This window comes from Burkholderia perseverans (genome assembly GCF_022870505.1).
GTDB classification, from domain to species: Bacteria; Pseudomonadota; Gammaproteobacteria; order Burkholderiales; family Burkholderiaceae; genus Burkholderia; species Burkholderia plantarii.
This window is the reverse complement of the sequence record NZ_CP045094.1, coordinates 1,493,064-1,605,454: the sequence shown is the minus strand read 5'-3', so window position 1 is coordinate 1,605,454 and position 112,391 is coordinate 1,493,064. Positions and strand designations below refer to the sequence as shown.

The following is a 112,391-nucleotide window of genomic DNA, read 5'->3' as shown; positions in this document are numbered from 1 at the left end:
GTTCTCGCCCACCGCGAGCGGCACCGGCACGCTGCTGGTCGCGCCGCAGCGGCGCGGCTTCGCCCTGTCGATCATCGTCGCCGGGCTGACCACCGCCACCGCGCTCGGCACGCCGCTCGGCGCCGTGATCGGCGGCATCGCCGACTGGCGCTGGACCATGGCGTTCGTCGCGCTGCTCGGCGCGGCCGGCTTCGCCGGCATCCAGGCGCTGCTGCCCGAGGTGCCGCTGCCGCCCGCGATCTCGCTGGCCAAGCGCCTCGCGCCGCTCGCCGACGCGCGCGTGGTCCTGACGCTCGCCACCACCGTGCTCGCGCAGATCGGCACCTTCATCATCTACAACTACTTCTCGGTGGTGTTCGACCGCGCCGTCGGCGGCAGCGCCGCCGTGCTCGGCATGCTGCTGGTGCTCTGGGGGCTGGCCGGCACGTTCTCGAACCTGATGACGGGGCGCGTGCTCGACCGGATCGGCTCGCGCAAGGTGGTGGTCGCGATGCTGGTCGCCGTGGCGGGCGTGATCGTCACGATGCCGTGGTCGGGTCGGCATCTCTGGAGCGCCGCGCTCGCCATCACGGTGTGGGGCGCCTGCGCGTGGGGCGTGCTGGTGCCGCAGCAGTTCCGGCTGGTCAGCCTGAACCCGCCGATGGCGGCCGTGCTGGTCGGGCTCAATACCTCGGCCACCTACGTGGGCGTGTCGATCGCCGGCGTGATCGGCGCCGCGGCGATCCCGGCGGTGGGCAGCCATCATCTCGGCTACCTCGCGAGCGCCGTCGTCATGGTCGCGCTGGTCTTCTCCGAGCTGGCCGCCGCGCGGATCGCCGCCGCCGCACGCCGCGAGGCGGGATGCTGCACGGCGACGGCGTAGGCGCGCCGGGCGGCTACGGCGGCGTCTTCCACTTCGGCCACTTTGACCCGCTTCGGCGTCGGGGCGTCGGGGCGTCGGGGCGGCCCTCGTCCATCGACCGAACCGGCGGCACGACGCCGGCCGACCACCCCGCTGTAACCGGCCGGCGCCGGCAAGCGAACTGAACGCCGGAGCGGCGCATCCCTGCCCGCCGCCGGCGTCTCGTCCCACGGAGTGATCCCATGCAGCACAGCCCGTCCAACCCGTCAGCCTATCTACGCCACCGCCTGCAGAAACCGGACGGCGTCCGGATCGGCATCGGCGTCACCTCGCCCTCGCCCGAACTGGTGCAGATGTTCGCGAATGCGGGTTTCGACTACGTCGTGATCGACATGGAACATGGCCCGATCTCGATCGAGACGGCCTACCGCATGGTGACCGCCACGATCGGCACCGGTGCCGAAGCCTGGGTGCGGGTGACGCACAACGACCCGGCGCAGTTCAAGCTGGCGCTCGACATCGGCGCGAAGCACGTCATCGTGCCGATGATCACCAGCGCCCGGGAAGCCGAACAGGCGGTCTCGTACGCGAAATATCCGCCGCGCGGCGTGCGCGGCTGGGGGCCGTTCCGCACCCAGTACCAGTGGCAGACCGACATGCTCGACTACGCGCGGCGCGCCAACGACGAGACCGGCGTGATCGCACTGATCGAGCACCCCGGCGCGGTGCGCGAACTCGATGCGATCCTCGACGTGGACGGGCTCAGCGGCGCGATCCCCGCGCCGTTCGACCTGGCCGTCAACATGGGCTTCAGCGACGGCCCGAATCACATCGAGGTGCGCGAGGCGATCGAGCTGATCATGCGGAAGATCAAGGCTCGCGGCATGCGGCTCACCTCGTTCGCGGTGACGCCGGAGCAGGCCGTGGAGGCGCTGCGGCTGGGCGTGGACGACCTGTTCCTCGGCTTCGATCCGATGTATATCCAGGCCTCGGTGCAGCTGTTCATGGCGAACGTCGCGCGGCTGCGGGACGGCGAGGCGTAAGCGGCGACATCGCCGGCCGCGGGCGCATCGTGGTGGATCGAACCAGGTCGATTCGCGCGGGATCCGCCGGCGGCCGGCGCACCGCCGGATCAGGTGTGCGTGCGCAGCGCGCAGACGGAACGGTGCTCGGACAGCGGCAGGAACTCGCCCGTGTCGCCGTCGAGCGCGTCGATCGCGCCGGCCTGGATGTCGTAGACCCAGCCATGGAGATTGAGGCGCTTTTGCGCGAGCCCCAGCGCGACGCCCGGATGCGTGCGGATGTTCGCCAGCTGGGCGACGATGTTGTCGCGCACCAGCGAATCGAGGCGGCGTTCAGGCGAATCGTATTCGCGCGATTCGTTGACCGCGCGCGCCGCGTCGGCGTGGCGGAGCCAGTTGCCGACCGCCGGCAGGTGATCGAGGCACATGCAGGTCGAGATCGCCTTCATCGCGCCGCAGTCCGAGTGGCCGCAGATCACGATGTCGCGCACGCCAAGCACGGCCACCGCATATTCGACCGTCGCCGACACGCCGCCCGGCTCCGGGCCGTATGACGGGACGATGTTGCCCGCGTTGCGGATCACGAACAGATCGCCGGGCTGCCCCTGCATCAGCAGTTCGGGCACCACCCGGCTGTCCGAGCAGGTGATGAACAGGACCTTCGGGTCCTGGCTGTTGGCGAGCTTTTGGAACAGTTCCGAGCGGGTGGGATACACCTCGTTCTGAAACCGGATAAAGCCGTCGATCAGATTCTGCACGATCCATTTCTCCACGAATTCGACCCGCGCGGTTCACGCCGCGCGGTGTCCCGGCGCATTCGGCCGGACACGATACCGATGGCCGCCGGCACCCGGCGCCGGCGGCTCCCGCCGCCATCGTACCGCAAGCCAGCCGCGGGATCCGGGAGAGTCGGACGGACCGGCCTGGCGGCACGGCACACGAGGAAACGGCGGCGGTCGATACCCGTGCCACGTATTCCTGGATTCGTGGCGGACGGCTATCGTCGGAAGAACGTGTTGTCGTGAAGATTCGGTTGCGCGTGCAACCAGATGTGCAATCAGGCGCTGCCGGCGCCCGGTTTGCCGGCACGGGAAGTGCCGCCGCGTTCAGGGTGCCGGCAGGGCCGGCGCGTCCTGGGCGGGAGCAGGAGCGGATTCCGACGGCGGGCGGTGCAGCGCCACGCAATTGCGGCCGCCGTGCTTGGCCACGTAAAGCGCCCGGTCGGCGCGCTCCACGAGCCGCCGGGCGGCGCCGGCCTCGCCCTCGGCGATCTCCTCGACGTTGCCGACGGCCACGCCGATCGACACCGTCAGGCTGACCGGACCGCCCTCCACTTCCACGGCCACCAGCGCCGCCACCGCCGCGCGCACGCGCTCGGCGACGGTGCAGGCGTGGACCGCGTCGCCGCGCACCAGCACGACGAATTCCTCGCCGCCGTAGCGCGCGACCGTATCGCCGTGGCGCACCGTCTTGCGCACGCAGGCGCCGATCGCGGCGAGCACGCGGTCGCCCACGGCATGCCCGTAGGTGTCGTTGACGCGCTTGAAGTGATCGACGTCGATGAACAGGCAGGCGACCGGCGATTTCGCTCTGGCCGAGCGCTGCATCTCGTCGTGGATGCGGCTGTCGAAGTAGCGGCGGTTCGGCAGGTTCGTGAGCATGTCGGTCATGCCGTAGCGGGCTACCTGCTCGCGATGCGCGACGTTGACCACGCCCGCGCTGACGAAGGCCGCGAAGCGTTCCAGCAGATCGGTGGCCTTGCCGCCGGTAAAGCGCTCGGCGTCGCGGCTGCCGAGGCACAGATAGCCGTTGATGCCGTGCTCCTGATGCAGCGGCAGCACCGCGACGCTGGCGGGCACTTCCGAGTCGCAGTAGAACATCGCGCGGGCCGTCGCGCCGAGATCGTCACCCGAACCGAGCCAGGCCTGGCCCGGCTCGCCGGGCATCGCGCCGGCCAGCGGGTCGAGCCGGCCGCGCAGCACCGCGTGCGCGCCCGGCTTCGAACGCGACACGGAATCGAGCATCTCGCGAATCAGCGAGATGTCCTCGTTGAGCCACAAGGTCACGAACGGCAGTTCGAACGCCTGCGCGAGCGCCTCGACCAGCGTGTCGTGAAACGCCGCGAAATCGGTGGCGCTCACGAGCCGCAGCTCGATCTGCTGAAACCGCTGCAGCACGCGCTCGTTGTGGCGAACCGTGTCGAGCAGCGCGTGCATGCGCCTTTCCAACGAAGAATCCTCGGTCACTGGCGATATCGAATTGGGGGTGACCCTAAGCATATCGACAGGTTTACGGGTTTCTTAAGCCGGGAGGCCGCTTCGTGAAAGCGGACCGGCGCGGGTGGCCCGGATCCGGCGCCCTCGCCCCGGGGCCGGCGCATGCCGCTGCCGGGCATCCGCGCGGCGAGGTTCGAACCCACGCGGCGGGCGCCTGCGATCCCGGGGCCGTTCCGTCAAGGCGGCAAGACGCGTGGGCCGGACAGCATCGACGCCCGGACGCGATTCAGGATTTATTTCCAACCCTTCCGAATCCCGACTCGGATTTTTTCTGACCGCGACGAACATTCGGAATCCTCATTCATTCATCGATCCAGCCGACAAAGATCACGATTTTCCCGCACGAAACATCGATCCGTTCACTATCTGAAAATGAAAAATCACCCGAGCCCGGATACCAAGGATCCAGACTTTCGAGTGACCGCCATGCCGATCGATTCATCTTATTAGTCGTCGAGTCAATTATTTTTCATCCCGCCCGACGCACCTCGCCAGCCGGACATCATCAGGTAAAAATTACCCATCCCAAGAAAAAATCACGGAAGATTAGAAAATCTTACTTACGTGTTGCTTGACATTGCCTGTCACCCACAATCAGAATACGCAAAAATGTAACCTTATGTAATATTCCGGGGATGGTGGTATGTCGAGCGACAGCGCGTTGAACCTGATGGCCCAGCTTCTGTGGACGGGCCTGCTGGTCGCCGGCCCCCTGCTTGCCGCCGCGCTCGTGACCGGTCTCGCCATCAGCGTGTTCCAGGTGGTCACGCAGTTGCAGGAAATGAGCCTCTCGTATGTGCCGAAACTGGTCGTGGTCGGCCTCGTCATCGCCGTGCTCGGCTCGTGGATGCTCGCCCGCCTGACCGGCTTCACCCAATCCCTGTTCAATCTGATCCCGACGCTGGGCTGATCATGACCAATCCGTTTGTCGGATGGTCCACGGCGGCGCTATTGCTGTCGTTGCGCACCGGCCCGGTATTCGCGCTCGCGCCGCCGTTCTCGCAGATGCAGATCCCGATGCGGGTCAAGGCGGCCATGACGCTCACGCTGTCGGCCTGTCTCGCCTCCACGATCCGCTACGAAACCGTGGCCGGCATCGACGTGGTGTCGGCCGCGCTCTGCGAATGCCTGCTGGGCCTCGCCATCGCCTTCGCGTTCCAGGCCGCGTTCGCCGCGCTGTCGTTCGCCGGACGCGTGCTCGACGTGCAGGCCGGCTACGGCATCGCGATGATCATCGACCCGGGCTCGCGCAGCCAGGCGCCGATGTTCGGCACGATCCTGACGATGACGGCCGGCGTGATCTTCTTCGCCGAGAACGGCCATCGCGACCTGCTCGGCCTGCTGGTCGCGCTCACCCAGGCGTTCCCGCCCGGCGCGGCCTCGGTGGTCGCCGATCCGGCCGTGTTCGCCTCGTATTTCGGCACGCTGACGAGCGTCGCGCTCGGCGCGACCGGCGCCGTGATGCTGACGCTGTTCCTGACCGACCTCGCGATCGCGTTCCTCGCGCGCGTGCTGCCGCAAATGAACGCGCTCGTGCTCGGCTTCCAGGTCAAGACCCTCGTCACGCTCGCCGCGATGGCGATGTCGGCCGGCACGCTCACGCCGGTGGTGCTGCGCCTCACGCGGCTCGCCCTCGATTTCGTGCCGCAGGCCTTCCGCAGCCATGGCTGAACAGGATCAGAACCGCTCCGAGGCGGCCACCGCCTACCGGCTGGAGCAGGCGCGCAAGAAAGGCATGGTGGCGAAGAGCCAGGAGCTCGGCATGCTCGCGAGCTTCGCGACCTGCGCCGCGTATCTGTGGATCGACGGCGGCCAGCTCGCGCAGCACGTCGCGGCCACCAGCGCGCACGCGCTCGCCGGCATCGGCGACGTCGCGCGCTCGCCCGCGGCGATGTCGGCCTGGTTCGCCGCCATCCTGCTCGACCTGCTGCACCTGCTCGCGCCGGTGACGCTGCTGACGATGGCCGCCGCGATCCTGCCCGCGGTCGCGCAGACGCGCTTCCTGTTCGCGCCGGGCGCGCTGCGCTTCGAGCTGTCGCGGCTCAATCCGGTGCAGGGCTTCCAGCGCCTGTTCTCGTGGCAGACGCTGCTCGAGACGGGCCGCACGCTCGTCAAGGCGGCCGTCTACGGCACCATCATGGTGGCCTGCATCGTGCCCGTGGTCGTCAGCAGCTCCCATACGCTGACGACGCCGCACCGCCTCGCCGAGCTGCTGCAGGGCGCCAGCCTCGCGCTGATGGGCAAGCTGCTGATCGCGGCGGCCGTGTTCGCCGCGATCGACCTGGTGGTGGTGCGGCGCCTGTTCGCCGGCAAGATGCGCATGAGCCGCCACGAGATCCGGCAGGAACACAAGCAGCGCGACGGCGACCCGCGCATCAAGAGCCAGCGCCGCAAGCTCCGGCGCGAGCTGTTCCAGCAGGCGCGCGGCCTGCGCCGCGTGCGCGAGGCGGACGTGCTGATCACCAATCCGACCCACTACGCGGTGGGGCTGAAATACCTGCCGGCCCGCATGGCGGCGCCGATGGTGATCGCCAAGGGCACCGGCGACTTCGCGCAGCGGCTCAAAAAGATCGCGTTCGTCCACGGCATCCCCGTGGTCGAATCGCCCGCCATGGCGCGCCGGATCTTCCGCGACACGCGCGTCGACCAGGAAATCCCCGCCGACGTCTATCGCGACGCGGCGGCCATCTACCTGCGCATCCGCGCGCGCACGCAGCGGGCGGCGGCATGAGCGGCCTCGCCTCGCGCCTTCGCCACCAGCGCGACCTCGCGCTGGTGCTCGCGGTCATGGCGATCCTGCTGATCCTGTTCGCGCCGATCCCGTCGGCCGCGCTCGATCTGCTGATCATCACCAACTTCGCGTTCGCGTTCACGATCCTGCTGCTGACCATCTACGTGGCCCGGCCGGTGGACTTCTCCACCTTCCCCTCGCTGCTGCTGATCGCGACGCTGTTCCGGCTGTCGCTGAACATCGCCGCGACCCGGCTGATCCTGTCGGGCGCCGAGGCCGGCCAGGTGATCGGCGCGATCGGTGAATTCGTCGTGCAGGGCAACTTCGTGATCGGCCTGATCATCTTCTTCATCCTGATCGTGGTGCAGTACGTGGTGGTGACCAACGGCGCGCAGCGCGTGTCCGAGGTGGCGGCCCGCTTCGTGCTCGACGCCATGCCGGGCCAGCAGATGAGCATCGACGCCGACCTGAACATGGGCCTGATCGATCAGGACGAGGCGCGCGCGCGCCGCAAGGCGCTCGAGAAGGAGGCCGGCTTCTACGGCTCGATGGACGGCGCGAGCAAGTTCGTCAAGGGCGATGCGATCGCCGGCATCATCATCATGCTGATCGACATCCTCGGCGGCTGGGCGGTGGGCGTCGCGCAGATGGGCATGCCGCTCGGCCAGGCGCTGCAGAAGTTCACGCTGCTGACGATCGGCGACGGCATCGTCACGCAGGTGCCGGCGCTGGTGATCTCGGTGGCCACCGGGATCATCGTCACGCGCTCGTCGTCGGACGGCCAGCTCGGCCATGAAATTTTCCGCCAGCTCGCGCAGTTCCCCAAGATCCGCATCGTCGTGAGCTGTGCGCTGGTCGCCCTGCTGGTCCTGCCGGGCATGCCGAAGTGGCCGATCCTGATCCTCGCGCCGCTGGCCGTGATCGGCTGGTGGCTGGCGCGCTCGACGGCCGCTGCCGAAGCCGGCGCGACCGACGGCCAGCCGGCCGCGCTCGCGCCGCCGGGCACGGCGGACGCGCAGGTGGCGCCGGTGGCGCCCGTCGAGGTCGGCTTCGGCGCCGAGCTGGCGCGCGCCTGGATTCCGCTGCAGGGCGTGCTGGCCGAGCGCGTGGCCGCGTTCCGCAAGCAATATGCCGAGGAGATGGGCGTCACGATTCCGCCCGTGGTGTTTCGCGACGCCGCCCAGCTCGGCTCGAACGACTATCGCGTCTCGCTGTTCGGCAACCGCTTCGGCCAGGCGGCGCTGCATCCCGATCGCACGCTGGCGATCCACCCGACCGGCCGCGCCGAGGGCATGCCCGGCATCGCCACGCGCGACCCGGCCTTCGGGCTGCCCGCGGTCTGGATCGACGCCGAGCAGGTCGCGCGCGCCGGCACGCTCGGCTATACGGCGGTGGACCCGATGACGGTGCTCGTCACGCACGTCACCGAGATCGTGCGCGCCAACATGTCGACGCTGCTCTCGCGCACCGACGTGGTCGCGCTGCTCGAAGGCGTGCGCGCGCGCTCGCCCGGGCTCGTCGAGGAACTGGTGCCGGCCGTGCTGTCGATCGGCGACATACAGGCCGTGCTGCAGACGCTGCTGGCCGAACAGGTGCCGATCCGCAACATCGACCAGATCATCGAGGTGCTCGCGGACGCCGGCCGCCACGAGAAGGACCCGGCCCAGCTCGGCGAGCGCGTGCGCCAGAAGCTCGGCCACGGCATCTGCCAGCGGCTGCTCGGCGACAAGGACGTGCTGGCCGTGCTCACGCTCGAGCCGTCGCTCGAGAACATCATCGCGCACAACCTGCAGGGCGCGGACGGCAACGGCGCGTTCGTGCTCGATCCGCGCCTGGCCGAAGCGTTCCTCGCGCGGCTCGCCGAGCAGGTGGACGCGATGCTGCGCCAGAACCTCGCCCCCACGCTGCTGTGCCGCCCCGAACTGCGCCGCCACCTGAAGATCTTTTCGCGCCGCATCGCGCCGCGCCTCGCGGTGCTGTCGATGAACGAAATCCCGCACGCGATCAACCTGCGTTCGTTCGGGATGGTCGGCGTCGAACGCCCCGCCCCCGCCGCGCAACCGGCCTGACCCTTCGAGCCCGCCCATGGACAACCTGATGACCACCGCCGTCGCCCTGCTCGCGTCCGAGACGCGCCAGGTCGAAACCGCCGCGCAGAACATCGCCAACCTCGCCACGCCCGGCTACAAGCGGCTGATCACGTTCGGCGACGCGGTCTCGCAGGCCACGGCCGAAACGCGGCCTGCCGCGCCGCGGGCCGGCGCGAAAGCCCCCGCCCCCAACATCGCCACCGACTTCACGCCGGGACGCATGATCCACACCGGCAACCCGCTCGATCTCGCGCTCGCGAGCGACGGCTTCTTCACGGTGGCCACGCCGGACGGCATCGCCTATCTGCGCGGCGGCTCGTTCCGGCTCGACGCCGAGGGCCGGCTCGTCACGCGCGAGGGCTGGAAGCTGCAGGGCAGCGGCGGCGGCGACGTGGTGGTGCGCTCGACCAACTGGCACGTGCAGGCCGACGGCACGGTGCTCGACGACGGCCAGCCGGTGGCCGTGATCGGCGCGACCGCGTTCGCCAATCCGGCGAAGCTCACGCGCGTCGGCGAGGGGCTCTATCGCGCCGACGGCGCGCAGCCCGTGGAGCGCCAGGACCCGCGCGTGCTGCAAGGCTACCTGGAAGCCTCGAACGTCGCGAACGGCGACGAAATGGTCCGCATGATGGCCGCCATGCGCCGCATCGAATCGGGGCAGAAGCTCGTGCATGCCTACGACGACATGATGGGAACGGCCCTGCAACGCCTCGGAGATATGTCGTGAACAACGTTTTCTACATCGGCGCGACCGGCCTGGACGCGCAACAGACCGCGATCGACGTGACCGCGAACAACATCGCCAACCTCAACACGCCCGCCTTCAAGCGCGGCACGGTGGGCTTCTCGGAGTTGCTGACCACCGAGCCCGCGTCGCTCGCGCGCAACTACGCCAACGCCACCAGCAGCGTGGCCGCCGGCGTGGCCGCCGATCCGTCGCTGCACGTGTTCGCGCCCGGCGAACTGAAGTCGACCGGCAACAGCCTCGATCTCGCGATTCGCGGCGACGGCTTCCTCGAGCTCGCGTCCGACTCCGGCCAGACGCTGCTCTGGCGCGGCGGCACGCTGCACGTCGGCACCGACGGCTACCTCGCGGCACCCGACGGCCAGCGCCTGAAGGCGATGATCTCGGTGCCTCGCGACGCCAGCGCCCTCACCATCACGCCGACCGGCCAGGTCCAGGCCACCGTGCCGGGCCAGACCGACCCGCTCGGCATCGGCGAGCTGGAAGTGATGCTGCCGTCCGACGTGAGCACGCTCGAATCGGTCGGCGGCGGTGTCTATCGCACCCGCGACGACGGCTCGACGCTCACGCGCGCGCGCCCGGGCGAGGACAACGCCGGCACGCTCGCGCAAGGCTTCAGCGAAGCGTCGAACGTCTCGCTGTCGGACGAGCTGGTCGGCCTGATGCTCTACCAGCGCACCTATGCGGCCAACGCGCGACTCGTGCAGGTGGGCGACGAACTGATGTCGATCGCCAACGGGCTGAAGCGATGACGCGCCACCTGCCATCACGCGCGTCCGGGCGCGCTCGCGCGGCGCGGCGACGGCTCGCGGCCGGCCTCGGCCTGGCCGTCGGCGCGCTCGCCGTGAGCGCGGGCAGCGCATGCGCGTTCGCGGCGCCCGTCTCGGCATCGGCACCCGCTGCCGCGATCCGCTTTCATGCCGCCGTGGCCGTCGACAATGCCGGCGTCACGCTCGCCGAGCTGGCCGACCTGACGCCGTTGCCGCCGGCCATCCGCGAACACGCCGCCTCGCTCGTGATGGTGTCGCTCGCGCCCACCGCGAAGGCCGTGCATGTCGACGCGCGCCGGCTCGCCGACGCGGCGCGCCACGCCATGCCGAGGCTCGCGCCGTGGCTGGCCGGCACCACGGCCCGCGAGATCGAGATCGTGCGCCGCCCGCCAGCCGCGACGGCCGCGCGGGCGAGCGGCATCTGCGTGACGCTGCTGGTCGACCTGCCCGCCGCCGCGAGCCCGTCGGCCGACCAGCTGGGCCAGGCGCCCTGCCCGGCCGCCGGCGTGCGCAGCGCCTGGCGCTACGACGCGGCGCAACGCGTGGCACGCGCCACGCGCGCGCTGCCCGCGGGCGAGGTGGTGCGGCCGCCCGCCGGACCGCTGCTGGCCGTCGTGCATGGCGGCGAGCGCGTATCCGACACGGTGCGCGTGGGCGCCGTCACCGTGACGCGCTCGGGCACCGCGTTGACCGACGCCGGCGCGCGCCGCGACGCCGCCGTGCTGACCGGCGACGCCGCCGTGCAGCTCTGGCGCGCGCCCACCGAAGACCGGGGCTCCTGATCATGCGCGAACTCCTTCGTCACGCACTGGCGGCCATGCTCGCCGCCGCCTGCCTCGCGAACGGCACGGCGCGGGCCGCCGATCTCTACCAGGGCGACGGCTACCAGCCGCTGACCTCGGACCGACGCGCCGCCAAACCGGGCGACATCGTCACGATCCTCGTCTACGAAAGCTCGACGGCCAGCAACACGGCGGACACCTCGACCAAGACCGGGTTCGGCGTGCAGGGCAGCGTCGCGACCCAGTACGCGGGGCAGAACTCCGCCCAGATCGGGCTCGGCGACAACTACGGCGGCAAGGGGCAGATCCAGCGCACCGGCCGGCTGCTCGCGCAGCTGAGCGCCAACGTGACCGGCGTGACGCCGGGCGGCGACCTGCTGGTGGCCGGCGCGCAGGACATCGACGTGAACGGCGAGAAGACCCACATCCGCATCGAGGGCCGCGTGCGCCCGGTCGACATCGCCGCCAACAACACGGTGCTGTCGACGCGGATCGCCGACGCGCGGATCGACTACGACGGCGAGGGCTTCATCACCGACCGCGCGCGCCCCGGCCTGATCCCGCGCTTCTTCGGATGGCTCGGGCTATGGTGAAGACGACACCGCTGCTGCGCCGCCTCGCGCTGCTGGCCTGCCTCGCGCTACCGGTCCTGCCCGCCATGCAGGCGGCCCGGGCCGCGCAGACCGACGTGCGCCTCAAGGACCTCGGCCGCTTCCTCGGCTGGCGCGACAACATGCTGGTGGGCTACGGCATCGTCACCGGCCTGTCCGGCTCGGGCGACACGCCGCGCAACCAGGCCACGCGCCAGGCCATGACCAACCTGCTCTCGCAGTTCGACCTGAACCTGACGCAGGACGAACTGCAGAGCCGCAACGCCGCGATGGTGATGATCACGGCCTCGCTGCCGCCCACCGCGAACGTCGGCGACAAGTTCGACATCAACGTGACCTCGATGGGCGACGCACGCAGCCTGTCCGGCGGCACGCTGATCATGACGCCGCTGCACGGGCCGGACCGCCGCGTCTACGCGCTCGCGCAAGGCCCGGTCTCGGTGGGCGGCTATCGCTACGACGCGAACGGCAACCTGCGCATGAAGAACCATCCGACCGCGGGCACCGTGCCCGAGGGCGCGACGGTGGAGGTGCCGGTCACGGCGAAGCTCGTCAATCGCGACGGCTACCTCAGCTTCGTGCTGAAGGACGCCGACGCGACCACCGCCGAGCGGATCGCCGCGCAGATCAACCGCGCGCTCGGCGACGGCACCGCGCGCTCGGTGGACGCGAGCACCGTGCGGATCCGCGCGCCGCTCGACGACGGCGGCCTGAACGGCTACGTGGCCCGCATCGAGACGCTGGCGGTGACGCCCGACCAGCGCTCGCGGGTCGTGATCAACGAACGCTCCGGCACCGTGGTGGCGGGCGGCGATACGCACATCGAGCCGATCACGATCTCGCACGGCGATATCAAGGTCAGCGTCGACACGCAATACAACGCCTCGCAGCCCGGCCTGATCGGCATCACCGGCCCCAACGTGCGCAGCCTCGTGGTGGGCAACAGCGAACTGAGCGTCGACGAGCCCGGCCAGACGGTGGCGGCCTCGTTCCCGCGCGGCAGCGTGGGCGAACTCGTGCAGGCGCTCAAGGCCAGCCGGATCAGCACGCGCGACGTGATCTCGATCCTCGAGGCGATCCGCGCCGCCGGCGCGCTGCATGCCGACATCATCGTTCAATAAGGAAACCCCACCCATGTCCACCGACCTCGTTGCCGCGATCGCCGCCAAGGCGCTCGACGGCCTGTTCGCGCGACAGACCGCGACCGCGCAGAACGTCGCGAACGCCAACTCCGTCGGCTACGTGCCGGTGCGCGTGAACTTCGAAGCCGCGCTGCGCGAGGCCGCCCAGGCGCAGCCGGGCGATACCGCGCAAACGCGCCTCGCCCGCATCCAGGCGGTGGCGCCCTCGCTCGACGCGCCGCTGCCGATCGACGTCAACACGGTGCGCCTCGACGACGAGATCGCCACCGCCTCGGAAACCTCCGCGCGCTACGCGATGCTGGTCGGCATGCTCGACCGCACGCTGCAGCTGCGCCAGCTCGCGATCAAGGGAAGCTGATCATGGACGACAACAGCCTGTTCGCGATCGCGCGCTCCGGCCTCGAGGTCGAGCGCCAGCGCATGGACGTGATCGCGCAGAACCTCGCCAACGCCGGCACCACGCGCACCGCCGACGGCGAGCCCTACCACCCGCTGCGGCTCGTCTCCGGGCCGCGCCTCGGCACGAGCTTCGAGCACCACCTGCAGGCGGGCGGCGCCGCGGCCGCGCTCGAACTGAGCGGCGTGCAGAGCTACGGCGTCGAGCGGCTCGACACGCCGCCGCGGCTCGTCCACGATCCGGCCCATCCGCATGCCGATGCCAACGGCATGGTGGCGTACCCGGGCATCGACCACGCCGGCGAGATGACGCTGATGGTCCAGACGCTGCGCAGCTACGAAGCCGACACCGTGATGTTCAACGCCGCGCGCTCGATGTACCTGCGCGCGCTCGAACTCGGAGCCCACTCATGAACCCCTATCCGATCGAACCGGTCGCGCCGCTGGACGCGGCGCCGGCCGAGGCGCTGCCGGGCGTCGCGCTGACGCCCACCCATGGCTTCGCCGACTGGCTCGTCAGCGGCGCCACCCAGGTCGACCGCAGTGCGGCGCTCGCCGACGACGCCGTGGCGCGCTTCGCGCTCGACGGCTCGGTGCCGCCGCATCAGGTGATGCTCGCGCTGGAAGAGGCGCGCATGTCGCTGCAGTTCGCGCTGCAGGTGCGCTCGCGGCTCGTCGAGGGTTATCAGGAACTGATGCGGATGCAACTGTAAGCCATGGACTCCCCGCTTTCCCGTTTTCGCCGCGCCTTCGCCGACGCATCGCCGGGCCGCCAGCTGGCCGGCGTCGCCGTGGTGGTGCTGATCATCGCCGCGCTGAGCGTCGCGACGTACCTGATGCTGCGCCCGCGCTATCAGGTGCTGTTCCGCAACCTGAAGCCGCGGGACAGCGCGACGATCGTCGCCGAACTCGAACGGCAGAAGGTGCCGTTCCGCGTCGACGACGCGTCGGCGGCGGTGCTGGTGCCCGAGGCCGACGCGGCCGTCACGCGGCTCAAGCTGATGAGCGGCGACCTGCGCCTGCAGGGCACGGTCGGCTTCGAGCTGTTCAACAACGCCGACCTCGGCCTGACCGACTTCGCGCAGAAGGTCAATTACCAGCGCGCGCTGCAGGGCGAGCTGGCGCGCACCATCATGTCGCTCGACGAGATCGAGCTGGCGCGCGTGCATCTGGCGCTGCCCGATTCGTCGCTGTTCCGCCGCGCGGACGATCGCCCGAAGGCGTCGGTCGCGCTGTTCATGCGCCACGGCCAGACGCTCACGCCCGACACCGTGCATGGCATCCAGCGCCTCGTCGCGGCGGCGGTGCCGCAGCTGTCGGCCGCCGACGTCACGGTGGTCGACCAGCGCGGCGAGCCGGCCACCTCGCGCGATGCGCCGATCGACGATCCGCACTACGCGCTCAAGCGCGCGATCGAGCGCGAATACGAGCGCAAGATCGACACGCAGATCGCCCCGCTGCTCGGCGCGCGGCATGCCACCGTCAGCGTCGACGCCACGCTGGATTTCGACCAGGTGCGCGTCACCAGCGAATCGGAGCTGCGCCGGCCGCTTGCCGGCAGCGCCGACGCGGGCACGCCGCTGCCGGCCGTCCCGGCCTCGCACGGCGCCGCCGCGCTGGTCGGGCCGCCGCCGCTGCCGGTGCAGGCCGCAAGCGAAGGCAGCCGCACCGAACACCGGGTCGAGCAGACCGTCTCGGCGCCCGGCTCGCTCAAGCACCTGAGCGTGGCCATGGTGCTCGACGAGGCCTTGCCGGCCGAGACGCTCGCGCAGCTCAAATCGATCGCCGCGACCGCCGTCGGCATGGACGCGGCGCGCGGCGACACGGTGGTGGTGGTCGCCCGCACCGAGGCGGCCGCATCCGTGGCCTCGCCGCTTGCCGTGCCGCCGGCCTCGCTCGCGCCGCCGCCCGCGGTCGACACCGCCCGCGAGACGCCGGCCTCCACCGCGCCGCGCGGCGCCTCCGGCGAGGTCGCGCGTGCGCTGGGCACCCTCGGCGCGCCCGCCACCGTGCCCGCCGTGGTCGCGCTGGCAATCGTGTTGCTGATCGGCGCCGCATGGGGGTGGCGCCGACTCGCGCGCGGCCCGCGCCGCGCCGGCGCGCGTGCCATGACGCTGCCGGAGCGCGACGAGTACGTCACGCGCCTGCGCGCGCTGCTTTCCGAGACCCGCCAGCACCATGAAAACTAAGTCCATCGCGCCCGCCGACCGGCGCCTGCGCGGGCTGGTCGCCGACCTCGCCAACCGCAGCGCCGAGGATATCGAGGCGGTCTGGCACGCGCTGTCGCCCAGCGAGCGTGCGCAACTGCGCCCGCTGCTCGTCGACGCGGCCGCGCTGCACCCGGTCGCCCCCGACACGTTCGAGTCGATGCTGCTGCCCGCGCCGGCATCCGCCGAGGTGCGTCAGGACCCCGGCTTGCGCGACGCCGCCGACGCGCCGATGCTGCCGATCGGACGCCTGGCCGGACACTGGCCCGATGCGCTGCTCGCGCGGCTGGCCGGATGCCTCGACGAGACGCAGCGCGAACGCTGCCTCGCCGTCCATCCGCAATGGCGCCTGCGGGCCGCCGCGCCGCTCACGCCGCGCGCGCGCGAGGCGCTGCTGAAGGCCGCGCGCGACGCCATCGAGGCCTTGCCCGACAACCTGCGGGAAGGGTCCGCGCCGGCCGCTTCGGCGGCGAAGGCGCCGGCCCCGCGATCGTGGGCGCGGCGCCTGCTCGGTTCGCTGCGGAGCGCTCGCGCATGAGCACGCTGCTCAAGGCCGAACAGGTGGTACTCAGCAGCCGGCGCCTGGCCCTGGCTCCCGAGCGGATCGCCACGCCGCCGGTCGGCACGGCCGAACCGGCACCCGCGGCCCACGCGCCTGCCCCGCCGCCCGGCGCCGACGCGTTCGCGCCGGAGCGCGAGCAGTTGACCGCCCGCATCGCCGAACTCGAAGCGAAGCTGGCCGGGCGGCTCGCCGAACGCGAGCACGACACGCGCGCCGCGTTCGGCCAGGGCGTCGAGCAGGGCCGGCAGGAAGCGGCGCGGATGGAAGACGAGCGCATCGCGGCGCTGGCCGGCGGCGTCGCGCGCGCACGCGATGCGTTCGCCTCGCGCCTGGCCGAGCTCGACCGGCTCGCGACCGAGCTCGCGCTGGTCGGGCTCGAACGCGTGCTCGGCGACCCCGCGCGCTACGCGGAACTCGTCGCCGGCACGGTGCGCCACCGGCTTCGGTCGATCGCCGACGGCTCGGTGGTCGAGGTGCGCGTCTCGGCGGCCGACTTCCCCGACGCCGCGCGGCTCGACGCGATGCGCGACGCGCTCGGCGCGGCCCCCGCCGTCGCGCTGGTCGCCGACCCGGGGCTCGCCGCCGGCGCCTGCGTGATCGGCCTGACGCTCGGCAGGCTCGACGCCGGCGTCCCGCCACAGCTGGCCAGCCTCGCGTCGTCGCTGCGGGAGATCGGCAACCATGCCTGACGCCTCGCGCGAACACCGCTATGTCGAAGCGATGCGGCGCGTCGATCCGGTCGCGCGCCTCGGCACCGTGACGCGCATCATGCCGACCTTCATCGAGGCCGACGGCCCCGGCGTGCCGGTCGGCTCGCTCTGCGTGCTCGGCGAGGCATCGGCCACCCCGCTCCATGCCGAGGTCACGCGCGCCGAGGTGGGCCGCGTCACGCTCGCGCCGTATCAGGCGACCGACGCGCTCTGCGTCGGCGACAGCGTGCGCGCCGTCGGCTCGGACGCGACGCTGCCGGTCGGCGAGGCCTATCTCGGCCGCATCGTCGACGCGCTCGGCCGCCCGCTCGACGGCGGCCCTGCCGTCGCCGCGCCGCAGGCGTGGCCGCTGGCCGGCGTGCGCTCGGCACCGCTCGATCGCGTGACGCCCGATCTCGCGCTCGACACCGGCATCCGCGCGATCGACGCGCTGCTCACGCTCGGCGTGGGACAGCGCATCGGCATCTTCGCCGGCAGCGGCGTCGGCAAGACCACGCTGCTCACGTCGCTGGCCCGCAACGTCGAGGCCGACGTCTGCGTGCTGTGCCTGGTCGGCGAGCGCGGGCGCGAGGCCGAGGATTTCTGGCATCGCGCGCTGCGGGACGATACGCGCGCGCGCTCGCTGATGGTGATCGCCACCTCGGACCAGCCCGCCATCCTGCGCGCGCGCAGCGTGGCCGCCGCGCTCGCCCACGCCGAATATTTCCGCGCGCAGGGGCGCCACGTGCTGCTGCTGCTCGACTCCGTCACGCGCTACGCGCTCGCCCTGCGCGAGATCGGGCTCGCCGCCGGCGAACCGCCGACGCTGCGCGCCTACACGCCGAGCGTGTTCGCCGCGCTGCCGAGGATCGTCGAACGCTGCGGCGCGCTGCGCGGCGGCGGCGCGATCACGGCCCTGATGACGGTGCTGACCGAAACCGACGAGGTCGACGATCCGATGGCCGAAACGCTGCGCGCGCTGCTCGACGGCCACCTCGTGCTGACGCGCACGCTGGCCGAGCAGGGCCATTTCCCCGCGATCGACGCGACGCGCAGCATCAGCCGCGTGTTGCAACACGTCGCCAGCGACGCGGCCCGCTCGCTCGCCGCGCGCGCGCTGGCCGGACTCGCGCTGCACGAGCGCTCGCGCACGCTGATCGAGGCGGGCCTCTATGTGCCGGGCAGCAATCCCGCGCTCGACGAGGCGCTGCGCGTGCGGCCCGAACTGATCGCGTTCCTGCGCCAGGACGCTGCCGCCACCACCCCGCGCGCGCAGTCGCTCGCCGCGCTGGCCACCCTGCTCGGCGGCGCCGCATGAGCCGCGATCGCGACCGCTGGATCGACGCCCGCGAGATCGCGAGCCTGCGCCAGCTGCAGCGGCAGCGCGCCGTGACCGACGCGGCCCGCGTGCAGGCCGCGCTCGAGACCGAGCGCGAGCGGCAACAACAAGCCGAGGCGGACCACGACGCGCAGCTGCGGGCGTGGCGCGCCGCGGCATCGGCCGACGCGCTGTCGCCCGCGCTGCTCGTCAACGGCGCCGCCGCGCTGGCCGCGGCGCGAGCGCGCTGCGACGCCGCCGGGTGCCGCGTCAAGGCCCAGGCCGAGGCGCTCGATGCCGCCCGGCATGCGCTGCGGCAGCGTGATCGCCTGGCCGAAGCCGCCGAGGACCTCGCCTCGCGCGAAGCCGCCCGCCATCGCAGAACGCTCGACGAACAGCGCATGAGTGAACTCGAACTGCGCCTTACGCTGCCAGGAGACACACCGTGAACGACATCCGCCCTTCGCTTCGCCCCGCCGCCGGTGGCGCCGACCCGCAGCCGACCGCCACGAACGGCACCGGCAATGCCTTCGGCCAGTTGCTGCGCTCGATGGAACAGACTATGTGGCGCGGCGCGGAGTCGGCCTCGCCGGCCGGCGGTCAGCCGGTGAGGCCGCGCACCGCTGCCGTCGCCACGGCACCGCATGCCGGCCGTCTCGCGCCGGCCATTGCCGCGAGCGCGCCGCCGTTCGAGCCGGCCGCCGCGCCCTTGCCATCGTTGCGCGGCGCCGCGGCAGCCCGTACCGCTGCCGCGACTGGTGACGCGACGGCCACCACCGCCGCGCATCGCGAAGCGGCCGCCGCGCGACCCTCGCCTGCCGACGGCGCACCGTCTCCGCTGCCGCCGCAGGCGCGGCCGGGGGGCACGCCCGCCGCCGCGGCGCCGGTGATCGAGCCATTCGACGAGACCGACGCCACGCGGCCGGCACCGCCGTCCACCGAAACCCGACCGGCCCCGGCCGCCGCCGCGCCCGCGCCGCTGCGCGTCACGCTCGTGGCGGGCGAGACCGCTGCCTCGGTGGCGGCGGTAACGGTACGCGTCGCGTCCGCCGGGCCCGGCGACTTCGACACGCTCGACTCCCTGATTCGCACCACCCTGCTGCAGGGTGGCCATGCCACGTCGAAGCTCGTCATCAACGGCGTCGACCGCACCGTCACGGCCTCCGGAGACACCCTTCATGGCAACTGATCCCCTCGGCGCCGCCGCCGCGCTCGGCACCCGGACCGATTCGCTCGGCCTGAACCTGCAATCGCTGCTGCAGATCATCCTGACGCAACTGCAGTACCAGGATCCGCTCAAGCCCGTCGACAACTTCGAGTTCGTCTCGCAGCTCGCGCAGTTCACCTCGCTCGAACAAACGCGCCAGATGAGCGACAAGATCGACAACCTGCTCTCGGTGCAGTCGGCGACGCAGACGGTCGGCCTGCTCGGCCGCAACGTCGACGTGCAGACCGACAGCGCGAGCGCCGTGCAGAGCGGCGTCGTGAAGAGCGTGTCGTTCAAGGACGGCCAGCCGCAATTGACGATCGAGACCACCGACGGCCAGTTCCTGACCAACGCGACCGTGTCGCAGGTCACGGCCGTTCGCTGACCCACGCCCCCCGGGAGACCCGCATGCTCGACAGCATCTACATCGCCATGAGCGGCCTGAGCGCCTACTCGCGCGGCCTGCAGACCATCAGCAACAACGTGGCGAACCTCAACACCGCCGGCTTCAAGAGTTCCACGCCGCAGTTCGCCGATCTGTACTACGGCCAGCGCTACGCACCGGGTTCGCCCGGCAACCCGAACGTGTCCTATGCCGGCAGCGGCGTGGAGTACGGCTACGCGTCGCTGAACTTCGCGCAAGGCGACACGCACGCGAGCGACGGCCAGCTCGACCTCGCGATCCAGGGCGACGGCTTCCTGACCGTGCTGGACGGCCAGGTCGCGCGCTACCAGCGCACCGGCCAGTTCGCCGTCGAGCCCGACGGCTCGATCCGTGACAAGGCCAACGGCCTGCAACTGGCCATGCTGACGCCGGGCGGCGACGTGACCGGCCTGTCGATCGCCGGCAAGCAGCTGAGCCCGCCGCAGGCCACCACCACGGTGAAGTTCACCGACAACCTTTCGTCCGGCGCGACCAGCGCCTCGATCCCGAGCATCGACGTGTACGACGCGAACGGCGGCAAGCACACGCTCAAGGTCGACCTCACGCCCGATTCGAGCGTGCAGGCCGGCCGCTGGAAGGCCGTGGTCACCGACGAGAACGGCGCGACCGTGCAGACCGATTTCCTGCAGTTCAACGGCGGCGTGCCCGATCCCGCCCACGACCGCATCGACGTCACGCTGAGCCCGGCCAACGGACCGCTGCTGACCGTCTCGCTCGATTTCTCGAGCGGCGTGACCAACTTCTCCGCCGGCACCACCTCGACGCTGCGCGTCGACACCAAGGACGGCTACGGCACCGGCACGCTCTCGTCGCTGAGCGTGGACGACAGCGGCCAGCTCGTGATCCAGTATTCGAACGGCCAGAGCGACACGCTCGGCACCATCGCGCTCGCCAGCTTCAGCGATCCGCAGCAGCTGATCCAGCTGGGCAAGGGCCTGTTCGACGCGAGCCATGCCGCGCCGGCCGCCTATCGCGCCAGCAGCGGCGCCGGCGTCGGCAAGCTGCTGTCCGGCGCGACCGAGGCCTCGAACGTGGACCTGTCCACCGAGTTCGGCGAACTGATCCTGATCCAGCGCGGCTTCCAGGCGTCGTCGCAGGTCATCAGCACCGCCAACGACATGCTCATGCAGCTGCTGCAGATGCGAGGCCAGGGATGAGCGCACTTGCCGTTGCCTGGCGCCCCGCCAGCGATGACGACGCGAGGCTGGCGCGCTCGCTGTTCGACGCCGCGCTGGCCGACTGGCAGGCGCGCTGGTTCGCGCGGCCCGCGTTCGCGATCGGCGCGATCGTGCGCCGGCCCAGAGGCGAGGTGCCCGCCGTCGCGCCCGGCCGCACCAGCCATCGCTGCGCGCCGGGCCTGCGGCTCGATCCGCGCGACACGCTCGCGCGCCGGCTGATCGGCGCGGCCTACGCGACCGACGACGGCGTGTTCGACGCGCCGGCCAGCCATGGCGCGCTCGCGTCGATCGCCGCCGAAATGCTCGACGACCTGGTCGCCGCGCTCGGCACGGCGCTCACGCCCGCCGCGCCCGCTCCGGCCGCGCCGCGCGGCGGCGACGCGCCGTCGTTCAGCGGCTACGGGACGCTCGATCTCGCGATCGAATCGGTGGAGGGCGAGCCGTGCGCCTCGCTCGTCTGCGATATCCGCCATGTGTGGGAGCGCCATGCGGCTGCATCGTCCGCATCGCCTGCATCGTCCGTGGCTGCCGCGCTGACGCCGCGGCGCGAGGCGCTCGACGCCACGCCGGTCGCGCTGTCGGTCGTGCTGGGGCACTGCGAACTGTCCGCGGCGCAACTCACGATGCTGTCGCCGGGCGACGTGCTCGTGCTCGATCGCCGGCTCGACGAACCGGCGACGCTGGTGGTCGATGCCACCGCCGCGCCCGTCGCGCTCGGCCTGCCCGGCCGCAGCGCCACCTCCCTGTCCTTCAAACTGACGTCGCTCGCGACACCCGATTCGCCATGACCACCCACACCTTTCCGAAACAGGCCGTCGCGGCCCACGTCGACTTCCCCGAACAGCAGGCCGGCGCACACGCCGAGCCCGCCGAGCCCGCCGCCCGCCCGATGCTGGACCTGCTCGACGGCGTGAAGGTCAACGTCGACGTCGTGCTCGGCCGCTCCGTGCTCGACGTCAAGGACATGATGGCGCTGCAGTCGGGCAGCGTGCTCGAACTGAAACAGGCGATCGGCGACCCCGTCGAGGTCGTGCTCAACGGCAGGACCATCGCCACCGGCGAAATCGTCGCCGTGGACGGCCACTTCGGCGTGCGCATCGTCGAGATCGGTGCCGGCGGCCGATGAATCCGCCCGCCCCGACCTCCTGGCTCGACCATGCGTCCGCCGCATCGGCATCGCATCCGGGCCTGTTCGCCTACCTCGGCGTGGACTGGACGCGCATCGTGCTGGCCCTGCTGCTGTGCATCGCGCTCGGCGTGGCCGCCGCGTTCGTGCTGCGCGCACGCACGGCGCGCGGTGCGCCGCGCGAGGCCGGCGCCGCGCCGCGCATTCGCGTGGTCGAGCACGCACGCCTGCCGTCTCGCACCACCCTGCATCTGGTCGAATACGACCAGCGCGTGGTCCTTCTCATGTCGGATGCGAGCGGCACGCGTGTCGTCGACGCGCATGACCGCTCACTGCCGGAAGCCTGAGATGTGCGCGATATCCCGACTTCTGCCCGCCGCCGCGATGCTCGCGCTGTTCGCGCTGCTCGGCGGCGTGCCCGACGCCGCTCACGCCGCGAGCGCCGTGCAGGCCGCCGCGCCGATCACGGCGCAGGACATCGCCAGCTTCGCCAAGCCCGCCGCGGGCATGTCCGAAGCCGTGCGGATCGCCACGCTGCTCACCGTGCTCAGCGTGCTGCCCGCGTTCGTCGTCTCGATGACGGCCTTCATCCGCATCGCGATCGTGCTGTCGATGATCCGCCACGCGTTCGGCATGCCCGAGACGCCGCCCACGCCCGTGCTGATCAGCCTCGCGCTGTTCCTGACGCTGTTCGCGATGCTGCCCACCTTCCAGGCCGTCAACCACGATGCGCTCCAGCCATTCCTGAGCGGGCACCTCGATCTGCCGCAGGCGCTCGAACGCAGCAGCGGACCGCTGCGCCAGTTCATGCTGCGCCAGGTGCGCGAGGACGAACTGAAGTGGATGTACGAGGTGTCCCATGAGCCGCTGCCCGCCACGCCCGACGACGTCAGCCTGCTGCAGCTGACGCCGGCGTTCATCCTCAACGAACTGCGCGTGTCGTTCCAGATCGGCTTCGTGATCCTGCTGCCGTTCCTGCTGATCGACCTGATCGTGTCGAGCGTGCTGCTCTCGCTCGGCATGCTGATGGTGCCGCCCGCCACCATCTCGCTGCCGCTCAAGGTGCTGATGTTCGTGCTCGTCGATGGCTGGGGCTTGATCCTGCGCGGCGTGCTGGGCGGTTTCAAATGAACCCGGCAGGCGCGCCGCTCGCCGACCATGCCGTGCCGCCCGATGCGGGCGACGCGGCGCTGTGGCACGCGTTCGAAGCGGCGCGCTCGGCGCCCGCGCGCGAGGCGATCTTCGAGTTCTATCTGCCGTATGCGACCAGCGTGGCCGCGAAGCTGTATCGCGGCCGGCACCGCGACGACGTGGATTACCTCGACTACCTGCAGTTCGCCTGCATCGGCCTGCTCGAATCGATCGACCGCTTCGACCGCGCGCAAGGCAACGCCTTCACCACCTTCGCCACGCAGCGGATCAAGGGCAGCGTGCTCGACGGCGTCGTGCGGCTGACCGACGGCCAGGAGCAGACCGCGCTGCGGGCGCGCGTGCGGCGCGAGCGGCTCGAATCGCTGAACCAGGCGGCCGACGACGCGCCGCGCGACGTGTTCCGGATGCTTGCCGGCGTGACCGTGGGCCTGGCCATCAGCTTCATGCTCGACGACACCGGCATGGTCGAAGCTCGTGCGGAAGACGCTGGCGGCACGCCGGCGACGTACCCGTTCCAGGACATGCCGTACCGCAGCGTGGCGCAGCAGCAGACGCGCTCGCGCCTGCAGGAAGCCGTGGGGCGCCTGCCGGGGCGCGAGCAGAAGATCATCCGCTACCACTACTTTCATCGACTGAATTTCGAACGCATCGCCGATCTTCTCGGCCTCTCGAAGGCTCGCGTTTCGCAGCTGCATCGTGCCGCGCTCGACACGCTGCGCGGCCAGATCGGCAACGGCGAGGACTTTTACCTGCTTGCATGAACCAACATGAACGAACACCGCCCTTCCCAGCCGTGCCCTGACGCGAGAATGGCCGACATCGTCGGCGCCATGCAGTCGGGCGATGAAAACGTGATCGCGATGCTGAACGAGGCGCAGCAGGCCTGGCCGCACGATCATCGCCTGCCGTTCCTGCGCGGCGCCGTGCAGGCCGGTGAACGCCGCTACGACGAGGCGCGCGCCGATTTCGTGGCGGCGCTGGAGCTGGCGCCTGAGTTCTCGATCGCGAGCTTCATGCTCGGGTTTCTCGATCTGACGAACGGGCAGGTGGAGCGTGCGCGGGCATCGTGGCAGCCGCTCGATGCACTGCCGACCGAAGAGACGCTGCGCGTGCTCAAGACAGGGCTGCTGAACCTCGCGGAGGATCGTTTCGAGCTGGCGATTGCGCAGCTGCGCGCGGGGATGGCGTCGAACCAACGTTACCCGTTGATCAATCCCTACGTGGCCGCGGTGCTGGCACAGCTGGAGGGGACCGAACCGCCGCCGGGCGGGGCCGATCCGCAGGACGGGAAAGCGGGTATGCTCGGCAGTGACCTGCCGCAGGCTTACCCGCATCCCTACTTTTCCCGCTGATATCCGACGAGATTGGCCATGATTTCACGTACCACGCTGAACCAACTCACCGATATCCTGCGCAGCGAACTCGACCGCAAGGTGCAGTCGCGCCCCGGTGCGGCCGGGGGCAAGGCGGCTGGCGCCGCCGCCCGGCAGGATGGGCCGCGGCCACTGGCGGAATCGTTGCGCGCGCATATCGCCGGGCTGGTGGATGCGGGGGTGACGGACGAGGCGCAACTGGCGCGCGCGGCAGTCGAGCATATGCTGCATCGGCAGTTTGGGGATGAGCTTGTTAACGATCCATCGTTTCAGTCGGTGGCCAGCCGGATCGCGCAGACGGTGATGGAGAATGAGGAGTTGAGGAAGGCGTTGATGGGGGCGGTTTTGAGGGGGTGAGTGAAGAGCGAGGGATTTTAGTGGGAGGCGCCTTTCGGGTTTGCGCGTTATTGCCAAAGGACCTGTGTGAGAGATCGGGGGCGTCATAGCGGCAGGGGGACAACCGGGCATGGCCCGGTCGCCGTGATCAGATGCGTGGTGCAGTCAGCGGCACACGCCATGATCGCCCCGTCACTTCGGTTGCAGTTCCGCGAAAGTCTTTTCCGCGAACTTCTCATACAGCCATCCCATCCGGGCTTCGTCCTGACCACCTGCCAAGCCGCCTAGCGCATAAGAGGTCGAGACCTTGAAATGATCGATCGGCTGATGCTGCGGATCCAGCACGCTCACATTCCCGTCGATGTAATCGCTGCCCGCCATAAACCCGAACATCACCGCCGAGAAATTCGAGCGCACCCGGACACCGGTAATTTCGATGTTCAACTGCATGGCATTGGCGTCGTCCTTCGCCGCCAGAAGCTTGCGTGCATCCAATGCACTTTCCAGCGTCTCCTGAAGCTTTTTCGCGCTGAACTTCAGATTATCCTTCAACGCATCCTGGGCGTTCTGGTCCAACGTGACCTTCACCTGAACCGGCACCGTGCCGAACTTCATCGTGGAGACGGTCGGCGCGGCGGACGCCGGGTCAGCAGCGTCGCGGGTGACGCTGCTTGCGCAGCCCGAGAGAAAACCGACGACCAGAACGGAAGCCATCAAATAGCGGAAAAACGATTGCATGATTGCGAACCTGTTTTGAGTATGTTTTGAAAATTTTATCCCCGACTGATTTTTATGAAAATCAGCTCCCTGAATTATCTTTCAATTATTGAGAAATGGCTATTGGATTTTTTAATATTCACAAAAATCCGACATAGGATTGGAGGCTTCCTAGCAGGCAACCCTGGTTTGATGGACGAGGCCGGTCCAAATTCTAAGCCACACCGAACACGTCATCCAGCGCCGCGACGGCCGCAGCGGCTGATAAATTTGTTACCGACTCTACACCGTCACCGCACTAAACCAGGGGAGCGGATAAATTGCTGCCGTCTCCTGCGGAGCGCTGAACGTCTGCAGCTCGGCATCGCGCTGAAGATCGCCCGTCGGCACCGAGGCGCAGCCCGCCAGAATCAACAACGAAGCACCCAGCGAAATCAATTTCTTCAACTGTATTTATTCAGTTCCCTCTATGTTTGCAAATTAACACCCTTCGCTCTTCAGCGTCGCAGCGCAATTGGCGAAGCCGTTCCAAACCCCGGCTTCATCCGTGGATGAAGCTCACCGGACGGTGGATCGAGCAGGCTGACTTCGAAGCCGGGCAGCGTGTGAGGATCAACATCGAACGCGGTAGGCTTACTATCACCGGTGAGTAGAAACACCAGGGGCGACTCACGCGCGGCCCCTTGTGCATTCTCACCTCTGCGCAGGGATCATGCTGCTCCGCTCAGATAGCTAAGCAAGTCCTCCTGGGTTAGTCTTGGTGTTCCAAGTTGGAACCATCTTTCGAAGTAGTCAGGGTACGCAAAGTACACTCGGCCATTCTCCTTGATTGGTCCCGCTTGCGCTCCATACTTACTTACGAACCGCAAGTGCTCTATGGTCATTACATAAGCGTCACGCTCGTCGTTACTCGCGAACTCGACTTCACCAGTAACACGATATGGTGAATCTCCAAGAAGTAGATCCACCAAATCCGATGCCTTTCCATCTTCCAGTAACCGCAGAATGGTGGTCTTTTCAGCAGCACTCAATTTAGTTCCCCAGGCTAGATCTAATGCACAAGCCATTCATTTCAATCTACCCACATCCAAGATTGATCAGTGACTTTCCTAGTGGCGCATTGCTCGCAGCTTGCGCTGGCGACATCCCCTCAACGGACATGTTGTATTCATAGACCGATTTGTTCGTCAGCCCAAGTTCAGCTGATATGGAACGCACATTCTGTGCGCCAAAGCCTTGACCGGTTGAGCGGCAAAGTTTCAGGGGAAGCTCACATCCATCGCCGGCTGATCCACACCTATAGACAATAAACCCAACTCTCGCCGAGCTTATTACTCTACATCTTTGCACGTTTCCAAGGTTCACCTTTTGAGTCGCGCCATGCATGCCATCCAAATGGAAGATCGGCAAGATCTGCAATCGTGCAATCAATCCTTACAATGCTCTCCAAACTTACAACAGCCACTTCGCCCTCTGTCGGAGGTTCTTGTGAGCTCGTGTGAAATTGCCATGCACCGTCGTCGCTATCATGTGAGACATAAGCAATCCATTCTTGTCCTCGTAAAATCTTGAGATTAACGATAACCGCTACATTCGGTAAATCATTAAAAGCCCACTGATTTGATTTCATATACTACCTGTTTGATTTTTGCCGATTTTGATCACGCGACAATACTTGCGCGTTGCCATAACCATTCGTACCCTTGGGCGCACTCGGATTTGCCGGATTCCGCGGGACAATATGGTCAAGCTGCGCTTCATTGGGGAGCGGCACAACCCCTTTCTGACTCTTGCTTGGCATAACCAATTCAGTTCCATCTAGAATGACGAATGGCGTCGGCCGGCACCTGACGCGCGGCGCACCGAAATGCTCGAATCGCAACAGACCAGGCTGCGCCACCTCCGCGACGAAGTCAGCCCGAGCGATGCTCGCGCCATCGCGCGACACACCGCCCATTTCGGCCGCGTCGTGCGCGAGCACCACGCCGAGGCAGCACGCGAAATGCAGTCGGCCCGCCCGACTCGCTGAACAGATTGGTGAGCAACTCGTGGCTCGACCTGACCGCCACTGGGCTAGCCATTTTTCAAGCTCTGCACACACACCGCCACGCATCGGAATACGATTTATGCTGTTCCGTTATGAGCATCCAGCCAAATTTTTTCAAATTCAGCCTCAGCAATCTCAACTGGCTCAAATTGCGGATCTAGAGCGATCTCTTCGATCAACGGTAGCGGCTCCTTACTTAACCCTGATCCACCTACTGATTCGAGCGGGCTAGCAAAGCCTCGACGCCCATCTGCAAATACCTCAACCTTACGCACTTCCCAGCGAGCATCATCAAGCTCGCTATACATAAACACTGGTTCATCATCGAGCGAGTGCAGCCATTTGACTTTTATATATTTCATCGTCCAAGCACCCTCCCGCTATTAGTAATACGATTCGTCAAATCAAGAGATGTTTCGTTAGGGACAACATACACACCTTCACGCCCTTTCACCACCTTCAGATTGGCAATATCAATCTCCACAAAATGCGTATAACGAGCACCTTGGAATGGGTTGTTGACGAACGCTCGCGACAACTGAGCAGGCGTCTTCGTTCCTGGAGGAATATCTGAAAGATATTGCCCATTTCCATAACGCACATCATTGGGATTGAGTGACTTTAGCGACGGATTCAAAGTCTCCGAACTAACGATGCCGTTCATACCAGCCTCGTTCGTGTAGTGATAAAGCTTTGTCGGGATGTTTCCGTTCCCAGAAGCGACAACCTGCGGTGCCTGAGAACTAGCAACACCCTCTGATTGGGCTGACGAAGGCGGCTCGTTTCCGCTATTAAACAGAGCCGGCGGCACCAGCCCCGCTACAGCCTTTACCACCCCCATCACTGCGGTAGATCCAGCCAGAGCAAACCCAGGCCCGGCCGGCGGCAGTCTACCACCGCCTAAGGGAAGCGCACCCAAGCCATTGGCAAGTCCCTTCCAAAACAAAGTGTCTAGCGTTTGCGACGTCCAATCATTGCGACCGAGGGGTCCCGTCAACTCCTCTTCGTCCGTACGTGTGCGATTCCCGCCTATCGACGGCCAGACGCCCCCATCGCGATCTGCCACCTGCACACCCGGACGTGGTTCCGCGAAGCTCGTTTCAAAAGGCTCAGCCGCCAACGGTGTTGGTGCTGCCGGGATACCCATCCCCAGCCCACTCAGCAACGTCGCTGCGCTATACGGAGCGCGATACGCTGCCAATGCATCGACCGCAGCGTTGCTCGTCACGCCGTCCAGCGTCGTCGGCACTCCACCAACACCACCAAACAATCCAACGTTGCCATTGTACGATGTATCGAGTGGCATAAAGCCGCTACCGACACCACCGACCGCTCCCGGCAGAACCTGTCCGCTGACTGAGGCAATGGCCTGCTGAGCCAGCAAATCAGCCGAACTAGGCGTACTGGTTTTCGCAACCGACGCCTCTTGCCTCTGATCCTGCACCATATTGCCAATCGTCGACGCAACCGCATCGGTAGCGATCATCCCAATGTTGCGCCGCAAACTCCCGCCGCGCACCACCGTGCTCGCAAGGCCCGCGCTGAAGCCGGCCGCCACCCCACTAACGAACTGACTCACATCCGAGTTGTAGCCAGCCTCGGTTGCCGCCTGCCCCGCCTGCTGCCCAACCTCGTACCCAACCCCCGCTGCAATGCCGCTGGCCGCGACACCTCGCCAATCGAACCGATCCTGAAGCCCTGTCGCAACCGAAACGCCCTGCACCAACGTTGATGCTGCTGCACCTTTCAATGCTGCGCCCCACGCGCTGGAGGATGACCCCATGCCGGCCGTCGCTACTGCCGTCAAGGCGCCTACCGCCACGCCCTTCCAACTGAACCCATGCTGCTCGCCTGCTGCAATCAACACCAGTTGCGAAGCCGTGGACGAAAGGGCGCCGCCAAGTGCGATAGCGGCAAGGCTCGCGCCCGCGCCTCCCGTCACCACCGACACCGTGACCGCCACCACCACCGCCAGGACTTGTGCGAATCCACCACACCCGCCGTCCTGAGACGGAGGCGGCGGCGGAGACGGCAACGTCGGCTGCGTATCCCCAATCGCGCGGCCCGGATCATACGGCTTGAACGTGGTCGCGTTGTTATGGATATTCGTGACCTTGTTGGGCACCGTCAGCAACTGCCCCAGCCGCAGCTCGTCGCCGTTCTTCAGCCCGTTCGCATCGGCCAGGATGTACCACAGGCTCGAGTCCCCCCACAGCGCCGACGCCACCGACTGCAGCGTATCCCCGTCACGCACTGTCCACTGCCCCGCACTCTGCGCCGGATACATCCCGTTGATCGGCATGTAGTTTTCATCAAAATCCGCTGCGCTGATCGGCGTGAATACCTTGTACTGGCTGTCATTACCCTTGCCCAGCTTACCGGCCAGCTCCTGCATGTAATCGATCTGGTCGATGCCGTCGTTGCCCTGGTTCCCGATCCGGTTGCCGTTCAGATAGTAGTAATTGTGCTTGCGATCCCCCGATGCGCCGGAGATCTTGCCGTTCGTATCAACGCTGGCTCCAGTCAGTTCGTCGCGCCGCTGCACCTGTCCGCGTAGATCGGTCCAGTACTGAAACGCCCGCGCGTTGCCCGGCTGGTTGCCGCCATCGTCATAGGTGCTTTGCAGGTTGCCATTCGCGTCGTAATTGAAATACGACGTCGCCGGCTTCCATCCCGGGGAATTCGGATTCGTGGCCTGGGTCGTCACGCGCGACTGTTTCGCGTCATCCCACCATTCGTACGAGTAGGTCGAGACCGTGCTCGTCTGTAGCCTGTCATCGGGAGTCGTCGCGATTTGCGTCAGCGTGCCGTCCGCCATGCGTGTGTAACTGGTGGATGCGCCATGCAGAACATCGCGTTCCAGCTTCAGCATCCCGTCGGCATCCCAGTCGCGGCTCAGCCCCGTCACCTGCTGCCCCGTCGCCGGATCGTATTCCAGAAACGTCGTCACGCGCCCCATCAGATCGTTCGTGCGCTGCTGCACGATCGTATTGTTCACGCGCTGCGTGGACAGGTAGCCGTTCGCGTCATATTCATACGTCTCGGTACGCCCATCCTTCGCATAGACGGCTACCGTCCGCTCTCCGGCCGCGTTGTAGGCGATCTGCACGCCGTCTCCACCCGCCGCGCCCGCCACAATGTGGACGCTGGTGTCGTTCGGATCGGTGGCTGGTGCCCCGGACAGGCTGCCCATCGATACCGTGAAGCGATTCAGCGCATCGTATTCGTACCAGTAGTCCTGCGTCTGCTGGTGCGAGCCCACCAAGTCCGTATACACCGCCTGCATGCGCCGGCGGTTGCCTACCGCGTCGTACTCGTAATACACCTTGTAGCTGCTGTCTTCGATCGCGGTGACGCGGTTCAGCGCGTCGTAGGTCACCGCCGACTGCGCGAAGATGTAGGTATAGCCGAAGTTCGTGAAGTATTCGGAGGTCCGGTTGCCGTCCCCGTCGTATTCGTACAGCGACTGTGTCTGTGCCGTGTTGTCGACGATCGACCGCACGAGCCCGTTCGAGTAATAGGTGTAGTCAACGTTCTGCCCGCTCGTACCTCGTTGCTGGGACAAGAGCCCTGCCCAGTTGTACAGGTACTGGAACACGTGACCACCGAGGTCGGTATGGATCATCAGGCGGCCGAACAGGTCGCTCTGGTCGACGATGGTCATGCCGTTGGCGTTGGTGGTCGTGCGTACCCAGCCGCCCGTGGTCACGGCGCCAGCCGAGCCGATGCTCGACGCCCAGCGATAGTCGTAGGTCAGCGTGCGCCCGGCGGCGCTCACGGTGCGCACGATCCGCCCGTCGGCATCGTAGTAGGTCCGCTCGCGATTGCCGAGCGCATCGGTATGGGCAATACGCTGACCCAGCGAATCGTATTCGTAGCGGTCGACACTGCGCTGGCCATCGTTCAGCAGCGGATGGTCGACTTCGATCAGGCGGTTCCTCGTGTCGTACAGATAATCGGTGCGGCGCCTCAATTCGTCATAGGACGTCCGCAGGTTGCCGAAGCTGTCGTATTGCATCTGCTTGGCGTTGCCGAGTGCATCCCAGATCTTCGTCGTCGACGGCGTAGCGCTGCCGTAATTCCATTGCTGCGTGGAAAGATTGCCGTCTGCATCACGAGTCCCGACCAGATTGCCGGTGCGATCGTAATAGAACGATGTTTCCGGCCGGGTCTGCACCTTCACGCCGTTCGCCAGCGTGACGCTGACCTGCGGCTCGCGCTTGAGCACCAGGGAACCCATGGTGTTGTATTGCGAATCGGTCCAGTTGCCGCGTCCGTCGCGCTCGCTGGACACCTCGCCAAACGCGTTGTGCAACTGCAGCCGATCGATCGTCGAATCGAGCGTGGTCTGGTAAAACCCGCTGATGATGTCCGTATTCGTGGCCGGATTGTTGCGCGTGCCGGTATCGAAGTAGCTCCCGCGCTCCAGCAGCACGTTGCCGGCAGCGTCCTTGGCCTGGTAGCGATACTCGAACTCGACGTCGGTCGGCAGGTCCGTCGCGTCGAATACGAAATAGCCCGACGCATCGCGCGTAAGCGTCACCTGGCTGAACGGGCGGTCGTAATCGTGATCCTTGTCCGTCGATGCGCGGTAGAAAAGCGTGAGCGTGCTGGCGGGCAGAGGCTGGCCGTCCAGGCCGGTCGGTTGAAACTTCAGGTAGGTGCGGCTCTGGCTGCCGGTCAGTTGGATCGTCGGAGTGCCGTATCCACCAACGGTAATATCCCCCTTGCCCATCGACACCGGCCGTCCCGCTGCGTCATAGGCCGTGAAATTGATGGCATAGTTTTGCGACGATCCGTTTGCCGATAACAGGCCACGGATATCCCAAACGAGTTCGCCGCTCAGACGCGGCACGCGCGCATATTTCGTTTCGCCGCCCTGCTCCCAAGACACATCGATATAGTCGACATTGGACGGTTCCGAGAACGTGACGGACGTGTTCAGATTTGCGAGGTAGTCGAGCGTCTTAATCGATGGGGAACTTCCGCCGCCCGTGAGGGAGACCTCGCCGCTCATGGCGTCGATCTGATGCCAATTCGCATCGAACAGATCGATTTCCATGTCCCAATCGCCAGGACCATATCCCGACATGTCGATCGAAAACGCGCCGGTAACCGGGTTGCGTGTGAACCCGGCAGCATTGCCCCATTGCGTCGTACCAGCTTGGCGCATCTTCACGGTGACAATCGAGGCTATTTGCCGCGCACCGGCGCCACCGCTCGGCGAATACAGATTGAGAACTTGCGGAGAGGTCCAGATGTAGCTACCGGTCGCGTCCACGGTCAAACCCGGCCTGGAGCTTGCCGTGCCACCCGAAATCGATCCCGGATCCATCGTAACGGAGGATGCGCCACCATGCGCGACGTGCAGAATATAAGCATCCCGACGCAGGAGCGTGCCGCTTGGGTGGCCGTCGCCTCCCCCAGATACGGCCATGAAAATCATCTCATAGTCGCCGTTCGGCAGGCCGCTGAAATCAGCAGTATATGAATTCGGCTGACTGAAAGCGCTTCGGCCCAGCGGCTGGAACGGCTGCCCGGAATTGAGCGGACGATAGTACAACTGCGCGCCGGCATCAGTAGGCAGATCATTCCTCGCCACGCTAACGAGATTGGTGGCGCCCTGCAGTGACGCACCTGTATAGAACGCATTCTGGGGAGCAATAGTGATGCCGTCGTACGGGCTATTAGCCTCTTGCGGCTGTCTTGCCTGGAATAACGTTCCTCCTTGAGAAATTGTCCCGACAGAAATGCGCCCCATTCCATTACGAGGTGTTATGAAAATCTCGGAAGTCGACGAAAAGTTCACATAATTCTGGCTACCCGCTCTGCTCGCTGCCCACAAGAACCCCGGCACATTGTAAGCAAGAGAAACCTGGAGTTGAGTGGAATTGACTGGTTGCGGAAGCGAGGTAGCTACGTCGACATGATCGAACGGGAACGATCTCCCCTCTCCATCTTGGGCCCATCCCCAGACATTTCCGTAGACGTGGTAGCTGACGCGCACTTCGACATCGTAAGCACCATATACCTGAGAGAAATCAGGCAATGTATAGCTGAGCACACCCAGCGTGATGTGACCGGCTTCAAGGGAATAGTCTTGACCGAGATCGCCGTAGTTCATCGTCCATCCAAGGCTGACGTAGCCAACGCCACCCGCTGTCGCCACACCGGCACCGTTGCCTCCCGCGGCCAACGTCTGGACAGGTGCTATCACTGCACGTTGCGCCTTCGTCAACCACCCCCCGATCTTCAACTCCGTATTCGCGAACGCCCCGCCCTCGATCTGGATATCGACCGGCGCAAAGCCCACGCGCGGCTGCCCCGCCGACGTCTTCGGCTGGCGGACCTGCACCACCTCGTTGCGCGCGTCATACAGCGTGAACGTCTGCATCATGTCCACGCGCTGCAGCAGCGCATTGAGGTCGGTCACGGTCTCGATCGAGAAGCTGCGCAGGTCGCTGCCCATCGACTCGATCTTCAACGTCGCGTTGCCGTTGCGGTCGTACATGTACAGATGCGAGATGCCGTCATCGAAGTTCGTCCGAACCACGCGCCCCGCGTTGTCGTAGTCGGCGTACTCCTGCCACTCGCCGTTCGGCCCGCCGCCGTTGGTACGGCGCGCCACCACATCGCCATAGGCGTCGTAACGCATCTCGTGCGTCGTACCCGTGTTCTGCACGCTCCCGTCGTGAGCCGCCAACAGCACGCCGCGATAGGTCTCGCGGTTCTGCGCGTCGTAGCGGAGGTTCGTGATGTCGACCAGTCTTTGGCCGTCCGCGTCGTCGCGCGCCTGCGCGAACCCGACGATATTGCCCGCCGCGTCATAGCTGTAGTTGATGTAACTGCCATCCGCGTAGACCTTGTTCACCAGCCGCCCGCCCGCGCCGTACTGATAGAACGTGACCTGATCGACATCACCCTTGCGCGTCTCGTTCGCGAGATTGCCGAGCCCGTCATACTCGTACAGCGTCGTCGCGCGCGTGGCGCTGCCGTGATAGTCGAGGAACGTCGGCAGTTTCTCCGAAATGCGATGACCGAGCGCGTCGTAGACGTAGTCGTAGCGGTTGTTGTTGGCGTCGATCTGGTCCAGCAGGTTGCCCTCGCCGTCATACTGGTACTGCGTCGTGGCGCTGCCGACCTGCTGCAGGAGCTTGCCGTTGTCGTCCACCGTGGCGTACTGCACGTTCAGGCGTGACTCGCTCGTCTTGTGGCCGTTGCGGTCCCAGGTGTATTCGGTAATCCGATCGTCCGCGCTGCGCGGCCAGGTATCGATCAGGTTCCGTCCGGCACTCTGGTTCGACGTGTACTGGTCGGGAAACGCGGTCGCGAACCGCGTTTCCCGAACCACCTCGCCGCGAGCGTCGAGATCGTAAGCAATCCCGTAGTGCATCGGGTCGATCTCGAGGATCTTCTGGCCGCTGCCGTTGTAGAAATACACGGTGCGGCCACCCGCCGGATCGGTCTTCGCGATCACGGCACCACGGCCGTCGTACTCCCAGCGCGTGATGAGATCGGCGCCGGACGAGATCACATATTCTTCCTTGACGTCGATCGGCGTGGTCGGATTCGAGTCGGAATTGAGCACGAACCTGCCGCTCGCGACATCCACCACGCGCGATTCGAGCACGTGCGCGTCAGCGTCATAGATGAACCGCGTCTCGCGAACATTGGTCTCGTCGACCGGCGCGGGCGGCTGCGAGCCCTGGGTGGGCTGCACCGGATCGCCGAACACACGCAAGCGCAGCGCATTGCCGGCTTCGTCGTAGGTCCACAGCGTCAGCGCGCCGGTCGCGCTGACCTCGCCGGTCTTGCGGCCCACCGCGTCGTAGTACCAGGTGGTGGCATGGCCGTTCGCGTCGACCTGCGAAATCAGGTTGCCGCGCACGTCATAGATCGATTGCTCCGTCGCCGTGCCCGTGGTGCCCGCCAGCTCCACCTGCTTCGTCGTGCTCACCTGCCGGTCCAGCAGATCGAAGCCGTAGCGCGTGACACGTTCTTCTGGCAGGCCCTGCGCCTCGATGCTCGTGATGCGATTGCCACGCGCGTCGTACTCGTAGCGATTCACCACCGGCCAGCCGCTCGACGTCACCGGCAGCGTTTCGGACAACATGTGGCCCATGCCGTCATACGTGTACGCGAACGTGCCGCCCACCTTGTTGGTGTAGCTCACGCGATTGCCGAAGCCGTCGTAGGCATAGGTCTGGGCATAACCCTCGGCGTCGGTCGAGCGCGTCAGCCGGCCGAGCTTGTCGTACTCCATGCGCGTGACCGCATCCTTCGGATCGCTCTGCGGCAGAATCGTGGCCGGATCCAGGCGCCAGCCGTCACGCTTCCAGGCATCGTCCATCGCACCGGCGCGCGCCGTCAGGTAGTCGGTCACCTTGCTGACATTGCCGAACGCGTCGTAGCTCGTGCCGACCACCCAGTTCTCGGGGCTGACCTGCGCCACCACGCGATTGAGCTTGTCATAGAACGATACCGTCACGGCACCCATCGGGTCGGTGGTCGTCACCGCGTTGCCGAACGCATCGTATTGATAGCGCGTGGTGTTGCCCAACGCGTCCATCTTCGCGATCAGGCGGCCCGCGGCGTCGTAGAACTGCGTGCTGGTGTGCGCCTGCAGCAGCCGCAGCTTCTGTGCATCGGTCAACGCCGCCATGGCCAGCGGCGCCCCGTTGGCATCCACCACGCCGAGCTGCGAGCGCTCGCCGAGCGTCCACGACGTGTCGTGCTCGATCAGCTCGAAGCCCTGGGCGTCGGTCGCGGTGAGCTGGCGGCCGACGCCGTCATACGAGTAGCCGGTCGTGCTTGCCGCCGCCGTGCCGTAGCCCACCGTCTTCTGGATCAGGTTGCCGGCCACGTCATGGATGTTGTGCGTCGTGGACGCGTCGGCGGTACCGGCCGCCACCGTCGTATCGGTCACCCGGCCCAGCGCATCGAGCGTGTATCGCGTCACGACCTGCTGCGCGTCGGTCGTCTCGATCAGGCGCCCGGCGCCGTCGTAGCGATAGCCCGTGACGGCCGCCTGCGCGAGTTGCGCCGGATCGGCGAAATACCCGGCCAGCGTCGCGTAATTGTCGTCGCTGCCGGCATAACGCCGGGCATAGCGAACGGTCTGGGCAAGCCGCCCGGCGCCGTCGTAACGGTTTTCCGTCACGTAGCCCTCGGCGTCCACCGTGTAGCGCAGGCGGCTCACGGCGTCATAGACCAGCGTCGTCACGTGGATCCTGCCGGCCATCGTGGGCGACTGGAGCCACGCCTGCATCTGGTTCTCGAAGGCCGCCGCGTCGATCTCGCCGTCCGCCGCATAGGCCGCGTCGTACTGGATGCGCTGCGTGACGTTGCCATTGACGTCGTAGACGTTGCGCGTCACCGTGCCGGCGGCATCGATCGTCGCGATCAGGCGATTGCCGCCGTCGTAGACCATCCGTGTGACGTGATCGGCCGCGGTGCCGAACGACCGGGGATCGCTCGCGCCCGCATAGGCGATCACGCGCACCACGTTGCCGGCGCCGTCGTACACCTGCTCCTTCACGTGGCCAAGCGCATCTGTCATGTAGCGCAGTTGGCCCAGCGCGTCATAGGCGCGGTAATCGATCTGGTCGGCCGCCGTGCGGATGACCGATGCCAACAGTTGCGTTTCGGTCAGGCGCGACGGCAGCCCGCTCACGTCGATCGGCGTGGCGAACTTCTGCTGCGAGAGGATCCGGCCTTCGGCGTCGCGCACGAAGTACGTGACGGCCCCCGTCGGCCCCAGCACCCAGGTCTGCCGGCCAGCGGCGTCGTAGACGTAGCGCGTCACCGCGCCGGTCGCATCGGTCACAGCCACCGCGTTGCCCATCGCGTCATAGGCATAACGCGTGCTGAGCTTGAGGCCGTCGGGATCGACGATGCGTTCCTGCAGGCGTCCGGCGCTGTCGTAGACGTTGCGCGTCACCTTGGGCGTGGCGCTGCCGTCGCCTTCCGTCACGGTCAGGACCTGTCCGGTGGCGTCATAGGTGAAGCTCGTCGCGAGCCGCCGGCCGTCCGGATCCACCACCACGCTCACGCGCTGGCCGATCGCGTCGTAACGGGTACGCGTCACCATGCCGGACGGATCGGTGGTCTGCACGAGATGGCCCATCGCGTCGTATTCGTAGCGCGTGGTCAGGCTTGCCTCGCTCGACGAGACGAACTGGGTTCGCGTCAGCACGCGCCCCGCGAGGTCGTAGGTGTATTGCGTGCTCGCGCTGCCCGCCGCCACGCCGCTCTCGGCGAGGCGCTGCCCGGCGTGATCGTAGCGATAGGTGAGCGTGGTGGTCGGACTCGTGGTCCTGACGAGATTGCCGTCGAGATCGTACTCGCTCGTGACCGTGTCGCCGCGCCCGTCGGTCAGCGCCACCACCTGTCCCAGTTCGTCATAGGTCGTGGTGGTGACGAGGCCTTCGAGCGTCATCATGTGGACCTGGCGATTCGCGGCGTCATACGAATAGCGCGTCGTGTTGCCGAGCCGGTCGGTCTGCGTCAACATGTTGCCGAACGCATCATAGGTGGTGTGCGTCTGCCCCGCGCTGTCGCGCACGCTGACCAGCCGTCCGTCGCGGTCGTAGTCGGAGAAGCGCGACACGCCGTTCGCGTCGGCGGTCTGGATCGCCCGGCCGAACGCGTCGTAAGCGGCCGTCGTGACCAGCTTCAGGCCGTCGACGTCGTCCAGCTGCCAGATCTGGTTGCCGGCCCGGTCGTAATCGTAGAACGTCCTGCGCCGCACGCCGTTCGCCACGTCCTGCGTCTTCGACGCGAGCTCGCCGAAAGCATCGTAGGCGTAGTCGACGGCCTGCCCCAGCGCATCGGTCTGCCGCGTCAGCCGGCCATCGGTGTCGTAGCGAAAGCGCGTGCGCGAGGTGTCGGTGCTGTCGAGCGCGGCGAACGCGGCGGCGACGTCGTCGCTCAGGCGCCCGCCCTGCAGGCCGGCGAGCGTGCCGGCGGCAAGCCGCACCGCGTAGGCGACCGTCTGCTCGATGTTGCCGAACGCATCGCGGCTTTGCCGCACCACCTCGCCGGCCGCGTTGACGGTCGCCACCACGCGATCGTAGGCATCGTAGTAGTACAGCGTCTTGCGGCCGATCGCGTCGGTCGACGACGTGCGCAGCCCCGCGGCGTCATACGTATACGTTTCGCTGAACAACTGGCCACGCAAGGTGGCGGCCGTGGCGGCGTCGCCGCTCGCCTCGGCCTGCGCGATCGAGGCGAGGATCCGGCTCGCCTCGCCCGAATACTGGCGCACGAGCCGGCCCTGCACGTCGTATTCGTAGGTGATGGTCGATTCGTGCGGCGGCGTGCCCTGCGTCTCGGTCAGCACCTTCCCCATCGCATCGTAGGTGTAGCGCGTCGTGCTGGTGCCGGTGACGGCGGCGGTGACCTGGCCGAGCAGGCGCCCCATCGCGTCATAGGCATAGGTCGTGCGCTCGATCGCGCCGGGCGCCGAGGCACTGGCCAGCAGCGCGGCGGCGTCGAGCGTGTAGCGCGGGTTGACGACCTGCGGCGACAGGCTCGCCGACGGCGACGCGACGATCGGCGCGAGGGGATGTTCTCCCAGCGACGCCGCGTAGAGCGTCACCGGGTTCGCGGTCGCGATGTCGAACTCGATCGTATGGACGTCGAGCGCCACCACGCCCGGCACCGCCAGCGAATAGCCGGCATAGTCGCTCGAGGTCAGCGTCACGGTGCCCACCAGCACGCCGTCCATGCGCACGCCGACGGTGGCCCCCACCGCGCCCGACATCGCGAGCCTGAGCCAGACCAGCTGCGGCTGGCTCAGCGTGTCCTGCGCGACGCGCTGGCCGGTCACGCGCTCGGTGAGGTTGCCGCGTGCGTCGTATTGATAGCGCGTCACGTAGCCTTCGCCGTCGATCTCCGCGGACAGCAGCCCGCGCGCATCGTAGGCGTAGCGCGTCACCACATCCCGCGCGCTCGCGGCCGGAATCAGCATTGCGAGCGTCGGCGACGGCGGGGACGACGGCGAGGTCGCGAACGCGTTGCGCAGCGTCTCGTCCACCGGCGTGGCGTAGGCGATCACCTCGGTGCGCTCGCCGGCCGCGTTGTAGCGCGTCTCGGTCAGGTAACCCTGCGGATCGATTTCGCCGCGCAGTAGTCCGTCGCGATCGTAGAGGTAATGCGTCGCGCGGTCCCGCTGCGGGTCGGCCGGCGGCAGTCCGGTGGCCGGAATCGCGTTCGGATCGAAGCGGTTGTAGCGTACCGTCTTCGTGATCAGTTGCCCGAAGCCGTCGTAATCGTATTGCGTCACCACGCCTTCCGAATCGATCGTGTGATCGACCCAGCCGGCGTTGGTGCGCGCCGAGATCTCCCAGCGATCGGCTGCGGTGCCTGCCGGCCTCAGGTTGGCGCTGTCGAGCGTCAGCGCGGCGCCCGAGGCGGTGCGCGCGAGCGGCCGCCCGTTGCCGTCGACCAGCGTGGCGAGCTGGGCCGCGGTAAGGCGCGTGGCGTAGGTGATCGTCTTCGTCTGCAACGCGGTGGCGGCGTCGTAGACGGTTTCCGTCAGCGTGCCGTCCGGCCCGATCACGGCGACCTGCTGGTTGCGCGAGTTGTAGAGGTAGTGCGTGCTGCGCCCGTCGGCATCGGTGCTCATGCTGAGCCGGCCGTCCGGGTCGTAGGCGTTGCGCACCTGCGAAAGCGTGGCGCCGTGCGCGCTCTCGACCGTCGACACCAGCTCGCCCGCACCGTCATAGGTCGAAGTACGCGTCAGGCCGTTGGCGAACGTCACCGACACCGCGTGATGGACGTCGTCGTACTGATAGGTGGTGAGCGCGCCGTCGAAACTCGTCGAAGCGAGCAGCCGGCCCAGCCCGTCGTAGGCGAACTGCTCGACCTGTTCCTGCCCCGGCACGCCCACGTAGTGCTGCAGCAGGCGGCCATGCGGATCGTAGATGTAGCGCATCTGGGTGATGCCGCCGGAGGGGTCGCCCGTGCCGTCGGCCAGCAGGCGCTCGTAGCGCGTCTGCACGGCGAGGTCGCCGCGCCAGTCGTAGCTGGAGTCGATCCGCAGCGCGTTCTGGCGAATGCCGGACCCGTTTGCCCACGTGTCGAGCGCGCCCAGCGACAGCGCGCTCGTGTCGGACAGCGCGCTGACGTCGTAGACGGCCCCCGCGTAGTGGATCTCCGAGATGCGCTGGCCCGCCGCGTCGTAACGATATTCCGTGACGCGCCCTTCCGCGCTCACCACGTAGCGCAGGTGCCCCAGCGCGTCATAGGCATAGCGCGTGGTCTCGGTACCGAACTCGGCCGCCGGATACGGGCCGCCGATCGTTTCGGTCAGCAGCTCGTTGTGGGCGCCATAGGTACGGGTGATGCTCGAGAGTAGCCCGGACTGCCGGATCAGGTTGCCGGCCGCGTCGTAGCTGAGATCGATGTCGCCCAGCGCCGTGTCGCTCTGGTGGACCAGATTGCCGGCCGCATCGTACTGGAAGCTGATGCTGCGCGCCTCGGACAGGTTCGACACGCGGGTCAGACGCCCCGCCGCGTCCCAGTCGAGTTGCTGCGCGAAGCCGAGCGGATCGACCACGGTGACGCGCTGGTTCGCGAGATCGTACTGCAGGCGCGTCACGCGATCGATGCCGTCGACGCCCGTCTGCGTGATCGTCGCGACACGATAGAGCCCGTAGTCGAGCGTGTAGGTGAACGCCAGCCGCGAGCCGTCGGACTGCGCGAGCGAGGCCACGCGCTGGCTGTCGCCGTCGTAGGTGTAGGTGGTGGTGAACACCTGCCCGTCGGCGATGCTGCCGTCCTGCGGCGTCAGATCGATCGTCACCGTGGACAGGCGCCCCAGTGCGTCGTAGCCGTAGTACACCGAGGTCTCGGTGGCCTGCTGGCCGCCGGCGAGCTGGTAGGTGCTGCGCAGCGCGACCAGGCGCCCCGACGCGTCGTAGTCGAGCCGGGTGACGTCGCCGCCGCTGGTCGCCACGGTCGTGAGCCGCCCTGCCGCGTCGTAGACGTAGCTGACCGAGTTGCCGTCCTCGTCGCGGCTCGCCACGAGCCGCCCGCCGTTGCCCGCGTCGTAGGTCTCGGTGGCCTGCCCGCGGCCGTCGCTCCAGATCCAGCGGTTGGCCGCCGCGTCGAAGCGGATCGTGGCGTGCGCGCCGGTGGTGGTCACGGGTGCGAGGCCGGGGTTCAACGCGTCGCCGATCGCCACGCCGGTCGGGGCGCTCGAGACATAGGCGCCGAGCGCGGTGTCGTAGGTGTAGGTGGTGCGCGAACCGTCCCAGTCGGTCTGGACGATCGTGCTGCCCGCGGTGCCGAGCGTGCCGCTCCGCTCGCTCACCGAGCGCGTGGCGCCCTCTTTCCAGCTGTCGCCGACCAGCTGCCCGAGGCTGTTGTAGGCACGATAGACGGCCCCGCTCACGCCCTGGCCGAGCAGCATCTGATCGCGATCCTGGATCATCAGGTTGCCGTTGGCGACGTTGACGTACACGCTCTCGCCGGACTGGCCGAACGCGGCGCTGCCGAGCACGCCGCGGCCACCCAGCCCCTGCAGCGAAGACGATTGCAGCCCCAGCCCGTTACCCGTGACGATCCCTACCATCGCGCTCTCCCCGTATGCGTATGCTTGCCGCCCGGGTCGAGTGACGCGGGGCGGCGGTTCTTGGGGAGTTATCCGGGGCTGGGAAAATCCGTTCAGTGTTTCGGGATGTTTGTTACATTTCGTTGCAATCCAGCCAAACGAATCCGGATGCGGCCATCCCAGCCTCGCCATTCGTTCTGCCGTCCTGCTATCCTGCCGCGAACTTTACTTGCCCAGGGAAAGACGCGATGGCCGTTGCTCCGCAGGCCGAATCCGGCCGACTCGATCGTCTGCTCGGCTACCTCGAACAGGATCCCGAGAATCTCGCGCTCGTCGCCGATGCCGCCGCCTGCGCGTTCGACGCGGGCCGCCTCGATCAATGCGGCGTCCTGCTCGCCCGTTATGAAGCGGCTCGCCCGCTGCCTGCCGGACTGATTCACCTGCGCGGCCTGCTGGCCATGGCGCACCGGGAATTCGACGAAGCGCTGCGACGCTTCGAATCGCTGGGCGAGCAGCACGGCCAGCCCGGCGTGGACTACAACATCGCCTACGCGCATGCCATGTGCGGGCGCTACGAGGCCGCCGCCGCGCTCGACGCCGCCGTGCTCGACGCGATTCCCGACGCGCCGGCGCTGAAGCTGCGCGGACTGCACGCGCTCGGCAGGCTCGACGACGCGACACAGCTCGGGCAGGCCCACGTCGACCGGCCGGACGCGAGCCCGGCATTGGTCGGCGCGTTCGCCACGCTGCTGTTCGATCGCGGCGACCAGGCCGGCGCGCAGCGCCTCGCCGGCCGTGCACCGGACACCGCCGACGGCCTCGTGATCACCGGCCTGTCCGCGCTCGAAGCCGGCGACGAGGCGCGCGCCGCGGCGTTGATGCAGCGCGCGCTGCAAACCAATCCGCGTGAAGCGCGCGCGACGTTGGGGCTAGGCCTCTGCCTGCTGTCCGGCCAGCAGTTCGACGCGGCGGGCGGCACGCTCGACGACGCGGCCTCGCGCCTCGCGACGCACGCCGGCGCCTGGGTCGCGGCGGGCTGGGCCTATTTGATGGGTGGCAAGATCGGCGCGGCTCGCGAACGCTTCGAACGCGCCGCCGCCCTCGATCGCGGCTTTGGGGAAGCCCATGGCGCGCTGGCCGTCGCCGACGCGCTCGATGGCCGGGCGGACGACGCGCGGCGCCATGCGCAGATCGCGCTGCGCCTCGACCCGTCCGGCCTGTCCGCCGCCTTCGCGCAAAGCCTGCTGGCCGAGCAGCACGGCGATACCAACAAGGCGAACGAAATCCGCAGCATCGCGCTCAATCGTCCGCTCGGCCCGGATGGACGCACGCTGATGCAGGTACTGACGGCACGCGGCCAACGCGAATCGTGATCTCGCCGCCGCGTTCGCCGATGGTGCCGGCGTGGGCGGCAAGCGTCGCGGCAACTCGCCCAGGGCCAGGTGCAAGTCGATCCCGGCATGCGCCGCAACGAACGGCGCGCGCCCTCACCCCTTCGCCTTGAAGCTCCAGGTGAAGAAGAACTCGCCCACCCGATCGCCCTGCTCGTCGGTGCCGACGCTGCGCATCCGCAGCGTCCGCGGCACGCTGTCGGCCACCACATCACGCAGCACCGCATCCACCGCCTCGCCCTCGTCGCAGCGAAACACGATCCGGCCGACCGCCTTCTTCGAGAAGTTCGCCTCGAGCCCGACCAGCAACAGCGAAATCCGGCGCTCCGATTTACGCAGCTTGGCAATGCAGAGCGCGCCGGTCGAGAACTCGGCCGCCATGCCTTCCACGGCCCAGAACAGGCTGTTGAACGGGTTCCGGTTCAGCCAGCGGTAGCGCACCGCCATCCGGCAGGACCTGTCGTCCAGATACTGCAGCTTCACGCCGGCGATCCAGGCGATCGGCACCTTGGCCAGGATGAAGGCATTGAAGAAGAGTCGATTCATCGCGCGTGCTCTCGTGGGCGGCTTCGTGAACGCTTCCGCGGAACCGGACGTGAGGGACCCGGCACGATCGTCAGCGGACGGCCGCTATGGTAAGCGACGGCGCCCGCCGTTCGATCCGCCATGTTTTCGAGGAGAGCCACTTCACGTTCCGCGCAAGACGGCCCCTTCAGCGCCACCGCCATCGACATCGACATACGTCACCGCCCGTGCGCCGCCTCGATCCCGCCGACGATCAGGTCGATGCCCGCCAGAAAATCGTCGCGATCGTCATGCTCACGCAGTTGCGCGGCGATGCCGCGCGTGAACGGATACGCGTCGGGATCGAGCGCCGCCCAGACGGCCGCCACCTCGCCCAGCAGCGCGTCGCGATCGGCGTCCAGCTCGCGCGCGATCAACGCGTTCGCCGCGTTCTGCCCGCTCACGCCGAGGATGTAGCTCGACAGCGCCGACACGGCGGCCCACTGCGCGTGCGCCGGCACGCCGAGCGCCTGGACCTGCCGGCCGAGCCGTTCGAGGATCCGCACCGTCGGCAGCGCGCCCGGCGCGCGCGTGAGCGCGGCCCCGACCCACGGATGCGCGTCGATCGTCTCGAACAGCCGCCGCGCGAGTTCACGGATCGCCTCGCGCGGGGCCGCGCCGTCGTGCGCCGGATCGGTCGCGCGCGCCACCACGGCATCGCAGGCGGCCGTCAGCAGGTCGCGCTTGTTGTCGATGTGCCAGTAGATCGTGCCGGGGCCGGTGGCCAGCCGCCCGGACAGCGCGCGAAACGTCAGGCCGCTCTCGCCGCCGCTGTCCAGCAAGGCGATCGACGCCTCGACGATCTGCTCCCGCGACAGCGACTCGCTGCGCCGCTGCGCACTGCCCGCCTTCTTCACCATGCCGTTCTCCACTCCCCGTTCCGCACGCTGTCTTGATTTCAATGGAATGTTGTTCCAAAATGATTGGAATGATGTTCCACAGAGTAGCGCAATCAACGGGAATCCGGATGACCATCTCGATCGCCATCATCGGCGCGGGGCTCGGCGGACTGACGCTGGCCCGCGTGCTGCACGTCCACGGCATTGCCGCGACGGTCTACGAGGCCGATGCCTCGGCCGATGCACGCCCGCAAGGCGGCATGCTGGACATCCACGAACACAACGGCCAGCTGGCGCTGAAGGCGGCGGGCCTGTTCGAGCGCTTCGTCACGCTGATCCATCCGGGCGGCCAGGCCACGCGCGTGCTGGACCGGCACGGCACGCTGCTGTTCGACCAGCCCGACGACGGCACGGGCTGCCGCCCCGAGGTGTCGCGCGGCGCGCTGCGCCAGTTGCTGCTCGACGCGCTGTCGCCCGGCACGGTGCGCTGGGGCCACAAGCTCGTGGCGGCGAGCCCGCTCGGCGGCGGGCGCCACACGCTGCGCTTCGCCGACGGCTCGATGGCGAGCGCCGACCTGCTGGTCGGCGCGGACGGCGCGTGGTCGAAGGTCCGCCCGCTCGTCTCCACGGCGCAGCCGGCTTACGCCGGCGTGAGCCTGGTCGAGACCTGGCTGTTCGACGCCGACACGCGCCATCCGGCCAGCGCGCGCATGGTGGGCGGCGGCGCGCTATTCGCGCTCGCGCCCGGCCGGGGCATCCTCGCGCATCGCGAGCCCGGCGGCGTGCTGCACACCTACGTGGAACTGCGCAAGCCGAAGGGCTGGCTCGACGCGATCGACTTCGGCGATCCGGCGGCGGCACGCGCCGCGGTGGCCGCCGAATTCGCGGATTGGGCGCCGGCGCTGACCGCGCTCGTCACCGCCGGCGAAGCGGCGCCGGTCCCGCGGCCGATCCACGCGCTGCCGGCCGCGCACCGCTGGCCGCGCACGCCCGGCGTGACGCTGCTCGGCGATGCCGCGCACCTGATGATCCCGTCGGGCGAAGGGGCCAACCTGGCCATGTTCGACGGCGCCGAACTCGCGCGCGCCCTCGTCGCGCATCGCGGCGACGTGGAGGCCGCGCTCGCCGCCCATGAAGCGGCCATGTTCGCGCGCAGTGCGGCCGAGGCGGCGCAGGCGGAGGATCTGCTCGAGATCTGCCTGGGCGCGGGCGCGCCGCACAGCCTCGTCGAATTCTTCACGCGCCATCTGCCCGCGCCGCCCGCGAAGGCCTGATTGCGCAATTTTGATCGACTATCATCGGGGAAAACCCGAATCGCCTGACCGGCGTCGTACCCTCGACGCCGGCCGGACCGGTTCGTGGACTCGCCTCACCGGGCACGCGTCAGGCCGGAGATCCCGGCACCGATGCGCCCGAGGTGCCCTCAACGCCGGACCGTCGTGTCCGGACGTCGGCGCACGGCCACGAGCCGGACGCCGACCTGCACGGAAATCGTCGATCATGATCGCCGCCTGCTCGCGCGCATTCAGCCGCGTCCATACCCATGACCCCGCGTTCGCGCGCCTGCGGGTCGCCCTGCGCTCGACGCTCGCCAGCCTGCTGACGGCCGGCATCGGCATCCTCGACGGACTCCAGCATCACGACTCGCCCACCGTGGCCATCCCCGGCGCGCTGTTCGCGATGATCGCCCCGCTGTTCCTGCGCGAGGCGCGCTGGTCGGGCTGGCTCGTCTCGCTCGCAATGCTCGGCGCCTGTGCCGGCGCCGCGTTTGCCGCCGCCGCCGAGGTCGCCACGCAGCCCGCGCTGCGCGGCGCCGGCTCGCTGCTTGCCGTGTTCGCGGGCGTGCTCTGCCAGTCGCTCGGCGCGCGTGCGGTGGGTGCCGCGATGCTGACCCTGGTGTGCTTCTACCTCGGCCTCTATCTGCACCCCAGCGGCGAACGGTTCACGGACATGCTGGCCGTGATGGCGATGGCGCCGTTCGTCGTGGCCTTCGTGGGGCGCATCGTGATTCCGATGGAGCGGGTCGATCCGCCCGCGTCGGCACCGGCGTTTGCGCGCACGCTGCCCCACGGCCTCGCGGCGATCAGGACATGGGCCGCCACCGCGCTGCGATACGCGGCCGATCTGCTCGTGACCGGACGGCCCAGCCAACGGCCGCTCGCCGAGCTGCTCGCGCACCGGCTGCACCGGCTCGCGTGGCGCCCGGCGCTCGCCGCCACGCTCGCGGCGCTGCTGGCCATGCTCGCCGGCAACGCGATGTCGGAAGAACGCTCGATGTGGGCCGTCATCAGCACCTTCGTGGTGTTTCTCGGCACCACGTCGTATCAAGGCACGCGCGAACGCATCATGAAACGCGTGGCCGGCACGCTGACCGGCGCGGCGGCCAGCGTGCTGCTGATCAGCGCGTTCGGACACCAGCCGTGGGTGCTGGTCGCCGCGATCGTCGTGTCGGTGTTCGGCTGGGCCTACTACATCCTGCATGCCTACGCGCGCGGCGTGTTCTTCATCACGATGCTGGTCGGGCTGCTGTATGGCCAGCTGGGCTTCGCCATCATGCCGCTGGCGCGCCTGCGCATCGAGGAAGTGCTCGCCGGATGCCTGATCTCGCTGGCGATGGCCCTGCTGCTGATGCCGTCGGCCGGCGCGCGCGGCGCGGTCGTGCCGAACGGCAGGTGACGTGACGATGTCGTGATCACTCAGCGGATGGCCGCGCTGCGCCCGCATCGCGGTCGTTCTTGCGCCGCCGCGCGTGACGGCCGGTGCCCACCTCAACGGCCGTGACGGCTGCGCCAGGCCGCGAATTTTTCCTGCGTGGCCGGATGCGTCGCCGGGTAGAGCCCGATGATCGTCTCGCCGGCCCGCACCTGCTCCATCACGAAGTCCTCGAACGCGGTCATCTCGACGGCTTCGGCCGTTACCGCTTCGACGAGGTCGGCCGGAATCACGATCACGCCGTCGTTGTCGCCCACCAGCACGTCGCCGGGAAACACCGGCGCGCCGCCGCAACCGATCGGCAGGTTGATGTCGAGCGCCTCGTGCAGTGTGAGGTTGGTCGGTGCCGAGGGGCGTTGATGAAAGGCCGCGATGTCGGCCCGCGCGATCTCGTCGGCGTCGCGAAAGCCGCCGTCGGTGACCACGCCGGCCACGCCGCGCTTCATCAGGCGCGTGACGAGAATGCCGCCCGCGGAAGCCGCGCGCGGATCGTTGCGGCTGTCCATCACCAGCACCGCGCCGGGCGGACAGGTCTCCACCGCCTTGCGCTGCGGATGCTCGGGATCGCGGAACACCTCCAGGCCGTTGCGGTCCTCGCGAGCCGGGATGTAGCGCAGCGTAAATGCCTCGCCCACCATGCTCTTGTCGAGCCGCCTGAGCGGCGTGACACCCTGGATCACCTGGTTGCGCAGGCCGCGCTTGTAGAGCGCGGTGGCCAGCGTGGCGGTGCTGATCGTTTCGAGTTGCTGGCGCAGGGCGTCGGTCAGTCGGGTCATGGGAGAGCCTTGGATGGATTGGGAGCGTTTCGGGACAGCGGGCGTGGGGTGATCCCGAGGCCGACGATTTCCGCTGCGGCCGTGAACGATGCGCTCGAGGATGATTACCACGGATTGGCCGGCCCAGGTCACGGAAAGCCACCTCGAATGCCATATGCAAATACCCGTAGCTTAACCAGAACTTATGCTTGATGGCGTAGTTCATATTGAGGCCCGCAACGGGCGCTCGCTTACATTGAGGCTGATTCGATGCCATGTCGTTTGGATATCGAACCATCCCAAAGAGGAGCGGAGACAATGACGGGACGACGCACGTTCTTGAAAGAGGCGCTGGTCACGGGGACTGCCGCCGTGCTGGCGAAACCCGGTACCGGCATCGCACAGGAAGGCACCGCCGCCGGGCACGGCACGGCAATCGGCACGCCCCACGCCGCGCTCGTGGCCGCCGAAACCGAACCACCCTCGCTGAACGAAGCCCCCGCCACCGATGCGCTGCACATCGGCAACCCCGGTTCCGACTTCATGGTCGACCTGCTCAGGATCGCGGGCATCGACTACGTGGCCGCGATGCCCGGCTCCACGTTTCGCGGCATCCACGAATCGATCGTCAACTACGCCGGCGACAAGCAACCTCAGCTGATCGTCTGTACCCACGAGGAAGCGTCAGCGGCCATCGCGCACGGTTACGCGAAAGCGGCCGGCAAGCCGATGGCCTGCCTCGTGCATAGCACCGTGGGCCTGCAGCATGCCTCCATGGCCATCTACAACGCCTGGTGCGATCGCGTGCCGGTGATGGTGCTGGCCGGCAATATCGCCGACGCCACCAAGCGGCGGCCCGGCGTGGAGTGGTACCACACGGCGCAGGACCTGGGCGCGCTGGTGCGCGACTACACCAAGTACGACGACTATCCGGTGTCGTTGCAGCATTACGCCGAATCGTTCATGCGCGCCTACACGATGTCGGTGACCGCGCCGATGGAGCCGGTGCTGATCGTCGCGGACGCCGAACTGCAGGAGCAGCCGATCGCGCATCCGCACGAGATTCGCGTGCCGCCGCTGCGCGAGGTGGCGCCGCCGGTGGCAAGCCCCGCGGCGCTCGCGACCGCCGCCGCGCTGCTCGCCAACGCCAGGTCGCCGGTGATCGTCGCCGATCGCGCCGTGCGGGACCAGGCCGCGATGGACACCCTCGTCAGGCTCGCCGAAACGCTGAACGCGCCCGTGATCGATCTGCTGGCGCGCATGAACTTCCCGACCAGTCATTACCTGAACCACTCGTCGCTGCAGGGCCGCCTGCTCGCCCAGGCCGACGTGATTCTCGCGCTCGAGGTCGGCGACGTGTGGTCGCTCACCGGCACCATGCCCGACACCATCGAACGCCCCGCGAAGCCGCGCGCGAAGGCCGACGCGGCGCCGGCGAAGGTGATCAGCGTCTCCACCGCCTATCTGTACGGCAAGTCGAACCTGCAGGACGCCGAGCGTTTCTACGCCCCCACCCTGCCGATCGGCGCCGACGCGCACGCCTCGCTGCCCGGCCTGCTGCAAGCCGTGCAAAACACGCTCACGCCCGAGCAGCGCGATGCCGCCGCCGCGCGCCAACCGGCCGTGCAACGGGCGTTCGACACGATGCGCGCCAACGCGCGGGAAGCCGCCACGCGCGCATGGGACGGCTCGCCGATCAGCACCGCGCGCCTTTCCGCCGAAGTGTGGAACGTGATTCGCCACGAGGACTGGGCGCTCGTTTCGCCGACCGGCGCGATCAGCCAGTGGCCGCAGCGCCTGTGGGACTTCACGAAGACCTATCAATTCATCGGCGCGGGCGGCGGATACGGCGTGGGCTACGCGGCACCGGCGGCCGTGGGCGCGGCCATCGCTCATCGCGACGCGGGACGTATCGCCGTCAGCATCCAGACCGACGGCGATCTGATGGTGCTGCCCGGCGTGTTGTGGACGGCCGCGCATCACAGCCTGCCGCTGCTCTCGGTCATGCACAACAACCGCGCGTGGCACCAGGAGACCATGCATATCCAGCGCATGTCGAGCCGCCGCGACCGGCACCCCGAGCGCGGCACCATTGGCACCGTCCTGCAGGATCCGCCGATCGACTACGCGGCGATGGCGAGGAGCATGGGCGTGTGGGCCGAAGGCCCGATCACGAATCCCGCCGATCTGGGGCCGGCGCTGGCGCGCGCGATGGCGGTCGTGAAGCGCGGCAAGCCCGCGCTGCTCGACGTGTTGACTCAACCTCGCTGACAAGGCCCGCACGATGAATCGGTTCCAACACCCGGATTGGCGCGCCGCGTTGGCGCTCGTTATCGGGCTCGTTATTGGGCTCGCCTGCCTGGCGCCAGGCCCGTCGTTCGCAGCTGCCGCCGCCGATCCCGAGGTCCAGGCCGGCCGCGCGCTGTTCATGCAGAAGGGCTGCTACGAATGCCACGGCATCTTCGGCCAGGGCAGCATCAGCACGGGGCCGGCGCTCGCGCCGCACCCGCTGCCGCTCGCGGCGATGCAGGCTTACGTGCATGCACCGACAGGCCAGATGCCGCCGTTCAGCGCGAAGATCCTCTCGAACGACGACATCGCGCGGATTCACGCCTACCTCGATTCGATTCCCACGAATCCGCCCGTCGCCGGGATCGCGCTGCTGAACGACGGAACCGCGGGTACGCATGCCACGCAAGCGGCGGCCGAAACGGCCGGGGCCGGCACCGGGCGTGCTCACGGTGCGTCCATCTTCGCGGCGAATTGCGCGGGATGCCACGGTCAGCAAGGTGAAGGCGGCGTGGGGCCGAAGCTCGTCGGCATCGCGGCAAGGCTGTCGCTCGACAGCGTGGCATCGCGTATCCGCGAACCGTCCGGGATCATGCCGAAGCTGTATCCGAAACCACTCGACGCGAACGACGTGCGGGACGTGGCGCGTTACGTGATGTCGCTCGAGTAGTGAGGGGCGATTCGATTGCAGGCAGGCCTCGCGGCGCGGTCGAGGCCCGCAATCGAGCCTCAATCCGTAATGGTGACTTCGACGCGCCGGTTTCTCGCCCTGCTTGACGCGGTACCGTTGTCCGCCAGCGAAACGGCGTCGCCATTTCCCTCGACGCTGATGCGCGACGCCGGCACGCCTGCCGCAGCGAGAATCTGGGCGACGTGCCGGGCACGTGCTTCGGCGACGTCTCCCCGCCCTTGAGTAGCACGCCGCTTTAGAGTCCAATCACGTAGTCAGGAGATTGGGCATGAAGAAACGATTCACCGAAGAGCAGATCATTGGTTTCTTGCGCGAAGCAGAGGCTGGCCTGCCGGTCAAGGAGCTCTGTCGGCAGCATGGCTTTTCCGAGGCAAGCTACTACCTGTGGCGCAGCAAGTTCGGCGGCATGAGCGTGTCCGATGCGAGGCGCCTGAAAGAACTGGAGGCCGAAAACAACCGGCTGAAGAAGTTGCTCGCGGAATCGATGCTGGAGAACGAAATCACTCGCGAGGCGCTGCGAAAAAAGTGGTGAGCGCACCGTCACGCCGAGACTTGGTGCGCCATATGATCCACGGCGGCTTGAGCGAGCGACATGCGTTGCGGGTGATCGGCATGAGCGCCAGCGCTTATCGCTATCAGCCCGCGCCGGACCGCAATCTCGCCTTGCGGGCGCAGATCGTCGCATTCGCGCAGCGGCACCGTCGCTATGGCTCCGGCATGATTTATCTGAAGTTGCGACAATCGGGCGTGGTCGTGAACCACAAGCGCGTGGAGCGACTGTACGCGCAAGAGAATCTGCAGGTGCGCCGCCGCAAGCGCAAGAAGGTTCCGGTTGCGCAACGCCAGCCATTGGGCCGACCGTCGGTAGCCAATCAGGTGTGGTCAATGGATTTTGTGTTCGACCGCACGGCTGAAGGCCGCGCGATCAAGAATCTGACCGTGGTCGACGATGCCACGCACGAAGCCGTAGCCATTGTGCCGGAGCGGGCAATTGGCGGGCACGCGTTGACGCGCATTCTCGATCGCGTGGCATTGTTTCGTGGTTTGCCGAAGGCGATTCGGACCGACAACGGCAAGGAGTTCTGCGGTCGGGCGATGTTGACCTGCGCACATCGGCGAGGTGTAAAGCTGTTTCTGATTGAGCCCGGCAAGTCGAATCAGAATGCTTATATCGAATCGTTCAACGGTCGATTCCGCGACGAATGCCTGAACGAGCACTGGTTCACGAGCCTGTCTCATGCCAAGGTGCTGATCGAGGCTTGGCGACGAGAGTACAACGAAGAGCGGCCAAAGAGATCGCTGGGCGGGCTGACGCCTGCGACCTACGCTCGCCAACTGGCAGCAAAAGCAAAGACATCAATCCCGGATTCTAAAGCCGGACGCTACTGAAAACGGGGGGACGTCGACGTTGCTCGGCGGCTGGATCCTCATACACGTCCTTGTTCCAATGACGGATGCCGGCGTGCCCTTGAACGACTCGTCGATGAACCCCACTCGCGCCACGAGCTGCCGCTTCGTCGCCCGCCGCACACGCAACGACCGCAGCGTGTACGGGGTCGGTCGGTCGAACACGTCACACATTTCGTCGGCCAGCGCCTGCTTGGCAACGTTCGCGGTTTTGTTCAACGCTACCGAAGCCGCGAACGGTAGCTGCCGCTGCACATGGTCTTCTACCTGCGAATCGAACAGCGCGGTATCGACACGCATCGAGAAATTTCCGTCTGCCATAACCCACCAAAGAAACAGCCCCGAGGCTTACGCACTTGGGGCGTCTGACCGTATCGGACCAATCAAACAGCTAACTTTGTTTGCAATAAAGTTTTCTTTATGCTAACTTTTGACCATGTACTCAATCGAGTTCACCAAACAAGCAGCGCAGGCCCTCAAAGCCATGCCCCGCGACGTTGCAACGAGGATTCGTTCGAAGATTGACGCTCTCGCAGCCGATCCCTACGCATCAAATCCGAACGCGAAGAAGCTCACGGGCGTGGCCGGCTACCGGCTCCGAGTCGGCGACTGGCGCGTGCTTTACGAAATCGAGGACGATCGAATCGTGATCGTCGTGCTCGCGATCAAGCCCCGTGGAGGTGCCTACAAATGACCAAGGTTCAATTCATCGAGCGAGACGGCCAACCTGCGTTCGCTGTCGTACCGATCGAGGTTTGGGAACGCGTGAAGCATCTCGTCGAGGATCTCGAAGACGAGGCCCTGTTTGCCCAAGCCAAGGCACAAGACGATGGTGAGCGAATCCCCGCTGCCGTGCTGGATGCAGAGCTGGCTGGCGACCATCCCGTGCGCGCCTGGCGTAATCATCGGCGGCTCACGCAGGACGCGCTTGCGACGGCAGCCGGCATCAGCAAGCCGTACCTCAGTCAAATCGAAACGCGGCAGCGCGCCGGAACGACAGATGCGTTGGCGAAGATCGCATGCGCGTTGAGCGTGTCCATTTCTGAGTTGGTCGGATCAGCAAACGCGAAAGATTAGCTGTAGAAGTTCAGACTCCACGGAGCGGACGGGACGGGGCACATCGGAATTCTTCTACAGACCAAAGACGCCGAGCCAACGCCCAAGTGGTCAGCCCAGACGATAGATCTTCGATTTCAGCTTGCCAAGCAATTCGACGAGTTCGCTTTGTGAATCGTCGCTTTGCGCTTTCGCAAGGAGGTCGTTCATTCGTCTATGGAGCGCCGCGAGGTCGTCGTTAACGCTATCGATGATCGTCGATCGCTCGATGTCGGCAAACTGCAGCTTCGCGTATGTTTGCCTACCCGCTTTGAACCACACCGGATTTGGTGGAGGCTCCAACTCTTTCCATCTGCAGGCGCTTGTTCTCCGCGCGCAGACGTGACAGTTCCATCTGTTCTGGCGTGACCGGCTTCGCTCCAGCGCCGTTGAGCTTGCCCGACGCCTCGGCCTTCACCCAGTTCCGAAGCGTCTGCTCAGAAATGCCCAACTCACGGGCCACCACGGCTACTCCCTGGCCATCCTTGACCCGCTGTACGGCGGCCAGCTTGAACTCCGCCGTGTACACCTGTTTCGGTACCTTGAACATGCTTGATTTCCTTCCTTTCCGTCGAGTTTACACACGACCTCTTGGAAGGCGAAATTTCAGGGGAAGCTCAGTTGGTGCCAAACCTATGGGCGTCGTCAACACCATCAATCGCGACTCCAGTACGGCGTCTTCAGGCCGTATCAGGAAACGTTGCCGCGCCAAGCGCTTGGCGCGTGGATTGAGATAGATCGAGTAGGATTGAATCGGGTTACATGGCGGTTACATGGCCGCTAACACTGTGCTCATTCAAAAGCAGAATTTTCCGTAACCCATTGATTTTACTGGCCCGCCCTACACGATTCGAACGTGTGACCTACGGCTTAGAAGGCCGTTGCTCTATCCGTCTGAGCTAAGGGCGGTCATGAGACAGGCAGCGCCGTTTGCACTGCCCGGGGAGACGAGGGAAGAACGGGTGTCCGTGCCGATGCGCCACAACCGATCCCGCGTCGAAGCCCATCGCAGACAGCCCGCCAACCCGTTCAGAAATCGTCGACCGCCCCGCCCACTGAGGCGAACCGGCCGAAGAATCCGAGCCGGCAATTATACCCGATCGTCACCGCGCGGCCAGCACCTGCGCGGTCCGCATCTGCACGACCCTACCAGCCGGCAAGCGCGCGAGGCGACGCGAGCCACCATCGCCCGCCGCCTTCGTTATCAAACAGCCATCAAGCCGGCTGCGGATGAAACGCGAACCACCCAAGGCAGAACAACCCCGCCAGCACGCAATACACGCCGAACGACGCCAGCCGCCCGCGCCCCTCGAAATAGCGCATCAGGAACCGTATGCTCAGGTACGCCGCAATCGCGGTCAGCACGCCGCCGAGCGCGGCGTCGGCGAGCTGGTCCGGTGCATGGAACAGCTTCGGCAATTCGAGCACGCCGGCCGCGAGAATGATCGGCGTGCCGAGCAGGAACGAGAACTCGGCGGCCTTCTCGGTGGTGAGCCCGGCCGCGTTGCCGGCGATCATCGTCAGCCCGCTGCGCGAAAAGCCCGGAATCAGCGCGCCGATCTGCGCGAGCCCGACGAAAAACGCCTGGCCGAACGTGAGCTTCTCGGGCGCGCGATGCTGGCGCGAACGCTGCAGGCGGTCACCCCACCACAGCAGGACGCCGTTCACCATCAGCGCGGCGGCCACGATCCGCAGGTCATGGAACACGTGCTCGATGCGCTTCTCGAGCACGAGCCCGACGAGGCCGGCCGGAATCGTGCCGATGATGAGCGCCCACATCATGTGCGCGTCGTCGTTCGGACGCCCGGCGAACGAGGCGAGAAAGCCACGCACCAGCGCGCACCAGCGCGCACGGAAATACCAGAGCAGCGCAAGCGCGGTCCCGAGGTGCAGGGCCACCAGGAACGGCAGCAGTTGCGGCGCATGCTTGTCGATATGCATGCCGAACAGCGCCGGCACGAGCAGCGTGTGACCCAGGCTGCTGACAGGGAAAAGTTCGGTCACGCCCTGCAGGACGCTCAGAAATACCAAAAACCAGAGGCTCACGCGTCGGTCCTTTTGTCGATGATTGAACGGGGAGATGGCCAGATCGGCCGGCGCGAGCGGCCGGCCGCGCCCCGATTATGCCCACCGGCATCCCCTGCGCCAAGCCGCCCGGCGCGCTCATCGTAACCGGCAACGCATCACCGCAAAATTGAAATAAAAATCAAAAAAACAAACGGCCCGCGGTCCGAAGACGGCGGGCCAGTCAATGCGGTGGCGGAATCCGATCCGCCGCCGCGCGGCATCAGCGGCCGAGCTGGTAGAAAAACAGCAGCGTGCTGCCGGTAAACATGCCGAACAGTGCAATACCCATGGCCATTGCCAGATCCATGCTCAGACTCCTTCAACTCGACTCGAACGGTCAGTGTAACGAAAAGTAACTGGTTGATACAATTATCCCGACTCTTCGGCATGACGCTACCCCTCGATTTCCCGAACGGGTTTCCCCTAGGTGCGGGCCGCCCCCGCCGCACCCGGCCCCGCTTCCCGCCCCGCTTCCCGCCCCGAAACGGCCGACGCCGCACCGCACAGGCGCGCGTCGATCCGTTATGCTGTCCGCCCGTTTTCCCGATGCCGATCGAAGGCCCCTCATGCCCATCTTCCAGCAGCAGGACATCATCGAACTCGTCGACGGCGCCTCGCGCGTGCGCATCGCCCCGCAGGCGGGCGGCCGTCTTTTGTCATGGGACATCGGCGGCGAGCCGATCATCTTCTGGCCCGAGCAGGCCGACTGGAGCGCGCCGGCCAAGGTGCGCGGCGGCAACCCGCTGCTGTTCCCGTTCCTCGGCCGCCATCGCGTGGGCGACACGATCGGCCGCTGGCGCGACGCGGCCGGCGCGGTGCGCGACCTGCCGATGCACGGCTTCGCTCGCGACCTGCCGTTCGCGGCGCACGTCGATGCGGACGGACGCGGCATCGACATGACGCTCGAAAGCAGCGAGGCCACGCTCGCCGCCTACCCGTTCACGTTCCGCTTCGACGCGCGCTATCAGTTCGCCGACGCGAACACGCTCGACGTCGAACTGACCACGCGCAACCTCGGCGACGCGCCGCTGCCCTATTACGCGGGCCATCACTTCTATTTCGCGCTGCCGCACGACGAGCGCGCGCAGACCACCATCGAGCTGCCGCCGACGCAGCGCCGCTACCAGCAGCCGGACGGCTCGATCGCGGCGCCCGAGACGGGCGAGCCGCGCTACACGCTCGACGAGGCGCGCATCCACGACCGTTTCCACTGCCTCGAAGGCGTGCCGGCGCAGCCGGTGCGGATCACGATGCCGGGGCGCGGGCGCCGCGTCGAGATCGACCTGAACCGCCCCGGCTCGATCCCGTGGTACACGGTAACAACCTGGACCGAGAAGCCCGAATCGGACTTCTATTGCGTCGAGCCGTGGCTCGGCCTGCCGGACGCGATTCACAACGGCCTGGGCCTGCGCATGCTCGCGCCCGGCGCCACCGAGACGGCCGCGCTGCGGATCCGCGTGACGGCGCTGGACTGAGCGCCCGCCCCCCGCTGCCCGCCGTGAGCGCGGCGGTGCGGAACGCGACATCAATCGCCCCGCACCGCCGCGCCTCGCCAAAGCACTCGTCATCACGAAAAGACCCACGGCCTTCCAGGCCGCGATGCTTCCGATGCGCACGGTTCCCGCGGTTCGGTGACCGGCGCAAGCCCGTCACAGCTGCGCCCGTCACGCGCCGCCGCCACATCGCGCCGCCCCCCCGCGCGTCGCCGCGTCACGCAAACCTCCGCTGCCGATCGCCACGGCCAAATATCGGGCACCGCGCCGAACCCGGTAAAATCCGGGGTTTTTGCATCCGCTGCCGTGGACATCGCGGCGGCACCCTGCGAGGTTTCATTGCGAGGTTCCATGTTGGTCAAGACCACCCGGCGGCTCGTCGTCGCTTCACTCGTCGCCGTGCTGGCCGCCTGCGGCTCCGCGCCGGTCGCCCCCGGCTTCTATCGCGTCGAACGCGGCGACACGCTGTCGAAGATCGCCCGCTCGAACCGCCAGTCGGTGTCGAACCTCGCGCGCTGGAACTCGATCGCCAATCCCGACGCGATCGAGGTCGGCCAGGTGCTGCGCGTGGTGCCGCCGGGCGCCTCGGGCAGTGCGCCGATCCGCACCACGGGCGGCGGCGGCCCCGCGCCGAGCGCACCGCCGCCGGCCGCAGCTGCGGCCGCGCCGTCGGCGCGCCCGGCCACCTCGATCTCGCTGATCTGGCCGGCGGCCGGCACGGTCGTGCGCAGCTTCGACGGCGGCAATTCGAAGGGCATCGACATCGCGAACACGGCCGGCACGCCGGTGATCGCGGCGGCGGCGGGCACGGTGGTGTACGCGGGCAACGGGCTGCGCGGCTACGGCAACCTGCTGATCATCAAGCACGACGCGGATTACCTGACCGCCTACGCGCACAATCGCGTGCTGCTCGTGAAGGAAGGCCAGGCGGTGACGCAAGGCCAGAAGATCGCGGAGATGGGCGACACCGACAACGATCGCGTCGCGCTGCATTTCGAGCTGCGCTACGGCGGCCGGTCGATCGATCCATCGCGCTACCTGCCCGCGCGCTGAGACGCGCACCGGCGGCCACGGCGCCGGAACGCAGCCGGCCCTGGCGGCCGGCAGAGCTGAAGAAAACGCGGACGATGCCGGTTCAGCGCTTGCGATACCGGCCGCCGACACGGCCGGACAACGGATCGACGCGTGTCGCGAACAACACGACGGCGCCGATGCCGATGAGGCTGAACCCCGAGGCAATCCAAAGCCAGAGCATGTTTCGTTTCGAATCGTTGACCGCACGATAGTACGCGTCCCGGCGCCCACCCGCCGCGAGACACGGTGCAACAGACCGCTGCACGACACGACTATCGTGCAAAAGCCGTGACGATCCGGTGTAATGTCGTCGGAACTCGCGACGCCACACTCTCGCCAGGAGCGCCGATGCTGCCCGAAGCCGACGATTACCCTTCCCTGCTCGCCGCCTTTTCGTGGCGGATTCCCGAGCGCTACAACATCGGCGTCGATGTCTGCGACCGCTGGGCCGACGGCAGCGGCCGGCTCGCACTGATAGACGAGCGCGAGGACAGCCGCGTGACGCGCCATACGTTCGACGCGCTGAAGGCCGCCTCGAACCGGCTCGCGAACAGCTTCGCGCGGCTGGGCGTGGCGCGCGGCGACCGCGTCGGCATCTTCATCGCGCAGGGCGTGCAGACCGCCGTCGCGCATCTGGCCGCCTACAAGGCCGGAGCGATCGCGGTGCCGCTGTTCGCGCTGTTCGGCGCCGACGCGCTCGAGTTCCGCCTCGCCGACAGCGGCGCCGCCGCGCTCGTCACCGATCGGGCCGGCGCCGCGAAGATCGCGCCGCTGCGCGCGGCCTTGCCGGCACTGCGCACGGTCTATTGCATCGACTGCGACGACAGCGAAGGCGTGCCCGACGGCTGCCTGTCATTCGAGGCCGCGCTCGCCGCCGAATCCGACCGTTACACGCCGGTCGACACGCTGGCAGACGATCCGGCCGTGATCATCTACACGTCCGGCACCACCGGCAAGCCGAAGGGCGCGCTGCACGCGCACCGCGTGCTGCTCGGCCACCTGCCCGGCGTGGAGATGTCGCAGAACGGCTTTCCGCGCCGCGCGCGCGTGTTCTGGACGCCGGCCGACTGGGCCTGGATCGGCGGCCTGCTCGACGTGCTGCTGCCGGCCTGGCATCACGGCGTGACGGTGGTGGCGCGGTGCTTCGGGAAGTTCGACGGCGAGGCCGCGTTCGCGCTGCTGGCGCGCCACCAGGTCAGCCACGCGTTCCTGCCGCCCACCGCGCTGAAGCTGATGCGCGGCGTGGCGCGGCCGCGCGAGCGCCATGCGCTGCGGCTCGAATCGGTGGCGAGCGGCGGCGAATCGCTCGGCACCGAACTGCTCGAATGGGGCCGCGAGGTGTTCGGCGTGACGATCAACGAGTTCTACGGGCAGACCGAATGCAACGTCGTGCTGGCCTCGTGCAGCGCGTTGTTCGCGCCGCGCGCGGGCGCGATCGGCAAGGCCGCGCCGGGCCATCGCGTCGAGATCGTCGATGCCTCGGGCGCGCCGCTGCCGGCCGGCGTCGAGGGCAACATCGGCATCCGCGCGCCGGACCCGGTGATGTTCCTCGGCTACTGGCGCAACCCGGCCGCCACGCGCGAGAAGTTCGCCGGCGACTACCTGCTCACCGGCGACCGCGGCGTGGCCGACGCGGCCGGCTTCATCCGCTTCGTCGGCCGCGACGACGACGTGATCACGAGCGCCGGCTACCGGATCGGCCCCGGCCCGATCGAGGACTGCCTGCTGCGCCACCCGGCCGTGCGGATGGCGGCCGTGGTCGGTGTGCCGGACGCGACGCGCACCGAGATCGTCAAGGCCTTCGTGGTGGTCCAGCCCGGCGTCGAGGCTGGCGACGCGCTCGCGCGCGAGTTGCAGCAGCACGTGCGCGTGCGACTCGCCGCGCACGAATATCCGCGTGCGATCGCGTTCGTCGAGAGCCTGCCGATGACGGCGACCGGCAAGATCATCCGGCGCGCCCTGCGCGACGCGTAGCGCCGCCAGGACGCCCACCGGTTTGGCGAGGTCGGTGCTCCCGCGCCCTTCCGCGCCCGCCCGATTTTCGGCCGGATCGGGCGGCCCGCGCCGGATCGGCTAGAATCACGCGCTGCGACATACCGTGCGAGACCGCGCGAGCGGCACGCCTGCCGACACCGCCCGCCGCCGTTCGTCCATCGCCACGCCCATCATTACGGCGGCACGCTCCGGCGGCCGCGCCCTGCCCCCAACGTCAGCTCATGACTTCATCGAACCCACCGTCCGCCGGCGCGGCGCCGTCCGCGCTCTATACCCAACTGCTCGGCGAAACCGCGAAGATCGACTGGTGCGATCTCGAACGTTTCTTCGCGCAGGGCAAGCTGCTGTCGGTCGCGCGCGACCTCGATCTGGTCAGCGTCGCCGAGGCAATCGCCGCGGACCGCACCGAGCAGGTCACGCAGTGGCTCGCCGCCGGCCACGTGGCGCGCATGCCGGCCGAACTCGCGCAGGACTACGCGGCACGCACGCCCGAGCTGTGGGCCGTGGTCGTGTCGCCGTGGATCTGCGTGCAGGAACGCGCGTAGGCGGCGCGATGTCGGCGCCTTCCGCGTTATCCGCCGGGGTCGCGCCCGGCCACGCCGGCGTCGGCCACCGCCGGGTGCTCGGCCTCGCCGTGCCGATCGTGCTCGCGAACCTGACGCAGCCGATCCTCGGTGCCGTCGACACGGCCGTGGCCGGCCATCTCGACGGCACCCAGATGCTGGGCGGCGTCGCGCTCGGCAGCCTGTTCTTCGGCTTCGTCTACTGGAGCTTCGGCTTTCTGCGGATGGGTACGACCGGGCTCGTCGCGCAGGCGTTCGGCGCTGGCGACCATGCCGGCATCCGCCTCAACGTGCTGCGCGCGCTGGCGCTGGCCGGCCTGCTCGGCTTCGCCGTGCTCGCGCTGCATGGCCCGCTGATCTCGATCGCGCTGACGCTGCTCGGCGGCAGCGAGGCGGTGCGCGCCACCGCGCGCGACTACGTGCTGGCGCGGATCTGGGCCGCGCCGTTCGCGCTCGCCAACTACGCGATCCTCGGCTACCTGCTCGGCCTGCAGCGCGTGCGGCTCGCGCTGGCGCTGCAGGCCTTCATCAACCTCGTGAACATCGTCGCAGTGCTGCTGTTCGTCTACCGCTTCCACGGCGGCGTGGCCGGCATCGGCGCGGCCACGGCGGCGGCCGATCTGGCCGGCTTCGGGTTCGGCGTGCTCGCGCTCATGCGGCGGCGCCATCGCGGGCTCGGCAGGCCGACCTGGAGCCAGTTCCTCGACCGCGCCGCGCTGAAGCGGCTGGTCGCGCTCAATCGCGACATCTTCGTGCGCACGCTGTGCCTGCTGTCGGCGTTCGGCTGGTTCGCGCATCTGGGCGCGCGGCAAGGCGACGTGATGCTCGCCGCCAACGCGCTGCTGCTCAACTTCCAGGCGTTCATGGCCTATGCGCTCGACGGCTTCGCGCATGCGGCCGAGGCGCTGGTCGGCGCGGCCGCCGGCGCCCGCGACCGGGCGATGTTCCGCGCGACGCTGCGCGTGACGCTGCAATGGGCGGCCGGCTGCGCGCTCGCGTTCTCCGCAGCTTATGCGCTCGGCGGCGACTGGATCATCGCGCGGCTCAGCGACCAGCCCGCGATCCGCGCGGCGGCCGGCCACTTTCTGCCGTGGGCGGCCGTGATGCCGCTCGTGTCGGTGTGGGGGTTCCTGCTCGACGGCGTGTTCATCGGCGCCACCCGGACGCGCGGGCTGATGGTGGCGATGGCCGTGTCGCTCGGCGTGTTCGTCGCCGCGACCTTCGCGCTGACCGGGCCGCTCGGCAATCACGGGCTCTGGCTCGCGATGGCGATCTTCATGATCGCGCGCGGCGTGGCGCTGGCGAGCCAAGTGCCGGCGCTGTCGCGGCACATCGGCGGCGAGGCGGCGTAAGCGCGTGGTGGAAGCTGGCGTGGGGACGTGAGCGTGGATGCCGACGCCGCCCTGAAACTCGACGCAGTCGGCGCGAGCGCGTGCCCATGCCGGCCGGTCGCGGGCGCTCCGCCTCGCGCGGAAGCGGCCCGCGCAGGCGCTTACTGCGAAGCCGGCAACGCCGGGGTGGCCGGCTCGCCGAGCATCGACGGCGGCGTCATGTCGGTCGGCACGCCCTGATAGTCGGCCGGGTCCTGGGGCGGCTTGCCGTGGTGGCGCGCCGCGCCCGAATCGCCGACGCAGCCGGCAAGCGTTGCCGCGACGAGCGCGGCCAGAACGATACGAAACATCCCTCACCTCGGAAGATCTGCGACGCGGCGCCGGATGCGCCGCACGAGCCGCGAGTCTAGCCGAAACCGGCCGCGCGAGTCGCCTCGGCGGGCTGCGGCGATGCGGCGGATCGCCTGCCACGAATGCATGGCGCCGAGCGGCTCCAGGGACGCTGCCACGAACGTCGAATCGATTGCCGGCCGGGCCGGTCTCCGTATCGGCCTGCTGATCGTCATCGGGCCGTCTGTGTTCGAAGCGCCCGAATACCGGCGCACCCATCCCGGCGAACGGCCGCGTTGATCGTTGGCTCGCTGCCCACTACGCGCGGCGCGACTGGCGACGCCGGCACTGATCGCTGCCGGCACATGCGCCGGGTCCGCGTCATCCCACGTCGCGATATCGCGCCCCACGGCGTTGCGTCGCCACCACGGACAACATGAGCCGCGAGCCGCGCCGGGCGTGATCGCGCCGTAAACGACCATGGCACGACGATCGTCTCGTCGTGCCATGGTGGATGACTCGCGGGAGCCGGGCCGGGTCAGCGCCCCGGCAGGCTGGCAACTCAGCTTGCGAGCGGCTCGCCGAGGAAGTGGCGGGCGTAGCGCGCGTTGATGTCCGACAGGCGGAACAGCGTCAGGAAGTCCGCGCAGTTGAAGTCGGGATCCCAGGCAGGCGCGCCGCAGATCTTCGCGCCGAGGCGCAGATAGCCCTTGATCAGCGCCGGCGGCGCAACCTTGGTGCCCGTCTGCAGCTCGTCCACCGGCAGCGCCGTGTGGGGGAACGCGTGGTATTCGGGCGCCGTCAGCGAATTGCCGAGCGACTGGTAGAGGTTCGCCGAGTAGTGGCCGCCGTCGGCCATCGACACGCTCGCGCAGCCGAGCATCGTCTCGTAGCCGTTCTGCATCATGTAGGTGCCGAGGCCGCCCCACAAGGCCATGATCACGGCGCCGCTGCGGTAGTCGCGGTGGACGCACGAGCGGCCCACTTCGACCATCTTCGATCGCAGGTGCGCGAGGCGCGACAGGTCGAACTCGCCTTCCGCGTACAGGCGGCCGATCCGGGCGGCCTGGTGCGGCGGCAGCACGCGGTAGGTGCCGACCACTTTCAGCGTGTCGAGGTCGCGCACCAGCAGGTGATCGCAATAGGCATCGAAGGGATCGACGTCAAGGCCGGCGGGGCCGCTCACGGCGGCGCCCATTTCCTCGGCGAATACGCTGTAGCGAAGGCGCTGCGCCTCACGCAGTTCGTCCTCGGTGCGCGCCCACGCGGCGCGCAGGCGGAACTCGGAGGTGACCGTCTCAGCCGCGCGCGGCAGGCGGCGACGCGACTGGTCGAGCGGCAGCGAAGCGAATGGGAGCGTAGGCGTCGGCAGATCTCGCATCAGGCTTTCCTGGTCGTAAGGAAGGGAACGACATGGTCGCCAATGTAGTAACCGGCCGTGACGCTTGGATGGCGAATCGGTGTCAGTTCGGTGACATGTCGTCCAACTGACTTTAGCAGAAAGTCGGAAGAAAGATACGATCGTGCCCCACTCAGACCAGATCAGGCGAAATTGCCGCTCTCAGCGTGGCCTGTTCGCCGCCTTCGCGGGACCGGCTCTGCAGCCAGATCAGGCCGCCTTTCTTCAGCGACCAGCCCTGATCGCTGCCGGCCAGGAGCCGCGCGGCCACTTCGCCCAGTGTCGGCTGATGGCCCACCACCACCACCGTCGGCGCGATGCCGTCTGGCCAGCCCGCGGCGGCGAGCACCTCGGCCACGCCGCCGCCCGGCGCGAGTTCGCGCACGGTGCGGTACTGGTCGGTCAGCGCCTCGACGGTCTGCACGGTGCGCGCGGCGGGACTCGCCAGGATCACCGCGCTGCTCTCGAGGCGCAGCCTGAGCCATTTGGCGACCGCCTGCGCGTCGCGGCGGCCCCGCGCGGTGAGCTGGCGGGCGAGATCGCTCGCGGCGTAATCCTCGGCTTCGGCATGGCGCCACAGAATCAGATGCATCCGGATAGCCCTCGTTCGACGATGCTCGGAACGAACATCCTAACGCGGACTCGATGACATCTATACGAGGGATTGACCCAAGTGTGGCGATGGGGCACAATCTCTGGCTCGTCGGAGCGTAGCGCAGCCTGGTAGCGCATCTGATTTGGGATCAGAGGGTCGTAGGTTCGAATCCTATCGCTCCGACCACGAGATTGAAGGGTTACACGCCTGCGGCGTGTAACCCTTTTTCGTTTTCCGGGTTCGGTACCGACGAGCGAGCGGCCGACTGGCCGCCCCCCGGCTCAGGCGCGCCCTCGCGCGGCGCCCTCCGACCCCTAGACCCCCTGGTGCGACGCCCCCGCCGGATCGGGAACGGCGTTCTCGAAGCGCCGCTCCGGATGCATGCGGAACGCGCAGACCACGCCGATCGCCATCAGCAGCATGCTGCCGTAGAACGGCAGCTGCCAGCTGCCGAAGCGGTCGATCAGCACGCCGCCGATCACGGGCGAGACGATCGCCGCCGCCGCCGAGCCGGTGTTCATGATGCCGCTGGCGGTGCCCGAGAACTCCGGCGCGATGTCCATCGGGATCGCCCACATCGGCCCGATCGTCATCTCCGCGAAGAAGAAGCCGAGCGCGAGGCAGCCCATCGCCGCATACACCTCGTGGACGAACGCGAGCGGCACCAGCGCCAGCAGCGTGCAGAGCATGCAGATCGACACCATCGTGCTGCGCGCGCGCGCCAGGCTGCCGGTGCGACGCAGGATGCGGTCGGTGACGATGCCGCCCGCCGTGTCGCCGATCACGCCGGCGAAGAACACCACCGACGAGAACAGCGCCGACTTCTGCAGGTTCATGTGGTAGTAGTGCAGGAAGAACTGCGGAATCCAGCTCAGGAACAGCCACAGGGTCCAGCCGTAGCAGAAGTAGACGACCGTCACCGGCAGCATGCGCCGCGCCAGCGCGCCCCAGCGCAGGCCCGTGGCGCGCGGCTTCGGCGCCGGCAGCGTGGCCAGCTCGGCCTCGGTGATGCGCGGATGGTCGCGCGGCTGCTCGGTATACGTGAACCACCAGCCGAGCACCCAGCACAGGCTCAGCGCGCCGCACAGATAGAACGCCGCGCGCCAGCCGAAGCTGGCCATCACCGCCACCACGGCGGCCGGCGCCAAAGCGTTGCCGACCCGCGAGGCGGCGTGCGTGATGCCCTGCGCGAAGCCGCGCTGGTCCTTCGGCACCCAGCGCGTCATCGCGGCGGTGGCGGCCGGGAACGTGGCGCCCTCGCCGAAGCCGAGCAGCAGGCGCGCGGCGAGCAGCGAGACGAGCCCGCCCGCCATGCCGGTCAGCACCGTCGCCACGCCCCAGACGGCGCCGCAGAACAGCAGCGTCTTGCGCGCGCCGAACCGGTCGCTGACCCAGCCGCCGATGATCTGGAACACCAGGTACGGATAGGCGAACGCCGAGAACACCAGGCCGATCTCGGTGTGGGACAGGCCGAACTCCTTGCCGAAGCCGACCGCCGCCGTGCTGACGTTGACGCGATCGAGGTAGGTGATCAAATACATGACGCACAGCATGACGAGCACGACGTTGGTCGCGCTCGTCAATCGATACCGTTTCATGTGAGTCTCCCGAATTGGAATGTGGGTTGCCGCAGTGTTACTGCTTGCCCCGCGTTCCTCGCGCGTGGGCAGACCTCCCTTGCTGGCGTCATGGCGCGCCGTCGTTTTCGATCACCTCGCCGCCGCGCGGGGCGCTGCCGTCCCCGACGGCCCTCGCCCGCCCCGCCCGGCGGCCTCTCGTTCAGTTCAGGCCGCGGCCTGCAGCGGTTCGCGCACCGCCTGGGTGGCCAGGTAGTCCATCGCGGCGGGCAGGCCGCTGCCCGCGAGCGGCACGCCCGCGATGCGCAGCCCCATCTCGCAGCCGGCCAGCGTGGCCATCAGCGTCAGGTCGTTGCAGTCGCCGAGGTGGCCGATCCGGAACATGCGGCCCTTCAGCTTGCCGAGCCCGGCGCCGAGCGACATGTCGAAGCGTTCGTAGATGAGCTTGCGCACCGCGTCGGCATCGACGCCCTCGGGCATGCGCACGCCGGTCAGCACCGGGCTGTAGACGGCCGGGTCCGCGCACTGGATCTCCAGGCCCCAGGCCCGCACCGCACGGCGGCTCGCCTCGGCCAGCCGCAGGTGGCGCGCGAACACGTTGTCGAGCCCCTCCTCGGCCAGCATCTCCAGCGCCTCGGAGAGCCCGTACAGCAGGTTCGTGTTCGGCGTGTACGGCCAGTAGCCACCCTTGTTCATCTCGATGATTTCCGCCCAGCCCCAGAAGCTGCGCGGCAGCTTCGCATTCGCGCTGGCGGCCAGCGCCTTCGGCGACACGGCGTTGAAGCTGATCCCCGGCGGCAGCATCAGCCCCTTCTGCGAACCGGACACGGTCACGTCCACGCCCCACTCGTCGTGGCGGTAGTCCGCGCTCGCAAGCCCCGAGATGGTGTCGACCAGCAGCAGCGCCGGGTGGCCGGCCGCGTCGATCGCCGCGCGCACCGCCGCGATGTTCGAGGTCACGCCGGTGGAGGTTTCGTTATGGACCACACAGACGGCCTTGATGCGGTGCTCGGCGTCGTCGCGCAGGCGCGCCTCGATCCGGTTCGCATCGACGCCGTGGCGCCAGCTGTCGTCGCCGTCGCGGCCCAGGAACTCGGGCTTGAGGCCCAGGTTCTCGGCCATCCGCTTCCACAGCGTCGCGAACTGGCCGGTCTCGTACATCAGCACCGTGTCGCCGGGGCTCAGCGTGTTGGCGAGCGCGGCTTCCCACGCGCCGGTGCCCGAGGCGGGATAGATGATGACCGGCTGGCGCGTCTTGAAGATCGCCTTGATGCCGTCGAGCACCTTCAGGCCGAGCGCGCCGAACTCCGGCCCGCGATGGTCGATGGTCGGGTAGCTCATCGCCCGCAGGATGCGGTCGGGCACCGGGCTCGGCCCGGGGATCTGCAGGAAGTGGCGGCCCGAGGGATGGAAGTCCAGCTTCAGCATGCTTGCTCTCCTTTTGAATTTTGCATGCAAAAAACTATATTCTTCTCGATGGCCGCCCGACAACTACTGTGCGCATGTGGTTTACCCTCGGGATTCGGCGGATTTTTTGCGGTCATCGGCTCATGTAAAATCACCACCAGATTGCCACAAGTTTTTTGTATGCAAAATAAGCTGACTGACTCCGTACCGAAAACCGTTCTCCCGCCCGTCGAACGACAGCGCCTGCACGACACCGTGGTCGAGCATCTGCGCAATTTCATCGTCGAAGGCGCGCTCGAGCCGGGACAGAAGCTCAACGAACGCGAGATCTGCGAGATGCTCGGCATCTCGCGCACCCCGCTGCGCGAGGCGCTGAAGGTGCTCGAATCGGAGGGGCTGGTCGACATCGCGCCGAACCGCGGCGCGTCGGTGTCGAAGATGAGCGAGGCGGAAATCCGCGAGACCTTCGAGCTGATGAGCGGGCTCGAGGCGTTCTCGGGCGAGCTGGCGTGCGAGCGCATCACCGAGGCCGAGGTGGACGAGATCAAGGCGCTGCACTACGCGATGCTCGCCTGCCGGGCGCAGCACGATCTGGCCGGCTATTACAGCCGCAACCGCGCGATCCACGACTGCATCAATCTCGCCGCGCGCAACACCGCGCTGCGCCAGACCTATGTCGCGATCAACCGCCGGCTGCAGGCGCTGCGGTTCCGCTCCAACTTCGAGGCGGCGAAACTGGATCGCGCCGTGGACGACCACGGCGAGATGATCGAGGCGCTCGAGGCGCGCGACGGCCGGCGCCTCGCGGCGATCCTGCGCCGGCACCTGCTCGACAAGCGCGACGCGGTGCTGCGGCTCGACGCCAGCGCGCAGTCGAGCGCGGGCGTGCCGCCGGCCTGAGCGGCGCTCGCCCTACTCTCCTACTTCCCTGCCGCACTGCGCCGTGGCTTCATTGCGTGATCGCGCCGGTCACGCCAGCCAGGCCGGGGCGTGCGGCACGGTGGCGTTCTGCTCGACGTCGTGATTGACGAACAGGCGCGCGCCCTCGGCTTCCAGCAGCGCGTCGATGCGGTCCATCGACGCCACCGAGCGCAGCGCATCGGCGTTGAAGGCCGGCACGCAGCGGCAGCGGAAATTGGTGCGGTTGTGCGCGACGTCGCCGCTCAACACGACGCGCCCCGTCTCGGGCAGGTTCAACAGCAGCGAACAATGGCCCGGCGTATGGCCCGGCGTGAAGACGATGCGCACCGCGCCGTCGCCGAACACGTCGTGATCGCCCTCGATCAGGCGCAGCCGGTTGCCGCGCAGCGATTCGTACAGCTCGGGGCGAAAGCCGAACGCACCGGGATCATCGCCGAACATCGCGTCGTATTCGGCCTGCTGCACGACCCATTCGGCCCGCCGGAACAGGCGGCAGTTGCCGGCGTGATCGTAGTGCGCGTGCGAGAGCGCCAGCGTGCCGATATCGTCGGGATCGACGCCGATCCCGGCCAGCTGCGAGGCGATCGTCCGGCTCACCGTGCCGCGGATGCCGTGGGCGATGACGCGGCCCGCCGGCTCGTCGATCAGGTCGTCCTGGGTGCCCGTGTCCCACAGCATCCACTGCCCGCGATGGCGGATCAGGTAGGCGTTGCAGCTCAGCGTCATCGGCTTGCCGACGTTGATGCCGGGCGAATAGATCGACGCGTCGTCGACGCGCGCGATGCCGCCGTCGAGCACGTAGAGCCGCTCGATGGTCGCGTCATGGTTCATGATCGTCTCTCCTCTTCCTGTCTTCCCGATCAGCGCAGATGGACGGCCAGCTCGCCGAGCCCGTCGATCGCGGACACCACCGTGTCGCCGGCGCGCAGCCAGCGGCGCGTCTCGATCGGCCCGGGCTGGCCCCAGATCACGCCGGGCGGCGTGCCGGTGAACAGCACGTCGCCGGGCTCGATCGTCATGATGCTGCTGACGTAGCGGATCAGCTCGCGGCAATCGAAGATCATGTCGCGCGTGCTGCCGTCCTGCCGGAGCTCGCCGTTGAGCCAGGTCCGCAGCCGCAGGTCGTCCGGCATGGCGATCAGGCCGCGCGGCACGAGCCACGGCCCCAGCGGCGCGAAGCCGTCCGAGGTCTTGCCGGCCATGAACTGCGTCGTGAGGTTCTGCAGCGTCCGCGCGCTGAGGTCGTTGCCGATCGCGTAGCCGGCCACCGCGGACAGCGCGTCGGCCGTCGACAGATTCCGGCAGCGCCGCCCGAACACGATCACGAGTTCGGTCTCGTAGTCGAAGGCGTGGTCCACGTGCGTGGGGAGTTCCACCACGCCGTCGTGATGGTTGAGCGCGTTGGCGAACTTGCCGAACAGCGGCGGTGCCTTCGGCAGCGCGGTTTGCGTCTCGGCGGCATGGGCCTGGTAGTTGAAGCCGACGCAGAGAATCTTCTGCGGCCGCGTCACGAGCGGCGCGAACGCCGCCTGCGCCACCTCGAACGCCCCGGCGCCGCCCTCGCGCCGCAGGCGCGCCACCAGCGCCGCGACCTCGGCGCCCCGCTGCTGCTGCAGCAGTTCGTCCATGTCGCGCGGCACCGGCAACTGCAGCCGCGCGCCGGCCAGCGCGAGATTCACGATCCGGCCGTCGAGCTCGGCGCCCAGCGCGGTGGCGCCGTCGATCCGCAGGTTGGCCAGCTTGAGACCCAGCTGCGCCACGTCGAAGTCGGGATGGTCCATGTTCGATCTGCACTCCTGACTGGTTGTCATACAGGGAAACGGAAGCCGGCTGCCCGGCGCGGCGGCCGGACGGGATGGCGGAACACGCGCAGCGCGGCTCGTGTCCGGGGCTGCGTTAATTTGAGAATATATCTTCGATAGTAGAACGTCAACGACCAATGACACGCCGGGCACGATCGGGCCGAGGGTGCGGGCTTACCTGTCGTCGCGGCGGGAAATGACGAGGTAGTAGGCGCAGGGCTTGCGCGAGCGATTGCTGAACGCATGCTCCTGCTGCGCCTCGAAGAACAGCGTATCGCCCGCCGACAGCGCGATCTCCCGATCGGGCAGTTCGACCACCAGCTCGCCTTGCGCCACGGTGACGAGCTTCTCGGTGCCGCTGCGGTAGGCGGGCATCATGCCCGTGGACACGCCGGCCGGCAGCCGGTGCAGCAGCAGCTCGACCGCGCCGCCGGCCATCGACGGCGACAGGATGTGGCGCTCGAAGCCCGTCTCGCCGTCGCGAAACACATGGCGCTGGTCGTGCCGCACGACCACCACGGCCTGCCGGTCCTCGACGCCGCCGGTGAGGAAACTGAGCGTGGTCTGAAGCGCATGCGCGATCCGCTTCGCGACGCCGATGGTGGGGCTCTTCTCGCCGCGCTCGACCTTCGAGAGCATCGCGCGGCTCACGCCGGACCGGACCGCCAGCGCCTCGAGCGTCAGCTCGGCCCGCTCGCGCAGCGCGCGCACGCGACGCCCGAACGCCTGGTTCAGTTCGTCCTGGTCGTCGGCGGGATCGAGGGAATCGGCGGGGTCAACGGGGTGGATCATGGATCGGGAGGGATGGCGGCGTGAGCGGATCGGGGAGAGTCTAGCGTATCGTCGCCATCGGCTCCGGCCCGTCGGGGACGCGGCGGCTCGCGCCACGGGCCGAAGACGACGCCCGTACCGGGGGACATGAACCGCCCCAGCCCGGCACCGCGGCGCACCATCGCCGCTTCGCCACGCCATCGCGCCGGCCTCGCGGGCCGCAAAACCCGGCCTTCACGCAGCGCATCAACTAGCGCTGGCCGAGCCTGCCGCAGTAGTATGTGGGGCCCCCGGTGCCAGGGGCCTCCCGGTCATGCGTCGACCCCGTCGATTCGTCAAAAATACCGCCCGGGATTCGAACCACGCCACGCAAACGGAAAAAATGACCGCCACCGCTGCAGTCGATCAGACCGCGTTCCGACGCATCATCCAGCGCAACATCGCCCTGCCGCTGGGCATGGGCATCGTGACGGCCGGCGTGTTCATCGCGCTGGTGTTCTATCTGGTCTCGACCATGAGCTGGGTCGAGCATTCCGAGCGCGTGATCGGCGACGCCAACGAAATGCTGCGCCTCGCGGTGGAACGGGAATCGTCGCTGCGCGGCTACCTGATCACCGGCGACGAAAGCTTTCTTTCCCCCTACGAACTCGACGACGCGCGCTTTCACGCCGAGATCGAATCGCTGATGACGCTGGTGGCCGACAACCCGCCCCAGGTCGAGGCGCTGCGGCGGATCCAGGCGATCCAGGAGCGCTGGAACCGCTACTCGGGTGAAATCATCGATCTGCGGCGCAGGAACCTCGACTACCGCGCCCCCGTGCAGGCCGGCCGCGGCAAGCTCGAATTCGACGAGACGCGCCGCGAGTTCGGCTCGTTCCTCGACGTCGAGCTGGCATTGCGCCAGCAGCGCAGCGCCGCCGCGAAGAGCCTGACCTCGACGCTGGTCGGCATCTTCCTGCTGTTCAGCGTGCTGGTCAGCGGCGTGCTCGCGTGGCGCGGACGCCGCGAACTGCTCGACCTGTCGCGCACCTACGACGGCGTGCTGCGCCAGCAGGCCGAACAGACCGAGGTGCTGCAGCAGCAGGTGTGGCTGCGCTCGGGCCAGCGCCTGCTGGCCGAGAAGGTGGTCGGCCAGGGCAGCACGGCGCTGGTCGGCCTCGCGATGCTCGATTTCCTCGCGCAGTATCTCGACGTGGTGGTGTCGGCCGTCTACGTGCGCGCCGCCACCACCGGCGAGCTGTGCCGCGTGGCGGCGCACGGCTTCAACCACGAACACCAGAGCGCGGGCCGCAACTTTCGCGAGCCCGAAAGCCTGGTCGGCCAGGCGGCCGCCTCGCGCCGCACGATCGTGCTGCGCGACGTGCCCGACACCTACCTGACGGTCAGCTCGGGGCTCGGCGCGAGCCTGCCGCGCGGCATCGTGGTGCTGCCGATCCTCAACGATGACGCCGTCAACGGCGTGGTCGAGCTGGCCTTCATGCGCGAGATCGAGCCGCGCGACCTCGAACTGCTGCAGCTGATCGCGACCAGCATGGGCGACTTCCTCGCGGCGGCGCAGTATCGCGAACGCCTGCAGGAGACGCTCGCCGAAACCCAGCAGCTCAACGAGGAACTGCAGGTGCAGCAGGAGGAACTGCGCGTCTCGAACGAAGGGCTCGAGGAGCGCGGCCGCGCGCTGACCGATTCGCAGGCGCGGCTCGAGGAACAGCAGGCCGAGCTCGAACAGACCAACGTGCAGCTCGAGCAATACGCGCAGCGGCTCGAACGGCAGAAGGCCGAGCTCGTCACGGCGCAGGAGGCGCTGTCGGCCAACGCCGCGCGCCTCGAACAGTCGAGCCGCTACAAGTCCGAGTTCCTCGCCAACATGTCCCACGAGCTGCGCACGCCGCTCAACAGCTCGCTGATCCTCGCGCGGCTGCTGCAGGAGAACCGCGCCGGCAACCTGACCGACGAGCAGGTGCGCTACGCCGAGACGATCCACGCCTCGAACAGCGACCTGCTGGTGCTGATCAACGACATCCTCGACCTGTCGAAGGTCGAGGCCGGCCAGATCACGATCGAGCCCGAGACGGTCTCGCTGGAAGCGCTGATGCAGTCGCTGCGCGAGACCTTCGAGCCGATGGCGGCCTCCAAGGGGCTCGCGCTCACGCTCGAACGCACGCCGGGCACGCCCGCCACGCTCGTCAGCGACAGCCAGCGCGTGGCGCAGATCCTGCGCAACCTGCTGTCGAACGCGCTGAAGTTCACCGAGCACGGCGAAGTGTCGCTGACCATCTCGGCCGACGACGCGGGCATGGTGCGCCTCGACGTGCGCGACTCCGGCATCGGCATCGCGCCCGACAAGCTCGAACTGATCTTCGAGGCGTTCCAGCAGGCCGACGGCTCGACCAGCCGGCAATACGGCGGCAGCGGCCTGGGCCTGTCGATCTCGCGCGAGTTCGCGCGACTGCTGGGCGGCCGCATCGGCGTGGCGAGCGAACCGGGCAAGGGCAGCGTGTTTACGCTGTGGCTGCCGCTCGACCCGGTGTTCGCGGTGGCGCCGAGCCAGGCCACCGTGACGGTCGCGCCGGTCGACATGGCCGCGCCGCCGGTGCCCGCCGCCAGCGCGGAACCGCGCGCCAGCTACGTCACGCCGGCGCCGCATGCCGCGCACGCGGCGCATGCGCCTCATGCGCCGGCCGCCCCGCAGCGCGCCGCGAACGACGTCGAGAGCCGCGGCGCCGCGCCGATCGCCGACGACCGCGACGCGCGCCAGCGCCCGCACCGCCTGATCCTCGCGATCGAGGACGATCCGGTGTTTGCCGCGATCCTGCGCGATCTGGTGCATGAACTCGACTTCGATTTCGTCCACGCCAGCGACGGCACCTCGGGCATCGCGCTGGTGCGCGACATGCAGCCGACCGCCGTGCTGCTCGACATCGGCCTGCCCGACCGCTCGGGCCTGACCGTGCTCGAATGGCTCAAGAACGACACGCTCACGCGCCACATCCCGATCCACATCGTGGCGGCCACCGACCATACCGAGAAGGCGCTGCACCTCGGCGCGGTCGGCTACACGCTCAAGCCCACCGCGCGTTCGACGCTCGAAACCGCGATCCGGCGCCTCGAAGGACGCCTGCAGCAGCACGTCAAGCGCGTGCTCGTGATCGAGGACGACACCGCGATGCGCGAGAGCATCCGCGTGCTGCTGGAAGGCGAGACCACCGAGATCGTCGCGGTGGCCACGCTCGCGAGCGCGCTCGAACAGCTCGCGCAGGGCGGCTTCGACTGCGTGGTGACCGACCTCGCGCTGCCCGACGGCACCGGCTACGACCTGCTCGAACGGCTCGCCGCCGACGCCGCGCGCCCGGCGCTGCCGGTGATCGTCTACACCGGCCGCATGCTGTCGGCCGACGAGGAACACCGGCTGCGCCGCTACTCGAAGTCGATCATCATCAAGGGCGCGAAATCGCCCGAGCGGCTGCTCGACGAGGTCACGCTGTTCCTGCACAGCGTCGAATCCTCGCTCGCGCCCGAGCAGCAGCGCATGCTGCGCACGGTGCGCCAGCGCGACAACGCGTTCGAGGGCCGCGCGATCCTGCTGGCCGAGGACGACGCGCGCAACATCTTCGCGCTCTCGCACGTGATCGAGCCGCTCGGCGCGAAGCTGCTGATCGCGCGCAACGGCCGCGAGGCGCTCGACGTGCTCGAGCGCGGCGAGGACGTCGACCTGGTGCTGATGGACGTGATGATGCCGGAGATGGACGGCCTGACCGCCACCGCCGAAATCCGCCGCAATCCGCGCTTCGCGCACCTGCCGATCATCGCGCTGACCGCCAAGGCGATGGCGCACGACCGCGTGCGCTGCCTCGAGGCCGGCGCGGACGACTACATCTCGAAGCCGATCGACGTCGACCGGCTGCTGTCGCTGTGCCGCGTCTGGTTCCGGCAGCGCTGATGCAATAAGGCACCGCATGCAATCCCACCCGCCCCTCGCCCCGTCGCGGCACACGGCCGATTTCGATATCGAGCTGAAGCTGCTGCTCGAGGCGATCTACCAGAAGTACCAGCACGATTTCCGCCACTACGCGCCGTCCTCGCTGCGCCGCCGCCTGAGCCAGGCGCTGGCCGAGTTCGGCCTGCCCACGCTCTCGCAGCTGCAGGACCGGATCCTGCGCGACGAGACCGAGTTCACGCGGCTGTTCCAGTACCTGACGGTGCAGGTCAGCGACATGTTTCGCGACCCGCCCTACTTCCTCGCGCTGCGCGAGCACGTGCTGCCGCTGCTCAGGACCTATCCGTCGATCAAGGTCTGGGTGGCCGGCTGCAGCACCGGCGAGGAGCTGTGGTCGCTGAAGATCCTGTTCGACGAGGAAGGGCTGACCGAGCGCACGCTGTTCTATGCCACCGACATCAGCCCCGATGCGCTCGCGCGCGCCGAGGCGGGCATCTACACGCTGGACCGGATCGCCGGATTCACGCGCAACTATCTGGCCGCCGGCGGCAAGCGCTCGCTGTCCGACTACTATCACGCGGCCTACGGCGGCGCGCGCTTCACCGGCTCGCTGCGCGAGCGCGTGGTGTTCGCCGATCACAGCCTGTCGACCGACGAGGTGTTCCTCGAAGCGCATCTGGTGTCGTGCCGCAACGTGCTGATCTACTTCGACCGCGCGCTGCAGGATCGCGCGCTCGCGCTGTTCGAGCGAACCCTGGTGCGGCGCGGCTTCCTCGGGCTCGGCAGCAAGGAAAGCCTGCGCTTCTCCGCGCAGCAAGAGGCGTTCGGCGAGTTCCGCGAACGCGAACGCATCTACCAGAAACGCTAGGCACCATGGCCCCGTCCCTCACGCCTTGCCCGCCCTCGGGCGCCGCCCGGAGCCGCACATGAACCGCCCGCCGTCGCCCGCCGCCACGGAGCGCCCGTCCGGGCCGGCCGGCGCGCGCGCTTTCGAGGCGGTGGTGATCGGCGCGTCCGCGGGCGGCATCGAGGTGCTGAACGTGCTGCTGCCCGCGCTGCCGGCCGGCTTCGGCGCGGTCGTGCTGATCGTCACGCACCTGCCGGCCGATTCGCCGAGCCATCTGGTGCAGACCTTCACCGGCCGCTGCGCGCTGCCCGTCGTCGAGCCCGATGCCGGCGAGCCGCTGCGGCCGGCCCATGTCTACGTCGCGCCGCCCGCCTATCACATGCTGGTGGACGACGATCGCACCGTGGCGCTGTCGATCGACGCGCAGGTGCGGTTCTCGCGGCCGTCGATCGACGTGCTGTTCGAATCGGCCGCCCATGCCTACCGCGAGCGGCTGCTCGGCATCCTGCTGTCGGGCGCCAACGACGACGGCACCGCCGGCCTCGAGGCGCTGCGCGCGCAGGGCGGCACGGCCTGGGTGCAGGCGCCCGATTCGGCGGCCTCGCCGGTCATGCCGCGCACGGCGATCGAACACCACGCCGCCGACGAAGTGCTTTCCCCCGCCGCGATGGCCCGCCGGCTCGCGGACTTGCCGGTTTTCTCCTGATTCATGCCATGACCTCAGTCAACATCCTCATCGTCGACGACGTCGTCCACAACATCACCGCGTTGCAGGCGCTGCTGGCGCGCCACGACGTCGAACTGCTGGTGGCCAACTCGGGCACGGCGGCGCTCGACCTGCTGCTCAAGCACGAGGTCGCGCTCGCCATCCTCGACGTCAACATGCCGGTGATGAACGGCTTCGAACTCGCCTCGCTGATGCGCGGCAGCCCGCGCACCTCGCACGTGCCGATCATCTTCCTCACCGCCACCGCCGAGGATGCCTCGCGCACCTTCCGCGGCTACGAGGCCGGTGCGGTGGATTTCCTCTACAAGCCCGTCGATCCGATGATCCTGCGTTCGAAGGTGGACGTGTTCGTCCAGCTCGAACAGCACAAGCGCCTGGTTGCCGAGCAGCTGCAGACCACGCGGCAGCTGCTCGAAGCCAACGAGATGCTGATGGCGGTGCTCGGCCACGACCTGCGCACGCCGCTCGGCGCGGTGCTGGCCTCCGCCGAGTACCTGATGCGCGATCCGTCCGGCACGCAGACCGCGGCGGTGGCCGCGCGCATCAAGAGCAGCTCGCTGCGCATGGCGCGGATGGTGCATCAGCTGCTCAATCTCGCGCGGCTGCAGGGCGGGCGGCTGCGGCTGCAGACGCGGCAGGTGGAGCTGGCCACGCTGTGCCGCGCGGTGGTCGACGAATTCGGCGGCACCGCCGGCAGCGAGCGCATCGCCGTGGCCGCGCGCGGCGACACCCACGGCGAGTGGGACGCGGACCTGCTCTGGCAGGCGGTATCGAACCTCGTCAGCAACGCGCTGCATCACGGCGAGCCGAGCGGCACGATCGTGGTCGACGTCGACGGCGAGTCGCCCCACCAGGTGCGCCTCAAGGTCAGCAACCACGGCGCGATCCCGCCGGCCGTCCTGCCCCATCTGTTCGAGGCGTTCGTGCCGGGCGCGGCCATGAAGCAGCCGCGCGACGGCCTCGGGCTCGGCCTGCACATCGTGCAGAAGGTGGTCCAGATGCATCGCGGTTCGGTGCGCGCGCTGTCGGAAGGCGCGGGGCAGACGGTGTTCGCGGTGGAACTGCCGCGCGCGGTGAAGGGCACCGCCTGAACGCGGGCGGCCCCGCCGCCGCGTCACGTCGAACCGGCCCGTCCGCCCGCCCCGCGCAAGCGGACGGGCGGACGGTGTGGCATCCGGTCTTGCAGCGGCTCTTGCCCTAGCACTCCCACCCCACCCCGAACAGGGTCATTCCGTCACATCAAATAAAAATAATTATCATTCGCATTCATACATCGAATGCCCGATGGATCCTGGCCGAGGAGACCACCATGCAGATTGCCGCCCGCCCCGCCGAACCGTCCCGCGGGTCCGGAAACGACGCGCTCGCGCAATGGCGCCGCGCGATCACCTGGGGCAACCGCGCGTTCGACGAGCGCGACCATCCGAACGCGATCGCGCATTACGAGATGGCCGCGGCGCTGGCCGACGCGATGTTCGGGCGGATCGACGACGCCGAGGCCGGCACCGCCGCCTGGGTCGTCGCGCACCACAACCTCGCCGACACCTATGCGCGGATGGGCCGCGCCGGCGAGCAATGCCGCCACCTGTGCGCGGCCCATGCGCGGCTCTGCGAGGCGCTCGCCGCCGCGACGCTGCCGCCGCGCTGGCAGACCGCCGCGCAGCGCCACTGCCGCCGCACCTATGCCGAACTGACCCACTACCTCGCGCGCCACCCCGACGACCGCGCCGCGCGCGCGGCCTGCGAGTCCGGCGCCGCCGGCCTCGTCTCGACGCTCGCTCGGCAATAGCCGCCGCGGCGCGCCACCGCCCGCTCACCCGAACCCATCCACAGGAGTCCTTGATGCCGTACACCCTGCCCCCGCTGCCGTATGCCTACGACGCGCTCGAACCGCACATCGACGCGCAGACGATGGAGATCCACTACAGCAAGCATCACCAGACCTACGTCAACAACCTGAACGCGGCGCTCGAAGGCGCGGGCCTGCCGTTCCCGCCCGTCGAAGAACTCGTGGCCGGCCTCGCGTCGCTGCCGGAGGCCGTGCGCGGCGCGGTGCGCAACAACGGCGGCGGCCACGCCAACCACAGCCTGTTCTGGAGCGTGATGTCGCCGGCCGGCGGCGGCCGCCCGCAAGGCCGGCTCGCCGCGGCGATCGACGCCGAGCTGGGCGGCTTCGACGCGTTCCGCGACGCGTTCACGAAGGCCGCGCTGACGCGCTTCGGCAGCGGCTGGGCCTGGCTCAGCGTGAGCCCGCAGCGCACGCTGGTGGTGGAGAGCAGCGGCAACCAGGACAGCCCGCTGATGACGGGCAACACGCCGATCCTCGGCCTCGACGTCTGGGAGCACGCGTACTACCTGAAGTACCAGAACCGCCGGCCCGACTACATCGCGGCGTTCTACAACGTGGTGGACTGGGCCGAGGTGGGCCGCCGCTACCAGGCCGCGCTCGGCTGAAGCGGCGCTTGCACGGCGCTTTCAGCGCTTGCCATGAGCGGGCGGATGCGGTATCAAATCCGAAACATCCAGACACCGTTCCCGCTCATGAGAAAGTCCAGACAGGAGGCGGCCGAAACCCGCCAGCGCATCGTCGAGGCCGCGTCGCGGCGCTTCCGTGAAAAAGGCATCGAAGCAACCGCGCTGTCCGACGTGATGGCCGACGCCGGGCTCACGCACGGCGGGTTCTACAAGCACTTCGCCTCGAAGGACCACGTCGTGCTCGAATCGCTGCAGCTCGCCACCGATTCGATGCGCGCCTCGATGTCGGCCACGCTCGAGCGCTGGCCCGGCAAGCGCGGCATCAACGCCGCGATCGAGCAATACCTCTCCGAATCGCATTTCCACGACATCGGCTGCGACTGCACGTTCGTGTCGCTGGCGAGCGAACTCGCGCGCCGCAGCGACGACGTGCGCGACGCCGCGTCGGCCGGCATGGTCTCGCTGATCGAGCTGTTCACGAACGGATTGATGACGGAACTGACGCCGGCCGCGGCCCGCAAGCGGGCCACGGTGATCGTCTCGACGATGATCGGCGCGATGACGGTGGCGCGCCTCGTCAACGACGACGCGCTGGCCGCGTCGGTGTTGCGCGAGGCGCGCAAGACGCTGCAGCAGTAAGCGCAGCGGGTGGCGGCGGGCCGGCTCAGCCGGCCGTCGCGAGGCGCGTGGTGGGCGTGGCCGCCGGGCTTGTAGAGCTCACCGAGCCCAGCGAATCCGCCGTGCCGGCCGCGCTCACTTCACTGGCAGACGGCGTGGCCGCCGCCCCCGAAGCCGAAGCCGGTGCCGCCGCACTGGCCGTGCCGGTCGACCAGCCGCCGCCGAGCGCCCGGAACACCGACACCGCCGCGCGCGCGGCATCCGAGCGCGTCGCGTCCAGATCGTCGCGCGCGCCCAGCAGCTGCCGGTCCGCGTCGAGCACGTCGGTCAGCGTGATCGCGCCGGCCTTGTAGGCCTTCTGCGACAGGTCTCGTGCGCGCGTCAGCGAGGCGACCTCGGCATCGAGTTCGACGCGCCGCGTCTGCGTCTCGGCCAGCGTCACGAACGCGTTCTCGACGTCCTCGGCCGCCTTCAGCACCGCCTGCCGGTACCGCGCCAGCGCCTCGGCGTTGGCCCCGCGCGCCGACTTGACCTCGGCGTCCACCTTGCCGAAATCGAACAGCCGCCAGCGCAGCCCCGCCGTCACGGCGGGCTGGAACGCGCGCGCCGTGAACAGCTGGCCCGCGTTGATGCTGTCGAAGCCGAGCAGCCCCGAGATCGAGAGCTTCGGATAGTAGTCCGACAGCGCCGCGCCGATCCGCTCGTTCGACGCCGCCAGGCGCCGCTCGGCCGCGATCACGTCGGGGCGGCGGCGCAGCACGTCGGTGGGCGTCGCGCTCGCGTCGATCGACGGAATCCCCGGGATCTCGCCCGGCACCGCGAGCTGGCTCGCATAGGTGCCCGGCTGCGCGCCCATCAGGATGTCGAGCCGGTTCAGCTGCGCGACGAGGCTGGTGCGCAGCGTCGGCACCAGTGCCCGCGCCTGCCGCAGCAGCGCGTCGGCCTGCGCGATCTCGCGCTCGTCGGCGGCGCCCGCGCGATGGCGCGCCTTCACGAGTTCGAGCAGCCGCGCGTCGGTCTCGATCTGGTCGTTGGCCACCGCGAGCCGCGCCTGGAAGCCGCGCACCTGCAGATAGGCGTCGGCCGCGTCGGCGGCCACGCTCACGCGCGTGCCGAGCCGGTCCGCCTCGGCCGCCTGCGCCTCGTTGGCCGCCGCGGCCGCGTTGCGCCGCAGGCCGCCCGCCAGATCGATCTCCCAGCTCGCCGCGCCGCCCAGCGTGTACTCGCGCTGGTTGCGGCTGTAGCCCGGGAACGCGCGAGCGAGCGAGCCGGTCGGGCTCAGTTCGCTCTGGTGCTGGTCGGTGGCCGCGCCTTCGAGATCGAAGGTCGGCAGCAGTTCCGCGCCGGCGCCCGAGGCGGCCGCGCGCGCCTGCTGCACGCGCGCCAGCGCGGCGGCCAGGTCGAGGTTCTGCGCGAGCGCGCGATCGACGATGGTCACCAGCATCGGATCGTGGAAGCCGGTCCACCACGCGTCGAGCGGCGCGGCCGGCCCCGCCGCGCCGTCGTGCCGGTCGGCGGGCGCATGCTGGAACGGCTGCAGCGCGTCGGCGGGCGCCTGGTAGTCGGGGCCGACCGCGCAGCCGGCCAGCGCGAACGCGAGCGCCGCGGCCAGCGCGAGGCGTGGCGCGAGGCGTGGCGCAAGGCGTGGTACATGCCGCGCGTTCGGGATCGGAGTGAAGGTCGTCATCATGCGTGCTCCTGGCTGCCGGCAACGGTATCGCCGGCGTGTTGCTTGCGGCCGAACCGCCGGATGAAGACATAGAAGGTCGGCGTGAACAGCAGGCCGAAGCCCGTCACGCCGAGCATGCCGAACAGCACCGCGGTGCCGAGCGACTGCCGCATCTCCGCGCCGGCGCCGGTCGCCACCGCGAGCGGGGCCACGCCGAGAATGAACGCGAACGAGGTCATCAGGATCGGGCGCAGCCGCGTGCGGGCCGCATGCACGGCGGCGCCGGCCGCGTCCGAGCCCTCGTCCTCCTTCTGTCGCGCGAACTCCACGATCAGGATCGCGTTCTTGGCCGCCAGCCCCACCAGCACCACGAAGCCGATCTGCGCGAGGATGTCGATCGGCATGCCCCGCAGCGACAGCCCGGTGACCGAGGCGAGGATACACATCGGCACGATCAGCACGATCGCGAGCGGCAGCTTCCAGCTTTCGTACTGCGCCACCAGCACCAGGAACACGAACAGCGCGGCGGCACCGAACACCACCAGCGTCGGCGTGCCCTTTTGCTGCTGCTGGTAGGCCAGGTCGGTCCACTCGAACGAGATGCCCTGCGGCAGCACCTGATGCGCGAGTTCCTCCATCTGGCGCAGCGCGGTGCCGGTGGCCACGCCCGGTGCGGCGGCGCCCTGCACCTCGGCGGCCGGATACAGGTTGTAGCGCGGCACGCGGTACGGGATGGTGCGGTCCTCGAACTGCGCGACCGAGCCGATCGGCACCATCTCGCCGGCGGCGTTGCGCGTCTTGAGCCGCGAGATGTCCTCGCCGCTGCGGCGGAAGCTGCCGTCGGCCTGCACGATCACCTCGTAGGTGCGCCCCAGATAGTTGAAGTCGTTCACGTACTGCGAGCCGAGGTACACCTGCAGCGTCGAGAACACGTCGGTGGGCGTCACGCCGAGCTTCTGCGCCTTGACGCGGTCGATGTCGGCGAACACCGACGGCGAGCCCGCGTTGAACAGCGTGAACACGCCGGCGAAGTGCGGGTCCTTGTTGGCCGCGGCCACCAGCGACTTGGCCGCCTTGACGAGCGCCTCGGGGCCCAGGCCCGCGCGGTCCTCGAGCATCAGCTTGAAGCCGCCCGCGCTGCCGAGGCCCTGCACCGGCGGCGGCGGGATCGTCAGCACGTAGGCGTCCTTGATCACCGACAGGCGACGGCGCAGGTCGGCCAGCACGGTCTCGGCCGTCACGCCCGACAGCTCGTGGTTGTAGAGCGACGGCAGGCCCGTGAACACCGTGCCCGAGTTCGACGCCACCGTCAGCGTGGTCGCGTCGAGGCCGACGAACGGCGCCGCGTGCTCGATGCCGCGCGTCTTCAGCGCGATGTCGGTGACCTGGCGCACCACCTTCTCGGTGCGTTCGAGCGAGGCGCCCGGCGGCAGCTGGATCACCGTGATCAGGTAGCCCTGGTCCTGCTCCGGAATGAAGCCGGTGGGCGTGCGCGAGAACTCCAGCCCGGCCACCGCGATCAGCGCCACGTAGATCGCGAGCATCACCGTGAGGCCGCGGATCAGCCGGCGCGTGAGGTTGCCGTAGCCGAACGAGAGCTTGTCGAAACCGCGGTTGAAGCGCGCGAAGCCGGCCTGCACGAAGCGCGCGACGCGCCCGCCGCCGGAGCCGGCCGTGTCGTGCTCGTGCGACTTGAACAGCACCGCGCACAGCGCCGGGCTCAGCGTCAGCGACACGAAGCACGAGATCACCGTGGAGGCCGCGATGGTCACCGCGAACTGCCGGAAGAACAGCCCCGAGATGCCGCTCAGGAACGCCGACGGCACGAACACCGCGCACAGCGTCAGCGCGATCGACAGCAGCGCGCCGCCCACTTCGTCCATGGTGCGGTGCGCGGCCTCGACGGCCGACATGCCGGCCTGGATGTTGCGCTCGACGTTCTCCACCACCACGATCGCGTCGTCCACCACGATCCCCACCGCCAGCACCAGCCCGAACAGCGACAGGTTGTTCAGCGAGATCCCGAACATCGACAGCACGATGAACGAGCCGAGCAGCGACACCGGGATCGCCACCACCGGGATGATGGTGGCGCGCCAGTTCTGCAGGAATACGAACACCACGCCCACCACCAGCAGGATCGCCACGAAGATGGTGGTGATCACCTCGTTGACGGACTTGCCGATGAAGATGGTCGGGTCGTAGATGATCTGGTAGTCGACGCCGGCCGGGAACTCCTTCTTCAGTTCCTCCATCGACTGCAGCACCTCGTGCTCGACGGCGAGCGAGTTGGCGCCCGGCTGCGCATAGATCAGCATCGCGGTGGCGTCGTCGCGGTCCTTGAACGAAGTCGAGCCGTAGTCGGCCGCGCCCACTTCCACGTGGCCGATGTCGCGCACGCGCGTGACGCGCCCCTGCGGGTCGGACTTCAGCACGATGTCGCCGAACTGCTCGGGCGTGGTGAGCCGGCCGAGCGCCTCGACGTTGACCTGGTACGCGTCGCCGTGCGCGACCGGCGGCTGGTTCAGCACCCCCGCCGAGACCTGCACGTTCTGCGCGCGCAGCGCGGCCAGCACCTCGTTCGCGGTCATGTCGCGCGCGGCCACGCGGTCCGGATCGATCCAGATCCGCATCGCGTATTCGCGCGCGCCCTGGATCTGCACGTCGCCCACGCCCTGCAGCCGCGCGAGCGCGTCCTTCACGTGCAGCGTCGCGTAGTTCGACAGGTAGAGCGTGTCGTGCGAGTGGTTCGGCGAGTACAGATGCACCGCCAGCAGGATGCTCGGCGTGGACTTGCGCACCTGCACGCCGAGCCGCTGCACGTCCTCGGGCAGCCGCGGCAGCGCATCCTGCACGCGGTTCTGCGTGAGCATCTGCGCGACGTTCAGGTCGGTGCCGATGCGGAACGTGACCGTCACCGTCAACTGGCCGTTGCCGGTGGACTGGCTGCTCATGTAGAGCATGTTCTCGACGCCGTTGATCTGCTGCTCGAGCGGCGTGGCCACGGTGCGCGCGATGGTGTCGGCCGAGGCGCCTGGATACGACGTGGTGACCTGCACCGTGGGCGGCACGATCTCCGGATACTGCGCGACCGGCAGCACGAACATCGCGCCGAGCCCGATCAGTGTCAGGAACGCGCTGACCACCGTCGCGAAGCGCGGGCGGTCGATGAAGAAATGGGCGATTCGCATGGCCTGGTCGCCCCGTTACTGCGCTTGCTGCGCGGGTTGTCCGGCCGGCGCGGCGGCCGACTGGTCGGCGTAGCGGATCGCGCCGTCGTGGGTGGCCACCTTCGAGCCCGGCGCCGCGAACGGCAGCCCGTCGATGATCACGCGGTCGTCGCGGCTCAGGCCCGAGCGGATCACGCGCAGCCCGCCGCGCACGTCGCCCGTCTCGACCTGCTTGGGCACCACCGTGCCGTCGGCGCCCACCGTCAGCACCAGATGCTCGGACTGGTTCGGCAGCACCGAGGCGTCGGGCACCAGCAGCGTCGGGGTCGGCACCGCCACTGCCACGCGCACGCGCGAGAACTCGCCGGGCGTGAAATGGCCGTCGGCGTTGGCCACCGTCGCGCGCGCGTGGATCGTGCCGCTCGAACGGTCGAGCACGTTGTCGACGAAGTCGAGCGTGCCCTGCCGGTCGTAGGTGGTCGAATCGCCCGCGGCCAGCTCGACGCGGTTCGACGGCATGCCGGCCGCGTTGCCGCGATAGCGCTGGAACGCCTCGTAGTCCGACTCGCTCATGTCGAAGTCGAGATAGATCGGATCGAGCGAGACGATCGTGGTGAGCAGCGTGGTCGGGCTGGTCGCGTAGCGGCTGCCGGCGATCAGGTTGCCCACCGACACCTGGTGGCGGCCGATGCGGCCGGTGAACGGCGCGACGATGCGGCAATGGTCGAGGTCGAAGCGCGCGTCGCGCGCCTGCGCGTCGGCGTCGTCGAGCGCGGCCTGCGCGGCGTGCAGCTCGGAGGTGCGCTGCTCGGTGTTCTGCGTGGTGCCGGCCTGGCTGCGCTCGAGCTCCTGCGCACGCGCGAGTTCCTGCTTCGCGAGCACCAGGCGCGCCGCGGCGGTCTGCTGCTGCGCCTTCGCCTGCGCGTAGCGGATCTCGTAGGGCACCGGGTCGATCGTGAACAGCAGGTCGCCCTTGTGGACCACGGCACCGTCGCGGAAATGGATGCCCGTCAGCGTACCGCCCACCTGCGCGCGCAGTTCGACCTGATCGACCGCCGAGAACTGGCCGAGGAAGCCGATGCGCGTGTCGAGATCGCGCACCAGCGGCCGGCTGACCGTCACCTCGTGCGGCGGCGGCGCGGCGTTGGCCGCGTTCGCGCCGTCCTGCGCGTGATGGAACCACAGCCCGCCGCCGATCACGACGATGCCGGCCGCGATGGCCAGCGCCCTGGCACGTCGCTTCGGCGCGCCGTTCGGGCCGCCGCGCAAGCTCGCGCCATCTTCCAGTCTTGTTTTCGTATCCACCTGCATCACCCTGGAAAGCGTTGTGGCCGGCGCCGTCGCGCAACGCCGCGACGGGCCGGCCGGGGTCGGCTTCGACAGCCCCCTGTTCCGGCCATCGATCCACGCTTGGATGTCAATGAGCATCCAAAGGCCGATAGATTAGCGATAACATCTAAATGAGCAAGCGGCCGATTCGCGAAAACAACCTGTCGAATTGCCTACAGACAGCCGAAAAGCCTCGCCGGATAAGGGTTTGCGCGAACCTGGCGAGATTGTTGGCTGCTGCCGGTTTCTGAATTCATGCAGGCACGACAGCACTTCGTACCGCGAAGGCGGCCCGGGCGGCGTGGCGCGAATGCCGCCAAAATTGGCAGATTCGCCCATGGCGGGTGCCGCGCGCGCTGGCTAGACTGCTGGCAGATCGGGCGGATGCCGACGGCGGGAACCGCGGATCATGCGCGTGGCCGCACGGCCGCGCGCGGCAGGCAAGGGAGAAACGGCATGACGGATGCGGAACCGGGCAAAAGCACGGGGGCAGCCACGGGCACGGGCCACTACGAACCCGCGAGTCTCGTCGAGCGGCTGCGCGCCGCGCTGGCGGCAAGCGGCCTCGTGGCGGAGCAGTTGCGCCCCGAGGATCTCGCGGCGCTCGACCAGTTTCACTCGCGCGGGCTCGCCGCCACCAGGGAACTCGCGCGACAGCTGCCGCTCGGGCCGGCCACGCGCGTGCTCGACATCGGCGCGGGCCTCGGCGGCCCGTCGCGCTATCTCGCGGCCCACTATGGCTGCGAGGTGCAGGGCATCGACCTGAGCCGCGCGTTCGTCGAGGCGGCGACCTTCCTCGCGCAGCGCTGCGGACTGGCCGGGCGCGCCGGCTACCGGCACGGCAACGCGCTCGCGCTGCCTTACGAGGCCGGCAGCTTCGACGTGGCCTGGACCCAGCACGTGGCGATGAACATCGCCGATCGCGACACGCTGTATGCCGAGGCATTCCGCGTGCTGCGCCCGGGCGGACGGTTCGCGATCTTCGACGTGGTGGCCGCCGGCGACGCGCCGCTGCACTTCCCGGTGCCGTGGGCGCCGGGGCCGGCATCGAGCTTCCTCGTCACGGCGGAGGCGATGCGCGTGCATCTGGAGAACGCGGGCTTTCGCGTGGTCGACTGGGTCGACAGCACCGCCGAGGGCATCGCCTGGTTCGCGGCGCGCGCGGCGCAGGCGCGCGGGGCCGGCACGCCGCCGCCCGCGCTCGGCCTGCCGCTCGTGATGGGCGACGGCTTCGGCGAGATGACCGGCAATCTCGCGCGCAACCTGCGCGAGTCGCGCGCGGCGCTGATTCAGGCCGTGCTCGAAAAACCATGAAGCCATGAAAAAAAACCCTCGCACCGGGCGAGGGTTCGAGCAACGGACACGGCAGCCGCATGGGCGGCGGCCGTGCCGGATGCCGGCGCGGTCCTTATCTTCGGACCACGCCAAGCAGCAGCGTGACGAGGAAGATCACCACGAAGATAAAGAACAGGATCTTCGCGATTTCGGCCGCGCCCGCCGCGATGCCGCCGAATCCGAACACCGCCGCGATGATGGCGATGATGAAAAAGATGACCGCGTATCGAAGCATGTCTACCTCCCGATTGAACCTCTGAAACTGGATCTCTGAAACCGCCGCCGCGGCCCCATGATGGCGCGTCGTTAACGCCGCGCGCCTCAGATCGGCACGCGCCGGCGCAGTTCGGCCGGCAGGATCTTCATCGCCTGCCGGTACTTGGTGACGGTGCGTCGCGCCAGCACCACGCCGCGGCCGGCCAGGCGCTGCGCCAGCGCCACGTCGGAGAGCGGTTCGCCGCCGGGCTCGGCCGCGATCATCTCGCGGATCAGCACCTTGGCCGCGGCCGCCGAACAGGCGCCGCGCCCCGCCGCCTCGAGCTTGCGCGGGAAGAAGTGCTTGAACTCGAAGGTGCCGTGCGGCGTGGCCATGTACTTGTTGCCGGTCGCGCGCGAGATGGTCGATTCGTGCAGGTCCAGCTCCTCGGCGATGTCGCGCAGCACCAGCGGCTTCAGCGCGATCGCACCGTAGCGGAAGAAATCGCGCTGCCGCGCGACGATGCATTCGCCCACGCGCTGGATCGTGTCGAAGCGCTTCTGCGCGTTGCGGATCAGCCAGCGCGCTTCCTGCAGCTGCTGGCCGAGCGGCGACTGCGCCGATTCGCTCGACTTCGCGAACAGCTCGGCATAGAGCTTGTGGATCCGCGCGCGCGGCATCACCGCCGGGTTGATCGTCACCACCCAGCGTCCGCTCACCTGCCGCACGATCACGTCGGGCACCACGTAGTCGCCGCTCGCGCCGCCGAAGTGGTTGCCGGGGCGCGGATCGAGCTTGCGCACCAGCGCGCAGGCCGCGCGCAGCGTGCGCGTATCGCAGCCGATGCGGCGCTGGATCTCGGCCGTCTCGCGGCGCGCGAGGCGTTCGAGATGATGCTCGGCGATCACCTTCGCGCACTCCACGTCGTCGCGTCCGCCCGGCATCGCGTTCAACTGCAGCGTCAGGCACTCGGACAGCGAGCGTGCCGCGAGCCCCGGCTTGTCGAGCGACTGCACGAGCCGCAGTGCCACCGAGAGTTCCTGTTCGCTGAAGCAGACGTCCGAATCGGCGATCGTCTCGGCCAGTTCGGTCAGCGACTGGCGCAGGTAGCCGTCGTCGTCGAGCGCGTCGATGATGGTGCGCGCGGCGGCGCGGTCACGCACGTTGAGCGGATAGAGGCAGAGCGCCTCGTGCAGGTGTTCGTGCAGCGACGGCTCGAGCACGAGGCGGTCCGACGGTTCGACGTCGAAGCTCTCGTTCGAGCGGCGCAGCGAGCCGCGCATCGACGGCTCGGCCGTGTACAAAGGTTCGCCGTCGGGCGGCCCCGGTTCGGCGGTCACGAGGCTCGCGGGCTCGGAAGTTTCGGCCGATTCGGCCGCGGCGGTCGCTTCGTCGAACGGCGTGCGCGTATCGTCGTCGCCGGAAATCTGCACGTCTTCGAGAAACGGGTTGGTGTCGAGCGCCTGACGCAATTCCTGCTGGAATTCGAGCGACGACAGCTGAAGCAGTCGTAGCGACTGTTGCAGACGAGGCGTCAGCGTCAGGTGTTGCCGCATCTGTAGCGCGAGCGTAACTGGCATCCGGATGCTCCTGGTCGGTTAAGTGGTCCTGCCTCCCTTGTGCAACATCCATACCAGCTTGCCCGACCCCCTCCCGGCGGGGCTTCGGCGCCAGCGCCCGTGATGCGGGCAGCCTGCGTGAAGCATTTTTTACAAGCGGATTCGCAAGATTTGGGCCGCCGGACGCGGGCTGTCGCGATAGCGGCCGCTCCGCTGCGGTTCACGCATCCCGCGCAACCGGTTCGCCATGCGCGCCCACCGACGCGGCGTCGCCCTCCACGGGCCCGCTCCGCGCCGGTTTCGCACGCCGTGCGGCGGCCCCGATTCGACATCGCGCGCGCCATCGCCGCCATCGGGAACGCGCCGTGCTCGATAGCATCGCCTGCCTTCGATGGCGGGACCGGCGAAGGAAGTACCGAAGGGGGTCGCATTCGCCGGGCAGTCCCTATCCACTGGTCGCGAGACACCGGCGCCGCGAGGCGCGCGGATTGAGCAACGTCATATGAACAAGAGTTCAGAGAGGAAAAAACATGAAAACGATTCGTACCCTGGCGGTGATGGTTTCGGCCGTGGCAGTGCTCGCTGCTTGCGGCGGCGACGGCGATGACATCGGCACGATCATCGGCGTCTCGAAGCCGCAGGCGCGCTTCATCAACGCGGTGCCGCTCGGCCCGAACGTCGACTATTACCTGAACGCGCAGCTCAACACGGCCAACATCGCCTACAAGGGCGTGACGCGCTACGGCGACGTGAACAGCGGCGCCACGACGACGTCCTACAACTCCACCGGCACCAGCACGGCGATCGGCGCGCAGTCGTTCACCACGGCCAACGGCCACCACTACACGACGATCGCGCTGCCGAGCACCTCGTCGCCGATCTCGGTGATCGACGATCCGTATGACAAGGGCCTGCTGTCGAACCAGGCGCGCCTGCGCAGCTTCAACGCCTCGCCGAACGCGCAGAACCTGGACGTCTACGTGGTGACGGCCGGCAACACCAACATCTCGGCGGCCAACCCGACGCTGTCGAACGTGACCTATCAGAACGCGGTGCCGGCCACCACGCAGGATTCGATCTATCTGAACGGCGGCAGCTACCAGATCATCGTCACGACCACCGGCTCGAAGACGCCGGTCCTGACGACGGCGCCGTTCAACCTCGCGAACAACGCCGACTGGCTGGTGATGACGATCCCGGCCGGCGGCATCGCCGACGTGGTGCCGAACGACATCCACGTGCTGATCGCGCAGGGCAACGACGCCGATTCGTCGGCGCAGGAACTCGGCCCGCAATAACCGCCTCCACGGCGGATGACGCACGACGCACCCCGCCGCGAGGCGGGGTGTCGATGCGAAACGAAGAAAACGAAGGGGATGGATGACGGCGAACGCGCGGCCGTGGACAAGGCGTGGCCGCCGCGTGCAGCCGGAAGCTCACGGCCGCGCGCGGGCGACCGCATTCGCGCGGCTGCAACCCGCGCGACTCGCCGGCCCGGCCGGCGGCCGGCCCAGCATCAAAAATCGATCAGGACGACGAAGGTTCGAGCCGGATCACGCGAACCGTGCGCGCGCCGTGGGTGCGACCCGCATCGACGATGCCGGTCTGGCTGACCTGCCAGCCGAAGCGCGTCTCCACGGCCGGCTGCAGCCCGCCGCGACGGCAGGCGAAGCCCGCCAGACCGTCGTCGGGCGTCACCACGCTGTCGTCGAGCGAGGCGTTCGAATGGATCACGTTGTCCTGCCAGTGCGAGGCGTCGCGATGCGCGTCGAAGCTCTTGCCGTCCACGTCGACGCTGTTGCCCGAGGCACCCATCGCCGCGTTGTCGAGCGTCGCGATCCGGCTCGCGGCGCGGCGCACCGGGTCGCCGTGCTCGAGCGTGTAGCGCGCGCGGTCGATCGGCGGCAGGCCGGTCGGCATTTTCGAGGCGATCCGCTCGGGGGTCAGCCTGCGTTCGGCGCCGCGCTCGGCCGCGGCCGTCGACGGCGTCGCGTTCAATCCGGGGGCCGGCGTCTTCACCGGGTTTTGATTCCGTGCCTGCTCCATCGTCTCCTCCTGTACGGGGTGCCTCTCTCGCCGCGCGGCCGGGCCGCGCGGCGGGCATGGATGCCAGAACTAGAACTGGTAATTGATCGACAGATCGAACGTGGCGTTCGCCGAACTCTGCGTGATCGGGCTGTGACGCGCGCTGCCCACCAGCTGCTGGATCGCGCCGTCGGCCGTGAGGAACCAGTGCTTGCGGAAGAACCACACCATCGTGATGCCGCCGCCATAGGACCTCAGGCCCGCTTTCGCAGAATACGCCGGAATCCCCGAGCGCGCCGATTCTCCCTGGTTTACCCCGAACCAGCTGTTCATGTAGCGCGAATCGGCAAACGTCACGTTCGGACCCGCGAACCAGAAGAAGTGCTCGGAGCTGCCCGGCAGCGGCATGTAGGCCGCGAAATCGGCCACCCAGCCGTTCGCGCCGCCGACGTAGCGCTGCACGTCGCCGCGCAGCACCAGCGGGAAGCGCTTGGACAGCACGTAGTCGGCCGACAGCTTGATCTTCGGCGCCGGATTGATGTTGTCGAGGCCGTTCAGGTGGCCGAGATCGTCGGCCGAACGGCGCCCGAGATCGTAGCCGACCGACAGCGTCGCGCGCCAGTTCTGGCCGCGCAGAAAGTTCACGCCGAGCCCCTCGCCGGTCGAGAGGAACAGCAGGTCGCGGTAGCGCACGTCGATGCTCGGACCGGCCATCGCGCGGTACTGGTCGGAGCCGTCGTAGCGCGGCCGGAACGTGGAGGCCACGCCCACCCGCACGTCCCATTTGTCGGGCGGGTTCGGATTGAACAGGCTCTCGAGCGGCACGCCGGCGGAGTACTGCCACTCGCTGAGCGGGCCCGGCGTCTGCGCGCGGGCCGTCACGGCGGCCGCGCAGCACACCGTCAGAACGGTCAGCCGCGACGGGACGATCGCGCGGCGCATCAGGCTCATGCGGCGCGGGGAAACGGGAACGGCACGGCATCGAATCATCAGCTTGTCCTCTTTGTGTTGTACGTTCTGCTGAGAGAGTTCCGCAACCGTTCCGCCAGCGCCGCGCCGCCGCCGTTTCCGGCGACGGCCGGCGCGCGCGTGCCGGTCCTCGTACCGCTGCTGCGCGTGCTGCCGCCAGTCATGTTACCCGTGCCGCGCGGCGTGCCCGGACGCAACTTCATCGGCACGCCCCGGCTCCTCCGGACCACCTGGCCGAGCCGGCGCCCCGCCGCCGGACACCCGCCAGACGCTCGGGCGGTTGCTGCGACGGCGGATCGCCTTCCGGCGGCTGCCGCGGCACTGGCGGGTCGGGCGGCCCGTCGTCGCCGGGCTGCCGTTCGGGGTCGATTTCAGGCACCGGCGGCGGCTCGGGGCGATGCATCCCCAGACCGCCGGGCGGCTGTGCCCGCGGCACGGTGAACACGGATGGCGAAGCAGGCATGAGCTTCACGGTCGGTCCTCCCATTGCAGAATCAGCGGCCTTATCTGCAAATTACGTGCCAGAAGACCGTGCACGGACGCCGTCATGCCCCGTATCGGCGCCAGCCCCGCCGGCCGCCGCCGAATGCGTCAGTTCCGTGAAATCGTTACATCGGAACTGCAAATTTTTCAGTTGAAAGGATCCGGCGCCCCGCGGCGTGGCGCCCGGCAGGCGGGGGCGCGTCCGGCATGCCGTTTGCTCGATCGAAGACACTCCCCAACCTCAGGAGGACACGCGATGCGAACCGCTTCCCAGCCCATTCCGCAATCCGATGCCGCGAACCGCCAGCCGCTGCGCGGCGCCTCGAAGGACGAGCGAACCCCCGCGCGACCGCCTGAAAAGCGCATCGACGAAACGCTCGAGGATACGTTTCCGGCAAGTGATCCCCCGGCCACGGGCGGTGTCACGCGGATCGATCCCGAGCCGCACCCGCCGTCCCACCGGCCGCCCGACCGCGGCGAACCGGGGACGCCCTGACGGATGCCGGCGGGTGCCGCCGGCGGCTGCACCGAAGGCCGTGCAGCCCGGGCGGCGGCGCCTGGCCCCTGCCGTCCCATTCCGCCACCCTGTCTGACCGCATCCCGCAAGGAGGTCGACGATGAACCTGCATCCCGACACCGGCGCCGAATCCGGCGCATCCGGCCGCGCCTCTGATCGAATCGTGGGCCGCGCCACACCCACCGACGGCCCCGGCCCCGACGTGATGGCCGCGGCCACGCTCGACGGCAACCGCGTCTATGCCACCGACGGCGTCCACGTGGGCCACATCAAGGACATCATGCTCGACGTGCGCGGCGGCCGCATCGCCTATGCGGTGCTGTCGAGCGGCGGCCTGCTCGGCATCGGCGACAAGCTGGTCGCCGTGCCGTGGCACGCGCTGACGCTCGACACCGACCGCAAGTGCTTCCTGCTGGCCGTGACGGCGCAGCAGGTCCGCGACGCGCCGGGCTTCGACCGGCACCACTGGCCGTCGTTCGCCGATCCGGCCTGGGTCGCCTCGACCGAGCCCGCCGTTGCGCAGGCCACCGGCTGGGAACCCGACGACATCGGCCGCTTCGACGTCGATACCGGCATCGATGCGCCGCCGCACGAAACCTCGCCGAGCCGCCCCGAACCGCGCGGCGGTCAGCACTGATCCACAACTGCGTTGCTCGTCGCCGGTCGCGAGGCCGGCCCGTTTTCAGGAGCGTCCTTCACGGACGCTCTCTTTTTATCCGGCGACGCATCACGCCGCCGCCGCGTGCCGGCCCCGCGGCTTACCCCCGCGCGCCGCTCAATGCGCCAGCCCGCGCCGTTCGTCCGCGTCGCCCTGCGCCGGCCCCGGTGCTACCTCCTCGGGCGGCGGCAGCACGGCGGCGAGTCCGAGCGCGTCGAGCCACAGCTCGCGCGACCAGCCGCGCGTATGCAGCACGCGCGGCTCGCCGTCGGCCTCGATGGCCTCCACCATGTCCTTCAGCACCTGCGCGACGGGCCCCGTGATGCGCTCGGCCGCGATGCCGAGCAGCGTGCGGTTCAGCTGGTCCTTGGTCTCGACCAGCAGCACGCATTCGGCCGCCACGCGCTCGGCGGCGGCGCGGTCGTCGCCCTGCGCCGCGTAGGCAATCACCTCGAGCAGCGACTTGCCGAGCGCGGCGGCGGCGGTGCGGCCGCGCGACGTGGTGTCGGCATCGAGCCCGAGCGCGTCGAACGCCGTGCCGAGCAGCTGCGCCCGGCGCCGCGCCGCGTCGCGATGTGCGCGCCACTCGGCGCCGAGTTCATCGCGCGTCGCGCAGGCCAGCGCGGCGTCGTAGACGGCGATCGCGCGCAGCGTGGTTTCGCGCGTCTGATACAGCAGTTGATTCAGCCCTTCGCGATCGAACGGGGTCGTCATCGTGGTACCTCCCTCGTATCCGGCATCAACATGCCTCGCCTCCCCCGCCAGCCTCGCGGCCGGCCTGAAAGAAAACGGGCCGCGGCGCACGCGCCCTGGCCCGTTGGCGCCGTGCGGTCGGCCGACCGCACGGCGCTCGCCGTCCGTCAGTTGCCCAGCTGCTGCGCGAGCTTCTGCGCGGCGGCCAGGTGCTTGCGCAGCATCGGCAGGCCCTGCTGCGCGAACGCGCGCAACTCGGTCGAGTGGCCGCCGCGCGCCTCCGCCTCGAACAGACGGATCGCCTGCCAGTGCGCGGCCGGCCCTGCCACCGCCACGTAGGCGAGATCGAAATCGTGGCCCTGCTTGCCGCGCAGCGCCTCGACGTCGGGATCGACGATCTTCGCCGCCTGCGCCGGCACGCCCTGCTTCGCGGCGATCACGCGCAGCTGCTCGTTGGCGCGGCCGTGGTCGTCGAGCATCATCTTCGCGAACTCGCGCACCGCCGGCGACGCCGAATGCTCGATCGCGAGCTGGCTCGCCTGCACCTCGCGCTTGCCGGCCAGCGAGGCCTTGTCGACGAACTCCGGATCGATGCCCTGCGGGCGCTTCGCGATCCCGGTGTCGCCGACCGGGGAGGCCGGCTTGACGATCTCCGCGCCGACCCGCGGGTCCGCCGCGGGCGGATCGTGCGGTGTCGGGTTCGGGTCGGTCTGGGCGGATGCCGCGAAGGCCGCGCCGAGCGCGGCGGCGATTGCCGCCGCGCGCCATGCTCTGGTACATCGTTTCATCATCGCTCTCCTGATCGCATTGCGGACCGCGCCGGCGCGCCAGGCGCCGGCGCGATCATGGAAACCACGGACGAAATCAGGACGAACCACCGGGGCGAATCACGCACGACTTCGCCCGCAGCGGCGCGCCTAGCGCGCGTGGATGGTCAACTGGTCCTCCACCCCGCGCACGCCGTCCACGCTCTTCACGGCGGCGATCGCGAGCGGGCGCTGCGACTCGTCGGGCACGCTGCCGGTGAGCGTCACCTTGCCGTTCCTCGTACTGACGTGGACGTCGCCCGAGTCAAGCCCGCTCGCCTGCACCAGCGCGGCCTTCGCCTTGGTGGTGAGGGTCATGTCGTGCATCTTCGCGCCGGCCGAGTGCGTCGCGGACGACAGCGTGTCACCGCTGTCCGCCGCGTTCGCATCGAACGCGGCACCGGCGCAGAAGGCGGTGGCCGCCGTCAGCGCGACCGCCAGGAGGCGGCGTGCCGGATGCCGCCGGCGCGGCGTCGACAGGAACTGGCGTGCGAGGCGGTGTGTCATCGTGATCTCCCTGGCTCAAGCCGGCCCGGCGCCGGCGGTACCTGTCGGCCCGCAACGCCCGTTCCCGGCCGCGCGGCCGCACCGCGCCGGGGGCCGCGGCCAGGGGCGCGCTTTTCGGCAAGCTGATTGCAAGATTTACGAGGTGCGCGGCGCGTGCGGGAGCGGTGCGCGAGGAGGAAATGCGGCGGGAAGCACGACGGGGCAAGCGGGGCGGCCCCCGGCGGATGCCGGGGCGGCCCGTTCAGCGCCCGGCTCCGCGCGCGAAGCGAGGAACCGGGACGCGGAACCGGACGCGGACTCAGTCGGGCAGCCGCGAGCCGAGCGCCTGCTTCGGCGGCAACGCGCGCGGCGGCAGCGCCTCGCCGCGCGCCTGCGTGGTGCGCACGATCTCGCGCGCGAGCAGCTGGATGTCGACCGGCTTGCACAGGTAGCCGTCGAAGCCGGCGGCCAGCACGCGCCGCTCGTCGGCCTGCCCGGCGTGAGCGGTCACGGCCAGCACCGGCGCGGCCGTGTAGCTGCCGCCGCGCAGCGCGTCGAGCAGCCAGAAGCCGTCGCCGTCCGGCATCGCGAGGTCGGACAGCACCACGGTCGGCCGCGCGGCCTCGATCCTGGCGAGCGCGTCGCGCCCCGACTCGGCCACCACGATCTCGGCGCCGAGCGTGGCGAGCGCGGTGGCGAGGCTGGTGCGCGAGGTGGCGTCGTCGTCGACCAGCAGGATGCGCTGGCCGTCGAGGTGCAGCCGCTCGTGGGTGGCGGGCGCGCTCGCCGTCGTCTGGCTGGCCCAGGTCAGCGCGCCGGCCGGCTGCCAGCCGGCCGGCAGCGCGACCTCGAAGGTAGTGCCGCGCCCGGTGCCGTCGCTCGTCACGCGCGCGCTGCCGCCATGCAGCTCGGCGATGTGGCGCACGATCGACAGGCCCAGCCCGAGGCCGCGGCGCGGCGAGGCCGGCGACCCCTCGGCGCGCCGGAACGCCTCGAACACGTGCGGCAGGAATTCCGGCGCCACGCCCTGCCCCGTGTCGGTCACGCTCAGCAGCGCGCGCGTGTCCTCGCGCACCAGCGCGACCGTCACGTGGCCGCCGCGCGGCGTGAACTTGAACGCGTTCGACAGCAGGTTCGAGAGCATCTGCCTGAGCCGCTCGGCGTCGCCCGACACGATGCAGGTCTCGAGCGCGCAGCGCGTCTCGAGCGTGATGCCCTCGTTGGCCGCCGTGGTGCCGAGCGAGCCGGTGGCGTCGGCCACCACGCGCACCAGGTCGACCGGCATCGGGTCGAGCCGCAGCTTGCCGGTGGCGAGCGACGAGGCGTCGAGCAGGTCGGCCACCATCCGCGACAGCGAACGCGCGCTGCGGTCGATCGCGTCGATCGCCTGGCGCTGCAGCGCCTCGGCCACCGGGTTGCGCATCACCTCCACCCAGCCGTAGATCACGTTGAGCGGCGTGCGCAGCTCGTGCGAGACGATCGCGAGCAGCTCGTCCTTGAGGCGGTTCGAGGTGTCGGCCTGGCGCCGCGCGTCGCGCGCGCCGCGCAGCCGATGATGATTGCGGCGCTCGCGGCGGCGCTGCATGCCCGTGTCGCGCAGCGTCAGCGACAGCGCCACGCAGACGTTTTCGTCGTCGAACACGGGCGAGGCCGCCAGCGTCGCGCGGAACCGCACGCCATCCTCGCGCAGGCACAGCAGGTCGACGCCGCCCACCGCGTCATGCACGTCGCGCACCGCCACGTCGAGCGGATGGCGGTGCTGCCAGCGCGGCGCGACCAGCATGCCGGCGTCGCGGCCGAGCGCCTGCGCCTCGGCATAGCCGAACATGCGCTGCGCGGCCGGGTTCCAGCTCGTGATCAGGCGGTCGGCGCCCACCCCGATGATCGCGTCGGGCGACGCATCGACGAGCCGCCGCAGCATCTGGTTCGCCGTGGCGCGCTCGTGATCGGCGCTGACGTCGCGCAGCACCAGCACCGCGCCGCTGCGCACGCCGTCGGGGTCGCGCAGCGGCGAGGCGACGGCCGCCACCGGAATCCGCGCGGCATGCCCGGCGGGCCGCAGCCACAGCAGGTCGGAGGCGCTGCCCTCGCCGCCGCCGAGCACGCGCTCGAGCACGGTGGTCGAGCGCGTGCCCGCGCCATGGCCGTCGTTGCCGTGCAGCGCGTCGGTCAGCGCGCGGCCGCGCGCGGCGCCCGCGTCGAGATCGGCGAGCGCGGCCGCGGCCGGGTTCAGATAGGTCACGCGGCCGGCCGGATCGGTAACGATCACGCCCTGCGTCAGCGACGCGAGCATCGCCTCGTACTGCTGGCGCGCGGCGGCCTCGCGGCGGCGCAGCGCATCGTTGGTCAGCCGCGAATGGCGGAACGCGGCCACCACCGCGCAGACCACCCCCGACACCAGCAGGAACAGCCCGATCTGCATCGCCTGCATGGCGGGCGACAGCGGATAGGCGTGCGGGTCGCCGACGAACAGCAGCCAGATCAGCAGCGCGCTCGCGAGCGACGCGACGAGGCCGGCGCCGAACGAAACCGTCCACGCCACGCCCGCGATGAACGGGTAGTAGAGCAGCAGCGGCATGTTCGGCCCGCCATAGTGGACGAGCAGCGACTGCAGCACCGTCGCCATCGCGACCAGCGCGGCACCCGTCATGCCGTTGCGAATCCAGCCTGATTGCATTTGGGTCATCCGTTCGATTCCCGTCCAGGCCGCCGCTGCGCCGGCCGGACGCCTCCGCCGGCCGCCATGGCGGCCCACCCTGCCCTGGATGTCGGAACGTCACGCGCCGGCGCCAAGGCCGGTGCGGCGCTCACGACGTGGTCTTGTCTCCGCCCTCGAGCTGCGCGAGGCGGTTGTAGATCGTCTTCAGGCTGATGTCGAGCACCTCGGCCGCGTGCGTCTTCACCCCGCCGCACTGCGCCAGCGTGCCGAGGATCACGCGCCGGTCGACTTCCTCGAGCGTGGTGCCGAACGGCACCGACACCGTGTCGTCGGCGCCCGCCGCATCGCCCGACACCTCGGCCATGATCGGCGGCGGCAGCGTGTCGATCACCTCGCCGTCGTTGAAGATGCTCGCGCGCTGCACGAAGTTGCGCAGCTCGCGCACGTTGCCGGGCCACTCGTAGCCGGCGAGCGCCGCCAGCGCGGCGGGTGCGAAGCGCATCTTGCGGCCGCTCTCCTCGTTGAGCCGGTTCAGGAACGCCACGGCCAGCATCGGGATGTCGTCGCCGCGTTCGCGCAGCGACGGCAGCGTGATCGGGAATACGTTGATGCGGTGATAGAGGTCGGGGCGCAGCCGGCCCTCGGCCATCGCGGCCTCGGGATCGCGGTTGGTGGCGGCCACGATCCGCACGTCCACGTCGAGCTCGCGCGCCGAGCCGAGCCGCGTGAGGCGCCCGGTTTCAAGCACGCGCAGCAGCTTGACCTGCGACTCCATCGGCATCTCGGTGATTTCGTCGAGGAACAGCGTGCCGCCGTCGGCGCGCTCGAAGAAGCCCTTGTGCTGGCGGTCCGCGCCCGTGAAGCTGCCGCGGTCGTGGCCGAACATCTCGCTCTCGACCAGGTTCGCCGCGATCGCCCCGCAGTTGATCGCGAGGAACGGCCCCTTGCGGCGCAGGCTCAGGTCGTGGATGGTCTGCGCGGCCAGTTCCTTGCCGGTGCCGGACTCGCCCTTGAGCAGCACCGACGCCTCGGTGCTCGCCACGCGGCTGATCGCGTCGTACATCGCCTGCATCGGCGGCGAATTGCCGAGCATCCGGCCGAAGCGGCCCAGCTGCTTCAGCTCGCTGCGCAGCGAGGCGATCTCCTCGTGCAGCACGCTGGTGCGCGGCACGCGCGCGAAGATCGCGTTGAGCCGCTGCATGTTGAGCGGCTTGACGAGGTAGTCGGTCGCGCCGCGCCGCAAGGCGTCGATCGCGGTCTCGAGGCTCGCGTGGCCGGTAGTCAGCACCATCTCGCAGTGAACGCCCTTCGGCAGCTCGTCGAACAGGTCGATGCCGCTGCCGTCGGGCAGCACCAGATCGCACAGCACGAGATCCGGCGTGTGCTGGGCGATCAGCTCGCGCGCCTGCGCCAGCGTCGCCGCGGTATCGCAGGTCAGCTGCTGCGTCTGCGCGAGCGCGGAAAGCATGTCACGGGTATCGGCGTCGTCTTCGACGACCAGAATGTAGGGCATTGACGCTCCATCGCGGAACACGCGCCGGCGAGCCGCGAAGGCTCGCCTGTCGGCGACGTGCTATATCGGGTAACGGTCGAATAACGGGTCGGGCAGCAGTCGAATCGAAATCGGAAACGATGACCGATGGCGCGCACGAAGTCGGTAACGATGACAGATCGCGGCGGCCGTGCCAGCAGCTCATGACCTGTTGAATAGACCTTCGGTGAGTATAGGGGACAACGCCGTAGCGCCGGGCATTATCGGTTTTTTCTATCCGCTATAGCGTTGCACATTGGAAATTTCAATTCATTAAGCGCGGCAGGATTCGATACGCTTGCGGTTATAAAAATTACACGCTGCGCGGTGACCGTCCACGGAGGCGCCTCCTTTCTACCACGAGAACCATCCATGTCGAGACTCACTAGCGAAGGCCGTCGTCTGGCCGGCTCCTCGCCGCGCATCCAGGCGCTGCTGTCGAAGATCGAGAAGATCGCCGCGACCCGCGCGAGCGTGCTGATCGTCGGCGAAAGCGGCGCGGGCAAGGACATCGCCGCGCGCCTCGTCCACGATTCGAGCCCGCGCGCGAACGGCCCGTTCGTCGCCGTGAACTGCGGCGCGATCCCCGCCGACATCGCCGAATCGCAGCTGTTCGGCCACGAGAAAGGCAGCTTCACCGGCGCGGCCGCGCAACACATCGGTTTCTTCGAGGCCGCGCGCGGCGGCACGATCTTCCTCGACGAAATCGCCGAGATGCCGCGCGACCTGCAGGTCAAGCTGCTGCGCGCGCTCGAATCGAACACCATCATGCGCGTGGGCGGCACCGAGACGATCGCGCTCGACGTGCGCGTGGTGGCCGCCACCCACCACAATCCCGCCGACGCGATCCGCGACGGGCGCCTGCGCGAGGATCTGTTCTACCGGCTCGCGGCGATGGCGCTGCACGTGCCGGCGCTGCGCCACCGCGACGGCGACGTCGAGGAGATCGCGCGCGCGCTGATCGACACGCTCAACGCGCAGCACGGCACCAGCAAGGCGCTCTCGGCACAGGCGCTCAAGCTGCTGCGCAGCTACCCGTGGCCCGGCAACGTGCGCGAGCTGCGCAACACCATCGAACGCGCGTTCATCCTCGCCGACGACACCATCGAACTCGACCTGCCGCGTCAGCTGCCGCCGCGCGCCGACGTGCGCGACAATGTCATGTCGCTGCCGCTCGGCGCGACGCTCGCGCATGCGCAGCAGCGCTTCATCATGGCGTCGCTGCGGCACTTCGAAGGCGACAAGCCGCGCACGGCGAAGGCGCTCGGCATCAGCCTGAAAACGCTCTACAACCGGCTCGCGCTGATGCGCGAACATGGACTGCAGCACGAACTCGACGAGAGCGCGCGCCGCTAGGCACGCGCGCTCGCATCGACGCGACACGGCGGACCGCGCCGCCCGTCCCGGTCAGTGCCGCTGCCGGTCCGCCTCGGGGCCGGCCGGTCCGGTCGACGGTTCGGCCGCGCCCGCCGGCCCGATCGCGCCGGACGGATGCGCGGCCGGCGCGGGCGAGTCCGCCGGCGAAGACGGCAGCGTCGGCTGCGCTTCGCGCGGCACCGGATAGGGTTCGTCGCCGGACGCGACGCGCGCCACGCGCACGCGATTGTCGACGTCGCGCACCCATACGCAGCTGTCGGCCAGATCCTCGATCTCGTGCTTCATCCAGCGCTCCGGCACGGTGCCGTCGAGCTGCACGCAGGCATCCGTCACGGTCACGCTGACCTCGCTGACGTCGATGTCGATCGCATAGGCGAGCCGCTCGCAGACGTCCTCGCGAATCCGTTCGTCCGAGCGCGTGTAGCCCTTCGGCCCGCGCAGCCGCGGCGCCGTGCTGGCCGTGCGCGCGGCGCGGCCCGCCTCGCGCGCCGGATGCCCGGGCGGGTCGTAGCGCGCGTGGGACGGCGCGCCATGGCCACCGCGGCTGCGCTCTTCCGGATAATGCGGTTCGGCGCGGCGGCTGCCGCGTGCGTCGTGGAGCACGCCGCCGCGTTCGCCGCCGCGCGGCGGCGAAGGCGCAGCGCGTTGCGGGCCGCCGTAGGGGCGTGACTCGCCGTAGGCACGTGCCTCGTCGCGCCCGTGTTCATCGCGCCGCGCGCCCGGTCGGTCGCGATCGTTGTCATAGCCGGGTTCGTAGCCGGAATCCCGGCCGACGGCACGGCCGGAATCGCGCTCGACATCGCGGCCGCCGCGCGCCTCGGGCGAGCGTCCGCCCGCGTCGGCCTGCGCCCAGCCGCGCTCGTCGCGCCAGCGGCGCTCGTCGATGCGATCGGCGGGCCGCTGCTCGCGCGCGTCGTGCAGATCGATCTCGCGTTCGTCGTCGGGCAGCAGCACGTCGTCGTAATGCGGCAGGTCGTTCTCGTCGTTGCCCCAATACGCGCGTTCGTTGCGCTCCTGCCAGTTGGCCGGCCCGCGCATGTCACGCGAGCGGTTCGGATGGCGTCGTTGCATCGCATGCCTCCTCGATCGGTTCGCGGGCAGGTGGTCCGGCACCGGATCCGGCACCGGGCCCCCTCTCCGCGCTTGGCTTCCGTTGACCTCAAAACTTCAAACGATTGAAAGAATTCCCGGCTCAGCGCCGCAGGCCGCGCTCGGCCTCGGCGCGTGCGCGGGCCTCGGCGTCCTCGAGCGCTTCCGCCTCGTCGGCGATCGAGTCGGTGCGGTCGGGCTCGATGTCCCCGCTGTCGACCAGCGTCGAATCGCCGTCGGCCGAGGCACGCTCGCCGGTGCCGGCGCGATCGGTGCCGGCCGCGCCGGCCGCCTCGCCGCGCTCGAGCGCATGCGCGTCGAGTTCGCTGTCGATGTCGAACGGGCGACGCTTCGCGCCGCGCGTATCGCTGCCGCTGTCGGACGAATCGCTCGGGCCGAGCGTGTCGCCCTCGGGCGTGCCGCTCGCGCCGGAATCGAGCGGCGTGTTGTCGGGATTCAGGGTGCTGCTCATGCGGCCTCCGTCAGGTTGCGCCGGACGCCCACCGCGCCGGCGAACAGGTGAATGAGCGCGCCCGCGTTCGAGCGGACGCGCCCGTCATCGCTTGCCGTGATCGCCTGCCGTCAGCCGCCCGAGGCGGGAGCGGCACTCGATGCGCCGGACGCGTCGGATGCCGCGCCCGCATCGGACGAGGCGGCCGGCGGCGCCATCGGCGCCGGCGACACGCCGCTGGCCGCGTCCGCCTGCGATGCCTCGCTCGACGCGGCCGGCGCGCCGGCCGTTCCCGTGTTGTCGCTCTGCTTCGAACAGCCCGCGGCAGCCAGCAGCCCCGCGCACAGCGCGCTCATCGCCAGGGTGCGCCACACGGCTCGTGTCGGATCGAATTGCATAGGACCTCCGGTGGTGAATGGAACACCCTGTGCAGCAAGCGCCATGCCGCGCCTGCCAGCGGCCGGGCATGGCGCTTGCTCGAGCGCTGCGAGGTCCGGAACGAGCCCGGGAACGCATCGGCAGCACCGAACGGAAGCAACGAAGCACCCCGCCGCCGCATCGCCGGCCGAATCACGCCGGCGCGATTTTCGACCGGACCGCACCGGCACCGGCCGTTTTCAGCAAGGAGGATTTCGCCGTGACACAAGTCGACCTGCTTCGTTACCTCGTGACGGGTCAGTTGGTTGCGCGCATCCAGAACGGGCGCTGGATGCCGCCCGACCGCGTCGTCACCACCACCCGCACCTGGCTCGCCAGCCATCGCGTCGAATGTGACTGGCTCGACCGGATCCGGATCGCGATGGCCGCGCGTGGCCTCGCCTGCGAAATCTACGACGTCGCGACCTCGGGCGACGGCGCCGGCCTCGCCGACGGCCTGCTCGCCGACGAAGGTTCGCCGCAGATGGAAGCGCTGCGCGCGCGCTGCGAACACTATCTGCAACGGCTGCAGCGCAGCCACTGACCACTCATGCGCGCCGCGCGCGGCCGCACCGCCGTGCCGGTTCACGGCCGGTAACGGCGCCCCCTCCCGCCAGGCCGACGCCCGGCCCGCCGCCGGCATCGCCCCCAGGCCAGCCCCGCGCGTCAGCCGCGCATCACGCGGCCCGCCACGCGCTGGGCGCGAGCGGCTCGACCTGTCGCCATGCGGTGCGAAACGCCTGCACGCTCGCGAACCCGCAGGCCTCGGCGACGCGCTCGACGCTCGCGTCGCTGTCGCGCAGCAGCTGCCGCGCGCGGGCGATCCGCAACTGCTGGTGGTAGGCCTTCAGCGTGATCCCGCAGGCATCGCGAAAACGCCGCGCGAGATGCCGGTAGCTCAGCGCGAACCGCGCGGCCAGTTCCGTGTACGGCAGCGCGCAGCCCGGCTCGGCGACGAGGAAATCCTGCACCGCGTGGATCACGTCCTGATCGTGGTCGCGGTAGCGCAGTTGCGTGTCGAGCGCCGGGTCGCCGCTCATCCGCCGAAACGGCACCACGTTCTCGCGCGCCACGGCGACCGCCGCGGCGGCGCCGAAGTGCCGCGCGATCAGGTGCAGCGCGAGATCGATCCCGGCCGACACGCCGGCCGAGGTCACGAGCGTGCCTTCGTCGACCAGCAGCCGGTTGGCGCGCACGCGCGCTTCCGGATGGCGCCGCTGCAGGCGCGCCAGATGGCTGTGATGGGTGGTGCAGTCGCGGCCGTCGAGCAGCCCCGCCGCGCCGAGCAGGTACGCGCCGGTGCAGACGCTCGCGATCACGACCCGCTCGCGCAGCGGCGCCACCACGCGCGCGAGCCAGCCGGTGATCGCCTCGTGCTCGGCCGACAGCGGCGCGCGAAAGTCGTAGCGCGAACCGATCACGATCACCCAGTCGCCGGCCGCCACGCGCGCCGGCAACGGCGCGAGGCCGGCGAGCGCCACGCCCTGGTAGCTCGTCAGCGTATTCGAGGCGGCCACGCAGCAGGCCGTCACGGGCGCGATGCCGAGCGGCGCGAGCGAGGCGATCACCTGCAGCGGGCCGCCCAGGTCGAGCATGTGGACGCGCGGCGGCAGCACGAGCCAGACGCGTCTGGGCGGCCGCGCAGCGGGTGGGGACAGCGGGGACGGACGAGACATGCGGGCTCCGGACAGCGGCTTGCATCGATGGCAGGAATTTTTCCATTCCTGTCAGGAACCGGTATTGTCACCGATTATGGTGAAAACTACGATGGCACGAAATCGCCTATCGATGTGAATGTGAGGTCCCCGGAGCCGCCCATGCTGGAACTACGCCCGACCTGCGAACACTGCGCGAAGCCGCTGCCGCCCGAGGCGCCGGACGCGCGCATCTGCAGCTACGAATGCACGTTCTGCGCCGCCTGCGTCGAGCAGGTGCTGCTCGACGTCTGCCCGAACTGCGGCGGCGGTTTCGCGCCGCGTCCGATCCGCCCCGCATCGCGCCTGGCCCGCCATCCGAGCGCGACGGAGACGACCCATCACCGGGTCGACCCGGTCGCGCACGCGGCGTTCGCGGCCCGCTGCGCGGCGGGTCTCGCCGACTGAACCGTTTCCTACCGATCACCCGGAGCCCGTCATGCCCTGTCGAATCGCACTCCTGATGTTTCCCGGCGTCCAGGCCCTCGACCTGGTCGGCCCGCACGACGTGTTCGCGGCGCTGCCCGACACCACGGTCCATCGCGTCGCGAAAAGCACCGCGCCGCTCGCCGCCGCGCACGGCCTGGTGCTGACGCCCGACACCGATTTCGACGCCTGCCCCGAGGTCGACGTGCTGTGCGTGCCGGGCGGCGCCGGCATCGGCGAGCTGCTGCTCGACGAGGCGACGCTCGCGTTCGTGCGGCGCGCGGCAGCCTCGGCGCGCTACGTGACGTCGGTCTGCACCGGCGCGCTGGTGCTCGGCGCCGCGGGCCTGCTGCGCGGCCGCCGCGCGACCACCCACTGGGCCTCGCTGCCGCTGCTCGCGCCATTCGGCGCGACGCCGGTGCGCGAACGCGTGGTACGCGACGGGCGGCTCGTCACGGGCGGCGGGGTCACGGCCGGCATCGACTTCGCGCTGACGATCGCCCGCGAGCTGCACGGCGACGCCATCGCGCAGGCCGCGCAACTGGCGATCGAATACGCGCCCGCGCCGCCGTTCGACGCGGGCCGCCCCGAGACGGCGCCAGTCGAGGTGGTCGATACCGTGAGGGCGCGCTACGCGCCGATCATCGCGGCGCGCGAGGCGCTGGTCGCGCAGGCAGCCGCGCGGCTCGCGGCCGGCCGGTGAAACCGGCGGGGCGGCGAAACCCATGAATTATCCGGAAACCGGCAATACACGCTGTAAATCAGTCGATCAAGCGGATTAATTCGGTGCCAGCCGGTTTCCACCATTTAGCCACCGACAATCAATGCTTTAATCCGGCACCGTATTAATTCGCGACTTTCAATCCCCTCTTCCCTGCCACGCCCCTCGCGGCTTTCCGCGCCGCAGCAAAGCCGCTTCACAAAACTCCACACGATTTCCCGCAATCTCCGATTGACGGCGGCATTTTTCATTCTTACGCTGCTTTGCGACCCACGCGAGTCGTTTCGATAAAGCAGTTCAATAAATAAATGAGGGCAATCCGGATTCACCGCGCCGGATTGGTTTGCCGTTCTGATTGATTTAAATAAATCGAAAGGAAAAGGAACAACAATGAAAGCAAAGACACAGGGTCTGGGTTCCGGATCGCGCCGCGCGATCCGGCAAATCGGAGGGGTCGTGCTGTCGTTGTCGGTGCTGGCGCTCAGCGCCTGCGGCGGCGACGGATCGAGCAGCGGCGTGGCGTCGATCGCCGCGTCGGCCGACCGTCCGCTCACCGACACGATCGCCTACTCGACCACCGCCAACGCGAGCCTGAGAGCCTCGCAGGCCGTCGAGTCGGCGGCCGTCATGCATCGCCAGTGGACGGGCGGCGGCACCACCGTCAACTACACGTCCACCACCGGCCACCTGATCGCGACCGATCCGAACGGCAAGCAGGAGGCGACCATGTCCTACGTCGCCTACACCGCGCCGAGCCAGAACGGCGCGCCGCGCCCCGTCACGTTCTTCTACAACGGCGGGCCGGGCTCGTCGTCGGTCTGGCTGCGGCTCGGCTCGTTCGCGCCGACGCGCGTGGCCACGCCCGACCCGCTGCTGACGAACTGGCCGAACTTCCCGCTCGTGAGCAATGACGAGAGCCTGATCGGCACCACCGACATGGTGTTCATCGATCCGCCCGGCACCGGCCTCTCCGAGGCGATCGCGCCGAACACCAACAAGACGTTCTGGACCACCGATTCCGACGTGCGCGTGATGCGCGACTTCATCCGCCGCTACGTGGCGGCGAACGGCCGCTCGACCTCGCCGCTGTACCTCTACGGCGAATCGTATGGCACGCCGCGCACCGACATGCTGGCGCTGTCGCTCGAATCGGCCGGCGTGAACCTGACCGGGATCGTGCTGCAGTCGTCGATCCTCAACTACTTCGCGGACCCGGGCGAGACCTACGCGATCACCAACGGCAACTCGAGCAGCACCGCGCTCGAGCTGAAGTACACGACCGACGGGATGATCGGCTATTTCCTCGGCTACGCGGAGGTGGCGGCCTACTTCAACCAGGTGTCGCCCGCGCCGACCAACCTCGGCACGTTCGCGCTGCAGATCCAGAACTTCGTGACCGCGCAGTACTCGCAGCTGGCGCAATACGCCCCGACGTTCTTCTTCGCCGGCTCGTCGCTGGTGCCAAACCCGAAGTTCCCGGACAACACGACGCTCTCGACCTGGTCGACCCAGACCAACCTGTCGATCGCCTCGCTGAACGCCTACTTCGGCAACGACTACTTCGGCACCTCGCTCGTGCCCGGCTCGACCATCGGCCGGTATGACGGCCGCGTGATCCTGCCGAGCAGCGATCCGCGACTCGCGCAGGATTCGGATCCGTCCGACATCCTGATCACGCAGCCGTTCACCAACACGCTGGCCACGCAGCTGCCCAACGAGCTCGGCTATTCGGCGCCGAACGCGACCTACGCGACGCTCAACGACAGCATCATCGGCGTATGGGACTTCAGCCACGCCGGGCAGGTGGTGCCGGACACGATTCCGGACCTGCTCGCCGCGCTGCGCCTGAACCCGCAGCTGAAGGTGCTGTCGGCGAACGGCTATCACGATCTCGCCACGCCGTTCTTCCTGACCGAGAACCAGCTCGCGCGGCTGCAGACGGTGCAGGGCCTGCAGGTGAACCTGCAGATGACGTTCTACCAGGGCGGCCACATGATCTATCTGGACAACGTCGCGCGGCCGCAGCTGCGCTCGGATCTCGTCTCGTTCTTCACGAACCAGTCGATCCCGAACGCGCTGTCGCTCGCGCAGCTGCCGGCGCCGTGGCCCGACGAAAGCCCGGCCGGCACGCCGACGCTGAACGCCGCGGCGATCGCCGCCCGCTGAACCCGGAACGCGCGGCGCCGCCCGCGGGCGGCCCGCGTTCGCGAACCCAACACGAGTCAAGCCATGATCCAATCGCCATCATCGATCTCGCGCCTCGCCGCGCTCCTCCTGTCGCTCGCGCTGCCGCTGCTGCCGGCCGCGCCGGCCTTCGCGGCGGCGCCGCAGGCCGTCTCCACGCCGGTGCCGCTCAAGGGCGGCGTGGACGGGCCGTTCTTCCCGCGTCAGCCGCTCGCCGCGCCGGCCGAGGCCACCACCGGCAACGACCTCTCGCAGCAGGCGCAGTCGCGGCTCGCCTCGAGCCTCGCCACCAACAGCGCGCTGGCCGACAATCAATCGATCACCAAGGCCCAGGCGCAGGCCAACGGGCTGCCGTTCATCGCGCAGCACTTCGACCAGATCGATACCGCGCACAGCGGCCGCGTGACGATGCAGGAAGTCCGGCAGTATCTGCAGCGGCAGCAGTAAGCCATGCAGTAGGCCGCGCGGTAGGCCACGCGCCGCGGCGGCCGGCGCCGGCCCGGTTTCGTGCCATGCGGGATGACACGGAGCCGGGCGGACGCTGCGCCGCCGCCGCGTTTTCGTTATGATCGGTAAAAAAGCCGGGCCGTCCGCCACATCGCGGCGCCCGGGCCGCGAGACGCGCGCCGGGATGCCGCTCACGCGGCACGACACCTCCCGGAATCACGACATTCACCGATCATCGACGCATGAACGCCTACCTTCGCACCGCGGCCGGCCTCGCCTGCGCCGTGCTGACCGCCCTCCCGCCGGCCGCGCCCGCCTTCGCCGCCGAGCCGAAACCGCTCGACGCCGCGCTCGACTGCTCGTCGAACGGCCATGACTTCATCGCTCCGCTCGCCGAGGCGGGCGACCTGCAGCCGAAGCCGATGCGCGTCGAATCGAATTCGATGAACGCGTTCCGCACCGCCCACCCGCTGACCGCCTACGGGTTCTCGGTGTTCGTGGTGGTCGGTTATCAGGAGAACGACCCGCTGTTCCAGCATGGCGACGGCAAGCCGATCGGCAAGTGGGGCTACGGCGTGGTGGTGCGCGGCAGCAAGAGTTCGGTGGAGGAAAAGGTGCGCGCGGCGGGCAGCGACGCAACGGTCAGGGAAGCGTTTCCGTTCCTGACCGCGATCGTCTGCACGCCCTAGCGGGCGCCGACGCGGCAACGCCGGAAGGCAGGCGTGCCCGCACGCGGTCGCGCGCGGGCGCGAGGCGACGCTCAGGCTTCGGTGTAGACGACGCGATACGGAATCCCGACCTTCTCCCACTCGGCCGCTTCCTGGCTCAGGCTGTAGTCGGTCAGCGGGTTCTGTTCGACCCAGCTGCTCGGCAGCCGCACTTCGTAGCCGCCCTTCTTCACATGCGACACCGACAGCTCGGGCAGCCCGGCATCGGTGCGCCGGCGGCACAGCAGCGCCGCGAGCCGCAGGCAGAACAGCAGCGGCCATTCCACGTCGCGCGACTGCGAGAGCTTGCCGAGCTTGCCCGCGTGGCCGAGCACGAGCGCGGCGAGCCGCGCCTGGTCGGTGCGCGAGAAGCCGGGCATGTCGGCGTTGCTGGTGATGTAGGCCGAATGCTTGTGATAGGCGCTATGCGAGATCGACAGGCCGATCTCGTGCAGCGCGGCGGCCCAGCCCACGAACATGCGATCCTCGACGCGGTGCGCCTCGTCGGTGAATTCGAGCTGGTCGTAGAAGCTGGTGGCGAGCGAGGCGATCCGGTCGGCCTGCGGGCGGTCCACGCCGTAGCGGCGCATGAAGCCCTCCACCGTCACGGCGCGCATGTCCTCGTGCTGCGCGCGGCCGAGCAGGTCGTACAGCACGCCGAGGCGCAGCGCGCCGTCGGTGGTGTCGACGTAGTCCACGCCGAGTTCCTCGAACACGGCCAGCATGATCGACAGGCCGCCCGCCAGCACCGGAATGCGGTCGGGCTTCAGCGCCACCAGCTTGAGCCGGTTCACGTTCTCGGCCTTGATCAGCGCGCGCTTCAGGCGTTCGAGGCCGCCGCGCGAGATGCCGTGGGTGATGCCGGCGTCGTTGAAGCCGTTGCCCTCGACCAGTTCGGCCAGCGCGCGCGCCGTGCCCGACGAACCGATCGCCTGGTCCCAGCCCGCCTTCTTGTATTCGCCCGAGATGATCTGGATCTCGCGCTTGGCCGCGAGCTCGGCCTGGCGCATCGTGTATTCGTCGACGTTGCCGGCCGGGAAGAACTGGCGGCTGTGGCTCACGCAGCCGATGTAGAGGCTCTCCATCACGATCGGCGTGTAGTGCTGGCCGATGATGAATTCGGTCGAGCCGCCGCCGATGTCGACCACCAGCCGCTTGCCGGCGTTGGCGGGCACCGAGTGCGCCGCGCCCGCGTAGATCAGGCGCGCTTCCTCGCGACCCGCGATCACTTCGATCGGAAAGCCGAGCGCGGCCTGCGCCTCGACCAGGAATTCGCCGGCGTTCTTCGCCACGCGCAGCGTGTTGGTGGCGACCGCGCGCACGTGGTCGGGATGGAAGTCGCGCAGCCGCTCGCCGAAGCGCTTCAGCGCTTCCCAGCCGCGCTCCTGCGACGCGCGATCGAGCATCTTGTCCCGCGACAGGCCCGCCGCGAGGCGCACCGGCTCGCGCAATGCATCGACCGGGTAGATCTGGCTGCCCGCGGGAGTTTCCTCGACGCGTCCGACGATCAGCCTGAAGCTGTTCGAGCCGAGATCGACGGCGGCGAGTAGTTGCGGGGAAGTAACCATATCGGGTAAGGGCTCCGTGTCTCTTCGAGCCGGCGAGCCGCCACTGTGCCGACCCATACCATTCAAACGCGACATTTTAAGCGCTGTCGCCGCCGCGGTGTCGGATCATCGCGCCAATCCGGCCAGGCCGATTGGCAATCATGCGAAAAGCCAAGGTGATCCGGGCGTGGCGGACGTATTATTTGCAGACGAATCCTGATTGTCATCAAGAAGTCATCAAATCATGGAATGTCAGGCCGTATCATTCCGAAAGAAGTGAATATTCGTCATCAAGATGTCATCGAACCGTGAGAATTTCCGAAATTCCATTCCTGCCTGCTCCACCCGACTTCGAACCGCCATCCTCGCTGCCGATGTCCATTCGCTATCCGCTGCTCAACCGTGAACTAGGCATTCTCGGCTTCAACGAGCGCGTGCTCGCGCAGGCGGCCGACCCGCACGTGCCGCTGCTCGAACGGCTGCGCTTCATCTGCATCACCAGCAGCAATCTCGACGAATTCTTCGAGGTCCGCATGGCCGGCCTCCAGGAGCAGATGCGCGACAACCCCGGCGCGCTGTCGCCGGACGGCATGTCGCTGCAGCACGTCTACGACCTCGTGGTGGAGCGCGCGCAGCGGCTCGTCCACAAGCAGTACACGATGCTGCACGAGACCATCCTGCCCGCGCTCGAGACCGAGGGCATCTATTTCCACGGCACCGACACCTGGAGCGAGGCGCAGCTCGAATGGGCGCGCAACTATTTCCTCGACGAACTGCTGCCGGTGCTCACGCCGATCGGGCTCGATCCCGCGCATCCGTTCCCGCGCGTGCTGAACAAGAGCCTGAACTTCGTGGTCGAGCTCGAAGGCCGCGACGCGTTCGGCCGCCAGGCGCTGCTCGGCATCGTGCAGGCGCCGCGCGCGCTGCCGCGCCTGGTACGCATGCCGCAGGAACTGTCGGGCTTCCGCCACGGCTTCGTGCTGCTCAGCTCGCTGATGCAGCGCTTCGTCGGCGAGCTGTTCCCGAAGCTGGTCGTGAAGAGCTGCAACCAGTTTCGCATCACGCGCAACAGCGAGCTGTTCGTCGACGAGGACGAGATCACCAACCTGCGCGTGGCGCTGCAGGGCGAACTGCCGGCGCGCCATCTCGGCAACGCGGTGCGCCTCGAGGTGTCGGCCGACACGCCCGCGCACATCGTGCGGCGCCTGCTCGACGAAAGCGCCCTCAACGACAAGGACTGCTATCGCGTCCACGGCG

At 68.7% G+C, this 112,391-nt stretch carries 101 protein-coding genes, 2 tRNA genes and 2 pseudogenes (2 of these 105 cut by a window edge); 65 read left to right on the top strand and 40 right to left on the bottom strand.

Features of this window, described 5'->3' with window-relative positions:
- Together BpN12_RS21740 and BpN12_RS21735 are read left to right on the top strand one after the other, a co-directional pair.
- Positions 1-862, top strand: partial view of an MFS transporter gene (locus BpN12_RS21740; protein WP_246797513.1) — the 3' portion only. Its footprint begins 320 nt before the window's first position; only the last 862 of its 1,182 coding nucleotides appear in the window; its start codon lies off the left edge, out of view; it ends in the stop codon at positions 860-862.
- A 221-nt stretch (positions 863-1,083) separates the two neighbouring features.
- Positions 1,084-1,884: an HpcH/HpaI aldolase family protein gene (locus BpN12_RS21735; protein WP_246797511.1), complete on the top strand. Its 801-nt coding sequence runs from the start codon at positions 1,084-1,086 to the stop codon at positions 1,882-1,884.
- An 89-nt stretch (positions 1,885-1,973) separates the two neighbouring features.
- On the opposite strand, the gene BpN12_RS21730 is transcribed toward BpN12_RS21735, so the two are convergent.
- Both BpN12_RS21730 and BpN12_RS21725 read right to left on the bottom strand, forming a co-directional pair.
- The gene (locus tag BpN12_RS21730) at positions 1,974-2,621 is read right to left on the bottom strand and encodes a carbonic anhydrase (RefSeq protein ID WP_246797510.1); all 648 of its coding nucleotides are present in this window, start codon (positions 2,619-2,621) and stop codon (positions 1,974-1,976) included.
- A gap of 348 nt (positions 2,622-2,969) precedes the next feature.
- Positions 2,970-4,079, bottom strand: a complete 1,110-nt coding sequence (locus BpN12_RS21725; protein ID WP_246797509.1) for a GGDEF domain-containing protein — start codon at positions 4,077-4,079, stop codon at positions 2,970-2,972.
- A gap of 703 nt (positions 4,080-4,782) precedes the next feature.
- On the opposite strand from BpN12_RS21725, the gene fliQ reads away from it, so the two are divergent.
- Genes fliQ through BpN12_RS21590 form a run of 27 tightly spaced genes read left to right on the top strand, consistent with a single transcriptional unit; the run spans position 4,783 to position 25,020 of the window.
- Positions 4,783-5,049, top strand: a complete 267-nt coding sequence (gene fliQ, locus BpN12_RS21720; protein WP_042624550.1) for a flagellar biosynthesis protein FliQ — start codon at positions 4,783-4,785, stop codon at positions 5,047-5,049.
- 2 nt (positions 5,050-5,051) lie between these two features.
- On the top strand, positions 5,052-5,810 hold the full coding sequence (locus BpN12_RS21715) for a flagellar biosynthetic protein FliR (protein WP_246797508.1): 759 nt from the start codon (positions 5,052-5,054) through the stop codon (positions 5,808-5,810).
- Positions 5,803-6,870: an EscU/YscU/HrcU family type III secretion system export apparatus switch protein gene (locus tag BpN12_RS21710; RefSeq protein WP_246797507.1), complete on the top strand. Its 1,068-nt coding sequence runs from the start codon at positions 5,803-5,805 to the stop codon at positions 6,868-6,870. The genes BpN12_RS21715 and BpN12_RS21710 overlap by 8 nt, the downstream gene beginning before the upstream one ends.
- Positions 6,867-8,939, top strand: a complete 2,073-nt coding sequence (locus tag BpN12_RS21705; protein ID WP_246797506.1) for a flagellar biosynthesis protein FlhA — start codon at positions 6,867-6,869, stop codon at positions 8,937-8,939. The genes BpN12_RS21710 and BpN12_RS21705 overlap by 4 nt, the downstream gene beginning before the upstream one ends.
- A 16-nt stretch (positions 8,940-8,955) precedes the next feature.
- Positions 8,956-9,687: a flagellar hook-basal body protein gene (locus tag BpN12_RS21700; protein WP_246797504.1), complete on the top strand. Its 732-nt coding sequence runs from the start codon at positions 8,956-8,958 to the stop codon at positions 9,685-9,687.
- Positions 9,684-10,457 carry a flagellar hook-basal body protein gene (locus tag BpN12_RS21695; RefSeq protein ID WP_246797503.1) on the top strand — a complete coding sequence of 258 codons (774 nt, stop codon included), beginning with the start codon at positions 9,684-9,686 and terminating at the stop codon, positions 10,455-10,457. The genes BpN12_RS21700 and BpN12_RS21695 overlap by 4 nt, the downstream gene beginning before the upstream one ends.
- Positions 10,454-11,257: a hypothetical protein gene (locus BpN12_RS21690; RefSeq protein ID WP_246797502.1), complete on the top strand. Its 804-nt coding sequence runs from the start codon at positions 10,454-10,456 to the stop codon at positions 11,255-11,257. The genes BpN12_RS21695 and BpN12_RS21690 overlap by 4 nt, the downstream gene beginning before the upstream one ends.
- Positions 11,258-11,259: 2 nt before the next feature.
- The gene (locus tag BpN12_RS21685) at positions 11,260-11,850 is read left to right on the top strand and encodes a flagellar basal body L-ring protein FlgH (RefSeq protein WP_246797501.1); all 591 of its coding nucleotides are present in this window, start codon (positions 11,260-11,262) and stop codon (positions 11,848-11,850) included.
- Positions 11,844-12,989 (top strand): flagellar basal body P-ring protein FlgI, encoded by a 1,146-nt coding sequence (locus BpN12_RS21680; RefSeq protein WP_246797500.1) that lies wholly within the window; start codon positions 11,844-11,846, stop codon positions 12,987-12,989. Before BpN12_RS21685 ends, BpN12_RS21680 begins: the two co-directional genes overlap by 7 nt.
- A 13-nt stretch (positions 12,990-13,002) precedes the next feature.
- Entirely contained in the window at positions 13,003-13,368 is a 366-nt protein-coding gene (locus BpN12_RS21675; RefSeq protein ID WP_246797498.1) for a flagellar basal body rod protein FlgB, read from the top strand.
- 2 nt (positions 13,369-13,370) lie between these two features.
- Positions 13,371-13,820 (top strand): flagellar basal body rod protein FlgC, encoded by a 450-nt coding sequence (flgC, locus tag BpN12_RS21670; protein ID WP_246797497.1) that lies wholly within the window; start codon positions 13,371-13,373, stop codon positions 13,818-13,820.
- Positions 13,817-14,119, top strand: coding sequence for a flagellar hook-basal body complex protein FliE (gene fliE / locus BpN12_RS21665; protein ID WP_246797496.1), 303 nt, complete (start codon positions 13,817-13,819; stop codon positions 14,117-14,119). The genes flgC and fliE overlap by 4 nt, the downstream gene beginning before the upstream one ends.
- 3 nt (positions 14,120-14,122) lie before the next feature.
- Positions 14,123-15,595, top strand: coding sequence for a flagellar basal-body MS-ring/collar protein FliF (gene fliF, locus BpN12_RS21660; protein WP_246797495.1), 1,473 nt, complete (start codon positions 14,123-14,125; stop codon positions 15,593-15,595).
- A complete protein-coding gene (locus BpN12_RS21655) occupies positions 15,585-16,151 on the top strand; it encodes a hypothetical protein (protein WP_246797494.1) in 567 nt (188 codons plus the stop codon). Before fliF ends, BpN12_RS21655 begins: the two co-directional genes overlap by 11 nt.
- Positions 16,148-16,864 (top strand): FliH/SctL family protein, encoded by a 717-nt coding sequence (locus BpN12_RS21650; RefSeq protein WP_246797493.1) that lies wholly within the window; start codon positions 16,148-16,150, stop codon positions 16,862-16,864. The genes BpN12_RS21655 and BpN12_RS21650 overlap by 4 nt, the downstream gene beginning before the upstream one ends.
- Positions 16,857-18,182 (top strand): FliI/YscN family ATPase, encoded by a 1,326-nt coding sequence (locus tag BpN12_RS21645; RefSeq protein WP_246797492.1) that lies wholly within the window; start codon positions 16,857-16,859, stop codon positions 18,180-18,182. The genes BpN12_RS21650 and BpN12_RS21645 overlap by 8 nt, the downstream gene beginning before the upstream one ends.
- Complete coding sequence (locus tag BpN12_RS21640) at positions 18,179-18,631, top strand: hypothetical protein (RefSeq protein ID WP_246797491.1); 453 nt, start codon at positions 18,179-18,181, stop codon at positions 18,629-18,631. Before BpN12_RS21645 ends, BpN12_RS21640 begins: the two co-directional genes overlap by 4 nt.
- Positions 18,628-19,371, top strand: a complete 744-nt coding sequence (locus BpN12_RS21635; protein ID WP_246797490.1) for a hypothetical protein — start codon at positions 18,628-18,630, stop codon at positions 19,369-19,371. Before BpN12_RS21640 ends, BpN12_RS21635 begins: the two co-directional genes overlap by 4 nt.
- Complete coding sequence (locus BpN12_RS21630; protein ID WP_055138408.1) at positions 19,361-19,774, top strand: flagellar hook capping FlgD N-terminal domain-containing protein; 414 nt, start codon at positions 19,361-19,363, stop codon at positions 19,772-19,774. Before BpN12_RS21635 ends, BpN12_RS21630 begins: the two co-directional genes overlap by 11 nt.
- A 23-nt stretch (positions 19,775-19,797) precedes the next feature.
- On the top strand, positions 19,798-20,991 hold the full coding sequence (locus BpN12_RS21625) for a flagellar hook protein FlgE (protein WP_246797489.1): 1,194 nt from the start codon (positions 19,798-19,800) through the stop codon (positions 20,989-20,991).
- Positions 20,988-21,800, top strand: a complete 813-nt coding sequence (locus BpN12_RS21620; protein ID WP_246797488.1) for a FliM/FliN family flagellar motor switch protein — start codon at positions 20,988-20,990, stop codon at positions 21,798-21,800. Before BpN12_RS21625 ends, BpN12_RS21620 begins: the two co-directional genes overlap by 4 nt.
- Complete coding sequence (locus tag BpN12_RS21615) at positions 21,797-22,138, top strand: FliM/FliN family flagellar motor switch protein (RefSeq protein ID WP_246797487.1); 342 nt, start codon at positions 21,797-21,799, stop codon at positions 22,136-22,138. Before BpN12_RS21620 ends, BpN12_RS21615 begins: the two co-directional genes overlap by 4 nt.
- The gene (locus BpN12_RS21610) at positions 22,135-22,485 is read left to right on the top strand and encodes a hypothetical protein (RefSeq protein WP_246797486.1); all 351 of its coding nucleotides are present in this window, start codon (positions 22,135-22,137) and stop codon (positions 22,483-22,485) included. Before BpN12_RS21615 ends, BpN12_RS21610 begins: the two co-directional genes overlap by 4 nt.
- A gap of 1 nt (position 22,486) precedes the next feature.
- Positions 22,487-23,269, top strand: a complete 783-nt coding sequence (gene fliP, locus BpN12_RS21605; RefSeq protein WP_246797485.1) for a flagellar type III secretion system pore protein FliP — start codon at positions 22,487-22,489, stop codon at positions 23,267-23,269.
- A complete protein-coding gene (locus BpN12_RS21600) occupies positions 23,266-24,051 on the top strand; it encodes a sigma-70 family RNA polymerase sigma factor (RefSeq protein WP_246797484.1) in 786 nt (261 codons plus the stop codon). Before fliP ends, BpN12_RS21600 begins: the two co-directional genes overlap by 4 nt.
- Positions 24,052-24,099: 48 nt before the next feature.
- Entirely contained in the window at positions 24,100-24,642 is a 543-nt protein-coding gene (locus BpN12_RS21595) for a tetratricopeptide repeat protein (RefSeq protein WP_246797483.1), read from the top strand.
- A gap of 18 nt (positions 24,643-24,660) precedes the next feature.
- Positions 24,661-25,020 (top strand): hypothetical protein, encoded by a 360-nt coding sequence (locus BpN12_RS21590; protein ID WP_246797482.1) that lies wholly within the window; start codon positions 24,661-24,663, stop codon positions 25,018-25,020.
- 171 nt (positions 25,021-25,191) lie between these two features.
- On the opposite strand, the gene BpN12_RS21585 is transcribed toward BpN12_RS21590, so the two are convergent.
- Together BpN12_RS21585 and BpN12_RS21580 are read right to left on the bottom strand one after the other, a co-directional pair.
- Positions 25,192-25,737 carry a DUF4410 domain-containing protein gene (locus BpN12_RS21585; protein ID WP_246797481.1) on the bottom strand — a complete coding sequence of 182 codons (546 nt, stop codon included), beginning with the start codon at positions 25,735-25,737 and terminating at the stop codon, positions 25,192-25,194.
- Between the two features lie 261 nt (positions 25,738-25,998).
- Positions 25,999-26,163: a putative periplasmic lipoprotein gene (locus tag BpN12_RS21580; RefSeq protein ID WP_246797480.1), complete on the bottom strand. Its 165-nt coding sequence runs from the start codon at positions 26,161-26,163 to the stop codon at positions 25,999-26,001.
- A 104-nt stretch (positions 26,164-26,267) separates the two neighbouring features.
- Between BpN12_RS21580 and BpN12_RS33405 the strand changes: the two genes are divergently transcribed.
- Positions 26,268-26,369 carry a SymE family type I addiction module toxin gene (locus BpN12_RS33405; RefSeq protein WP_342346221.1) on the top strand — a complete coding sequence of 34 codons (102 nt, stop codon included), beginning with the start codon at positions 26,268-26,270 and terminating at the stop codon, positions 26,367-26,369.
- Between the two features lie 683 nt (positions 26,370-27,052).
- On the opposite strand, the gene BpN12_RS21575 is transcribed toward BpN12_RS33405, so the two are convergent.
- Entirely contained in the window at positions 27,053-27,346 is a 294-nt protein-coding gene (locus BpN12_RS21575) for a hypothetical protein (RefSeq protein ID WP_246797479.1), read from the bottom strand.
- 237 nt (positions 27,347-27,583) lie between these two features.
- Between BpN12_RS21575 and BpN12_RS21570 the strand changes: the two genes are divergently transcribed.
- The gene (locus BpN12_RS21570) at positions 27,584-27,745 is read left to right on the top strand and encodes a hypothetical protein (protein WP_246797478.1); all 162 of its coding nucleotides are present in this window, start codon (positions 27,584-27,586) and stop codon (positions 27,743-27,745) included.
- 95 nt (positions 27,746-27,840) lie between these two features.
- On the opposite strand, the gene BpN12_RS21565 is transcribed toward BpN12_RS21570, so the two are convergent.
- Both BpN12_RS21565 and BpN12_RS21560 read right to left on the bottom strand, forming a co-directional pair.
- The gene (locus BpN12_RS21565) at positions 27,841-28,125 is read right to left on the bottom strand and encodes a DUF6881 domain-containing protein (RefSeq protein ID WP_246797477.1); all 285 of its coding nucleotides are present in this window, start codon (positions 28,123-28,125) and stop codon (positions 27,841-27,843) included.
- Complete coding sequence (locus tag BpN12_RS21560) at positions 28,122-42,341, bottom strand: HYD1 signature containing ADP-ribosyltransferase family protein (protein WP_246797476.1); 14,220 nt, start codon at positions 42,339-42,341, stop codon at positions 28,122-28,124. Before BpN12_RS21560 ends, BpN12_RS21565 begins: the two co-directional genes overlap by 4 nt.
- A 227-nt stretch (positions 42,342-42,568) precedes the next feature.
- Between BpN12_RS21560 and BpN12_RS21555 the strand changes: the two genes are divergently transcribed.
- Complete coding sequence (locus tag BpN12_RS21555) at positions 42,569-43,693, top strand: tetratricopeptide repeat protein (RefSeq protein ID WP_246797475.1); 1,125 nt, start codon at positions 42,569-42,571, stop codon at positions 43,691-43,693.
- A 114-nt stretch (positions 43,694-43,807) separates the two neighbouring features.
- Here BpN12_RS21555 and BpN12_RS21550 read toward each other — a convergent pair whose 3' ends face one another.
- Both BpN12_RS21550 and BpN12_RS21545 read right to left on the bottom strand, forming a co-directional pair.
- Complete coding sequence (locus BpN12_RS21550) at positions 43,808-44,257, bottom strand: DUF4442 domain-containing protein (RefSeq protein WP_246797474.1); 450 nt, start codon at positions 44,255-44,257, stop codon at positions 43,808-43,810.
- Between the two features lie 197 nt (positions 44,258-44,454).
- Positions 44,455-45,135: a TetR/AcrR family transcriptional regulator gene (locus tag BpN12_RS21545; protein ID WP_246797473.1), complete on the bottom strand. Its 681-nt coding sequence runs from the start codon at positions 45,133-45,135 to the stop codon at positions 44,455-44,457.
- A 107-nt stretch (positions 45,136-45,242) separates the two neighbouring features.
- Between BpN12_RS21545 and BpN12_RS21540 the strand changes: the two genes are divergently transcribed.
- Positions 45,243-46,388 (top strand): FAD-dependent oxidoreductase, encoded by a 1,146-nt coding sequence (locus BpN12_RS21540; protein ID WP_246797472.1) that lies wholly within the window; start codon positions 45,243-45,245, stop codon positions 46,386-46,388.
- A gap of 226 nt (positions 46,389-46,614) precedes the next feature.
- Positions 46,615-47,790 carry an FUSC family protein gene (locus BpN12_RS21535; protein ID WP_246797471.1) on the top strand — a complete coding sequence of 392 codons (1,176 nt, stop codon included), beginning with the start codon at positions 46,615-46,617 and terminating at the stop codon, positions 47,788-47,790.
- A gap of 92 nt (positions 47,791-47,882) precedes the next feature.
- Here the strand turns inward: BpN12_RS21535 and BpN12_RS21530 are convergent, their stop codons facing one another.
- A complete protein-coding gene (locus tag BpN12_RS21530) occupies positions 47,883-48,602 on the bottom strand; it encodes a ribonuclease activity regulator RraA (protein ID WP_246797470.1) in 720 nt (239 codons plus the stop codon).
- Positions 48,603-48,899: 297 nt separating this feature from the next.
- Here BpN12_RS21530 and BpN12_RS21525 point away from each other — a divergent pair, with 297 nt between their 5' ends.
- Positions 48,900-50,852 (top strand): thiamine pyrophosphate-binding protein, encoded by a 1,953-nt coding sequence (locus tag BpN12_RS21525; RefSeq protein WP_246797469.1) that lies wholly within the window; start codon positions 48,900-48,902, stop codon positions 50,850-50,852.
- 49 nt (positions 50,853-50,901) lie between these two features.
- Entirely contained in the window at positions 50,902-51,540 is a 639-nt protein-coding gene (locus BpN12_RS21520) for a c-type cytochrome (RefSeq protein WP_246797468.1), read from the top strand.
- A 59-nt stretch (positions 51,541-51,599) separates the two neighbouring features.
- On the opposite strand, the pseudogene BpN12_RS21515 reads toward BpN12_RS21520, so the two are convergent.
- Positions 51,600-51,767: pseudogene (locus BpN12_RS21515) on the bottom strand (OmpA family protein); the annotation flags it as partial.
- Positions 51,768-51,829: 62 nt separating this feature from the next.
- Between BpN12_RS21515 and BpN12_RS21510 the strand changes: the two are divergent.
- Positions 51,830-52,950 (top strand): IS3 family transposase gene (locus BpN12_RS21510; RefSeq protein WP_425306358.1). Its coding sequence is split into 2 segments (ribosomal slippage): positions 51,830-52,082 and positions 52,082-52,950, totalling 1,122 coding nucleotides; the frame shifts between segments, so codons are not numbered across the junction.
- On the opposite strand, the gene BpN12_RS21505 is transcribed toward BpN12_RS21510, so the two are convergent.
- Positions 52,918-53,268 (bottom strand): hypothetical protein, encoded by a 351-nt coding sequence (locus BpN12_RS21505; protein WP_246797466.1) that lies wholly within the window; start codon positions 53,266-53,268, stop codon positions 52,918-52,920. The two genes, BpN12_RS21510 and BpN12_RS21505, sit on opposite strands and share 33 nt — an antisense overlap.
- A 136-nt stretch (positions 53,269-53,404) precedes the next feature.
- On the opposite strand from BpN12_RS21505, the gene BpN12_RS21500 reads away from it, so the two are divergent.
- Entirely contained in the window at positions 53,405-53,662 is a 258-nt protein-coding gene (locus BpN12_RS21500; protein ID WP_246797465.1) for a type II toxin-antitoxin system RelE family toxin, read from the top strand.
- Positions 53,659-54,045, top strand: coding sequence for a helix-turn-helix domain-containing protein (locus tag BpN12_RS21495; protein ID WP_246797464.1), 387 nt, complete (start codon positions 53,659-53,661; stop codon positions 54,043-54,045). The genes BpN12_RS21500 and BpN12_RS21495 overlap by 4 nt, the downstream gene beginning before the upstream one ends.
- A gap of 283 nt (positions 54,046-54,328) precedes the next feature.
- Here the strand turns inward: BpN12_RS21495 and BpN12_RS21490 are convergent.
- The 3 genes and pseudogenes from BpN12_RS21490 to BpN12_RS21480 form a co-directional block, all read right to left on the bottom strand.
- A pseudogene (locus BpN12_RS21490) lies at positions 54,329-54,613 on the bottom strand (transposase); the annotation flags it as partial.
- A gap of 282 nt (positions 54,614-54,895) precedes the next feature.
- Positions 54,896-54,972: transfer RNA gene (locus BpN12_RS21485), tRNA-Arg, on the bottom strand.
- Positions 54,973-55,278: 306 nt separating this feature from the next.
- A complete protein-coding gene (locus BpN12_RS21480) occupies positions 55,279-56,109 on the bottom strand; it encodes an undecaprenyl-diphosphate phosphatase (RefSeq protein WP_246797463.1) in 831 nt (276 codons plus the stop codon).
- A 587-nt stretch (positions 56,110-56,696) separates the two neighbouring features.
- Here BpN12_RS21480 and BpN12_RS21475 point away from each other — a divergent pair.
- The 5 genes from BpN12_RS21475 to BpN12_RS21455 all read left to right on the top strand — a co-directional run bounded on the left by BpN12_RS21475 (position 56,697) and on the right by BpN12_RS21455 (position 62,607).
- Complete coding sequence (locus tag BpN12_RS21475) at positions 56,697-57,605, top strand: aldose epimerase family protein (protein ID WP_246797462.1); 909 nt, start codon at positions 56,697-56,699, stop codon at positions 57,603-57,605.
- Between the two features lie 369 nt (positions 57,606-57,974).
- Positions 57,975-58,676, top strand: a complete 702-nt coding sequence (locus BpN12_RS21470; protein ID WP_246797461.1) for a peptidoglycan DD-metalloendopeptidase family protein — start codon at positions 57,975-57,977, stop codon at positions 58,674-58,676.
- A 369-nt stretch (positions 58,677-59,045) separates the two neighbouring features.
- Positions 59,046-60,671, top strand: a complete 1,626-nt coding sequence (locus BpN12_RS21465) for an acyl-CoA synthetase (RefSeq protein ID WP_246797460.1) — start codon at positions 59,046-59,048, stop codon at positions 60,669-60,671.
- Between the two features lie 242 nt (positions 60,672-60,913).
- Positions 60,914-61,237 carry a DUF2288 domain-containing protein gene (locus BpN12_RS21460; RefSeq protein WP_246797459.1) on the top strand — a complete coding sequence of 108 codons (324 nt, stop codon included), beginning with the start codon at positions 60,914-60,916 and terminating at the stop codon, positions 61,235-61,237.
- Between the two features lie 8 nt (positions 61,238-61,245).
- Positions 61,246-62,607, top strand: a complete 1,362-nt coding sequence (locus tag BpN12_RS21455) for an MATE family efflux transporter (RefSeq protein WP_246797458.1) — start codon at positions 61,246-61,248, stop codon at positions 62,605-62,607.
- Positions 62,608-62,747: 140 nt separating this feature from the next.
- On the opposite strand, the gene BpN12_RS21450 is transcribed toward BpN12_RS21455, so the two are convergent.
- From BpN12_RS21450 to BpN12_RS21440, 3 genes are all read right to left on the bottom strand, one after another.
- Positions 62,748-62,936: a hypothetical protein gene (locus tag BpN12_RS21450; RefSeq protein ID WP_246797457.1), complete on the bottom strand. Its 189-nt coding sequence runs from the start codon at positions 62,934-62,936 to the stop codon at positions 62,748-62,750.
- 542 nt (positions 62,937-63,478) lie between these two features.
- Positions 63,479-64,297 carry a GNAT family N-acetyltransferase gene (locus BpN12_RS21445; protein WP_246797456.1) on the bottom strand — a complete coding sequence of 273 codons (819 nt, stop codon included), beginning with the start codon at positions 64,295-64,297 and terminating at the stop codon, positions 63,479-63,481.
- 151 nt (positions 64,298-64,448) lie between these two features.
- On the bottom strand, positions 64,449-64,907 hold the full coding sequence (locus tag BpN12_RS21440; RefSeq protein ID WP_246797455.1) for a SixA phosphatase family protein: 459 nt from the start codon (positions 64,905-64,907) through the stop codon (positions 64,449-64,451).
- A gap of 112 nt (positions 64,908-65,019) precedes the next feature.
- On the opposite strand from BpN12_RS21440, the gene BpN12_RS21435 reads away from it, so the two are divergent.
- Positions 65,020-65,096, top strand: a tRNA-Pro gene (locus BpN12_RS21435).
- Between the two features lie 128 nt (positions 65,097-65,224).
- Here BpN12_RS21435 and BpN12_RS21430 read toward each other — a convergent pair.
- Together BpN12_RS21430 and BpN12_RS21425 are read right to left on the bottom strand one after the other, a co-directional pair.
- Positions 65,225-66,508, bottom strand: coding sequence for an MFS transporter (locus BpN12_RS21430; protein WP_246797454.1), 1,284 nt, complete (start codon positions 66,506-66,508; stop codon positions 65,225-65,227).
- 186 nt (positions 66,509-66,694) lie between these two features.
- On the bottom strand, positions 66,695-67,915 hold the full coding sequence (locus BpN12_RS21425; protein WP_246797453.1) for a pyridoxal-phosphate-dependent aminotransferase family protein: 1,221 nt from the start codon (positions 67,913-67,915) through the stop codon (positions 66,695-66,697).
- A 159-nt stretch (positions 67,916-68,074) separates the two neighbouring features.
- Here BpN12_RS21425 and BpN12_RS21420 point away from each other — a divergent pair, with 159 nt between their 5' ends.
- Positions 68,075-68,794: a GntR family transcriptional regulator gene (locus tag BpN12_RS21420; protein ID WP_246797452.1), complete on the top strand. Its 720-nt coding sequence runs from the start codon at positions 68,075-68,077 to the stop codon at positions 68,792-68,794.
- A gap of 69 nt (positions 68,795-68,863) precedes the next feature.
- On the opposite strand, the gene BpN12_RS21415 is transcribed toward BpN12_RS21420, so the two are convergent.
- The 3 genes from BpN12_RS21415 to BpN12_RS21405 form a co-directional block, all read right to left on the bottom strand.
- Positions 68,864-69,646 carry an N-acyl homoserine lactonase family protein gene (locus BpN12_RS21415; RefSeq protein ID WP_246797451.1) on the bottom strand — a complete coding sequence of 261 codons (783 nt, stop codon included), beginning with the start codon at positions 69,644-69,646 and terminating at the stop codon, positions 68,864-68,866.
- A gap of 29 nt (positions 69,647-69,675) precedes the next feature.
- Positions 69,676-70,596, bottom strand: a complete 921-nt coding sequence (locus tag BpN12_RS21410) for a fumarylacetoacetate hydrolase family protein (protein WP_246797450.1) — start codon at positions 70,594-70,596, stop codon at positions 69,676-69,678.
- 195 nt (positions 70,597-70,791) lie between these two features.
- Entirely contained in the window at positions 70,792-71,409 is a 618-nt protein-coding gene (locus tag BpN12_RS21405; protein ID WP_246797449.1) for a helix-turn-helix domain-containing protein, read from the bottom strand.
- A 361-nt stretch (positions 71,410-71,770) separates the two neighbouring features.
- Here BpN12_RS21405 and BpN12_RS21400 point away from each other — a divergent pair, with 361 nt between their 5' ends.
- From BpN12_RS21400 to BpN12_RS21370, 7 genes are all read left to right on the top strand, one after another.
- Positions 71,771-75,325 (top strand): response regulator, encoded by a 3,555-nt coding sequence (locus BpN12_RS21400; RefSeq protein WP_246797448.1) that lies wholly within the window; start codon positions 71,771-71,773, stop codon positions 75,323-75,325.
- A 16-nt stretch (positions 75,326-75,341) separates the two neighbouring features.
- Entirely contained in the window at positions 75,342-76,190 is an 849-nt protein-coding gene (locus BpN12_RS21395; protein ID WP_246797447.1) for a CheR family methyltransferase, read from the top strand.
- A 58-nt stretch (positions 76,191-76,248) separates the two neighbouring features.
- Complete coding sequence (locus BpN12_RS21390; protein WP_246797446.1) at positions 76,249-76,875, top strand: chemotaxis protein CheB; 627 nt, start codon at positions 76,249-76,251, stop codon at positions 76,873-76,875.
- 8 nt (positions 76,876-76,883) lie between these two features.
- On the top strand, positions 76,884-77,987 hold the full coding sequence (locus BpN12_RS21385; RefSeq protein ID WP_246797445.1) for a hybrid sensor histidine kinase/response regulator: 1,104 nt from the start codon (positions 76,884-76,886) through the stop codon (positions 77,985-77,987).
- Between the two features lie 218 nt (positions 77,988-78,205).
- A complete protein-coding gene (locus BpN12_RS21380; protein ID WP_246797444.1) occupies positions 78,206-78,685 on the top strand; it encodes a hypothetical protein in 480 nt (159 codons plus the stop codon).
- Between the two features lie 53 nt (positions 78,686-78,738).
- Positions 78,739-79,350, top strand: coding sequence for a superoxide dismutase (locus BpN12_RS21375; RefSeq protein ID WP_246797443.1), 612 nt, complete (start codon positions 78,739-78,741; stop codon positions 79,348-79,350).
- A gap of 87 nt (positions 79,351-79,437) precedes the next feature.
- Positions 79,438-80,010, top strand: coding sequence for a TetR/AcrR family transcriptional regulator (locus tag BpN12_RS21370; RefSeq protein ID WP_246797442.1), 573 nt, complete (start codon positions 79,438-79,440; stop codon positions 80,008-80,010).
- A 25-nt stretch (positions 80,011-80,035) separates the two neighbouring features.
- On the opposite strand, the gene BpN12_RS21365 is transcribed toward BpN12_RS21370, so the two are convergent.
- From BpN12_RS21365 to BpN12_RS21355, 3 genes are read right to left on the bottom strand one after another with little or no spacing between them, the layout of a single operon-like run.
- Entirely contained in the window at positions 80,036-81,676 is a 1,641-nt protein-coding gene (locus tag BpN12_RS21365; RefSeq protein WP_246797441.1) for an efflux transporter outer membrane subunit, read from the bottom strand.
- Positions 81,676-84,849: an efflux RND transporter permease subunit gene (locus BpN12_RS21360; RefSeq protein WP_246797440.1), complete on the bottom strand. Its 3,174-nt coding sequence runs from the start codon at positions 84,847-84,849 to the stop codon at positions 81,676-81,678. The genes BpN12_RS21365 and BpN12_RS21360 overlap by 1 nt, the downstream gene beginning before the upstream one ends.
- A 15-nt stretch (positions 84,850-84,864) precedes the next feature.
- Positions 84,865-86,133: an efflux RND transporter periplasmic adaptor subunit gene (locus BpN12_RS21355; protein WP_246797439.1), complete on the bottom strand. Its 1,269-nt coding sequence runs from the start codon at positions 86,131-86,133 to the stop codon at positions 84,865-84,867.
- A gap of 480 nt (positions 86,134-86,613) precedes the next feature.
- Between BpN12_RS21355 and BpN12_RS21350 the strand changes: the two genes are divergently transcribed.
- Complete coding sequence (locus BpN12_RS21350) at positions 86,614-87,471, top strand: SAM-dependent methyltransferase (RefSeq protein WP_246797438.1); 858 nt, start codon at positions 86,614-86,616, stop codon at positions 87,469-87,471.
- A gap of 94 nt (positions 87,472-87,565) precedes the next feature.
- Here the strand turns inward: BpN12_RS21350 and BpN12_RS21345 are convergent, their stop codons facing one another.
- Positions 87,566-87,727, bottom strand: coding sequence for a DUF1328 family protein (locus tag BpN12_RS21345; protein ID WP_012735230.1), 162 nt, complete (start codon positions 87,725-87,727; stop codon positions 87,566-87,568).
- Positions 87,728-87,813: 86 nt separating this feature from the next.
- Positions 87,814-89,268 carry an RNA polymerase factor sigma-54 gene (locus BpN12_RS21340; protein WP_042624458.1) on the bottom strand — a complete coding sequence of 485 codons (1,455 nt, stop codon included), beginning with the start codon at positions 89,266-89,268 and terminating at the stop codon, positions 87,814-87,816.
- Positions 89,269-89,777: 509 nt separating this feature from the next.
- Between BpN12_RS21340 and BpN12_RS21335 the strand changes: the two genes are divergently transcribed.
- Positions 89,778-90,545 (top strand): DUF4397 domain-containing protein, encoded by a 768-nt coding sequence (locus BpN12_RS21335; RefSeq protein ID WP_246797437.1) that lies wholly within the window; start codon positions 89,778-89,780, stop codon positions 90,543-90,545.
- A gap of 229 nt (positions 90,546-90,774) precedes the next feature.
- Here the strand turns inward: BpN12_RS21335 and BpN12_RS21330 are convergent, their stop codons facing one another.
- Positions 90,775-91,293 carry a DUF3005 domain-containing protein gene (locus BpN12_RS21330; RefSeq protein ID WP_246797436.1) on the bottom strand — a complete coding sequence of 173 codons (519 nt, stop codon included), beginning with the start codon at positions 91,291-91,293 and terminating at the stop codon, positions 90,775-90,777.
- Between the two features lie 69 nt (positions 91,294-91,362).
- A complete protein-coding gene (locus BpN12_RS21325; protein ID WP_246797435.1) occupies positions 91,363-92,262 on the bottom strand; it encodes a MipA/OmpV family protein in 900 nt (299 codons plus the stop codon).
- A 718-nt stretch (positions 92,263-92,980) separates the two neighbouring features.
- Here BpN12_RS21325 and BpN12_RS21320 point away from each other — a divergent pair.
- Complete coding sequence (locus BpN12_RS21320; protein ID WP_246797434.1) at positions 92,981-93,220, top strand: hypothetical protein; 240 nt, start codon at positions 92,981-92,983, stop codon at positions 93,218-93,220.
- A gap of 226 nt (positions 93,221-93,446) precedes the next feature.
- Positions 93,447-93,878: a PRC-barrel domain-containing protein gene (locus BpN12_RS21315; RefSeq protein WP_425306370.1), complete on the top strand. Its 432-nt coding sequence runs from the start codon at positions 93,447-93,449 to the stop codon at positions 93,876-93,878.
- A 138-nt stretch (positions 93,879-94,016) separates the two neighbouring features.
- Here the strand turns inward: BpN12_RS21315 and BpN12_RS21310 are convergent, their stop codons facing one another.
- From BpN12_RS21310 to BpN12_RS21290, 5 genes are all read right to left on the bottom strand, one after another.
- Complete coding sequence (locus tag BpN12_RS21310) at positions 94,017-94,613, bottom strand: hypothetical protein (RefSeq protein WP_246797432.1); 597 nt, start codon at positions 94,611-94,613, stop codon at positions 94,017-94,019.
- A 146-nt stretch (positions 94,614-94,759) separates the two neighbouring features.
- Positions 94,760-95,383: a DUF4142 domain-containing protein gene (locus BpN12_RS21305; protein WP_425306357.1), complete on the bottom strand. Its 624-nt coding sequence runs from the start codon at positions 95,381-95,383 to the stop codon at positions 94,760-94,762.
- Between the two features lie 126 nt (positions 95,384-95,509).
- Positions 95,510-95,905 (bottom strand): BON domain-containing protein, encoded by a 396-nt coding sequence (locus BpN12_RS21300; protein WP_246797431.1) that lies wholly within the window; start codon positions 95,903-95,905, stop codon positions 95,510-95,512.
- Positions 95,906-96,203: 298 nt separating this feature from the next.
- The gene (locus BpN12_RS21295) at positions 96,204-98,570 is read right to left on the bottom strand and encodes a hybrid sensor histidine kinase/response regulator (protein ID WP_246797430.1); all 2,367 of its coding nucleotides are present in this window, start codon (positions 98,568-98,570) and stop codon (positions 96,204-96,206) included.
- A gap of 121 nt (positions 98,571-98,691) precedes the next feature.
- Positions 98,692-100,056 carry a sigma-54-dependent transcriptional regulator gene (locus BpN12_RS21290; RefSeq protein ID WP_246797429.1) on the bottom strand — a complete coding sequence of 455 codons (1,365 nt, stop codon included), beginning with the start codon at positions 100,054-100,056 and terminating at the stop codon, positions 98,692-98,694.
- Between the two features lie 390 nt (positions 100,057-100,446).
- Here BpN12_RS21290 and BpN12_RS21285 point away from each other — a divergent pair, with 390 nt between their 5' ends.
- Positions 100,447-101,430, top strand: a complete 984-nt coding sequence (locus tag BpN12_RS21285; protein WP_246797428.1) for a sigma-54 interaction domain-containing protein — start codon at positions 100,447-100,449, stop codon at positions 101,428-101,430.
- A 51-nt stretch (positions 101,431-101,481) separates the two neighbouring features.
- Here the strand turns inward: BpN12_RS21285 and BpN12_RS21280 are convergent, their stop codons facing one another.
- From BpN12_RS21280 to BpN12_RS21270, 3 genes are all read right to left on the bottom strand, one after another.
- Positions 101,482-102,522 (bottom strand): BON domain-containing protein, encoded by a 1,041-nt coding sequence (locus tag BpN12_RS21280; RefSeq protein ID WP_246797427.1) that lies wholly within the window; start codon positions 102,520-102,522, stop codon positions 101,482-101,484.
- A 121-nt stretch (positions 102,523-102,643) separates the two neighbouring features.
- The gene (locus BpN12_RS21275; RefSeq protein ID WP_246797426.1) at positions 102,644-103,012 is read right to left on the bottom strand and encodes a chemotaxis protein; all 369 of its coding nucleotides are present in this window, start codon (positions 103,010-103,012) and stop codon (positions 102,644-102,646) included.
- Between the two features lie 110 nt (positions 103,013-103,122).
- The gene (locus BpN12_RS21270) at positions 103,123-103,365 is read right to left on the bottom strand and encodes a hypothetical protein (protein ID WP_246797425.1); all 243 of its coding nucleotides are present in this window, start codon (positions 103,363-103,365) and stop codon (positions 103,123-103,125) included.
- Positions 103,366-103,628: 263 nt separating this feature from the next.
- Between BpN12_RS21270 and BpN12_RS21265 the strand changes: the two genes are divergently transcribed.
- Entirely contained in the window at positions 103,629-103,952 is a 324-nt protein-coding gene (locus BpN12_RS21265; RefSeq protein WP_246797424.1) for a hypothetical protein, read from the top strand.
- Positions 103,953-104,085: 133 nt separating this feature from the next.
- Here BpN12_RS21265 and BpN12_RS21260 read toward each other — a convergent pair whose 3' ends face one another.
- Positions 104,086-105,084, bottom strand: a complete 999-nt coding sequence (locus tag BpN12_RS21260) for a GlxA family transcriptional regulator (protein WP_246797423.1) — start codon at positions 105,082-105,084, stop codon at positions 104,086-104,088.
- 141 nt (positions 105,085-105,225) lie between these two features.
- Between BpN12_RS21260 and BpN12_RS21255 the strand changes: the two genes are divergently transcribed.
- The 5 genes from BpN12_RS21255 to BpN12_RS21230 all read left to right on the top strand — a co-directional run bounded on the left by BpN12_RS21255 (position 105,226) and on the right by BpN12_RS21230 (position 109,569).
- Positions 105,226-105,510, top strand: a complete 285-nt coding sequence (locus BpN12_RS21255) for a DUF1272 domain-containing protein (protein WP_246797422.1) — start codon at positions 105,226-105,228, stop codon at positions 105,508-105,510.
- Positions 105,511-105,541: 31 nt separating this feature from the next.
- Positions 105,542-106,231 carry a DJ-1/PfpI family protein gene (locus BpN12_RS21250; protein WP_246797421.1) on the top strand — a complete coding sequence of 230 codons (690 nt, stop codon included), beginning with the start codon at positions 105,542-105,544 and terminating at the stop codon, positions 106,229-106,231.
- A gap of 408 nt (positions 106,232-106,639) precedes the next feature.
- On the top strand, positions 106,640-108,415 hold the full coding sequence (locus tag BpN12_RS21240; protein WP_425306356.1) for a S10 family serine carboxypeptidase-like protein: 1,776 nt from the start codon (positions 106,640-106,642) through the stop codon (positions 108,413-108,415).
- Positions 108,416-108,478: 63 nt separating this feature from the next.
- Positions 108,479-108,880, top strand: coding sequence for a hypothetical protein (locus BpN12_RS21235; protein WP_042624440.1), 402 nt, complete (start codon positions 108,479-108,481; stop codon positions 108,878-108,880).
- A 242-nt stretch (positions 108,881-109,122) separates the two neighbouring features.
- Complete coding sequence (locus BpN12_RS21230) at positions 109,123-109,569, top strand: hypothetical protein (protein WP_198249557.1); 447 nt, start codon at positions 109,123-109,125, stop codon at positions 109,567-109,569.
- Between the two features lie 71 nt (positions 109,570-109,640).
- Here BpN12_RS21230 and ppx read toward each other — a convergent pair whose 3' ends face one another.
- Positions 109,641-111,155, bottom strand: a complete 1,515-nt coding sequence (ppx, locus tag BpN12_RS21225; RefSeq protein ID WP_246797419.1) for an exopolyphosphatase — start codon at positions 111,153-111,155, stop codon at positions 109,641-109,643.
- Positions 111,156-111,508: 353 nt separating this feature from the next.
- Here ppx and ppk1 point away from each other — a divergent pair, with 353 nt between their 5' ends.
- Positions 111,509-112,391, top strand: partial view of a polyphosphate kinase 1 gene (gene ppk1, locus BpN12_RS21220; protein ID WP_246797418.1) — the 5' portion only. It continues 1,181 nt past the right edge of the window; the window shows 883 of its 2,064 coding nt (coding positions 1-883); it begins with the start codon at positions 111,509-111,511; its stop codon lies beyond the right edge, outside the window.

What these genes read in the sequence shown, in the direction of transcription:
- BpN12_RS21340 (WP_042624458.1), bottom strand. Translation starts at nt 89,268, where the DNA reads ATGCCAGTTACGCTCGCGCTACAGATGCGGCAACACCTGACGCTGACG.
- BpN12_RS21540 (WP_246797472.1), top strand. Translation starts at nt 45,243, where the DNA reads ATGACCATCTCGATCGCCATCATCGGCGCGGGGCTCGGCGGACTGACG.
- BpN12_RS21300 (WP_246797431.1), bottom strand. Translation starts at nt 95,905, where the DNA reads ATGACACACCGCCTCGCACGCCAGTTCCTGTCGACGCCGCGCCGGCGG.
- BpN12_RS21375 (WP_246797443.1), top strand. Translation starts at nt 78,739, where the DNA reads ATGCCGTACACCCTGCCCCCGCTGCCGTATGCCTACGACGCGCTCGAA.
- BpN12_RS21590 (WP_246797482.1), top strand. Translation starts at nt 24,661, where the DNA reads ATGATTTCACGTACCACGCTGAACCAACTCACCGATATCCTGCGCAGC.
- BpN12_RS21610 (WP_246797486.1), top strand. Translation starts at nt 22,135, where the DNA reads ATGAATCCGCCCGCCCCGACCTCCTGGCTCGACCATGCGTCCGCCGCA.
- BpN12_RS21725 (WP_246797509.1), bottom strand. Translation starts at nt 4,079, where the DNA reads ATGCACGCGCTGCTCGACACGGTTCGCCACAACGAGCGCGTGCTGCAG.
- BpN12_RS21395 (WP_246797447.1), top strand. Translation starts at nt 75,342, where the DNA reads ATGCAATCCCACCCGCCCCTCGCCCCGTCGCGGCACACGGCCGATTTC.
- BpN12_RS21385 (WP_246797445.1), top strand. Translation starts at nt 76,884, where the DNA reads ATGACCTCAGTCAACATCCTCATCGTCGACGACGTCGTCCACAACATC.
- BpN12_RS21630 (WP_055138408.1), top strand. Translation starts at nt 19,361, where the DNA reads ATGGCAACTGATCCCCTCGGCGCCGCCGCCGCGCTCGGCACCCGGACC.
- BpN12_RS21345 (WP_012735230.1), bottom strand. Translation starts at nt 87,727, where the DNA reads ATGCTTCGATACGCGGTCATCTTTTTCATCATCGCCATCATCGCGGCG.
- BpN12_RS21620 (WP_246797488.1), top strand. Translation starts at nt 20,988, where the DNA reads ATGAGCGCACTTGCCGTTGCCTGGCGCCCCGCCAGCGATGACGACGCG.
- BpN12_RS21710 (WP_246797507.1), top strand. Translation starts at nt 5,803, where the DNA reads ATGGCTGAACAGGATCAGAACCGCTCCGAGGCGGCCACCGCCTACCGG.
- BpN12_RS21690 (WP_246797502.1), top strand. Translation starts at nt 10,454, where the DNA reads ATGACGCGCCACCTGCCATCACGCGCGTCCGGGCGCGCTCGCGCGGCG.
- BpN12_RS21410 (WP_246797450.1), bottom strand. Translation starts at nt 70,596, where the DNA reads ATGGACCATCCCGACTTCGACGTGGCGCAGCTGGGTCTCAAGCTGGCC.
- BpN12_RS21705 (WP_246797506.1), top strand. Translation starts at nt 6,867, where the DNA reads ATGAGCGGCCTCGCCTCGCGCCTTCGCCACCAGCGCGACCTCGCGCTG.
- BpN12_RS21530 (WP_246797470.1), bottom strand. Translation starts at nt 48,602, where the DNA reads ATGACCCGACTGACCGACGCCCTGCGCCAGCAACTCGAAACGATCAGC.
- BpN12_RS21305 (WP_425306357.1), bottom strand. Translation starts at nt 95,383, where the DNA reads ATGATGAAACGATGTACCAGAGCATGGCGCGCGGCGGCAATCGCCGCC.
- BpN12_RS21250 (WP_246797421.1), top strand. Translation starts at nt 105,542, where the DNA reads ATGCCCTGTCGAATCGCACTCCTGATGTTTCCCGGCGTCCAGGCCCTC.
- BpN12_RS21460 (WP_246797459.1), top strand. Translation starts at nt 60,914, where the DNA reads ATGACTTCATCGAACCCACCGTCCGCCGGCGCGGCGCCGTCCGCGCTC.
- BpN12_RS21310 (WP_246797432.1), bottom strand. Translation starts at nt 94,613, where the DNA reads ATGACGACCCCGTTCGATCGCGAAGGGCTGAATCAACTGCTGTATCAG.
- BpN12_RS21495 (WP_246797464.1), top strand. Translation starts at nt 53,659, where the DNA reads ATGACCAAGGTTCAATTCATCGAGCGAGACGGCCAACCTGCGTTCGCT.
- fliF (WP_246797495.1), top strand. Translation starts at nt 14,123, where the DNA reads ATGGACTCCCCGCTTTCCCGTTTTCGCCGCGCCTTCGCCGACGCATCG.
- fliP (WP_246797485.1), top strand. Translation starts at nt 22,487, where the DNA reads ATGTGCGCGATATCCCGACTTCTGCCCGCCGCCGCGATGCTCGCGCTG.
- BpN12_RS21400 (WP_246797448.1), top strand. Translation starts at nt 71,771, where the DNA reads ATGACCGCCACCGCTGCAGTCGATCAGACCGCGTTCCGACGCATCATC.
- BpN12_RS21285 (WP_246797428.1), top strand. Translation starts at nt 100,447, where the DNA reads ATGTCGAGACTCACTAGCGAAGGCCGTCGTCTGGCCGGCTCCTCGCCG.
- BpN12_RS21715 (WP_246797508.1), top strand. Translation starts at nt 5,052, where the DNA reads ATGACCAATCCGTTTGTCGGATGGTCCACGGCGGCGCTATTGCTGTCG.
- BpN12_RS21545 (WP_246797473.1), bottom strand. Translation starts at nt 45,135, where the DNA reads ATGGTGAAGAAGGCGGGCAGTGCGCAGCGGCGCAGCGAGTCGCTGTCG.
- BpN12_RS21365 (WP_246797441.1), bottom strand. Translation starts at nt 81,676, where the DNA reads ATGACGACCTTCACTCCGATCCCGAACGCGCGGCATGTACCACGCCTT.
- BpN12_RS21555 (WP_246797475.1), top strand. Translation starts at nt 42,569, where the DNA reads ATGGCCGTTGCTCCGCAGGCCGAATCCGGCCGACTCGATCGTCTGCTC.
- BpN12_RS21680 (WP_246797500.1), top strand. Translation starts at nt 11,844, where the DNA reads ATGGTGAAGACGACACCGCTGCTGCGCCGCCTCGCGCTGCTGGCCTGC.
- BpN12_RS21370 (WP_246797442.1), top strand. Translation starts at nt 79,438, where the DNA reads ATGAGAAAGTCCAGACAGGAGGCGGCCGAAACCCGCCAGCGCATCGTC.
- BpN12_RS21500 (WP_246797465.1), top strand. Translation starts at nt 53,405, where the DNA reads ATGTACTCAATCGAGTTCACCAAACAAGCAGCGCAGGCCCTCAAAGCC.
- BpN12_RS21335 (WP_246797437.1), top strand. Translation starts at nt 89,778, where the DNA reads ATGAAAACGATTCGTACCCTGGCGGTGATGGTTTCGGCCGTGGCAGTG.
- BpN12_RS21380 (WP_246797444.1), top strand. Translation starts at nt 78,206, where the DNA reads ATGCAGATTGCCGCCCGCCCCGCCGAACCGTCCCGCGGGTCCGGAAAC.
- BpN12_RS21595 (WP_246797483.1), top strand. Translation starts at nt 24,100, where the DNA reads ATGGCCGACATCGTCGGCGCCATGCAGTCGGGCGATGAAAACGTGATC.
- BpN12_RS21235 (WP_042624440.1), top strand. Translation starts at nt 108,479, where the DNA reads ATGATCCAATCGCCATCATCGATCTCGCGCCTCGCCGCGCTCCTCCTG.
- fliQ (WP_042624550.1), top strand. Translation starts at nt 4,783, where the DNA reads ATGTCGAGCGACAGCGCGTTGAACCTGATGGCCCAGCTTCTGTGGACG.
- BpN12_RS21280 (WP_246797427.1), bottom strand. Translation starts at nt 102,522, where the DNA reads ATGCAACGACGCCATCCGAACCGCTCGCGTGACATGCGCGGGCCGGCC.
- BpN12_RS21405 (WP_246797449.1), bottom strand. Translation starts at nt 71,409, where the DNA reads ATGATCCACCCCGTTGACCCCGCCGATTCCCTCGATCCCGCCGACGAC.
- BpN12_RS21420 (WP_246797452.1), top strand. Translation starts at nt 68,075, where the DNA reads ATGCAAAATAAGCTGACTGACTCCGTACCGAAAACCGTTCTCCCGCCC.
- BpN12_RS21475 (WP_246797462.1), top strand. Translation starts at nt 56,697, where the DNA reads ATGCCCATCTTCCAGCAGCAGGACATCATCGAACTCGTCGACGGCGCC.
- BpN12_RS21445 (WP_246797456.1), bottom strand. Translation starts at nt 64,297, where the DNA reads ATGCGAGATCTGCCGACGCCTACGCTCCCATTCGCTTCGCTGCCGCTC.
- BpN12_RS21450 (WP_246797457.1), bottom strand. Translation starts at nt 62,936, where the DNA reads ATGTTTCGTATCGTTCTGGCCGCGCTCGTCGCGGCAACGCTTGCCGGC.
- BpN12_RS21675 (WP_246797498.1), top strand. Translation starts at nt 13,003, where the DNA reads ATGTCCACCGACCTCGTTGCCGCGATCGCCGCCAAGGCGCTCGACGGC.
- BpN12_RS21600 (WP_246797484.1), top strand. Translation starts at nt 23,266, where the DNA reads ATGAACCCGGCAGGCGCGCCGCTCGCCGACCATGCCGTGCCGCCCGAT.
- BpN12_RS21260 (WP_246797423.1), bottom strand. Translation starts at nt 105,084, where the DNA reads ATGTCTCGTCCGTCCCCGCTGTCCCCACCCGCTGCGCGGCCGCCCAGA.
- BpN12_RS21575 (WP_246797479.1), bottom strand. Translation starts at nt 27,346, where the DNA reads ATGAAATCAAATCAGTGGGCTTTTAATGATTTACCGAATGTAGCGGTT.
- BpN12_RS21560 (WP_246797476.1), bottom strand. Translation starts at nt 42,341, where the DNA reads ATGGTAGGGATCGTCACGGGTAACGGGCTGGGGCTGCAATCGTCTTCG.
- BpN12_RS21290 (WP_246797429.1), bottom strand. Translation starts at nt 100,056, where the DNA reads ATGCCCTACATTCTGGTCGTCGAAGACGACGCCGATACCCGTGACATG.
- BpN12_RS21240 (WP_425306356.1), top strand. Translation starts at nt 106,640, where the DNA reads ATGAAAGCAAAGACACAGGGTCTGGGTTCCGGATCGCGCCGCGCGATC.
- BpN12_RS21615 (WP_246797487.1), top strand. Translation starts at nt 21,797, where the DNA reads ATGACCACCCACACCTTTCCGAAACAGGCCGTCGCGGCCCACGTCGAC.
- BpN12_RS33405 (WP_342346221.1), top strand. Translation starts at nt 26,268, where the DNA reads ATGAAGCTCACCGGACGGTGGATCGAGCAGGCTGACTTCGAAGCCGGG.
- BpN12_RS21650 (WP_246797493.1), top strand. Translation starts at nt 16,148, where the DNA reads ATGAGCACGCTGCTCAAGGCCGAACAGGTGGTACTCAGCAGCCGGCGC.
- BpN12_RS21455 (WP_246797458.1), top strand. Translation starts at nt 61,246, where the DNA reads ATGTCGGCGCCTTCCGCGTTATCCGCCGGGGTCGCGCCCGGCCACGCC.
- BpN12_RS21230 (WP_198249557.1), top strand. Translation starts at nt 109,123, where the DNA reads ATGAACGCCTACCTTCGCACCGCGGCCGGCCTCGCCTGCGCCGTGCTG.
- ppx (WP_246797419.1), bottom strand. Translation starts at nt 111,155, where the DNA reads ATGGTTACTTCCCCGCAACTACTCGCCGCCGTCGATCTCGGCTCGAAC.
- BpN12_RS21465 (WP_246797460.1), top strand. Translation starts at nt 59,046, where the DNA reads ATGCTGCCCGAAGCCGACGATTACCCTTCCCTGCTCGCCGCCTTTTCG.
- BpN12_RS21585 (WP_246797481.1), bottom strand. Translation starts at nt 25,737, where the DNA reads ATGCAATCGTTTTTCCGCTATTTGATGGCTTCCGTTCTGGTCGTCGGT.
- BpN12_RS21525 (WP_246797469.1), top strand. Translation starts at nt 48,900, where the DNA reads ATGACGGGACGACGCACGTTCTTGAAAGAGGCGCTGGTCACGGGGACT.
- BpN12_RS21625 (WP_246797489.1), top strand. Translation starts at nt 19,798, where the DNA reads ATGCTCGACAGCATCTACATCGCCATGAGCGGCCTGAGCGCCTACTCG.
- BpN12_RS21535 (WP_246797471.1), top strand. Translation starts at nt 46,615, where the DNA reads ATGATCGCCGCCTGCTCGCGCGCATTCAGCCGCGTCCATACCCATGAC.
- fliE (WP_246797496.1), top strand. Translation starts at nt 13,817, where the DNA reads ATGAACCCCTATCCGATCGAACCGGTCGCGCCGCTGGACGCGGCGCCG.
- BpN12_RS21295 (WP_246797430.1), bottom strand. Translation starts at nt 98,570, where the DNA reads ATGACCCAAATGCAATCAGGCTGGATTCGCAACGGCATGACGGGTGCC.
- flgC (WP_246797497.1), top strand. Translation starts at nt 13,371, where the DNA reads ATGGACGACAACAGCCTGTTCGCGATCGCGCGCTCCGGCCTCGAGGTC.
- BpN12_RS21360 (WP_246797440.1), bottom strand. Translation starts at nt 84,849, where the DNA reads ATGCGAATCGCCCATTTCTTCATCGACCGCCCGCGCTTCGCGACGGTG.
- BpN12_RS21350 (WP_246797438.1), top strand. Translation starts at nt 86,614, where the DNA reads ATGACGGATGCGGAACCGGGCAAAAGCACGGGGGCAGCCACGGGCACG.
- BpN12_RS21735 (WP_246797511.1), top strand. Translation starts at nt 1,084, where the DNA reads ATGCAGCACAGCCCGTCCAACCCGTCAGCCTATCTACGCCACCGCCTG.
- BpN12_RS21415 (WP_246797451.1), bottom strand. Translation starts at nt 69,646, where the DNA reads ATGAACCATGACGCGACCATCGAGCGGCTCTACGTGCTCGACGGCGGC.
- BpN12_RS21275 (WP_246797426.1), bottom strand. Translation starts at nt 103,012, where the DNA reads ATGAGCAGCACCCTGAATCCCGACAACACGCCGCTCGATTCCGGCGCG.
- BpN12_RS21645 (WP_246797492.1), top strand. Translation starts at nt 16,857, where the DNA reads ATGCCTGACGCCTCGCGCGAACACCGCTATGTCGAAGCGATGCGGCGC.
- BpN12_RS21550 (WP_246797474.1), bottom strand. Translation starts at nt 44,257, where the DNA reads ATGAATCGACTCTTCTTCAATGCCTTCATCCTGGCCAAGGTGCCGATC.
- BpN12_RS21505 (WP_246797466.1), bottom strand. Translation starts at nt 53,268, where the DNA reads ATGCGTGTCGATACCGCGCTGTTCGATTCGCAGGTAGAAGACCATGTG.
- BpN12_RS21320 (WP_246797434.1), top strand. Translation starts at nt 92,981, where the DNA reads ATGCGAACCGCTTCCCAGCCCATTCCGCAATCCGATGCCGCGAACCGC.
- BpN12_RS21570 (WP_246797478.1), top strand. Translation starts at nt 27,584, where the DNA reads ATGCTCGAATCGCAACAGACCAGGCTGCGCCACCTCCGCGACGAAGTC.
- BpN12_RS21700 (WP_246797504.1), top strand. Translation starts at nt 8,956, where the DNA reads ATGGACAACCTGATGACCACCGCCGTCGCCCTGCTCGCGTCCGAGACG.
- BpN12_RS21315 (WP_425306370.1), top strand. Translation starts at nt 93,447, where the DNA reads ATGGCCGCGGCCACGCTCGACGGCAACCGCGTCTATGCCACCGACGGC.
- BpN12_RS21565 (WP_246797477.1), bottom strand. Translation starts at nt 28,125, where the DNA reads ATGAAATATATAAAAGTCAAATGGCTGCACTCGCTCGATGATGAACCA.
- BpN12_RS21440 (WP_246797455.1), bottom strand. Translation starts at nt 64,907, where the DNA reads ATGCATCTGATTCTGTGGCGCCATGCCGAAGCCGAGGATTACGCCGCG.
- BpN12_RS21325 (WP_246797435.1), bottom strand. Translation starts at nt 92,262, where the DNA reads ATGATTCGATGCCGTGCCGTTCCCGTTTCCCCGCGCCGCATGAGCCTG.
- BpN12_RS21255 (WP_246797422.1), top strand. Translation starts at nt 105,226, where the DNA reads ATGCTGGAACTACGCCCGACCTGCGAACACTGCGCGAAGCCGCTGCCG.
- BpN12_RS21330 (WP_246797436.1), bottom strand. Translation starts at nt 91,293, where the DNA reads ATGGAGCAGGCACGGAATCAAAACCCGGTGAAGACGCCGGCCCCCGGA.
- BpN12_RS21685 (WP_246797501.1), top strand. Translation starts at nt 11,260, where the DNA reads ATGCGCGAACTCCTTCGTCACGCACTGGCGGCCATGCTCGCCGCCGCC.
- BpN12_RS21640 (WP_246797491.1), top strand. Translation starts at nt 18,179, where the DNA reads ATGAGCCGCGATCGCGACCGCTGGATCGACGCCCGCGAGATCGCGAGC.
- BpN12_RS21655 (WP_246797494.1), top strand. Translation starts at nt 15,585, where the DNA reads ATGAAAACTAAGTCCATCGCGCCCGCCGACCGGCGCCTGCGCGGGCTG.
- BpN12_RS21430 (WP_246797454.1), bottom strand. Translation starts at nt 66,508, where the DNA reads ATGAAACGGTATCGATTGACGAGCGCGACCAACGTCGTGCTCGTCATG.
- BpN12_RS21425 (WP_246797453.1), bottom strand. Translation starts at nt 67,915, where the DNA reads ATGCTGAAGCTGGACTTCCATCCCTCGGGCCGCCACTTCCTGCAGATC.
- BpN12_RS21390 (WP_246797446.1), top strand. Translation starts at nt 76,249, where the DNA reads ATGAACCGCCCGCCGTCGCCCGCCGCCACGGAGCGCCCGTCCGGGCCG.
- BpN12_RS21470 (WP_246797461.1), top strand. Translation starts at nt 57,975, where the DNA reads ATGTTGGTCAAGACCACCCGGCGGCTCGTCGTCGCTTCACTCGTCGCC.